This is a genomic window from Arthrobacter sp. TJ-263 (genome assembly GCF_058269155.1).
The window spans coordinates 1,640,258-1,754,895 of record NZ_JBZCNE010000001.1; the positions used below are offsets into that span (position 1 = coordinate 1,640,258).

99 protein-coding genes, 1 tRNA gene and 1 riboswitch (2 of these 101 running past the window's edge) are annotated in these 114,638 nt (G+C 70.9%); of the genes, 43 read left to right on the forward strand and 57 right to left on the reverse strand.

Annotation, left to right across the window (positions count from 1 at the left end):
- The 6 genes from AC4D2F_RS07830 to ssd all read right to left on the reverse strand — a co-directional run.
- Positions 1-204, reverse strand: the start of a protein-coding gene (locus tag AC4D2F_RS07830; protein ID WP_490910069.1) for a hypothetical protein. 318 nt of this gene lie to the left of the window's left edge; the window shows 204 of its 522 coding nt (coding positions 1-204); it begins with the start codon at positions 202-204; its stop codon lies off the left edge, out of view.
- 139 nt (positions 205-343) lie between these two features.
- Entirely contained in the window at positions 344-613 is a 270-nt protein-coding gene (locus AC4D2F_RS07835; protein WP_490910070.1) for a hypothetical protein, read from the reverse strand.
- Between the two features lie 413 nt (positions 614-1,026).
- Positions 1,027-1,755, reverse strand: coding sequence for a hypothetical protein (locus tag AC4D2F_RS07840; protein WP_490910071.1), 729 nt, complete (start codon positions 1,753-1,755; stop codon positions 1,027-1,029).
- A complete protein-coding gene (locus AC4D2F_RS07845) occupies positions 1,755-2,543 on the reverse strand; it encodes a type II secretion system F family protein (RefSeq protein ID WP_490910072.1) in 789 nt (262 codons plus the stop codon). Before AC4D2F_RS07845 ends, AC4D2F_RS07840 begins: the two co-directional genes overlap by 1 nt.
- A complete protein-coding gene (locus AC4D2F_RS07850) occupies positions 2,540-3,964 on the reverse strand; it encodes a TadA family conjugal transfer-associated ATPase (RefSeq protein ID WP_490910073.1) in 1,425 nt (474 codons plus the stop codon). Before AC4D2F_RS07850 ends, AC4D2F_RS07845 begins: the two co-directional genes overlap by 4 nt.
- Positions 3,961-5,034: a septum site-determining protein Ssd gene (gene ssd / locus AC4D2F_RS07855; RefSeq protein ID WP_104168041.1), complete on the reverse strand. Its 1,074-nt coding sequence runs from the start codon at positions 5,032-5,034 to the stop codon at positions 3,961-3,963. The genes AC4D2F_RS07850 and ssd overlap by 4 nt, the downstream gene beginning before the upstream one ends.
- Positions 5,035-5,139: 105 nt before the next feature.
- On the opposite strand from ssd, the gene AC4D2F_RS07860 reads away from it, so the two are divergent.
- On the forward strand, positions 5,140-6,834 hold the full coding sequence (locus tag AC4D2F_RS07860; protein ID WP_490910074.1) for a bifunctional 3'-5' exonuclease/DNA polymerase: 1,695 nt from the start codon (positions 5,140-5,142) through the stop codon (positions 6,832-6,834).
- An 89-nt stretch (positions 6,835-6,923) separates the two neighbouring features.
- Here the strand turns inward: AC4D2F_RS07860 and AC4D2F_RS07865 are convergent, their stop codons facing one another.
- From AC4D2F_RS07865 to AC4D2F_RS07875, 3 genes are all read right to left on the reverse strand, one after another.
- Positions 6,924-7,607: an NUDIX hydrolase gene (locus AC4D2F_RS07865; RefSeq protein ID WP_490910075.1), complete on the reverse strand. Its 684-nt coding sequence runs from the start codon at positions 7,605-7,607 to the stop codon at positions 6,924-6,926.
- A gap of 96 nt (positions 7,608-7,703) precedes the next feature.
- Positions 7,704-8,507: an endonuclease III gene (gene nth / locus AC4D2F_RS07870; RefSeq protein ID WP_104168039.1), complete on the reverse strand. Its 804-nt coding sequence runs from the start codon at positions 8,505-8,507 to the stop codon at positions 7,704-7,706.
- A gap of 56 nt (positions 8,508-8,563) precedes the next feature.
- On the reverse strand, positions 8,564-9,979 hold the full coding sequence (locus AC4D2F_RS07875; protein ID WP_490910076.1) for a hypothetical protein: 1,416 nt from the start codon (positions 9,977-9,979) through the stop codon (positions 8,564-8,566).
- 287 nt (positions 9,980-10,266) lie between these two features.
- Between AC4D2F_RS07875 and acs the strand changes: the two genes are divergently transcribed.
- Positions 10,267-12,225 carry an acetate--CoA ligase gene (acs, locus tag AC4D2F_RS07880; RefSeq protein WP_490910077.1) on the forward strand — a complete coding sequence of 653 codons (1,959 nt, stop codon included), beginning with the start codon at positions 10,267-10,269 and terminating at the stop codon, positions 12,223-12,225.
- Between the two features lie 61 nt (positions 12,226-12,286).
- Here acs and AC4D2F_RS07885 read toward each other — a convergent pair whose 3' ends face one another.
- A complete protein-coding gene (locus AC4D2F_RS07885; protein ID WP_104168036.1) occupies positions 12,287-12,709 on the reverse strand; it encodes an organic hydroperoxide resistance protein in 423 nt (140 codons plus the stop codon).
- 107 nt (positions 12,710-12,816) lie between these two features.
- Here AC4D2F_RS07885 and AC4D2F_RS07890 point away from each other — a divergent pair, with 107 nt between their 5' ends.
- From AC4D2F_RS07890 to AC4D2F_RS07905, 4 genes are all read left to right on the forward strand, one after another.
- Positions 12,817-13,395, forward strand: a complete 579-nt coding sequence (locus tag AC4D2F_RS07890; RefSeq protein ID WP_490910078.1) for a TetR/AcrR family transcriptional regulator — start codon at positions 12,817-12,819, stop codon at positions 13,393-13,395.
- Between the two features lie 72 nt (positions 13,396-13,467).
- Positions 13,468-14,814, forward strand: a complete 1,347-nt coding sequence (locus AC4D2F_RS07895; RefSeq protein ID WP_490910079.1) for an MFS transporter — start codon at positions 13,468-13,470, stop codon at positions 14,812-14,814.
- Between the two features lie 3 nt (positions 14,815-14,817).
- A complete protein-coding gene (gene aroQ / locus AC4D2F_RS07900; protein WP_490910080.1) occupies positions 14,818-15,300 on the forward strand; it encodes a type II 3-dehydroquinate dehydratase in 483 nt (160 codons plus the stop codon).
- 56 nt (positions 15,301-15,356) lie between these two features.
- Positions 15,357-17,201, forward strand: a complete 1,845-nt coding sequence (locus tag AC4D2F_RS07905; protein ID WP_490910081.1) for a dipeptide ABC transporter ATP-binding protein — start codon at positions 15,357-15,359, stop codon at positions 17,199-17,201.
- A gap of 6 nt (positions 17,202-17,207) precedes the next feature.
- On the opposite strand, the gene AC4D2F_RS07910 is transcribed toward AC4D2F_RS07905, so the two are convergent.
- Entirely contained in the window at positions 17,208-18,683 is a 1,476-nt protein-coding gene (locus tag AC4D2F_RS07910) for a reverse transcriptase family protein (RefSeq protein ID WP_490910082.1), read from the reverse strand.
- A 301-nt stretch (positions 18,684-18,984) separates the two neighbouring features.
- Between AC4D2F_RS07910 and AC4D2F_RS07915 the strand changes: the two genes are divergently transcribed.
- Positions 18,985-19,959 (forward strand): DUF5996 family protein, encoded by a 975-nt coding sequence (locus AC4D2F_RS07915; RefSeq protein WP_490910083.1) that lies wholly within the window; start codon positions 18,985-18,987, stop codon positions 19,957-19,959.
- A 77-nt stretch (positions 19,960-20,036) separates the two neighbouring features.
- Here AC4D2F_RS07915 and AC4D2F_RS07920 read toward each other — a convergent pair whose 3' ends face one another.
- The 3 genes from AC4D2F_RS07920 to AC4D2F_RS07930 all read right to left on the reverse strand — a co-directional run bounded on the left by AC4D2F_RS07920 (position 20,037) and on the right by AC4D2F_RS07930 (position 23,770).
- Positions 20,037-20,978, reverse strand: coding sequence for an ABC transporter permease (locus AC4D2F_RS07920; protein WP_490910085.1), 942 nt, complete (start codon positions 20,976-20,978; stop codon positions 20,037-20,039).
- Positions 20,975-21,979, reverse strand: a complete 1,005-nt coding sequence (locus AC4D2F_RS07925; RefSeq protein ID WP_490910086.1) for an ABC transporter permease — start codon at positions 21,977-21,979, stop codon at positions 20,975-20,977. The genes AC4D2F_RS07920 and AC4D2F_RS07925 overlap by 4 nt, the downstream gene beginning before the upstream one ends.
- A 96-nt stretch (positions 21,980-22,075) precedes the next feature.
- Positions 22,076-23,770, reverse strand: a complete 1,695-nt coding sequence (locus AC4D2F_RS07930; RefSeq protein WP_490910088.1) for an ABC transporter substrate-binding protein — start codon at positions 23,768-23,770, stop codon at positions 22,076-22,078.
- Positions 23,771-23,972: 202 nt separating this feature from the next.
- Here AC4D2F_RS07930 and AC4D2F_RS07935 point away from each other — a divergent pair, with 202 nt between their 5' ends.
- Positions 23,973-24,977, forward strand: coding sequence for a DUF2332 domain-containing protein (locus AC4D2F_RS07935; protein WP_104168029.1), 1,005 nt, complete (start codon positions 23,973-23,975; stop codon positions 24,975-24,977).
- A gap of 19 nt (positions 24,978-24,996) precedes the next feature.
- Here AC4D2F_RS07935 and AC4D2F_RS07940 read toward each other — a convergent pair whose 3' ends face one another.
- A complete protein-coding gene (locus tag AC4D2F_RS07940; RefSeq protein WP_490910090.1) occupies positions 24,997-26,196 on the reverse strand; it encodes a MarP family serine protease in 1,200 nt (399 codons plus the stop codon).
- Positions 26,197-26,428: 232 nt separating this feature from the next.
- Here AC4D2F_RS07940 and AC4D2F_RS07945 point away from each other — a divergent pair, with 232 nt between their 5' ends.
- Positions 26,429-27,106, forward strand: coding sequence for a Crp/Fnr family transcriptional regulator (locus AC4D2F_RS07945; RefSeq protein ID WP_043441798.1), 678 nt, complete (start codon positions 26,429-26,431; stop codon positions 27,104-27,106).
- Between the two features lie 245 nt (positions 27,107-27,351).
- On the opposite strand, the gene AC4D2F_RS07950 is transcribed toward AC4D2F_RS07945, so the two are convergent.
- The 3 genes from AC4D2F_RS07950 to sp36 are packed head-to-tail and all read right to left on the reverse strand — an operon-like array spanning position 27,352 to position 28,910.
- Positions 27,352-28,266 (reverse strand): NUDIX hydrolase, encoded by a 915-nt coding sequence (locus AC4D2F_RS07950; protein WP_490910091.1) that lies wholly within the window; start codon positions 28,264-28,266, stop codon positions 27,352-27,354.
- A gap of 3 nt (positions 28,267-28,269) precedes the next feature.
- Complete coding sequence (locus AC4D2F_RS07955; RefSeq protein WP_258069893.1) at positions 28,270-28,752, reverse strand: RidA family protein; 483 nt, start codon at positions 28,750-28,752, stop codon at positions 28,270-28,272.
- 2 nt (positions 28,753-28,754) lie between these two features.
- On the reverse strand, positions 28,755-28,910 hold the full coding sequence (gene sp36, locus AC4D2F_RS07960; protein ID WP_137370103.1) for a Sp36 family protein: 156 nt from the start codon (positions 28,908-28,910) through the stop codon (positions 28,755-28,757).
- Positions 28,911-28,945: 35 nt separating this feature from the next.
- On the opposite strand from sp36, the gene AC4D2F_RS07965 reads away from it, so the two are divergent.
- The 5 genes from AC4D2F_RS07965 to AC4D2F_RS07985 all read left to right on the forward strand — a co-directional run bounded on the left by AC4D2F_RS07965 (position 28,946) and on the right by AC4D2F_RS07985 (position 36,127).
- Complete coding sequence (locus AC4D2F_RS07965; protein WP_490910092.1) at positions 28,946-31,207, forward strand: transglycosylase domain-containing protein; 2,262 nt, start codon at positions 28,946-28,948, stop codon at positions 31,205-31,207.
- 1 nt (position 31,208) lies between these two features.
- The gene (locus AC4D2F_RS07970) at positions 31,209-32,156 is read left to right on the forward strand and encodes a metallophosphoesterase (protein ID WP_490910093.1); all 948 of its coding nucleotides are present in this window, start codon (positions 31,209-31,211) and stop codon (positions 32,154-32,156) included.
- A gap of 113 nt (positions 32,157-32,269) precedes the next feature.
- A complete protein-coding gene (locus tag AC4D2F_RS07975) occupies positions 32,270-34,093 on the forward strand; it encodes an ABC transporter ATP-binding protein (protein ID WP_490910094.1) in 1,824 nt (607 codons plus the stop codon).
- The gene (locus AC4D2F_RS07980; protein WP_490910095.1) at positions 34,090-35,952 is read left to right on the forward strand and encodes an ABC transporter ATP-binding protein; all 1,863 of its coding nucleotides are present in this window, start codon (positions 34,090-34,092) and stop codon (positions 35,950-35,952) included. The genes AC4D2F_RS07975 and AC4D2F_RS07980 overlap by 4 nt, the downstream gene beginning before the upstream one ends.
- A gap of 98 nt (positions 35,953-36,050) precedes the next feature.
- Positions 36,051-36,127: transfer RNA gene (locus tag AC4D2F_RS07985), tRNA-Pro, on the forward strand.
- Positions 36,128-36,183: 56 nt separating this feature from the next.
- On the opposite strand, the gene AC4D2F_RS07990 is transcribed toward AC4D2F_RS07985, so the two are convergent.
- From AC4D2F_RS07990 to purD, 3 genes are all read right to left on the reverse strand, one after another.
- Positions 36,184-37,173: an NHL repeat-containing protein gene (locus AC4D2F_RS07990; RefSeq protein WP_490910096.1), complete on the reverse strand. Its 990-nt coding sequence runs from the start codon at positions 37,171-37,173 to the stop codon at positions 36,184-36,186.
- 295 nt (positions 37,174-37,468) lie between these two features.
- On the reverse strand, positions 37,469-38,368 hold the full coding sequence (locus AC4D2F_RS07995) for a phosphoribosylaminoimidazolesuccinocarboxamide synthase (RefSeq protein ID WP_104168020.1): 900 nt from the start codon (positions 38,366-38,368) through the stop codon (positions 37,469-37,471).
- Positions 38,365-39,657, reverse strand: coding sequence for a phosphoribosylamine--glycine ligase (gene purD / locus AC4D2F_RS08000; protein ID WP_490910097.1), 1,293 nt, complete (start codon positions 39,655-39,657; stop codon positions 38,365-38,367). The genes AC4D2F_RS07995 and purD overlap by 4 nt, the downstream gene beginning before the upstream one ends.
- 104 nt (positions 39,658-39,761) lie before the next feature.
- On the opposite strand from purD, the gene AC4D2F_RS08005 reads away from it, so the two are divergent.
- From AC4D2F_RS08005 to purM, 9 genes are all read left to right on the forward strand, one after another.
- A complete protein-coding gene (locus AC4D2F_RS08005) occupies positions 39,762-41,435 on the forward strand; it encodes a molybdopterin-dependent oxidoreductase (protein WP_490910098.1) in 1,674 nt (557 codons plus the stop codon).
- A 114-nt stretch (positions 41,436-41,549) separates the two neighbouring features.
- The gene (locus AC4D2F_RS08010; RefSeq protein WP_104168017.1) at positions 41,550-42,554 is read left to right on the forward strand and encodes an asparaginase; all 1,005 of its coding nucleotides are present in this window, start codon (positions 41,550-41,552) and stop codon (positions 42,552-42,554) included.
- Positions 42,555-42,566: 12 nt separating this feature from the next.
- The gene (locus tag AC4D2F_RS08015) at positions 42,567-42,932 is read left to right on the forward strand and encodes a sterol carrier family protein (RefSeq protein ID WP_104168016.1); all 366 of its coding nucleotides are present in this window, start codon (positions 42,567-42,569) and stop codon (positions 42,930-42,932) included.
- Positions 42,929-44,488 carry a DUF2079 domain-containing protein gene (locus AC4D2F_RS08020; protein ID WP_490910099.1) on the forward strand — a complete coding sequence of 520 codons (1,560 nt, stop codon included), beginning with the start codon at positions 42,929-42,931 and terminating at the stop codon, positions 44,486-44,488. The genes AC4D2F_RS08015 and AC4D2F_RS08020 overlap by 4 nt, the downstream gene beginning before the upstream one ends.
- A 19-nt stretch (positions 44,489-44,507) precedes the next feature.
- Complete coding sequence (locus AC4D2F_RS08025) at positions 44,508-44,939, forward strand: hypothetical protein (RefSeq protein WP_258069892.1); 432 nt, start codon at positions 44,508-44,510, stop codon at positions 44,937-44,939.
- Positions 44,940-45,038: 99 nt separating this feature from the next.
- The gene (locus AC4D2F_RS08030) at positions 45,039-45,212 is read left to right on the forward strand and encodes a DUF1059 domain-containing protein (RefSeq protein WP_490910100.1); all 174 of its coding nucleotides are present in this window, start codon (positions 45,039-45,041) and stop codon (positions 45,210-45,212) included.
- 11 nt (positions 45,213-45,223) lie between these two features.
- Entirely contained in the window at positions 45,224-46,345 is a 1,122-nt protein-coding gene (locus tag AC4D2F_RS08035; RefSeq protein WP_490910101.1) for an EAL domain-containing protein, read from the forward strand.
- A 48-nt stretch (positions 46,346-46,393) separates the two neighbouring features.
- On the forward strand, positions 46,394-47,953 hold the full coding sequence (purF, locus tag AC4D2F_RS08040) for an amidophosphoribosyltransferase (RefSeq protein WP_490910102.1): 1,560 nt from the start codon (positions 46,394-46,396) through the stop codon (positions 47,951-47,953).
- Positions 47,950-49,065 carry a phosphoribosylformylglycinamidine cyclo-ligase gene (gene purM / locus AC4D2F_RS08045; RefSeq protein WP_490910103.1) on the forward strand — a complete coding sequence of 372 codons (1,116 nt, stop codon included), beginning with the start codon at positions 47,950-47,952 and terminating at the stop codon, positions 49,063-49,065. Before purF ends, purM begins: the two co-directional genes overlap by 4 nt.
- Positions 49,066-49,154: 89 nt before the next feature.
- On the opposite strand, the gene AC4D2F_RS08050 is transcribed toward purM, so the two are convergent.
- Both AC4D2F_RS08050 and AC4D2F_RS08055 read right to left on the reverse strand, forming a co-directional pair.
- Positions 49,155-52,190, reverse strand: a complete 3,036-nt coding sequence (locus AC4D2F_RS08050; protein ID WP_490910104.1) for an endo-1,4-beta-xylanase — start codon at positions 52,188-52,190, stop codon at positions 49,155-49,157.
- A 26-nt stretch (positions 52,191-52,216) separates the two neighbouring features.
- Entirely contained in the window at positions 52,217-53,356 is a 1,140-nt protein-coding gene (locus tag AC4D2F_RS08055; protein ID WP_104168009.1) for an endo-1,4-beta-xylanase, read from the reverse strand.
- A gap of 181 nt (positions 53,357-53,537) precedes the next feature.
- Between AC4D2F_RS08055 and AC4D2F_RS08060 the strand changes: the two genes are divergently transcribed.
- The 3 genes from AC4D2F_RS08060 (at position 53,538) to AC4D2F_RS08070 (ending at position 57,350) form a co-directional block, all read left to right on the forward strand.
- Positions 53,538-54,563, forward strand: coding sequence for a LacI family DNA-binding transcriptional regulator (locus AC4D2F_RS08060; protein WP_490910105.1), 1,026 nt, complete (start codon positions 53,538-53,540; stop codon positions 54,561-54,563).
- Between the two features lie 99 nt (positions 54,564-54,662).
- Positions 54,663-55,853, forward strand: a complete 1,191-nt coding sequence (xylA, locus tag AC4D2F_RS08065) for a xylose isomerase (RefSeq protein ID WP_043441759.1) — start codon at positions 54,663-54,665, stop codon at positions 55,851-55,853.
- A 3-nt stretch (positions 55,854-55,856) separates the two neighbouring features.
- Positions 55,857-57,350, forward strand: coding sequence for an FGGY family carbohydrate kinase (locus AC4D2F_RS08070; RefSeq protein WP_490910106.1), 1,494 nt, complete (start codon positions 55,857-55,859; stop codon positions 57,348-57,350).
- 172 nt (positions 57,351-57,522) lie between these two features.
- On the opposite strand, the gene AC4D2F_RS08075 is transcribed toward AC4D2F_RS08070, so the two are convergent.
- From AC4D2F_RS08075 to AC4D2F_RS08090, 4 genes are all read right to left on the reverse strand, one after another.
- Positions 57,523-58,338 carry an ANTAR domain-containing protein gene (locus AC4D2F_RS08075; RefSeq protein ID WP_490910107.1) on the reverse strand — a complete coding sequence of 272 codons (816 nt, stop codon included), beginning with the start codon at positions 58,336-58,338 and terminating at the stop codon, positions 57,523-57,525.
- 107 nt (positions 58,339-58,445) lie between these two features.
- A complete protein-coding gene (locus tag AC4D2F_RS08080) occupies positions 58,446-60,176 on the reverse strand; it encodes an alpha/beta fold hydrolase (RefSeq protein WP_490910108.1) in 1,731 nt (576 codons plus the stop codon).
- Positions 60,177-60,204: 28 nt separating this feature from the next.
- The gene (locus AC4D2F_RS08085) at positions 60,205-61,308 is read right to left on the reverse strand and encodes a fatty acid desaturase family protein (RefSeq protein WP_490910109.1); all 1,104 of its coding nucleotides are present in this window, start codon (positions 61,306-61,308) and stop codon (positions 60,205-60,207) included.
- Positions 61,309-61,454: 146 nt separating this feature from the next.
- Positions 61,455-61,757, reverse strand: a complete 303-nt coding sequence (locus AC4D2F_RS08090; protein ID WP_219815718.1) for a hypothetical protein — start codon at positions 61,755-61,757, stop codon at positions 61,455-61,457.
- 297 nt (positions 61,758-62,054) lie between these two features.
- Between AC4D2F_RS08090 and AC4D2F_RS08095 the strand changes: the two genes are divergently transcribed.
- Positions 62,055-62,354 (forward strand): hypothetical protein, encoded by a 300-nt coding sequence (locus AC4D2F_RS08095; protein ID WP_490910110.1) that lies wholly within the window; start codon positions 62,055-62,057, stop codon positions 62,352-62,354.
- A gap of 72 nt (positions 62,355-62,426) precedes the next feature.
- Here AC4D2F_RS08095 and AC4D2F_RS08100 read toward each other — a convergent pair whose 3' ends face one another.
- From AC4D2F_RS08100 to AC4D2F_RS08115, 4 genes are read right to left on the reverse strand one after another with little or no spacing between them, the layout of a single operon-like run.
- Positions 62,427-64,763, reverse strand: a complete 2,337-nt coding sequence (locus AC4D2F_RS08100) for a beta-xylosidase/alpha-l-arabinosidase (protein ID WP_490910111.1) — start codon at positions 64,761-64,763, stop codon at positions 62,427-62,429.
- 2 nt (positions 64,764-64,765) lie between these two features.
- Positions 64,766-65,584 (reverse strand): carbohydrate ABC transporter permease, encoded by an 819-nt coding sequence (locus AC4D2F_RS08105; RefSeq protein ID WP_490910112.1) that lies wholly within the window; start codon positions 65,582-65,584, stop codon positions 64,766-64,768.
- Positions 65,584-66,531: a carbohydrate ABC transporter permease gene (locus AC4D2F_RS08110; RefSeq protein ID WP_104168000.1), complete on the reverse strand. Its 948-nt coding sequence runs from the start codon at positions 66,529-66,531 to the stop codon at positions 65,584-65,586. The genes AC4D2F_RS08105 and AC4D2F_RS08110 overlap by 1 nt, the downstream gene beginning before the upstream one ends.
- 8 nt (positions 66,532-66,539) lie before the next feature.
- Positions 66,540-67,841 (reverse strand): ABC transporter substrate-binding protein, encoded by a 1,302-nt coding sequence (locus AC4D2F_RS08115; protein ID WP_490910113.1) that lies wholly within the window; start codon positions 67,839-67,841, stop codon positions 66,540-66,542.
- 164 nt (positions 67,842-68,005) lie between these two features.
- Here AC4D2F_RS08115 and AC4D2F_RS08120 point away from each other — a divergent pair, with 164 nt between their 5' ends.
- Together AC4D2F_RS08120 and AC4D2F_RS08125 are read left to right on the forward strand one after the other, a co-directional pair.
- Positions 68,006-69,064 carry a LacI family DNA-binding transcriptional regulator gene (locus AC4D2F_RS08120; RefSeq protein WP_219815717.1) on the forward strand — a complete coding sequence of 353 codons (1,059 nt, stop codon included), beginning with the start codon at positions 68,006-68,008 and terminating at the stop codon, positions 69,062-69,064.
- Positions 69,065-69,150: 86 nt separating this feature from the next.
- The gene (locus tag AC4D2F_RS08125) at positions 69,151-70,311 is read left to right on the forward strand and encodes an ROK family transcriptional regulator (RefSeq protein ID WP_490910114.1); all 1,161 of its coding nucleotides are present in this window, start codon (positions 69,151-69,153) and stop codon (positions 70,309-70,311) included.
- A gap of 108 nt (positions 70,312-70,419) precedes the next feature.
- Here the strand turns inward: AC4D2F_RS08125 and AC4D2F_RS08130 are convergent, their stop codons facing one another.
- On the reverse strand, positions 70,420-70,659 hold the full coding sequence (locus tag AC4D2F_RS08130) for a DUF3073 domain-containing protein (protein WP_104167997.1): 240 nt from the start codon (positions 70,657-70,659) through the stop codon (positions 70,420-70,422).
- Between the two features lie 308 nt (positions 70,660-70,967).
- Between AC4D2F_RS08130 and AC4D2F_RS08135 the strand changes: the two genes are divergently transcribed.
- Complete coding sequence (locus AC4D2F_RS08135) at positions 70,968-72,140, forward strand: septum formation family protein (protein ID WP_490910115.1); 1,173 nt, start codon at positions 70,968-70,970, stop codon at positions 72,138-72,140.
- Between the two features lie 10 nt (positions 72,141-72,150).
- Here the strand turns inward: AC4D2F_RS08135 and clpB are convergent, their stop codons facing one another.
- A complete protein-coding gene (gene clpB, locus AC4D2F_RS08140; RefSeq protein ID WP_490910116.1) occupies positions 72,151-74,769 on the reverse strand; it encodes an ATP-dependent chaperone ClpB in 2,619 nt (872 codons plus the stop codon).
- Positions 74,770-74,843: 74 nt separating this feature from the next.
- Positions 74,844-75,875 (reverse strand): serine hydrolase domain-containing protein, encoded by a 1,032-nt coding sequence (locus AC4D2F_RS08145; RefSeq protein WP_490910118.1) that lies wholly within the window; start codon positions 75,873-75,875, stop codon positions 74,844-74,846.
- A gap of 112 nt (positions 75,876-75,987) precedes the next feature.
- On the opposite strand from AC4D2F_RS08145, the gene AC4D2F_RS08150 reads away from it, so the two are divergent.
- Positions 75,988-77,988 (forward strand): penicillin-binding transpeptidase domain-containing protein, encoded by a 2,001-nt coding sequence (locus AC4D2F_RS08150; RefSeq protein WP_490910119.1) that lies wholly within the window; start codon positions 75,988-75,990, stop codon positions 77,986-77,988.
- Positions 77,989-78,129: 141 nt separating this feature from the next.
- Complete coding sequence (locus tag AC4D2F_RS08155) at positions 78,130-79,614, forward strand: flotillin family protein (protein WP_104167994.1); 1,485 nt, start codon at positions 78,130-78,132, stop codon at positions 79,612-79,614.
- Positions 79,615-79,671: 57 nt separating this feature from the next.
- Here the strand turns inward: AC4D2F_RS08155 and AC4D2F_RS08160 are convergent, their stop codons facing one another.
- Both AC4D2F_RS08160 and AC4D2F_RS08165 read right to left on the reverse strand, forming a co-directional pair.
- Complete coding sequence (locus tag AC4D2F_RS08160) at positions 79,672-80,073, reverse strand: YccF domain-containing protein (protein ID WP_490910120.1); 402 nt, start codon at positions 80,071-80,073, stop codon at positions 79,672-79,674.
- Positions 80,074-80,168: 95 nt separating this feature from the next.
- Positions 80,169-81,842, reverse strand: coding sequence for a DEAD/DEAH box helicase (locus tag AC4D2F_RS08165; RefSeq protein ID WP_490910121.1), 1,674 nt, complete (start codon positions 81,840-81,842; stop codon positions 80,169-80,171).
- 293 nt (positions 81,843-82,135) lie between these two features.
- On the opposite strand from AC4D2F_RS08165, the gene trmB reads away from it, so the two are divergent.
- Both trmB and AC4D2F_RS08175 read left to right on the forward strand, forming a co-directional pair.
- A complete protein-coding gene (gene trmB, locus AC4D2F_RS08170; protein ID WP_490910122.1) occupies positions 82,136-83,014 on the forward strand; it encodes a tRNA (guanosine(46)-N7)-methyltransferase TrmB in 879 nt (292 codons plus the stop codon).
- A 27-nt stretch (positions 83,015-83,041) separates the two neighbouring features.
- Positions 83,042-84,076 carry a DUF695 domain-containing protein gene (locus AC4D2F_RS08175; RefSeq protein WP_490910123.1) on the forward strand — a complete coding sequence of 345 codons (1,035 nt, stop codon included), beginning with the start codon at positions 83,042-83,044 and terminating at the stop codon, positions 84,074-84,076.
- Between the two features lie 34 nt (positions 84,077-84,110).
- Here AC4D2F_RS08175 and AC4D2F_RS08180 read toward each other — a convergent pair whose 3' ends face one another.
- Positions 84,111-84,704, reverse strand: a complete 594-nt coding sequence (locus AC4D2F_RS08180; protein ID WP_490910124.1) for a TetR/AcrR family transcriptional regulator — start codon at positions 84,702-84,704, stop codon at positions 84,111-84,113.
- A gap of 26 nt (positions 84,705-84,730) precedes the next feature.
- Between AC4D2F_RS08180 and AC4D2F_RS08185 the strand changes: the two genes are divergently transcribed.
- Positions 84,731-85,915 carry an MFS transporter gene (locus AC4D2F_RS08185; protein WP_490910125.1) on the forward strand — a complete coding sequence of 395 codons (1,185 nt, stop codon included), beginning with the start codon at positions 84,731-84,733 and terminating at the stop codon, positions 85,913-85,915.
- 28 nt (positions 85,916-85,943) lie between these two features.
- On the opposite strand, the gene AC4D2F_RS08190 is transcribed toward AC4D2F_RS08185, so the two are convergent.
- Positions 85,944-86,627, reverse strand: a complete 684-nt coding sequence (locus AC4D2F_RS08190) for an SDR family NAD(P)-dependent oxidoreductase (RefSeq protein WP_490910126.1) — start codon at positions 86,625-86,627, stop codon at positions 85,944-85,946.
- 98 nt (positions 86,628-86,725) lie between these two features.
- Here AC4D2F_RS08190 and AC4D2F_RS08195 point away from each other — a divergent pair, with 98 nt between their 5' ends.
- Positions 86,726-87,304: a DUF5655 domain-containing protein gene (locus AC4D2F_RS08195; protein ID WP_490910127.1), complete on the forward strand. Its 579-nt coding sequence runs from the start codon at positions 86,726-86,728 to the stop codon at positions 87,302-87,304.
- Here AC4D2F_RS08195 and AC4D2F_RS08200 read toward each other — a convergent pair.
- From AC4D2F_RS08200 to AC4D2F_RS08225, 6 genes are all read right to left on the reverse strand, one after another.
- Positions 87,261-87,962: a PspA/IM30 family protein gene (locus tag AC4D2F_RS08200; RefSeq protein WP_490910128.1), complete on the reverse strand. Its 702-nt coding sequence runs from the start codon at positions 87,960-87,962 to the stop codon at positions 87,261-87,263. The genes AC4D2F_RS08195 and AC4D2F_RS08200 overlap by 44 nt on opposite strands.
- 47 nt (positions 87,963-88,009) lie before the next feature.
- Complete coding sequence (locus AC4D2F_RS08205) at positions 88,010-88,576, reverse strand: hypothetical protein (protein WP_490910129.1); 567 nt, start codon at positions 88,574-88,576, stop codon at positions 88,010-88,012.
- Between the two features lie 82 nt (positions 88,577-88,658).
- Entirely contained in the window at positions 88,659-90,554 is a 1,896-nt protein-coding gene (locus AC4D2F_RS08210) for a glycoside hydrolase family 13 protein (RefSeq protein ID WP_490910130.1), read from the reverse strand.
- Between the two features lie 3 nt (positions 90,555-90,557).
- Positions 90,558-91,499 (reverse strand): sugar ABC transporter permease, encoded by a 942-nt coding sequence (locus AC4D2F_RS08215; RefSeq protein WP_104167982.1) that lies wholly within the window; start codon positions 91,497-91,499, stop codon positions 90,558-90,560.
- Positions 91,499-93,094 carry an ABC transporter permease subunit gene (locus tag AC4D2F_RS08220; protein WP_490910131.1) on the reverse strand — a complete coding sequence of 532 codons (1,596 nt, stop codon included), beginning with the start codon at positions 93,092-93,094 and terminating at the stop codon, positions 91,499-91,501. The genes AC4D2F_RS08215 and AC4D2F_RS08220 overlap by 1 nt, the downstream gene beginning before the upstream one ends.
- A 153-nt stretch (positions 93,095-93,247) precedes the next feature.
- Complete coding sequence (locus AC4D2F_RS08225) at positions 93,248-94,546, reverse strand: sugar ABC transporter substrate-binding protein (RefSeq protein ID WP_490910132.1); 1,299 nt, start codon at positions 94,544-94,546, stop codon at positions 93,248-93,250.
- Positions 94,547-94,801: 255 nt separating this feature from the next.
- Between AC4D2F_RS08225 and AC4D2F_RS08230 the strand changes: the two genes are divergently transcribed.
- The 3 genes from AC4D2F_RS08230 (at position 94,802) to AC4D2F_RS08240 (ending at position 98,005) form a co-directional block, all read left to right on the forward strand.
- Positions 94,802-96,544, forward strand: coding sequence for a glycoside hydrolase family 13 protein (locus AC4D2F_RS08230; protein WP_490910133.1), 1,743 nt, complete (start codon positions 94,802-94,804; stop codon positions 96,542-96,544).
- An 85-nt stretch (positions 96,545-96,629) separates the two neighbouring features.
- On the forward strand, positions 96,630-97,643 hold the full coding sequence (locus AC4D2F_RS08235) for a LacI family DNA-binding transcriptional regulator (RefSeq protein ID WP_104167978.1): 1,014 nt from the start codon (positions 96,630-96,632) through the stop codon (positions 97,641-97,643).
- Positions 97,644-97,756: 113 nt separating this feature from the next.
- Entirely contained in the window at positions 97,757-98,005 is a 249-nt protein-coding gene (locus tag AC4D2F_RS08240) for an SCO4226 family nickel-binding protein (RefSeq protein ID WP_104167977.1), read from the forward strand.
- 165 nt (positions 98,006-98,170) lie between these two features.
- On the opposite strand, the gene pulA is transcribed toward AC4D2F_RS08240, so the two are convergent.
- A complete protein-coding gene (gene pulA / locus AC4D2F_RS08245; protein ID WP_490910134.1) occupies positions 98,171-101,251 on the reverse strand; it encodes a pullulanase-type alpha-1,6-glucosidase in 3,081 nt (1,026 codons plus the stop codon).
- Positions 101,252-101,402: 151 nt separating this feature from the next.
- Here pulA and AC4D2F_RS08250 point away from each other — a divergent pair, with 151 nt between their 5' ends.
- Entirely contained in the window at positions 101,403-102,461 is a 1,059-nt protein-coding gene (locus AC4D2F_RS08250; protein ID WP_490910135.1) for a LacI family DNA-binding transcriptional regulator, read from the forward strand.
- Here AC4D2F_RS08250 and AC4D2F_RS08255 read toward each other — a convergent pair.
- From AC4D2F_RS08255 to AC4D2F_RS08285, 7 genes are all read right to left on the reverse strand, one after another.
- The gene (locus AC4D2F_RS08255) at positions 102,458-102,898 is read right to left on the reverse strand and encodes a heat shock protein transcriptional repressor HspR (RefSeq protein ID WP_104167974.1); all 441 of its coding nucleotides are present in this window, start codon (positions 102,896-102,898) and stop codon (positions 102,458-102,460) included. The two genes, AC4D2F_RS08250 and AC4D2F_RS08255, sit on opposite strands and share 4 nt — an antisense overlap.
- Positions 102,899-102,962: 64 nt before the next feature.
- Positions 102,963-103,958: a DnaJ C-terminal domain-containing protein gene (locus tag AC4D2F_RS08260; RefSeq protein ID WP_490910136.1), complete on the reverse strand. Its 996-nt coding sequence runs from the start codon at positions 103,956-103,958 to the stop codon at positions 102,963-102,965.
- Between the two features lie 161 nt (positions 103,959-104,119).
- Entirely contained in the window at positions 104,120-104,782 is a 663-nt protein-coding gene (locus AC4D2F_RS08265) for a nucleotide exchange factor GrpE (RefSeq protein ID WP_104167972.1), read from the reverse strand.
- A gap of 2 nt (positions 104,783-104,784) precedes the next feature.
- A complete protein-coding gene (gene dnaK, locus AC4D2F_RS08270) occupies positions 104,785-106,656 on the reverse strand; it encodes a molecular chaperone DnaK (RefSeq protein WP_104167971.1) in 1,872 nt (623 codons plus the stop codon).
- 138 nt (positions 106,657-106,794) lie between these two features.
- Positions 106,795-108,108 carry a DUF2252 domain-containing protein gene (locus tag AC4D2F_RS08275; RefSeq protein ID WP_104167970.1) on the reverse strand — a complete coding sequence of 438 codons (1,314 nt, stop codon included), beginning with the start codon at positions 108,106-108,108 and terminating at the stop codon, positions 106,795-106,797.
- Positions 108,109-108,193: 85 nt separating this feature from the next.
- Positions 108,194-109,189 (reverse strand): permease prefix domain 1-containing protein, encoded by a 996-nt coding sequence (locus AC4D2F_RS08280; protein WP_490910137.1) that lies wholly within the window; start codon positions 109,187-109,189, stop codon positions 108,194-108,196.
- Positions 109,186-109,530, reverse strand: a complete 345-nt coding sequence (locus AC4D2F_RS08285) for a PadR family transcriptional regulator (RefSeq protein WP_104167967.1) — start codon at positions 109,528-109,530, stop codon at positions 109,186-109,188. Before AC4D2F_RS08285 ends, AC4D2F_RS08280 begins: the two co-directional genes overlap by 4 nt.
- A 104-nt stretch (positions 109,531-109,634) precedes the next feature.
- Between AC4D2F_RS08285 and AC4D2F_RS08290 the strand changes: the two genes are divergently transcribed.
- On the forward strand, positions 109,635-109,856 hold the full coding sequence (locus tag AC4D2F_RS08290) for a hypothetical protein (protein ID WP_490910138.1): 222 nt from the start codon (positions 109,635-109,637) through the stop codon (positions 109,854-109,856).
- A gap of 31 nt (positions 109,857-109,887) precedes the next feature.
- Here the strand turns inward: AC4D2F_RS08290 and AC4D2F_RS08295 are convergent, their stop codons facing one another.
- Entirely contained in the window at positions 109,888-110,493 is a 606-nt protein-coding gene (locus tag AC4D2F_RS08295; protein ID WP_490910139.1) for a LysE/ArgO family amino acid transporter, read from the reverse strand.
- A 69-nt stretch (positions 110,494-110,562) separates the two neighbouring features.
- Between AC4D2F_RS08295 and AC4D2F_RS08300 the strand changes: the two genes are divergently transcribed.
- Positions 110,563-111,459 (forward strand): LysR family transcriptional regulator ArgP, encoded by an 897-nt coding sequence (locus AC4D2F_RS08300; protein ID WP_490910140.1) that lies wholly within the window; start codon positions 110,563-110,565, stop codon positions 111,457-111,459.
- 113 nt (positions 111,460-111,572) lie between these two features.
- A riboswitch (cyclic di-GMP riboswitch) is annotated at positions 111,573-111,647 on the forward strand.
- A gap of 110 nt (positions 111,648-111,757) precedes the next feature.
- Entirely contained in the window at positions 111,758-112,573 is an 816-nt protein-coding gene (locus tag AC4D2F_RS08305) for a response regulator transcription factor (protein ID WP_490910141.1), read from the forward strand.
- On the opposite strand, the gene AC4D2F_RS08310 is transcribed toward AC4D2F_RS08305, so the two are convergent.
- The 4 genes from AC4D2F_RS08310 to AC4D2F_RS08325 all read right to left on the reverse strand — a co-directional run.
- Complete coding sequence (locus AC4D2F_RS08310; protein WP_490910142.1) at positions 112,570-113,004, reverse strand: hypothetical protein; 435 nt, start codon at positions 113,002-113,004, stop codon at positions 112,570-112,572. The genes AC4D2F_RS08305 and AC4D2F_RS08310 overlap by 4 nt on opposite strands.
- Before the next feature lie 222 nt (positions 113,005-113,226).
- Positions 113,227-113,487, reverse strand: coding sequence for a DUF6221 family protein (locus AC4D2F_RS08315; protein WP_490910143.1), 261 nt, complete (start codon positions 113,485-113,487; stop codon positions 113,227-113,229).
- Between the two features lie 10 nt (positions 113,488-113,497).
- Positions 113,498-114,190, reverse strand: coding sequence for an AAA family ATPase (locus AC4D2F_RS08320; protein ID WP_490910144.1), 693 nt, complete (start codon positions 114,188-114,190; stop codon positions 113,498-113,500).
- Positions 114,191-114,290: 100 nt separating this feature from the next.
- Positions 114,291-114,638, reverse strand: partial view of an MMPL family transporter gene (locus tag AC4D2F_RS08325; RefSeq protein WP_490910145.1) — the 3' portion only. Its footprint extends 1,806 nt past the window's final position; 348 of the gene's 2,154 nt are visible here — the last part of the coding sequence; its start codon lies beyond the right edge, outside the window; the stop codon is at positions 114,291-114,293.

The following is a 114,638-nucleotide window of genomic DNA, read 5'->3' on the forward strand; positions in this document are numbered from 1 at the left end:
GTCCGTGATGTCGAGGTTTAGCTGCCTCAGCACGTGGAGATACTTACCTACGTGGCGTATCTGTTCGTTGCGGAACCACTGTGCATGTTCGGTTTTCCTGCCCCAGTGACTTCCCAGCCAGCTACCGAGCAGCGCGAAAAGGCCAGCGGCTACTGCGCCGCATATTGTGATCCATATTTGGGTCACGGGTTCGATCGAGTCCATAGCTCCAAGGTACCGAAGGTTTCGTAGTGAAATGGTGCGCCCCAGAACGCCGCCGATCTTCCAGCTGGTCCTCCGTCATTGCCTGCCGCGCCATCACGGCTGACCCCATTGTTCTTCAGTAACTTTACTTAGCACCCGCCTACTCCGCGGTCGCCATACCGGCCTCCTGGTCCGTGGTCCGGTCCCGGCCCTGCCGGATGACCCGGTCATTGGCCCGCCACCGCCGCGCCTGGGCCCGGCGCGCCGCCCTGTTCGCGGGACGGATCGGTCCGCTGTCACCCGGACGGCCCGTTCCGGGCTCGGTCTCCGGTTGAGCACCGAAGGACCGCACAGACCCGATGAACGACACCGGAGCCGCCGTGTTCTCCTCGGCGCGGACGGGCCGTTGCCGTTCGGGCCTCAGGGGCATCGGCTCCTGCTCGAGTGGCCCGTTCCGCGATGACTCGTCCTGGGCACCGGGTGCCTCCGTGGACGCGCTGCTTCGACCGGGGCAGGCGCTTCCAGGATCCACCCGGGGTACCCGGAAGGCCGAGCCCCTTCCATCCGTATGCTGCGTCTGAATCGACATGGCATGCCCTTTCGTCGGCGTGGAGTCGTCCCCACGTGCTGTGAGCGACGGATGTCGCTGGCTCAACTCTGGCGATCCTGGGGTCTGCTGCGGGGTGGAGGAGTCGCTAAGTGGATAACCCGGGATTTCCCCGGGCCAGGGGGGTCCGCGGTCGTCCGGAGTGCACGGAGCCGGCCTGAAGGGGGCGCCCACGATCGGACGGACGGGGCTGGGAACGGACGCCTGCGGGACGGCACGAGCGACAAGCGGCCGGGTTACAGGTCGGGCAGCAGGCCCAGGACCAGGGGCACCACGCCCAGGCAGATGAACGCCGGCAGGGAGCACAGGCCGAGCGGCAGGACGAGCTGGACCCCGAGCGCGGCGGCCCTCCTGTCCACCTCGCGGTTGTGTCGCCGTCGGAGCTGGGCGGCGTGCGCATGCAGGAGCGCCGCGGACGGAGCCCCGGTGGCCGTGCCGAACCGCAGACCCCGCCGGACGTCCTCGATGACCGGCAGCGGGTCGGTCCCTCGGAGTGTCCGCCGCCGCGGAGCAGGTCCGGGCAGGGCCGGTCTCAGCAGGGCAGGTCGCCGACCGGGCGCCAGCCGCTCGGGCCTCGATTGACCGGTCGTCGGGAAGCCGGTCGTCGGGAGGCCGGCCGTCGGGAAACCGGTGGACGGGCCATCGGTGGACAGGCGGCCCTCCGCAGAACCTGCGTCCCACGCGGCCTCCCAGGAGGCACCGAGCAGGCGCGCCGCTCGCACGCGGGTCAGCACCGAGCCGACGGCCGGATCGCAGGCTTCCCCGACGACCAGCAGGGCGCTCTCGACGGATGCCCCCGCGGACAGCACGGCAGCCAGCAGGTCGAGGATGAGCGGGCCGTCCTGGATCCCACCGCGCAGCGCCCGATCCACCGGCGCATTCCTGACCCGGTGCAGCCGCCCCGACGGCGCCGTCAGGACCAGTGCTCCCGCGGCGAGGAGGAGGGACACGACCACCCCCGCCATCACGGGGCGCCGTCGACTCGACCGACCAGGCGGCGGGACCAGAGGCGGGCCACGACCATGAACAGGACGCCTCCGGCGAGGGCCAGCCGTCCGGGCAGGGACCCCAGCAGCACCTCCAGTGGATTCACGCCGAGAGTGAAGGCCAGGACCACACCCAGGGCGGGAAGCCATGCCAGGAGCACGACCGTGGCACGTGGTCCGGCGAGCGCCGTCTCCCGCGCCGCCAGGCCGTCGAGCTGGGCATCGAGCTGCGCGGCGTACTGCTCGAGGATCCCGGCGAGGGGCGCACCGCTGCGCTCCGCGACGATCAGGCACCCGGCGAGATCGATCCACAGCCGGTCGACGCGGGCGCTGGTCCCGTCTCCCCCCGACGGCCCGGGGCCGGCATCCCGCGCCTGGCGGAGAGCATCAGGGACGCTCAGCCCGAGCTCGGCCGCCCGCCGGGCCGTCGCCATCACCGGCAGCGCCGTCGCCGCGAAGGCGGTGCGTCCGTCAGCGTGGACACGCTCCATGTCCGCCCACAGGACACGGGGTGGGCGGCCCGCGCGGAGGAGGCCGGCGAGCTGATGCACGAACAACGGGAGCTCGTGCAGGTCGACGGCCCCGCGCGCGGCGGACCGGCCCGGGTCGGCGGCGTCGAGTAACCATCGGGACTGCCGCGCAGCCCCGACCGTCGGGACCGGCCCCTCACCCGCCCCGGACACCACTCCGCTTCGTCGGCCGGGCCGGGGAAGGGCGAGGGTGAAGCCGGCCATGGCCAGCAGGAGAGCCACCACGATTCCGCTCACGGCGCCCTGCGGCCGTGTCCTGGCCCCGCCTCGCGCCCGGGCCCCGGCTCGGCGTCGTGGCCCGGGGGCTGTGCCTGGCCTGGCCCCGCGCCTGGCCCGGTCCGGCGCCCCGGATCCCGCCCGCCCTCGGACCACTGCACCCGATGCGCGAAGCCCTCCCAGCCCGCAGCGCGCCGGCATCCCATCCCGGTGTCCGTGAGGACGGGTATCACGGCGAGTTCCCCCGAGGGGGCTCGCTCCAGGCTCCCGATGCTCTCAACACGCCGGCCTCGCGCGTCCCGCACCACGTGCACCACCGCATCGAGGGCGCTCGCCGCCTGCAGCACCACTCCCTCAGGGCTGAGCCCGGCGAGCGCCGCGAGTGCGTTCAGTCGCGCGGGTACGGCCTCGGCGGAGTTGGCATGGAGGGTCGCACCGCCGCCGTCGTGTCCCGTGTTCATCGCCGCGAGCAGCTCACGGACCTCGGCGCCCCGACACTCCCCCACCACGAGCCGGTCCGGCCGCATGCGCAGCGCCTGCCGGACGAGCTCCGTGAGATCCAGCACGCCCGCGCCCTCGAGATTGCCGTGCCGGGCCTGCAGCCCGACCGTATGCGGGTGGTCAGGATTCAGCTCGGCGGCGTCCTCGACGAGGACCAGGCGCTCGTGGGGCGCGGCCAGGCCGAGCAGGGTGGCCAGGAGCGTGGTCTTCCCCGTCCCCGTTGCTCCACTGATGAGGAAATTCAGGCGGCGCCGCATCATCAGCCGGAGCGCCTCGGCCATCATCGGCGCGACCGTCCCGCTGTCCACCAGCTCCCCGAGCGAGAACATCCGTGCTCGGCGGATCCTGATGGACAGCAGGGTCCCGGCCGTCGAGATCGGCGGGAGGACAGCGTGCACGCGAAGGCCTCCCAGCTGGACGTCGACGGCGGGGCAGCCGTCGTCGAGGCGTCTTCCACCCGCCGCAACGAGGCGGACGGCCAGTGCCCGCACATCGGCATCCGATGCGAAGGCGCCCCCGATGCGGCGCAGGCCCGTCGAGCCGTCGATCCACACGTCGTCCGGTCCGTTGACCAGGATGTCCGTGATCGAGTCGTCGGCGAGGAGGTGCTCGAGCGGGCCCAACCCCTTGAGTTCCGCGCGGACGCGGTCGAGCGCCGACAAGGTGCCCTCCGAGCCGAGCAGCCTGCCGCTCGCACCGACGGCGTCCGCGAACGCCGCACCGGTGGCCTGGACATTCCCGGCAAGAACGGCCCTGCGGACCGATTCCACCATCGATGCGGCACCCGGATCACCGCCGGCTGGAGCGCCCTCTGCCCAACCCGCCACGACCGGACGGGCCGACGCGCTCCGGCCTGCTGCACGCAGCTGGCGCCTGGTGGGCGCTGCCGCGGTTCCGCCGTCCTCCGGCCCGCCCGGTGCGATCCCGCCCTCCCCGGTCATCCCGCCCTCTCCAGACCGGCGACGACCGACTCGACGAGCTTCCGGGCCCGCCGGGGCAGCGGGAAATCCAGCATCCTGCCGCCGGCTTCCGCTGCCGAGGACCCCCGGACGAAGGGCAGGTACGGCAGCGGACCGGCGCGTCCGGCGAGGTCCGCGACCAGCCAGGCATCCAGTCCGTCGAGCACCGGACCACGCAGGACGACGGTGGTCGGCAGTGAGCTGTAGGCCTCGAGGATGCGGGTGACCGCGACGGCGCTCCGCGGCCTGGAGGGGACGAGGAGGACGAGCTGGTCGCACAGGGGAACCAGGGACTGGATCGCGGCGCTGCCGGCGCTGCCGAGGTCGACGACGCTCAGGTCGAACGCTCCACGGGCGGCGTCCAGAACGGCTCCGGCGGACTCCATCCCGTGGCCGGGGTGCGGACCGGCCCCCTCGGAGTGCCCGGCATGGGACAGCACAGCCAGGTGTCCGTCGGCCGGCAGCGCCGCCACGAGCTGCTCCGCGTTGAGGGTTCCCCGGAGGTCGCGCAGGTCGCCCCAGCGCACCCCCGGGCGCTCCTCGATCCCTAGTGCAAGGTCGAGGCCGCCGCCCAGGGGATGCCCGTCCACGAGCAGGGTGGACGTCCCCAGACCGGCCGCGTGACGTGCGCACCAGAAGGCGAACGTGCTCACGCCTGCCCCGCCGGCGGCACCGAGGAAACCGACCACGGCTCCGGAGGCAGCGGGGTTGAGCCGTCTGCCGAGATGCTCCGCGAGCCAGCCCGCACCCTGCGGGAGGATGACCACCCGGGAGGACGCCACGTTCGCCGCAGCGGCCCATGCCCGCGTCTCGTCGTCGGCCGCCCCCACGACGATGACGTCGCGGTGGCCCGGCAGTCCGCCGGTCGCCTGGTCGGCGCCGAGGAGCAGCACGGCGGGCTCGAGGGGAAGGGCCTGCGCGAGGTCGACGGCGAAGTGCGGGGCGACCCCCGCGGCTGCGCAGGCACGTGCCACCTGGTCCTGGACGAACTGGGACCCGCCGGCCAGGACCACAGGCCCTCGTCCCTCCGGAGTCCGTGTCTGCTGGGTCATCCCTGAAGCATCGTCGGGCGGGAGCTGCGCGGCGTGCCGGATACCCCGTATGTGGACAACGCGCTGGATTGCAGGAATGACACCGGCGCGACCGATGATATGGACATGTACATCGCCGTGGCGCAGGAGCCGTCGACCCGCGACAGCCGCGGCGCCGTGGTGCTCCAGCCCCTGGACGCCGCCGGCGCCCGCATCGGTGGGCGGCTGGTGGTGGACCACGACCGGCTGCCCGCCGCCGTCGCGCAGGAAGGAGTCCGTCGCCCGGTCTGGGTCTGGACAGGCACGAGGCTCTGGTACCCCGATTTGCTGTCGGCGGGGGTCGACGTCGACCGCTGCCGCGACATCGGCCTCACCCGTGCCATCCTCGCGAACGCCCCGTCCTGTCCGCCCTCGCCCTACCTGGCGTCGATCCGGGCCGCTGCCCTCACGGCGGACGGCACCGAACCTCCCCGGACCCTGCTCCCGCCACCGCCCCCGCCGAACCAGCACTCGCTGTTCGACGAGCCGCACGAGGCCACGGGTCCCCTCCTCGACGACGTCATCGACGAATTCACCCGGCAGCTCTCCACCATCGCCGGCTCTACCGACCCCGGGCGCCTGAACCTCCTCGTCGCCGCCGAATCCGCCGGCGCGCTGATCGCCTCCGAGATGGAGCACTGGGGACTGCCCTGGCGCAGGGACGTCCACGAGGACCTTCTCGAACGGGCGCTGGGGCCGCGACCCGCCGAGGGCATCCGGCCGGCGAAACTCGAGTATCTCGCCGGCGAACTGCGCCGGACCCTGGGCAGTCCCGCGCTCAACCCCGACTCCCCCCAGGAGGTCCTGAGAGCCCTGCACCGGGCGGGCATCGAGGCGAGGACCACGCGGTCGTGGGAGCTCGAGCAGCACCACCACCCGGCCATCAAGCCGCTGCTCGCGTACAAGAAGCTGTCGCGGCTCCTGACCGCGAACGGCTGGAACTGGCTCGACGCGTGGATCCGGGACGGGCGGTTCCGGCCGGAGTACGTGGTGGGCGGAAGCGTGTCCGGACGCTGGGCCTCCCGCGGCGGGGGCGCCCTGCAGATTCCGCGGCAGGTCCGCGACGCCGTCCGCCCCGACGCGGGCCACGTCTTCGTCATCGCGGACGCCGCACAACTCGAGCCCCGGGTCCTCGCGGCGCTCGGACGGGACTCCGCGCTCGCCGCGGCGGCCCGGGGCAGGGACCTCTACCAGGGCATCGCCGACCAGGGTTTCGGTGGCGACCGCTCGCAGGCGAAACTCGCGATGCTCGGCGCCATGTACGGCGCGACGAGCGGCGAGTCGGGGCGTCTGATGCCCCAACTGACACGCGCGTACCCGCGGGCCATCGGCGTCGTCGAGGCCGCAGCGCGGGCCGGGGAATCCGGCGACGGCGTGTCGAGCTACCTGGGCCGGGGCTGCCCTCCCGCATCGGAGGAGTGGCGTGCACGGCAGCGCACGACGACGGCGGAGGAACAGCGCCGCGCGGACAGCGCGGCGCGGGCCCGCGGACGCTTCACCCGGAACTTCGTGGTCCAGGCGACCGCGGCGGAATGGGCCCTGTGCTGGCTCGCGGAGATCCGGCGGCGGCTCGCGGAGAGCACCATCCCGGTGCCGCGCAGCCGGATCGCGTTCTTCCTGCACGACGAGGTGGTCCTGCACGTCCCGGAGGACCGGGGCGCGGAGGCGACGACGATCCTCGCCGACGCCGCGCGGGCGGCGACACGGTTGATGTTCGGGGAGATCCCGATCGAGTTCTCGATCTCGACCATCACCGTCACCTCCTACGCCGACGCCAAATAGGCGCGTCCCACCGTTCGACCGCGTCGTCGACAGAGCCCCTCACGGGGCGGAGCGCCGGACTCCCGGCGAACGCAACGGGCCCGGGCGGCTCACAGCGGTGCGGGGATCTCCTGCGATCGGTCCCACGGCCTCGTCCAGCCGAGCCCGTCGAAGATCGCGTCCAGGAGCAGCGCGGTGAATCCCCAGACCACAGCGTCCGGCGTGAGGAAGGCGGGGGTCCTGCTGACGAACCCGTTCCGGCGGACCACGGCCGTCCTCCGACGGGAGGGGTCGAGGAGCGTGCTCACCGCACACCGGAAGACGAGCTCGGACTCGGCCGTGTCCACCGCGTGGACCGGGGACTGTTCCGTCCACCACGCGAGGACGGGCGTGACCATGAAGTTGCTGACCGGGAGCCCCACCTCAGGCAGTGCGCCCAGGATCTCGATGCCGTCGGAATCCACTCCGGTCTCCTCGCGCGCCTCGCGCAGCGCCGCGGCACCTTCGTCCATGTCCTCGGCGTCGATGGTCCCGCCGGGAAATGCCACCTGCCCGGGATGGTGGGCCAGGGAACTGGCGCGCATCACGAAGAGGAGATCGACGTCGTCGGGTCCGGGTTGCGGCGGGGAGGAGTGCGGCAGGCCCTCCCTCGCCCCGAACAGGATGAGCACGGCAGCCCGTCGGCTCTTCGCGGGATCGAGTGTTGCGAACTGCCAGCCGTCCACGCGCACGAGGGGCGCCCCCGTCACCTGCAGGGACGCCACCCACCGGGCGAGCTCGTCGCGGGCCGTCACCCCCGGGTCTCCGCGGGTCCTGCGGCGACGGCGTCCCGGGCCGTCGGGCACCGACGCACGCCGCTGCGTTCCGGCACCGACCGCAGCCGGTCGGTCCTACGCACCCAGCCCGTGCCCGGCCTCGCGGAGCTCGGTCCGCGTCTGCCCGGCGCGCATCGACGCGAGCAGATCCTCCCGACCGGGCGCGAGCTCGTACTTCAGCAGCTTCGCCGCCTTCATCGGGTCCGTCTCCCCGTCACCGTAGGACGGGCACAGCGCGGCCACGGGACAGACACCGCAGGCAGGCTTCTTGGCATGGCAGATCCGGCGGCCGTGGAAGACGACGTGGTGCGAGAGCATCGTCCAGTCCTTGCGCTCGAACAGGGCTGCCACGTCCTGCTCGACCTTCACCGGGTCCTCCGCCGCCGTCCACCGGAAGCGGCGGGCGAGCCGCCCGAAGTGGGTGTCCACCGTGATGCCGGGGACCCCGAAGGCATTTCCCAGGACGACGTTGGCCGTCTTCCGCCCGACCCCGGGAAGCGTCACCAAATCATCCAGGGAGCCGGGCACCTGGCCGTCGAACTCGTCGACCAGACGCCGGGACAGGGCGAGCAGGCTGTTGGCCTTCGCACGGTAGAACCCCGTGGGCCGGATGAGCTCCTGCAGTTCGCTCTCCTCGGCCTCGGCCAACGCCCGCGGGTCGGGGTAGCGCGCGAACAGCGCCGGCGTCGTGAGGTTGACGCGCACGTCCGTGGTCTGCGCGGAGAGGACCGTCGCGACCAGCAGCTCGAACGCGTTCCTGAAGTCGAGTTCGGCTACCGCGTACGGGTAGGTCTCGCCCAGGACCCGGTTGATCTTCCGCGCCCGCCGCTTGAGGGCGACCGGCGACTCCTCGTCGACCTGCGCTTTCCTGCCTGCCACTCGCGTGTCTCCTTCCGGTACTGCTGTCCGCCGGCCATGCAGCGGCAGGGCGGGGGTCAGTCCTGGGGGGCGCGTTCGATGTTGCGCAGATCCCGGAGGATACCCACGGTGCCCGTCCGCTTGTCCTGCACGAAGAACTCGGAGCCGCGATCCTCGATCCCGACCTCCCAGTCGCCGGGCTGCAGTGTGAAGACCTCACGGCCCGTCTGTTCGTCGAAGACCGGACGGGGGGACCCGACGGCGAACCAGAACGCCTCGACGACGGACTCCTCGTCCGCCGACCGGGTCGCCGTGATCGGCTCCTGGCGGTCCCGCTCCTCGGAGGACGGTGCGGTGTCGGTCCGGGCCGGCTCGTCCCGGACGACCTCGTGGACCCGGGTCTCGCCGACGGACGACGGCTGGACCGCGGTGGAGGAATGCCCGTCCGCGCTGCCTCGCGCCGCGTCGCGACCCTCGACGGCGTGGGCGCCGCCCTCGGACGCGCCCGACGGGCGAGCCGGCTCCTCCGACACGCGGGAGTCCGTATCGGAGGTGGTGCCGGACGTGGTGTCGGAGGTGGTGTCGGCCGAGGCGCGGGTCGTGGCACCGGACGTCGCGGGTGTCCTGGCGGTGCCGGGCTCCATCCCGGACTGGCCCGCGGCGGCCGCGCCGGCACCCACGGCGCCCGCTCCCCCTGCCCCGTACAGGCCGGCACCGTTCTGCAGGACGGCGGCGGCGGCGGGGTTCACGCCCGACTTGTCCTTCCGGCCGAACCGGGAAGCCCATCCGGCAGTGTCCTTCGCGGGGGCGTCCAGCCCGGCGGTGTCCTTCGCGGGGGCGTCCAGCGCGGCAGTGTCCTTGGAGGAGGGGGCAGGCTTCTCGGAAGCGGGCTTGGCGGGGCGGGGCTGCGCCGCCGTGATGGAGCGCGCCACCGGGTGGGCCGGTACCTCGGGGCGGTCGGCGAAATCGTCCTTGAGGACGGGCAGGAACGGTGCGAGGACCGTCGCGGTCAGCATGCCGAGCGCACCGATCAGGGCCACCAGGGGCCCTGGGTGGAACTGGGTCACCGTCTGCAGGAAGAAGTACGTGGTGGCCAGCACCGCCGAGACCGACGCGAACTGGTCGACCGACAGCGAGCCGACGCGCAGCCCCGAGCTTCCCAGACGGCGTCCGGCAAGGAGAGCCAGGGAGACCACGGGCAGCAGGATGCCGATGCCGACGAAGAAGAGCGGCGCGGTGTTCCAGAAGTTCTCGTACCGCACGATCCCGTCGAGGAACGGCAGCAGGGTGCCGATGAAGACGAGCAGCACACCGCCGCCGAACAGCACTTCCCGCAGCGTGAACGGTCCGACGAGGGCCCGGCTCCGGCCGACGGGCCGGCTCTCCGTGGACGGCCCGTCCGACCCCGTTGTCTGCACGGACGACGGGGACCGCTCCGCACCGCCCGCCGGCCCGTGGCTTGTGCTGCGATGTTCCTCGGATGCTTCGGTCATGGTGTACTCCCGTTCATGGCGCTGGTGTCCGGCGGAGCACCAACGGCCTCCGACGTCGATTGCCTTCCTCCACCCTAGCCACCGGCCCGGACCTTCTCCAGCAACCACGGGCACCGGCACCGCGCCGCTCATCGCACAATCGCCGCAGTTCGGCTAGGCCCTGTGACGTCCGGCACACGCGGTCGGGGAGAACTCGATAGGGTTCCCGTAGAGCACGTGGTGGTGCGCCGGACGGGCGTACCCCGCTTCTTCTGTCCGTTACCGACCACGTCACAAAGGGGTAGATCATGACCGCCGAACGACAAGGCGACGCCTTCGAGAACCTGCTGCACGAGGAACGCCGCTTCCCGCCGAGCGCGGAGTTCGCGGCGCGGGCGGTCGCACAGCCGTCGCTCTACGACGAGGCCCGAGAGCAGGGCACCGAGTTCTGGGCCAGGCAGGCCCGCGAGCTGCTCACCTGGGACCGCGATTTCACCCAGACCCTCGACTGGTCGGACGCACCGTTCGCCAAGTGGTTCGTCGGCGGCACCGTGAACGCCGCCTACAACGCCCTGGACCGGCATGTGGAGGCCGGCCTCGGCGACCGCGTGGCCATCCACTTCGAGGGCGAACCCGGGGACACGCGCACCATCACCTACGCGGAACTGACCCGGGAGGTCAAGAAGGCCGCCAACGCCTTCGAGTCCCTCGGCGTGCAGAAGGGCGACCGCGTGGCCGTGTACCTGCCCATGATCCCCGAGGCCGTCGTCACCATGCTGGCCTGCGCCCGGATCGGCGCCGTCCACTCCGTGGTCTTCGGTGGCTTCTCCGCCGAGGCCCTCCGCAGCCGCATCGACGACGCCGAGGCCAAGCTCGTGGTCACCGCCGACGGCACGTACCGCCGCGGCAAGCCGAGCGCTCTCAAGCCGGCCGTGGACGGCGCCCTCGAGGCGGAAGGCCACACCGTCTCCCACGTCGTCGTGGTCCGCCGCAACAACGAGGCCGTCGCCTGGACCGAAGGACGCGACCTCTGGTGGCACGACGTCGTGGACAACGCCCCGGACGAGCACACGGCCGTCGCGCACGACGCCGAGCACCCCCTGTTCATCCTGTACACCTCGGGGACGACGGGGAAGCCCAAGGGAATCCTGCACACGACCGGCGGCTATCTCACCCAGACCGCGTTCACCCACCGCAACACCTTCGACCTGCGTCCGGAGACCGACGTCTTCTGGTGCACCGCGGACATCGGGTGGGTCACCGGGCACAGCTACGTCACGTACGCGCCCCTCGTGAACGGCGCCACGCAGCTCATGTACGAGGGGACGCCGGACACCCCGCACCAGGGCCGCTGGTGGGAACTCATCGAGAAGTACAAGGTGAGCATCCTCTACACCGCACCGACGGCCATCCGGACCTTCATGAAGTGGGGGCGGGACATCCCGAAGAAGTACGATCTCTCCTCGATCCGGGTGCTCGGCTCCGTCGGTGAGCCGATCAACCCGGAGGCCTGGATGTGGTACCGGGACGTGATCGGCGGGGGCAAGGCGCCGATCGTGGACACCTGGTGGCAGACCGAGACCGGGGCGCACATGATCGCCCCCATGCCCGGGGTGACCGCCACCAAGCCGGGCTCGGCGCAGGTCGCCGTGCCCGGGATCGCGATCGACGTCGTCGACGAGATGGGCGAGTCCGTCCCGGACGGGGCCGGCGGCTACCTCGTCATCCGCGAACCCTGGCCCGCGATGCTGCGCGGCATCTGGGGTGACCCCCAGCGGTTCAAGGACACCTACTGGTCGCGCTTCGACGACATGTACTTCGCCGGCGACGGTGCGAAGAAGGACGCCGACGGCGACATCTGGCTCCTCGGCCGCGTCGACGACGTCATGAACATCTCGGGCCACCGCCTCTCGACCACCGAGATCGAGTCGGCCCTGGTCAGCCACCCCTCGGTGGCGGAGGCCGCCGTCGTGGGGGCGAGCGACGAGACGACGGGCGAGGCGATCGTCGCCTTCGTGATCCTGCGCGGTTCGGCGAAGGACGACGACGACATCGTCACCACCCTGCGCAACCACGTCGCGAAGGAGATCGGCCCGATCGCGAAGCCGCGGAACATCCTGGTGGTCCCCGAACTGCCGAAGACCCGCAGCGGGAAGATTATGCGGCGCCTGCTCAAGGACGTCGCGGAAGGCCGCGAGGTCGGCGACGCCACCACGCTGTCCGATCCCACGATCATGCAGCAGATCGCCGTGTCGCTGCGGAAGTAGCAGCCAGGGAGACGAGGAAGGCCCCCGCACCTGCGGGGGCCTTCCTCGTCCCGGGGACGGATCAGCCGATCGTGGCGTCGACCGTGACCTCGATGTTGCCGCGCGTGGCGTTCGAGTAGGGGCACACCTGGTGGGCCTGCTCCACGAGCCGGTCCGCGGTCCCCTGGTCCACCCCGCCGATCTCGGCGTGGAGGGCGACGGCGAGCTGGAACCCGCCGCCGTCGACCGGGCCGATGCTGACCTCCGCCGTGACCGCCGTCTCGCTGATCGTGGCCTTGCTGCGGGCCGCGACGAGCTTGAGGGCGCTGTGGAAGCAGGCCGCGTAGCCGACGGCGAAGAGCTGCTCGGGGTTGGTCGCGCCGCCCGTACCGCCCATCTCGGTGGGGACCGCGAGGTCGACGACGAGCTGCCCGTCGTCGGTCCGTGCCTTGCCGTCGCGGCCGTCACCGGTCGCCGTCGCCACTGCCGTGTAGAGAGCGCTCATGGTGTCGATCCTTTCGTCGTGGGGGCCGGATGCCCTTGCCGACTATGTAGACTAACTAGTAACTCTACTTCCACCAAATCGGCACGACGACCGCAGAACGGAGCATGATGACCGCCCCTCCCGTCCGCGAGCGCATCCTCGCGTCGGCAACCCGCCTGTTCGACGCCACGAGCATCCGCTCGGTCAGCGCCGACCGGGTCATCGCCGACGCCGGCACCACGAAGGTGACCTTCTACCGCCACTTCCCGACCAAGGACCACCTTGTCGTCGCCTACCTCGAGGACCAGCTGGGCCGGCTGCAGGCGGCGGTCGACCGCGAGCGGGCCGAGGGTGCCGACGCCTGCGAGGTCCTGCTCCGGCTGGCCGCCGCGAACGGCGCCGCGGCGTGCCGGCCGGGCTTCCGCGGGTGCACGTTCATCAACGCGGCCGCCGAGTATCCCGCGGACGGCTCGATGGTGCGGGGCGCCGTCGAGCAGTACCGGACCTGGCTGCACGCCGTGGTGACCGGGCTGCTGACCGAACTCGCGGTGGAGGGGCCCGAGGTCGTCGCGGACCAGCTCATCATGCTGCGCGACGGCGCCATGGTGCACGGCTTCATGGGAGACCCCGCGGCCGTGACCGGGTCCCTCACCACGGCCGGACGGGCGATCATCAGCGCGCGCCGCCGCACACCCCTGCCCGCCTGAGCCGCACCGGGACGGGTGTGACGTTCGTCCTGAAAGGTGGCCGACGCCCTCGGGCGAGAGGATGATTTCAGCGTGTCCACAACCCTGCAGCAGCCTCCCGCCACGAATCCCCGCATGGCCCGCCGCGTCGCCGGTGCCTCCTTCGTGGGGACGGCCCTCGAGTCCTACGACTTCTACGTGTTCGGCACGGCGGCCGCGCTCGTCTTCAACACGGTCTTCTTCACCGAGCAGGACCCCCTGGCCGGAACCCTCTCGGCGTTCCTGGTCTTCGCGATGGGATTCGTCGCCCGCCCGCTCGGCGCCATCCTCTTCGGGCACCTCGGGGACCGGATCGGCCGTAAGCGCACGCTGATCTGGACCATCACGCTGATGGGCCTGGCGACCGGCACGGTGGGACTCCTGCCGGACTACACCACCATCGGCGTCTGGGCCCCGATCATCCTGACCGTGCTCCGCCTCCTGCAGGGGCTCTCGCTCGGCGGCGAGTGGGGCGGCTCCATCCTCATCGCCACCGAGCACGCCGAACCGCGCAAACGGGCGCTCTACGCCTCCATCCCCCAGCTCGGCTCGCCCGTGGGCACCATGCTCATCTCCGCCATCTTCCTGGCCCTCGCCGTCATCGCGCCGGAGGTCATGACCACCTGGGGGTGGCGCATCCCGTTCCTGCTCGCGTTCCCGTTCCTCGCCGTCGCGATCTACCTGCGGCTCGCGATCGACGAGACGCCCGTCTTCCGGGAGACGAGCCGGGAGCACGCGCTCCCCCGCGTCCCCTTCCTCGAGGTCCTGAAGTCCCAGCCCGCCGCCATCGTGGTCGCCATCGCCTCCGCCGTGCTGGGCATCGGCTCCTACTTCCTGATGGTCACCTACACTCAGGCATACGGCACCGGGACCCTCGGCCTGTCCCAGGAGACGGTCCTGAACGCGGCACTCGTCGGCTCCGTCCTGCAGCTCGTGACCATCCCCGCGTTCGGCTACCTGGCGATGCGCATCGGCTCGGCGAAGGTCGTCGCCGGGGGCGCACTGGGAACAGCACTGATCGCCTTCCCCCTGTACTGGGTCATCAGCATCGCCACCGAACCGGTGTACATCGCGGCGATCATCCTCGGCGGCATCCTCCCGACCGCCAGCTGGGCGGCGCTCGGCGGGCTCATGGCGGACATCTTCAAACCGGTGACGGCGTTCACCGCGCTGTCCTTCGCCTACAGCATCGCCGCGATCGTCGCCGGTTTCGCGCCGTCGATCACGCAGCAGTTCGGCATCGCCACCGACGGCGCGTGGTGGCACCCGGGCGTCGTCCTCGCCGCGATGAGCCTCGTCACCGTGGCCGGGGCGTCGGGCGCGGTGCGCCTGCGGTCGCGGCTCCAGGATCCGGTGACGGAGACGGCCGCCTCGGCAGCCGCGCCGGTGCGGCATAGTTAGGGCATGACCCCGCGCACGCCCAGCATCCTCGTGATCAACGGACCCAACCTGAACCTGCTCGGCACGCGGGAACCGGACGTCTACGGCACAGCGACCCTCGACGACGTCGTCCGTCTGGCCTCGGACACCGCGCGGGGCCGCGGCTGCACCGTCGACGCACTGCAGTCCAACCACGAGGGGGGGATCATCGACGCCATCCACGCCGCGCGCTCGACGGCAGACGGGATCGTCATCAATGCCGGGGCCTACACGCACACCTCGATCGCCATCCGCGACGCGCTCGCCGGCGTCGGCCTGCCCGTGGTCGAGGTCCATATCAGCAACGTGCACCGCCGCGAGCCCTTTCGGCACCACTCGTACATCTCCGGCGTGGCCGACGCCGTGATCGTCGGTGCGGGCATCGACGGCTACCGGCTCGCCGTCGACCACCTCGCCGTCCGGCTCACCGCCGCGATCCCCGACGCCGCACAAGCACCAGAAAGTTAGCGCGGGTCCGTCCCTCCAGGACACCGATCACCCGACCCATAGGGCACGATGGTCCTATGACGGACATCACTCCCGCCGGCAGCGCGGCCGCCCAGCCCCAGGACCTCGACGCACCCCTGCTCGAGGTGAGGAACCTGGCGGTGAGCTTCCGCACCACCCACGGCGAGGTGCAGGCGGTCGAGGAGGCGAGCTTCACCCTGAGCCGCGGCAGCGCCCTGGCGATCGTGGGCGAGTCCGGCTCGGGCAAGTCGACGACGGCGATGGCGTGCATCGGCCTGCTGCCGGGCAACGGCAGGGTGACCTCCGGGAGCATCCTCTTCGAGGGCCAGGACCTCACGAGCCTGCCCGAGGCGAAGATGCGGTCGATCCGCGGCCGGGCGATCGGCCTCGTCCCGCAGGACCCGATGTCCAACCTCAACCCGGTGACGAAGATCGGCACCCAGGTCGCCGAGACCCTCCTCGTCCATGGGATGGCCACCAAGAAGAACGTCACGCAGCGCGTGATCGAGGTCCTCACCGCGGCCGGGCTGCCCGACGCCGGTGAGCGTGCCAAGCAGTACCCGCACGAGTTCTCGGGCGGCATGCGCCAGCGGGCGCTCATCGCGATCGGGATGGCATGCCGGCCGCGCCTGCTGATCGCCGACGAGCCGACGTCGGCGCTGGACGTCACCGTGCAGCGCACCATCCTGGACCAGATCGAGGTCATGACCGAGCAGCTGGGCACATCGGTGCTCCTCATCACCCACGACCTCGGTCTCGCCGCCGAGCGCGCCTCGCAGCTCGTGGTCATGCACCGCGGCCGGGTCGTCGAGACCGGCCCGGCCGATCAGCTGCTCAACGACCCGCAGCACCCCTATACGCAGTCGCTCGTGCGCGCAGCTCCCAGCGTCGCCGCGGTCCGCCTGAGCCCGGGAGCGTTCACCGCGGACACCGCGAGCCGGCTGAAGCTCGCGGAGGCCGTCTTCGCGGAGCAGGGTTCCGGGCACGACGGTGCGGCGGCACCGGCGAGCAACGCCGCCCCTCATGCGGCCGGCGGCGCCCACGAGGCGACGTCGCCGTCGGACCGGCCCGCACCGCCCGCGAGCGGCGGGACGCCCGCCGCTCGCGGGAACCTCGTCGAGATCCGGGACCTCACGAAGGTGTACAAGCGGCGCGGCAGCAAGGAGGACTTCTACGCGGCGAAGAACGTCACCCTCGACATCCCGCGCGGGCAGACCGTCGCGATCGTCGGCGAGTCCGGCTCGGGCAAGACCACGACGGCGCGCATGCTGCTGAAGCTGGTCGAACCGACGTCGGGCACCATGACGTTCGACGGCATGGACGTCGCGACGCTCGACAAGGCGCAGCTCAGCGACTTCCGGCAGCGGGTGCAGCCGATCTTCCAGGACCCGTACTCCTCGCTGAACCCGATGTTCACGATCGAGCGCATCGTCGAGGAGCCCCTCAACGCGTACAAGCGCGGGTCGAAGAAGGAGCGCGCGGCCCGGGTGCGGGAGCTGATGGACCAGGTCTCCCTGCCGCAGAACGCCCTGCGCCGCTACCCGGCGGAGCTCTCGGGCGGGCAGCGGCAGCGTGTCGCCATCGCGCGTGCCCTCGCGCTGAAGCCGGAGCTGATCGTGTGCGACGAGCCGGTCTCCGCGCTCGACGTGCTGGTGCAGGCGCAGATCCTGAAGCTCCTCGGCGACCTGCAGTCGGAGTTGGGCCTCAGCTACCTGTTCATCTCGCACGACCTCGCGGTGGTGCGGCTCATCTCCGACTACGTCTGCGTCATGAAGGACGGCGAACTGGTCGAGGCGGCCAGCTCGGAGGAGGTCTTCCAGAACCCCCGCCACCCGTACACGCGGAAGCTGCTGGCATCCATCCCGGGCAACGAGCTCAACATCGGCGAGCTGGCCTCCTAGCGCCGCTCACCAGCTGATCCGTTCGAAGGCGTCCCTGAGCCTGCGGCCGCGCTGCGGGTTCAGGGACTCCACCCAGGCGATGCGCCCGGCGAGGTGTGCCCGGAAGTCGGCCTGTCCGCGCCGCTGGGACTCGGGTCCGTGCACGCGGCAGTTGTGGAGGATCGCCTTGAGGGCGTCGTAGTCCGTCCGGGCCACATTGGTGTGCGCGTTCACGACGACGCCGGTCACGGTCTGCCGCACCGAGGCGCCGCTCACCCGGGTCTTGAGCCGGTTCACCGCATGGCCCTCGGCGAGGACGATGCGCTCGACACCGCGGAGAAAGGAGTCGGTGCGCCGGGCGAGGCCGGCTGGGCCGCTGAAGGCGAGGTCGTCCGCGTACCGCGTGTAGGTGCCTCCGGCCGCGGCGGCCCAGCCGGCCAGCCGCGAGTCGAGGCGCCGGACGGCGAGGTTGGCGAGGGCGGGCGACGACGGCGCCCCCTGCGGCAGATGCGCCTCCCCCAGCGCCCGACCGAGGGCGAAGCGTTCCCCGGTGCTGCCGCCGTCGGGCATCGACCGCAGCACCGCGTCCGGCACCTCGTGCGTGCAGAGTCCCGTGAGGGCGTGGGCGGTCGCTTCCGGGAAGCCCGCCTGGCGGAAGACCCCGAAGACCCGGCCCGGTGTGACGCACGCGAAGAAGGAGACCAGGTCGAGGGCGATGACGACCTCGGCGCCCGTGTGGGCCGCCGCGCCCGTCCGAGCGCTGCGTCCGGGCACGAATCCGTGCGCGGCGCCGTGCAGGGGGATCGGTGCGAGGATGTGGTCGAGCACGCGGCGCTGCACCGTCCGCAGGCGGATCCCGGGGATCTCCAGGAGCCGCGGCACGCGTCCCGGGCGCACACGCCACTCGTACCGGTAGTGGTGCAGCGCGCGGGTTGCTGCGCGTCGATTCCAGTGCCGGGTGTCCGCGAACCAGTCGAGCTCTCCCGGGGTGAGCCGCAGCTCCCGCGCGAGCCAGGCGAGGTCCCTCGTCCCGGGGGTCCCGACGGGGCCTTCCGGAGCGGACCCGGTCGGGGCCTGCACCTCCGGAACCGCGGAGACGTACCGCGCCGGGTTGTCGGGCGTACCGCGGGCGGATGCCCTGGCGATCGCGTCGGTGAAGGCGGACTGGGCGGCGATCCACCGGGCCAACTCCCGGGGCGCGCCGTCGGGCCGCCTCGGGTAGCCGGCCAGCACGCCGCGGGCGAGAGGACCCAGCCAGCGCCGCCGTGCGCCGAGGAGGGCAGCGCCCGCCACGATCAGCTCCTCCCGCCGCCAGTCCGGAGCATCGAGGAAGGCGTGGGCCAAGAGGAGCGAGAGGCCCGGGGCGCCCGGCGCGGGCTCACGGGCCAGGGTGGCCGAGGCCCGCGTGGGCCGTGGAGAGGGCGCAGGGCGTCCGCCGCCACGGCGCGCCGTGGCGGGACCCTTCAGGCCGCCGTCTCCCGTCGTCGGACCGGTGTCGTTCATGGCTCCCCCTCCGAACCCGCACGTGCCGCCCCGCGGCTGGGCGACGGACCCCGGCCGACCTGTCCCTCTGTTCGGGCGCTGAGCTGCGCGGAGCGCAGTCGGGCGCCTGAGGCGCCCTGTGCTGGTCGGTCTGCGTACCCCGGGGTGGCCCCGGAGAGGAACGCGCACGGCATGCACGTCCCGCCTCGACCGGGGTCCGTCGCTGCCACCCTAGCAAGCGGCCCGGGCCGGGCGTCGTCCCTCCCTGTACGGGCACCCGGCCGGGCACATAGATTGGCGGCACACGACGACGGAGGCCACCATGCGCGGGCACGGCACGATGAGCGGGACGACGACAGCGGGCGGGACGACGGCGGCGGGCGGCTGGCCCGCGCTCCGGGTCGAGGACTGGCAGGACACCCGGGCGACACTGCACATGTGGCTCCAGGTCGTCGGCAAGGTCCGGATGGCCCACGCTCCCCTGGTCAACCACTGGTGGCAGGTGCCTTTTTACGTGACGCCGCGAGGCTGGGCGACGTCGTCGATCCCCTACGGCAACGGCATGTTCGACCTGGAGTTCGACGTCGTGCACCACCGGCTGCTGGTGCGCACCAGTTCGGGTGAGGATCGCAGCGTCCCCCTCGAGCCGCAGTCCGTGGCCCGATTCCATGAGCGGACCATCGCGGCGCTGGCCGGCGTGGGGATCGACGCACCGATCCGGCCGGTCCCGACGGAGGTGGATCCGGCGGTGCCCTTCGCCGAGGACCACGGGCACGCGTCCTACGATCCCGCCGCCGTGACGGCGTTCTGGCGCCAGCTCATCCAGGCCGAGCGGGTCCTCACGCGCTTCAGGGCCGAGTTCCTCGGCAAGGTGAGCCCCGTGCACTTCTTCTGGGGAGGCATGGACCTCGCCTGCACACGGTTCTCCGGAAGGCCCGCGCCCATCCACCCCGGGGGCGCCCCGAACTGCGCGGACTGGGTCATGGAGGAGGGTTACTCCCACGAACTCTCGAGCTGCGGGTTCTGGCCCGGCGGCGGCGAGGAAGGTGCCTTCTACTCGTACGCCTACCCCGAACCCGAGGGGTACCGCGACGCGCCCGTCGACGTCGAGGGTGCGTTCTACAGTGCGGAGTTCAGCCAGTTCCTGCTGCCCTACGAGTCCGTCCGCACGGCCACCGATCCGGATGCGGTGCTGCTCGCCTTCCTGCGCGCCACGTACGACGCCGCCGCGACGACGGGCGGCTGGGACGGCGGTCTCCTGACGGACCCGCGGCGGCTGGATGTGCACGCCCGCTGACCGGCCGGGACGCGGGAGCGGCCACCGGCCTGGGGGCTGGTGGCCGCTGCCGCGTCCCGTGTCCTGCGGCGGAGGGGCTACTTCTTGCGGGTCTTCGGGTCGAGGGCCTCGCGCAGCGACTCCCCCAGCAGGGTGAAGCCCAGCGCCGTGATGACGATGCACGCACCCGGGAGGAAGGCGAGCTGCGGCGCGACCCCGAGCTCCGCCTGCGCGTAGGTGAGCATGCGTCCCCACTCGGCGGTCTGCGGCAGCCCGCCACCGAGGCCGAGGAAGGCCAGCGCGGCGGCGTCGATCACGGCGGTGGCGAGGCTGAGGGTGGCCTGCACGATCACGGGACCCATGCTGTTCGGTAGCAGGTGGCTCATCGTGATCGTCCGGCGGCTGAGGCCCAGGGTCTGCGCCGCGAGGATGTAGTCGGCGCCCCGCTGCGACAGCATCGTGGAGCGCAGGAGCCTTGCGAAGATGGGGATCTGCGAGACGCCGATGGCGATCATGATCGCGTAGGTGCTCTGGCCCAACATCGCGGCGATGCTGACGGCGAGGAGGAGGCTGGGGACGGACAGCAGGATGTCCACGAACCGCATGATCGCGCTGTCCACCCAGCCGCCAAGGCCCCCGGCCAGGACGCCGAGCAGCATCCCGCCCGCGAGGCCGAGCGCCGTCGAGACGACGCCGATCAGCAGCGATGCGCGGGCGCCCCAGATGAGCTTGCTGAGGACGTCCCCGCCGAATCGGTCGAGTCCCAGCGGGAATCCGTCGATCTCGCCCGGACCCGGAATGGTGGTGGGGGTGATCGACGTGCGTCCCGGGAGCTCGTCGCCGCCGTAGGGCGCGAGGATGGGCGCGAGGATGGCCACGAGCAGGAAGAGCCCGATGATGACGGCCCCGACGATCGCCTGCGGGTTCCGGCGCAGCCGGAGGTAGGCGTCCTTCCACAGACCCGTGCCGCGCCCGGTATCGACGGCGGGATCGTTCGAAGCCACGGAGCCGCCGGCGGCGGGGGGCAGGATGGTACTCATTGCACACGCACCCTCGGGTCGATGACGGAGTAGGAGAGGTCGACGATCAGGTTGATGAGCGCGTAGAGAACCGCGATGAAGATGATGAAGCCCTGGAGGACCGGGTAGTCCAGCCCGAAGATGGCGTCCCGCAGGAACCGGCCGATGCCGTTGAAGGCGAAGACCGTCTCGGTCAGCACTGCACCGGAGATGAGCAGGCCCAGCTGGAGGCCGATGGTCGTGACGACGGGGAGCATCGCGTTCCGCAGGATGAAGCTGCCGCGGATGGTGCTCTCCCTGAGTCCCTTGGCCCGGGCGGTGCGCACGTAGTCGGCGTTCTGCACCTCCAGGACCGAGGCGCGCGTGATGCGGACGATGATCGCCAGCGGGATGGTGCCGAGGGCGAGTCCGGGCAGGATCAGGTGCAGGAAGGCGTCCCAGGCGGCGTCGTACTCGCCCGTCAGCAGGCCGTCCAGCACGTAGAACTGCGTGTAGTGCGTGGCGTCCATCCGCGGGTCCTGCCGGCCGTCCGGGGGCAGGAGCGACCACTGGATCGCGAACAGGTACTTGAGGATGAACGCGAGGAAGAAGACCGGTACCGTGATGCCGATCAGGCTGAGGACCACCGAGCTGTGGTCGATGAACCGGCCGTTGTGCCGCGCCGCGAGGTACCCGAGAGGCACGCCGACGCCGACGGCGAAGATCAGGGCGACGATCGTCAGTTCGATGGTCGCCGGGAACCGGGTGGCGAACTCCTCGAGCACGGGGCGCCCGGTGTTGATCGAGACCCCGAAGTCCCCCTGGAGCAGCTTGCCCATGTAGGTCAGGTACTGGGTGATCAGAGGGCGGTCGAATCCGTAGAGCTCGTTGATCCGGGCGATGGCCTCCGGGGTGGCCTTCTCCCCGAGGAGGGCCGTGGCCGGGCCGCCCGGGAGATTGCGCACCCATAGGAACAGCAGGACGGACAGGCCGAACAGGGTGGGGATGAGCAGGGCTAGCCGCTTACCGATGACGCGTAACACTGGGGATCCTTCCGGGTGAACCGGGATGCCGGGCGGGGGTAGGACAGCGCGGGCCGACCACCGGGATCAGTGGCCGGCCCGCGCTGCGTGGTACTGCTACTCGCTCAGCTCGATGTCCGAGAAGACCTCGTCATTGACGGGGCTCGCCGGGTAGGAGGTGACGCGCGGCGCGAAGGCCAGCGACGGAGCGGGGTGGGCGAGCGGGATGGCCGGATTGAACTCGGCGATCTGCTCGTTGATCTCCTTGTACTTCTCGGTCTGCTCGTCACGATCGCTCATCCCACGGGCCTCGTCGAGGGCCGCGAACAGCTCGGGGTTGTCGAAGCCGAACTCCTGCTTCTCCTGGCCGAAGAAGACGCCGATGAAGTTGTCGGTGTCGTTGTAGTCGCCGGTCCAGCCGAGCAGGTGCAGGCCGTGGTCCGGTGTCGCCTGGACCTGGTTCAGGTAATCGGGGGACCAGGCGGCGGGAGCGGGCTCCACCGTGATGCCGACGTCCGCGAGCTGGGCCTGCAGGTTGGTGAAGACCTGCTCTGGTGTCGGCATGTACGGACGGGAGACGTTCGTCGGGTAGTTGAACGTCACCTCGAAGCCGTCGGGGTAGCCCGCCTCGGCGAGCAGTTCCTTGGCGCGCTCGGGGTCGAAGTCGTAGGTGGTGACGTCCTCGTTGTACCCGTCGACGACGTCGGGGATGAACTGCGTGGCGACCTTGGTGCCTTCGGGCAGGGTCTGCGCCACGAGGGCTTCCTTGTCGATCGCGTGGGCGATGGCCTCGCGGACCTTCGGGTCCTTGAGCTCGGGGATGGCCTGGTTCATGCCCAGGTAGAGGATGGTGAAGGGGTCACGCGCGGTGATGTTGTAGCCGGCGTCCTCGAGGGACTGCGTGTCGGCGGGAGCGACGAGGTCGTAGCCGTCGATGTCCCCGGCCTCGAGGGCCTGGCGGCGTGCCTGCGGGTTGTCGATGATGCGGAAGATCGTCTTGGTGATCTGGCCCTTGTCGCCCCAGTACTCGTCGTAGATCGAGAGCTCGAGCTGCTGACCGACGTCCCACGAATCGAACTTGAAGGGGCCCGTACCGACGGGGTGGCCGAGGGCGTATTCGCTCAGCGACGGGGCTTCGGCCGTGCCGCCGATCTCGTCGGCCGAGTACTCCTCGAGCGCCGTCGGGCTCTGCATCGCGAAGGCCGGCAGCGACAGCGCGGGGACGAATCCGGCGAACGGCTTGGCCAGGTTGATGGTGACTTCATTGTCCCCATTGGCCTCGCAGGACTCGTAGATGGCGTTCTCGGGGCTGTCGGCGAAGCCGCGGAACAGCGACCCGTAGTAGTACGACGTCGACTCCGCCTGCTGGATGCCGGTCCAGTTGTACCAGCGGTCGAAGTTGAAGCAGACGGCCTCGGCGTTGAACGGCGTGCCGTCGTGGAAGGTGACGCCCTCTTTCAGCTGGAAGACCGTGGACAGGCCGTCCTCGGCGGTCTCCCAGGACTCCGCGAGCAACGGGGCGGGGTCGGCTGTGCCGGGTTCGACGCCGACGAGGCCCTCGAAAATCTGCCGGCTGACGCGGAAGGACTCGCCGTCGCTCGCGAACGCGGGATCGAGCGACTTCGGGTCGGAGGACGCGGCGAAGACGAAGGTGGAATCGACGGCGGAGTCGCCCTCGGCGCCGGTGTTCTCCTCGCGCTGGCTCTGGACGCAGCCTGTGAGCAGGAGTGCGGTGATGGAGATACCGGCGGTGAGCGCAGCGCGTTTCCTCGCGAAACCTGCGCCGCGCACGGATGTGCCTCGGTTAGACATGTATTGCTCCCTGGTGACGAGTAATTCCTGGCGCATCGACCGGCATCCCTAGGGATCGCGACGACGAACGCGCTGATAGGTGTGACGAGCCTAACTTCCCAGTGGGGCACAAACAGCATTTCGGAGGTCCCGGTGGTTACGATTTGGTATCGTGCGGCGAGCCGGTCCCCCTGGCGAACCGCCCCGGGGATCAGGAGGACCGATGACGGAGATCGAAGCGACCACCGCTGAGCGCTACCGCCGCTTCGCCGAGGTGGAGGCGCGGGGCTACTCGCCGCTCTATGACGAGTGGTGCACGGGGATCAGCGACGACGGCGACATCCTCGCCCGCCTCGACACCCTGCCGCCCCACCGCCGCCAGCCGGTCCTGTTCCTCGGTGCGACGCGCTTCGTCGGGGTGCCCCTCGGCGACTACTCCGCCTTCCGCTCCTTCGTCCTCGCCGAGTGGTCGTCCATCCGTGCGGTCATGGAGAGCCGGACCACCCAGACCAATGAAGCGGGGCGGTGTGCGGTCCTGCTTCCGCTCCTCGCCGCCATCAGCGCGGAGGAGGGCCGGCCGCTCGCCCTCATCGAGGTCGGAGCATCGGCCGGCGCCTGCCTCTACCCCGACCGGTACGCGTACTCCTACACCCCGGGGCCGGTGCTCGAACCGGGCAGCGGCTCGCCGGTCCCTCCCCTCGAATGCGCCGTGTCCGGGGACGTGCCGCTGCCCTCGCGGCTGCCGGAGGTCGTCTGGCGGGCCGGGATCGACCTGAATCCCCTCGACGCCCGGGACGAGGACGACGTCCGATGGCTCGAGTCGCTCGTCTGGCCGGAGCACGGCTTCCGCGCCGAGCGGCTCCGCGCCGCCCTCGGCGTGGTCCGCGCCGATCCGCCGCTGCTCGTCCGCGGTGACCTGAACGACCACATCGAGCCGCTCGTCGAGCGCGCGCCGCAGGACGCCGTCGTCGTCGTGTTCCACAGTGCGGTGCTCGCCTATCTCGACCAGGCCGGCCGGGACCGCTTCGCGGGCACCATGCTCAGGCTGGCGGCGGACCGGGACCGCCCGGTGCACTGGCTATCCCACGAGGGCCACCGCACCCTGACCGGCGTGCCCGGCGCCATGCAGCCGGCGCCCGGCGAGCGGGACGGCCTGTTCGTGCTGCAGCACAACGGCCGGTCGGTGGCCCGTACGGGTCCGCACGGGCAGTCCATCGCCTGGCTCTGAGGGCGTCCGGGTCAGGCGCCTATCCGCGTGTGCACTGTCCTGCGGAGACGGTGTCGTCCAGATCCCCGGCGCTCTCGGCGATGGGGCGCAGTTCCGCGAGGGAGAGCGCGTAGCCCACGGGCGCGTCCGCCGTGGACTTCGCGAAGACGACGCCCGCCACCCGACCCTGGGGGTCCAGCAGCGGACCGCCCGAGTTCCCCTGCTGCACGTTGGCCGCGAGGCTGTAGATCTGCAGGGGCCGGGGGTCCGCGCCGTAGATGTTGTTGACGAGCACGGGTGAGAGTCCCTGCACGCTCGCAGGCTGGATCCGGTAGGGGCCGCCCGCGGGGTAGCCGGCGAATGCCGCCGTCGCGCCGTTCGCGAGCTCCTCGCCGAGGGACAGCGGAGGGGCCTGCAGGCTGTCGACGGCGATCACGGCGACGTCGCGCACGGTGTCGAGCTGCACCACCCGGCCCGGCAGGGCGCCACCTCCCGGCACTTCCACGACGGGCCGTTCGACGCCGGCCACGACGTGCGCGTTCGTGATGACGCGCCCGGGTGCGACGACGAAACCCGAACCGGTCTGGTTCTGCCCGCACTGGAAGGCCGTGCCGGTGATGCGGACCACCGAGGCCCCGGCGGCGGCGAGCCCGGGTGTGTCCACCGCGGCGTCGGGCACCTCGGCGGGGGTGGCGGGTCCCACACTTTCGAGGATGGTGGGGATGCCGTCGTCGACCGCGATGGAGCGCAGTTGGGCCATCCAGGTGCGCACGGGCCCCGGCGTGGTCGTGTCGATGGTCCGGATGACCTGCGAGGACGCGATGTGCTGGGACAGGAACGGGACCCCCAGGGTCCCGACGCTGAAGGCGAGCATCGACAGGACCAGGGCGGCGACGACGACGTTCACCACCCCGCCGAGGATGCGGTCGATGAGGCGCAGGGGCGGGAAGTCGGACCAGCGCCGGATGGACGCCCCGAGGGCGGAGCCGACGCCCTGCCCGACGATGATGAGGACGATGACCGTGCCGATGACCGCGATCAGGCGCCACGGATTGTCCGGCACCCAGCCGCTGACCAGGGGTACGGCGAAGAAGGCGGCAACGGCTCCGGCGACGAAGCCGGCGATACCGCCGAGGGTGACGAGGAACCCGTTGCGGAGCCCGGCGACCAGATAGCCGAGGAGGACCACCACCAGGATGATGTCGAGGAGGGTGAACTCCCCGAGGCTGACTTCCGGCACGTACATTCTCCCCTGGCTCTGGGCGCGGGACGGCTGCACAGGTCCCGGCACTGCGAGCGATTCTAGCGGCGAAGTGTGGGAGAAGGCGGGGAGTGGCCGCGCTCCCGGCCTGCAATCCGGGCTCGGGAGACGTGTATCAGTCGTCACAACCGCTCGGGTACGGCAAGATGGACAGGAGAAGACAGCGGGGACCGCCGCGGAACGACGCACGACAGACGCATCAGGAGAACTAATGGACATTGAGGTACTGCGCCGGGCACCCCTCTTCGCATCACTGGGAGACGACGTCTTCGCCGCACTCACGGACGAGCTGATCGAGGTCGATCTGCCCCGCGGGTCGTCGGTCTTCCGCGAGGGCGATCAGGGCGATCAGCTGTACTTCATCGTCTCCGGCAAGATCAAGCTCGGGCGCACGGCACAGGACGGCCGCGAGAACCTCCTCGCGATCCTCGGCCCCGGCGAGCTGTTCGGCGAGATGGCGCTCTTCGATCCGAGCCCCCGCACCGCGACCGCGACCGCCGTGTCCGAGACACGCCTGGCCGGCCTAAAGAACGAGAACCTGCGCGCGCTGCTCGAGACCCGCCCCGAGGTCTCGGCCCAGCTGCTCCAGGCCCTGGCCCGCCGCCTGCGCCGCACCAACGAATCGCTGGCCGACCTCGTGTTCTCGGATGTCCCGGGTCGCGTGGCGAAGGCCCTGCTGGACCTTGCGGACCGGTTCGGCCGGCCCGCCACGGACGGCATCCTCGTGGCCCACGAACTCACGCAGGAGGAACTGGCGCAGCTCGTGGGCGCTTCCCGCGAGACGGTCAACAAGGCCCTGGCCGAGTTCGTCCAGCGCGGCTGGCTCCGCCTGGAGGCGCGCGCCGTCGTCATCCTCGACATCCAGCGCCTGCGCCAGCGCAGCCGCTGACCCCCGGCGTCGATGGGGCCGCCGGGGCGGCCTTCTTCCCCGTCTGGGTGCGCAGGTGTGGTGGGTATCGGGCGCTCCCACCGACCACACCTGTGCGCTCACCCCGGTGGCATGGACGATCCCTGCGATGCGTCCCTCGAGGCATCCAACCGCGTCGCCGGAGCACGCGCCCGACGCCGTCACCCACCACAGGTGCACGACGGGTTGAGGGGGAAGGGGCCGGGGAGAAACCCTGAACGACGCCGTCAGCGCCCGCGCTGGACCGACCCGCCCTCGGTGAGCTTGGGACATTCGACCTGCAGCATGAGATCGCCGTCGCGCTCGGAGAGTTCCGGATGGTAGAGCTTCACGGGGCGCTTGTGGGAAAGGTACGCGATGCAGCCGCGCGAGGAGCCGATCTTCTCGAGGATGATCTCCACCGCCGGCACCGCGAGCTCGCTGAGCGTGCAGCCCACGGTGTTCGGCTGGCTCACCTCGTCACCGAGCCGGGTGGTGTCGCGGTCGGCCACCTCCTGGGCGGCCCAGCGCCACTCGCCCCAGACGCCCTTGCTCTCGAGGATGCTCGGTTCCTGGTTCACGGGCTGTGCAGCCGCGAAGTAGTGGGTGTCGAACCGGCGGTGGGCGAAATCCGGGGTGACCCAGTGCGAGAGCGGCTTGATGAGGTCCGTCCGGACGCCGAGCCCGCGGCGGCCGAGGATGTCCGCGAACCGGCACTCCCCCTCGTTGATGGCCTCCCGCGCCTTCATCCACTCCCTGGCCTGCGTACCCTCGACCAGCGACGACGCGTCGGGCCCGGCCAGCAGCACACCGGTCTCCTCGAAGAGTTCCCGGATGGCACACAGCACGTGGCGCCGCGCCACCCGGTGGTCCTCGACGCCGAGCATCTTCGCCCACATCGACGGCGTAGGGCCGTACCAGGGGATCTCCTCGTCGTCGGACTCCTCGACACTGCCGCCCGGAAAGCCGATGACACCCAGCGGGGACTGCCCGCGCCGGTAGGTCAGGTACGTCTCGGTGCCGATCGCGCTGTCGCGCAACAGGACCACCGACGACGCCGGGCGCGCCTTGAGGGGTGTGCGTTCCCCGTGTTCGATCCAGCTCTGTGCTGCCGAACGCTGGTCCGGATGTACAGGGAAGAGCCTGGTGCTGAGACGGTCCACGGCCTAGACGAACTCCGCGATGATCTCGACCTCGACGGGAGAGTCGAGGGGGAGGACCGCCACGCCGACGGCGGAACGGGCGTGCACGCCCGCGTCGCCGAGCGCCGTGCCGAGGAGGTCCGACGCCCCGTTGATCACGCCCGGCTGGCCGGTGAACGAGGGGTCCGAGGCGACGAAGCCCACGACCTTCACGATCCGCGTGATGCGGTCGAGGTCGCCGATCACGCTCTTGATCGCAGCAAGCGCGTTCACGGCGCAGACCGCGGCGAGGCTGGTCGCGGTCGCGGCGTCCACACCCGCTCCGACCTTGCCCGAAGCTGGGAGTTTGCCGTCAATGAAAGGGAGCTGCCCCGAGGTGTAGACGTGGCTGCCGCTCACGACGGCAGGGACGTAGGAGGCGACCGGCGGGACGACGGCGGGCAGGGCGACCCCGAGGTCGGCGAGACGTGCTTCGACCCCCGAGATCACCGGATTCGCTGCGGACACAGCTAGCTCTTCTCCCTCTTGAGGTAGGCCACGAGGCCGTTGCCGTCGGGCCCGGGAACCACCTGGACGAGCTCCCATCCATCGTCACCCCACTGATCGAGGATCTGCTTCGTCGCGTGGATGATGAGCGGAATCGTGGAGTACTCCCATTTCGTCATGAAGAAAGCCTAGCGCGTGCTTGTAAACTGGAATAATGGCTGCGCGCAAATCACCCCTCTTCGACACGGCTACCACTCTCGGCAGGATCACTGCATTCCTCGGAATCAGCGGGCTCGCCGGTGTGCTCGCCGCAGGTCTCCTCGTACCGGTGGCCGCGGCTGCCGGCACCGGGGCGTCCGCCTCGATCCAGTTCTTCGAGGAACTGCCGGCGGAGCTGGAGCTCGAGGCGCTCGCCCAGCCGACGAAGATCCTGGCGGCCGACGATTCCCTCATCGCCACCCTGTACGAGGAGAACCGGCAGCCGGTCACCCTCGACCAGGTATCCCCGGTGATGAAGGACGCCCTCATCGCGATCGAGGACTACCGCTACTACGACCACGGCGGCGTGGACCTCGAAGGCATCTTCGGCGCCATTGCCAGCAACGTCTCGAGCGGGACGAGCCGTGGCGCGTCCACCCTCACGCAGCAGTTCGTCACCAATGTCCTGAACGACTCGGCCCGGCAGAACGGCGGGACGGTCACCCTCAACGGCGGCGGGAAGTCGGTGGGCGACAAGCTCCGCGAGATGAAGCTCGCGATCGCCGTGGAGAAGGAACTCTCCAAGGACGAGATCCTCGAGGGCTACCTCAACATCGTGCAGTTCAGCGGGACGAGCTACGGAGTCCAGGCCGCGTCCAAGTACTTCTTCAACGTGGACGCGAAGGACCTCAACATCCAGCAGAGCGCCCTGCTCGCCGGCGTGGTGAACGGTCCGACCTACTACAGCCCCACGGAGAATCCCGAGCGAGCGCTCGAGCGGCGCAACCTCGTCATCGACGCCATGCTCACCCGCGGCAAGATCACCCAGGAAGAGCACGACGCCGCCGTCGCGACGGACCTCGGGCTGGACATCACCCCGACCCTGAGCGGATGCGTCGGTGCGGACCAGGCGCCGTACTTCTGCGACTACGTCTCCCACCTCATCCTGAACGACCCCGCCTACGGCGAGACCCAGGAGGACCGCCAGAAGGTCCTCTTCCGGTCCGGGCTGACGATCAAGACCACGCTCGACGCCCGCGTGCAGGCCGCCGCGCAGACCGCCGTGACCGAGACCGCCAACCCGGACACCACCGACGGCAAGGTGGGGCACACGATGGTGAGCCTCGATCCGAAGACCGGCAACATCCTGTCGATGGCCCAGAACACCCGGTACAACCCGGAAGCCGGCTCCGGCAACACGGTCCTGAACTTCAACGTCGACCAGTTCGACGGCGGGGACCCCACCAAGAGCCTCGGCGGCGGCGGCGGCTTCCAGCCGGGCTCGACGTACAAGCCGTTCACGGTGGCCGCGTGGGTCGAGGACGGCAAGGCACTGAACCAGTACCTCGACGGCAGCAAGCGGACCTACCCCCAGGGCGACAGGTGGGAGGCGAGCTGCGCCCGGGGTGGCCAGTTCGAGATCCAGGAGGAGGACGGCTACACGCCGCAGAACTACGGTGACACGAACTACCGCACCACCACGGTCCTCGACGGCCTCGCGCAGTCCCTGAACACCATCACCATGTCCAGCGCCAAGCAGCTCGACCTGTGCCGCATCCGCGACATCGCCTACGACCTCGGTGTCCACCAGGCCAAGAGCTCCGAGGGCGAGGAGGAGCGCTTCGGCTTCCAGCCCTCCGCCCTGATCGGTGGCGGTGGCGAGGCAGCACCCATGTCGATGGCCAAGGCCTTCTCCGGCTTCGCCAACGAAGGCGTCGTCTGCGACCCCCGCGCACTGACCGAGGTGACCGCGGTGGACGGCACCAGCTACCCCGTCCCGGCGGTCTCCTGCGACCGGAAGATCTCCCAGGACGTCGCCCGTGGCGTGAACTATGCGACGCAGGAAGTCATGACGGACGGCTCCGGCCAGCTGCTCGAGTACGGCGACATCCCGATGGCCGGCAAGACGGGCACCAATGACGCACGGTCACAGACCTGGTTCATGGGCTACAACTCGGGCATGGTGACGGCGAGCTGGATCGGCAACTGGCAGGGCGAGGGTCCCGACAGCTCGCTGAGCGGACTGCAGATCGGCGGCCAGGTCTACCCGGAGATCGACGGTTCGCTCATCGCAGGTCCCTCCTGGGCCCGCTTCATGCAGCAGATTCCCGGCCTGTACGAAGGGACACCCTTCGTCGATCCGCCGAGGCGCATGATCGACGGCACCCAGCGCGGCACCACGCCGGACGTGAACAACCGGGGAACTGGCACGCGCGGCTCCACCGGTGGTACCACTGGAGGAACGACCGGCAACAACGGCACTGGAGGAAACGACTAGCGTGACATCGACTCAGACATCCCGGAGCGGGGCACCGCTCGGCTGGGCGGCGGGCCTCACCCTGACCGCCGCGGCCGCAACCCTCGCCTACGCTTCGACCGTCGAGCGCACGCTGTACGAGGTGAGGGAGGAGACCCTTCCCATCCTCCCGCCGGGTGCGACTCCCCTGCGGGTCCTGCACCTCTCGGACATCCACATGGTGCCGGGGCAGAAGTCCAAGGCCGATTGGCTGCACGGCCTGGCGAGCCTGAAGCCGGATCTCGTGGTCAACACCGGTGACAACCTCAGCCACCGGAAGGCCGTGAAGCCCCTCCTCGACGCGCTCGGGCCGCTGCTGCAGGTTCCCGGGGTCTTCGTCCCGGGCTCCAACGACTACTACGCACCGGCCCTCAAGAATCCACTGCGCTACTTCGCGGGTCCGTCGATCGCACCCAAGGAGTCCGCGCCGAAGGATCTGCCCTGGGCGGACATGTTCAGCGCGTTCGGGGCGGCGGGCTGGGTGGATCTCACGAACCGGTCCCAGTCGATCGGCTTCAGGGGCATGCGCATCGACTTCACGGGCGTCGACGATCCCCACCTCGATCGCGACCGGTACGCGCCTTATCCCCCCGGGAGCAGTACCTCGGCCGAGGCGCCGCACATCCGGGTGGCCGTCGCCCACGCTCCCTACCAGCGCGTCCTCGACTACTTCACGGCCGGCGGTGCGGACCTCATCCTGGCCGGGCACACGCACGGCGGCCAGGTCTGCGTCCCGGGCTACGGTGCCCTCGTCAGCAACTGCGACCTGCCGACCTGGCGCGCGCGGGGACTGACACAGTGGGAATCGGACGGGCGCTCCGTCCCGCTCAACGTCTCGGCCGGCATCGGGACCTCACGCTTCGCGCCGATCCGGTTCGCCTGCCGGCCCGAAGCCGTGCTCCTGACGCTCACCCCCGGAAGCGGGACCTAGCCGGCACCCGCCTGCTGCTTCGGGCCCCGGAGGCTGTGACCGGCATTACAGCCCCCGTGGCCTAGGATCGTTGCTGAGGGACACCAACAACCATCGATCACCGAAGAGTTGGCATGAAGAACCAGAACACACTGCGGGAATCGCTCGGCCGCCTGTATCCGCACGTCAAGCCCATCGTTCCCCGGCTGGTCCTGGGCCTGCTCTGCGCGCTCGGCGCGAGCGTCATGGCCCTTGCGATCCCCCAGGTGCTCCGCGTCCTCATCAACGACGCCCTGGCGGAGGGCGGGTCCGCCCGCACGGTCTGGATCGCGTCGGGCGTCGTCCTGCTCCTCGGCGTCCTCGAGGCCACGTTCGTGGCCCTGCGACGCCAGTTCGTCATCACCCCGGCGACGACGGTGGAGACGAACATGCGCACGTCCTTCTACCGGCACCTGCAACACCTGACCGTCGAATTCCACGACCGGTGGGGCAGCGGGCAGCTCCTCTCCCGCGCGATGAGCGATCTCAACCTGATGCGGCGGTGGATGGCCTTCGGGCTCATCATGCTGGTGGTCACGTCGCTGACCGTGGTGATCGGCGTCGTCATCATGTTCTTCATGAGCTGGGTCCTGGCCCTGATCTTCCTCGCGGCCGCCGTGCCGCTGATGGTCTACGGCTACCGCTTCCGGACCTCCTACAGCCGTGTGTCCCGCAAGAGCCAGGACCAGGCCGGCGACCTCGCGACCACGGTCGAGGAGTCCGTCCACGGCATCCGGGTCCTGAAGGCGTTCGGCCGCAGCCAGGAGGCGCTCGAGGACTTCGAGGAGCAAGCCGAGGAGCTCCGCCGGACCGAGATCTATAAGGCGAAGTCCCTCGCAAACTTCTCCATGGTCGTCACGCTGCTGCCCGAACTCGCCCTCGGTGCGTCCCTCGTCGTCGGGGTGATGCTGGCCGCGAACGGCGACGTCAGCATCGGCGCCCTCGTGGCCTTCTTCGCGACCGCCGCCGCGGTGGCCGGACCCGTGGAGTTCATCGGCCCGCTGCTCGCCATGACCTTCACGGCGAAGACGGCCATCGACAGGCACTACGAGGTCATGGAGTCGGAGAACACCATCACCGACCCGGCCGCGCCCGTCCACCTCGAGGCGCCCCGGGGCGACGTCGTGTTCGACGCCGTCCACTTCCGCTACCCCGACGCGCAGGAGGACACCGGTGACGTGATCGACGGCGTCGACCTCACCCTGCGCGCCGGCGAGACCATGGCCCTGGTCGGGGTGACGGGGTGTGGCAAGAGCACGCTCCTGCAGCTCGTCCCCCGCCTGCACGACGTCACGGCGGGCCGCATCACGATCGACGGCGTGGACCTCAGGGAGTTCACCCTCGGCGAGCTGCGGACCCTCGTGGCGGTCGCGTTCGAGGACACCACGCTGTTCTCGAACTCCGTCCGCGACAACGTCCTCATGGGCTCCGACGCCACGGGCGCGGAGGCCGAGCGGATCCTCGGCGAGGCGCTCGAGGTCGCGCAGGCCCGGTTCGCGTACGAGCTGCCCGAGGGTCTCGACACGCTCATCGGCGAGGAGGGCCTCAGCCTGTCCGGCGGGCAGCGCCAGCGGATCGCCCTCGCCCGGGCGATCGCCGCACAGCCGACCGTCCTGGTCCTCGACGATCCGCTGTCCGCGCTCGACGTCGCCACCGAGGAGCGCGTCGAGGTGGGGCTCCGCGCCATGCTCCGCGCCACCACGACGCTCATCGTCGCCCACCGTCCGTCCACGGTCGCGCTCGCGGACCGGGTGGCCCTGATGCAGGACGGGCGGATCGCCGACGTCGGCACGCATTCCGAACTGCTCGCCCGCAACGACCACTACCGCTACGTCATCGCCAGCCTCGACGACGAGGAGATCGCGCAGCTTGGACGCACCGTCCAACCCGTGCCCGACGACGAGGAGGCACTGGCATGAGCCGCACCACGGCAGCGCCCGGCGGAGCGCCGAAGGACGGGGACGGGCAGGGGACCACCTCCGCCGGTGTCCTCAACGAGGACGACGTCCTCCTCGACCGCGCGCAGAGCAGGTCCGTGCGGGCACGGTCCTTCCGCCTCCTCGGCTCGCTGATCCGACCCAACCGCCGGCAGTTCCTCTGGACCGTCCTGCTGGTCGTCGTCTCCCAGGCCGCACGGGTGGCCGGACCGGCGATCATCGCGTTCGGCATCGACCGCGCCCTGCCCGCCCTCATGGCGGGAGATCCGCGCATGCTGTGGCTCGCCGGCGGCACCTACCTCCTGGCCGCCGTCCTCGCCTCGGTCCTGACGGCGGGCTACGTGCGGGCGACGGCGCAGCTCAGCCAGGCCATGCTGCTGGACCTGCGCGTGCGGGTCTTCCGGCACACGCAGCGGCTCAGCCTCGAGTTCCACGAGAAGTACACCTCCGGGCGCATCATCTCCCGGCAGACCTCGGATCTCGAGGCACTCCGGGAGCTGCTCGACACCGGCGTCAGCTCCCTGGCGTCCGGGGCGATCTTCATGCTGTTCACCGCCGTCACGATCTTCGCCCTCGACTGGCGGACGGGCCTGCTGATCCTGGCGGCGGCGGTCCCCATGTTCTTCCTCGCCCGCTGGTACCAGAAGCACTCGCAGATCGCCTACCGGGAGTCCCGCGTGGTGTCGGCGAAACTGATCGTCCACTTCATCGAGACGATGACCGGGATCCGCGCGGTCAAGGCGTTCCGCCGCGAGACGGTCAACGCCGACCGCTACGACGAGCTGGCGGAGGACTACCGCCTGGTCACGGTCCGCTCCATCAACCTCAACGGCGTCTTCCAGCCCGGGCTCGTGCTGATCGGCAACGTGACCGTCGCCGTCGTCCTCGTCCTCGGGGGCTTCCGGGTCCTCGGCGGCACGCTCGAGGTCGGTGCCCTGCTGGCCCTGCTGCTCTACAGCAAGCGGTTCTTCCAGCCCGTGGACCAGATGGCCATGTTCTACAACTCCTTCCAGTCCGCCGCGGCGGCGCTGGAGAAGGTCTCCGGCCTGCTCGAGGAGGTGCCCACGGTGCGTCCCCCGAAGCACCCGGTCTCCCTCCCGGACCCCCGCGGCGACGTCGAGTTCCGGGACGTCGAGTTCCGCTACGGGAACGGACCCGTGGTGCTGCCGCGCCTGGACCTGACCATCCACGCCGGGCAGACGGTGGCCCTCGTGGGCCAGACGGGGGCCGGCAAGTCCACGCTGGCCAAGCTCATCGCACGGTTCTACGACGTCTCCGAGGGCAGCCTCACGCTCGACGACGTCGACCTCCGCGATCTCGCGCCGACCGACCTCCGGCGGGCCGTCGTCATGGTCACGCAGGAGGCCTTCCTCTTCAGCGGCTCCGTGGCGGACAACATCGCCCTCGGCAAGCCCGAGGCCGGCCGCGAGGAGATCGTCGCGGCAGCCCGGGCCGTGGGTGCCGAGGAGTTCATCCTGGAGCTGCCCGAGGGCTTCGACACGGACGTCAACAAGCGCGGCGGCCGTGTCTCGGCGGGGCAGCGGCAGCTCATCAGCTTCGCGCGCGCGTTCCTCGCCGATCCGGCGGTCCTCATCCTCGACGAGGCGACGTCCTCGCTCGACATCCCGAGCGAGCGCCTGGTGCAGGAGGGCCTGCAGAAGCTGCTCGGCAACCGGACCGCCCTGATCATCGCGCACCGGCTCTCCACCGTGGCCATCGCCGACCGCGTGCTCGTGGTCCACGACGGCCGGGTCGTGGAGGACGGCACGCCCGCCGAACTCATCGGGGGCACGGGACGCTTCGCGACGCTGCACGCGGCCTGGAAGGACTCGCTGGTCTGACGCGTCCGGGCGGAGCGCGCGCCGGTTTTCCTCGCCGCTGATCCTCCGCTATCCTTGGACAGTTGCTGTTCGGGAGGTCCGCCTTCCGGGAGTGACATCGGGGTGTGGCGCAGCTTGGTAGCGCGCGTCGTTCGGGACGACGAGGCCGCAGGTTCAAATCCTGTCACCCCGACCAGTGGACGAGAGGCCCGCCGGCAGCAGCCTGCGGGCCTCTCCCGCGTCCGGCCGCGGTCAGCGCGCGGAGACCGTCACCACCTCGTAGCCATCGGGATCGACGACGCCGAACTTCGCGTTGGCGAGTGCCAGCGTGCTGCCGAACAGGGCCACCGTCGTCGGCACCTCGAACAGCGGGCTCGTGATGACGTCCTCGACCTCGCCGCGGGTCAGGTCCTTCGACAGGTCGATCCGGCTGACCTGGTTGATCCTGTTCTGGACGGCGAACACGGTGTCCCCCTTGGCCAGGATGCCGTCCACGTTCGGGAGCGCGCCCGTCACGATGTCCGCACTGACGCCCGTCTCCGGGTCCACCGTGTAGAGGGCCTGGTTCGCAGAGTGCGCCACGATCAGCGTCCTGCCGCGGTCCACCGACGTGATGCCGTTGAGGTTGAAACCCGGTGTCACTGCCGCGGCCGGGCCGGACAGGGCGATCGTCTCCGGTTCCCCGAGCTCCCCGTGGTCGCCCACGGGCACGAAGTACAGCTCCGCGGCCTGTGAGTTGGTGAAGTAGGCGCCGTCCCGCGTGAGCGTGACGTCGTTGATGAATGCACCGCCCGCGGCGAGCAGGAGGTCGGCCACCTCCGCCCCGGTGTCGGTGTCGTAGACGTACGCCCGGCCCGTCGCTCCCCCCGAGACGAACAGCAGGTCGTTCCGCACATCGGCCTTGAGGCCGACGGCGGCCCTGCCCTCGGGCGCGTCGATGAAGAGTTCCGCGGTCCCCTTCCGGAGGTCGCCGCGGAAGATGTCGCCGCGGCCGAGGTCTCCCGCGTAGAACGTGGACCCCTTGCCCCTGGCGATGCCCTCGGCGGAGGATGCGCCGGGCAGCGGGATGCTGGTGTCCTGCTGCCGATGGGAGGACACCGACGCCGGGGGAGACGGCGTCGGCGGTGCGGCCACGGCGCCCGCCGGCGGCAGCAGGACGGCGGTCGCGGCGAGGGCGACGGCCGCCCGGGCAGCGCGTCGGGTAACGGTCGGGCGGTGGGTGCTGTGCTGGGTGCTGTTCACGGTGCTCCTCGATGGATCGGCGCCGATCGTCGCCCTGAGGATCCGCACGGCGCGGGGTCGGATGAAGCTTTCGGAGAAAGCCGGGCGACCGGCCGAACTGCAGATCGGACCGAGTCGACAACGATCCGCTCACGGGCATCGTCCCCGTGGTCCGGCGTGGCGCCGGCCGGTCGTTGCTTCGGACGCCGTCGTGCACGGGTTCCGCACCGGAGGAGCGTGGCCCGGCGCGCCACACCGCAGAAGCAGCGGCCTACCCCTGAAGCCGGGAACGGCGCCACGTCCGGCGTGACGCGCCTCAGGCGAAGGTGCGGCCCGTCAGGCGCTCGTAGGCCTCGATGTAGCGGGCGCGCGTGCGCTCGACGACGTCGGCGGGCAGCGCCGGCGGCTCCGACTGCCGGTCCCAGCCGGAGGCGTCGGAGGTCAGCCAGTCCCGGACGAACTGCTTGTCGAAGGAGGGCTGCGCCTGCCCCGGCGCATAGAGGGCGGCGTCCCAGAAGCGGGAGGAGTCCGGCGTCAGCACCTCGTCACCGAGGGTGATCAGGCCGGTGTACGGATCGAGGCCGAACTCCACCTTCGTGTCGGCGAGGATGATGCCGCGCTCCCGGGCGATCGCCTCCGCCGCGGTGTAGATGTCGAGGGTGAGGGACCGCAGCTGCGCCGCGGTGTCGTCACCCACCGTCATGACGACGGCGTCGTAGGTGATGTTCTCGTCGTGCTCGCCCACCTCCGCCTTCGCCGACGGCGTGAAGAGCGCCGGCTGGAGCCGGGAGCCGTCCACGAGGCCCTCGGGCAGCGGCAGGGAGCAGACGGTCCGGGACTGCCGGTACTCCAGCAGCCCGCTGCCGGTCAGGTAGCCGCGGGCGATGCACTCGATCGGGTACATGACGAGCCGGCGGCAGATCATCGCCCGGCCCTCGACGGCGGCGGGCACGCCACCGGCGGCGTCGGACGCGATCACGTGGTTGGGGATGCCGGTGAGCCGCTCGAACCACCAGAGGCTCAGCTGCGTGAGCACGCGCCCCTTGTCGGGGATCCCGGTGGCGAGGACGTGGTCGTAGGCGCTGATGCGGTCGCTCGCCACCACGAGCACGACGTCGTCGCGGCCGTCCTCCGGCTCGTACAGGTCGCGGACCTTGCCGGAGTAGACGTGCCGCCAGCCCGGGAGGTCGGGATGCTCCGGTGCGAAGGTGCTCATGCCGTGGCCGTCGCGGGGCCCGAGACCGCGATCTCCGCGCGGGAGGCCTTGAGGGCGATGTCCGTGCGGAACTGCCCGCCCGCGAGGTCGATCCGGCCGAGGCTCTCGTACGCGGTGGCCCGCGCGTCCGCCAGGGAGTCCCCGACCCCGACGACGGCCAGCACCCGGCCGCCGGAGCTCACCACCTTGCCGTCCCGCAGGGCGGTGCCGGCGTGCAGGACGTGCGCGCGCTCCACCTGCGCGGCCCTCTTCAGCCCGCGCACGCGCCGGCCCGTGACCGGGGCGTCGGGGTAGTTCTCGGAGGCGAGCACGACGGCGACAGCCGTCTCGGGCGACCAGTTGAGCGGGTCGATCTGGTCGAGGGCGCCCTTGGCTGCGGCGAGCAGCACCCCGCCCAGCGGTGTGGTCAGGCGCGCGAGGACGGCCTGCGTCTCCGGGTCCCCGAACCGTGCGTTGAACTCGATGACGCGCATGCCGCGCGACGTGAGCGCCAGGCCGACGTAGAGGACGCCCGCGAAGGGCGTGCCGCGGTGCGCCATCTCGTCGATCACGGGCTGCGCCACGCGCGTGATGACCTCGTCCACGAGGCCGGCGGGCACCCACTCGAGCGGCGAGTAGGCGCCCATGCCGCCCGTGTTGGGGCCCTGGTCGCCGTCGTGGATGCGCTTGAAGTCCTGCGCGGGTGCCAGCGGGACCACGGTGCGGCCGTCGGAGAGGACGAACAGCGAGACCTCGGGTCCGTCGAGGTACTCCTCGATGACCACGGTGCCTCCCGCCGCGAAGCACGCGGACGCATGGGCGCGGGCCTCGTCGAGGTCGTCGGTGACGACCACCCCCTTGCCGGCGGCGAGCCCGTCGTCCTTCACCACGTAGGGCGCGCCGAACGAGCAGAGCGCCGCGTCGGCCTCCTCGTCCGTCGCGGCGACGCGGGCCATCGCGGTCGGCACGCCGGCGGCGGCCATGACCTGCTTGGCGAAGGCCTTGGAGGCCTCGAGCTGCGCGGCGGCCCGCGTCGGCCCGAAAACGGGGATCCCGGCGTCGAGCAGGGCGTCCGCGACGCCGGCGGCGAGCGGCGCCTCGGGTCCGATCACCACGAGGTCGGAGCCCAGCCGACGGGCCAGGCCGACGACGACGGCGGGATCGTTCGCGTCGATGTCGTGGGTGGGGACGTCCCCGGCGATCCCGGCGTTGCCGGGGGCGGCCTGCACCTCCCGGACGAAGGGATCGGCCAGCAAGGCCCGGACGATGGCGTGTTCGCGGCCTCCGGGGCCCAGTACAAGAACCTTCACAGTAGGACAGCGTACTGGAGGGGTTACCTGCCGGACACAGGGACGGCGCCTGTTACGGCGCCTGCGCCACCCATACGGTCTCCGGACCTCTCCGAATACTTCCCATGAGCAACCACTCGACGTCCCGCCGCGGCCTCCCCCTGCTGGCCGCGCTCGCCGGCATCATCGCCGCCGGCGTGGTGCTCGGCGTCGCCGAACTCGCCGGGGCCTTCTTCCGGGCGAGTGCCACCCCCGTCATCGCCATGGGATCCACCTTCATCGACTTCACCCCGCCGTGGATGAAGGACTTCGCCATCGCGACGTTCGGGACCGACGACAAGCTCGCCCTGCTCGTCGGCATGGGCATCACGATCGCACTGCTGGCGGCCGCCCTCGGCATCGTGGCGTTCCGGCGGTGGGCGCTCGGCGTCGTCGGGGTGCTGTTCATGGGGGCCGTCATCCTGGCCTGCGTCCTCACCCGGGCCGGTGCCGCCCTGCCCGATGCCCTCCCGACGGCCGTCGGCACCGCCGCGGGCCTGCTGGCGCTGCGGCTGCTGATCGCCCGCCTGCGGCACGCGGCCGTCGTTCCCTCGCCCGACGGTCCCGCGTCGGGGGACGCCGCCGGCCGGACGGCCGTCGCGGAGGCCGATGGGACCGACCGGGACGACGGCGCACGCACCGGGGCCGTCGCGGTCGCACCACCGATCGCCGGTGCACCGGGCGCGGGCACGACCTCGCGCCGCGGGTTCTTCGCCGCCGCAGGCGTGACCGCCGTCGTCGCTGCCGTGGCCGCCGGCGGGGGCCGGCTGCTCGCGGGGGCGCGCAACGACGTCGCCGCGCTCCGGGACAGCCTGCAGTTCCCGGCTCCGGCCAGTCCCGCGCCGGCGCTGCCCGCGGGCGTGCAGTCGCCCGTGGCGGGCGTGACACCCTTCGTCACCCCGACCGGCGACTTCTACCGGATCGACACGGCGCTCAGCGTCCCGCAGCTCACCACCGACGACTGGGTGCTCCGCGTGCACGGCCTGGTGGAGGAGGAGTTCGAGCTCACGTTCCAGGACCTCCTGGACGCCGATCTCGTCGAACGCCACATCACCCTCACCTGCGTATCCAACCCCGTGGGCGGCTACCTCGCCGGGACCGCGAAGTGGCTCGGCTACCCGCTGCGCGACGTCCTCGCCCGGGCCCGGCCGCTCGACGGTGCGGACATGGTCCTGTCCACGAGTTCGGACGGCTTCAGCGCCTCCACTCCCCTGCCCGTGCTGCAGGACGACCGCGACGCCATCCTCGCCGTCGCCATGAACGGCGAGCCGCTGCCCGTGGAGCACGGCTTCCCGGTCCGCATGGTGGTCCCCGGCCTGTACGGGTACGTCTCGGCGACCAAGTGGGTCGTGGACCTGGAGGTCACGCGCTTCGCCGACCGGACGGCGTACTGGACGGACCGCGGCTGGTCCGAGCGGGGGCCCATCAAGACGATGGCGCGCGTGGAGGTCCCGAGGTCCTTCGCGCAGGTGGACGGCGGCGCCGTGATGCTCGGCGGCGTCGCCTGGTCCCAGCAGCGCGGCATCACCGCGGTCGAGGTCTCGATCGACGGCGGCGACTGGGAGGCCGTCACGCTCGCCGCCGAGGCCTCCGTGGACACCTGGCGCCAGTGGTCGCACGAGGTCTCCCTCGAGTCCGGGCTGCACACGGTCAGGGCGCGGGCCACGGACGCCGTCGACGGCCTCCAGACCGACGAGCGCGCGGACACCGTCCCCGACGGCGCGTCCGGCTGGCAGTCGGTGCAGTTCACCGTGACGTAGCCGCCGGCAGCTCCCCGACCTGCGCCCACCGGATGACCGTCCTCTCCGGTGGGCGCAGCCATGTCGACGGAGGATCCCCGCGGGTCGCCGCAGCGGATAGGGAATACTGGGACCATGCCCTCCACTTTCACTACGGCTGACGCCGTGGACTTCGCCGTCCTCGAACGCAACGGTTTCATCGAGTCCCGCCACGTGGGGGCCGCCGTCGTTCTCGCCGCCGACGGCTCCGTGGTCACCGGGCTCGGGGACATCACGAGCCCGATCTTCCCGCGGTCCACGCTCAAACCGTTCCAGGCGCTGGCCAGCATGAAGGCGGGGGTCCCGCTGCGCGGACCGCAGGTGGCCCTCGCGGCCGCCAGCCACGTGGCCAGCAGGGAGCACATGGACGTGGTGAGGACCATGCTCGACGCCGCCGGCGTCACCGAGGACCACCTGCAGTGCCCTGCGGACTGGCCGCAGGACGAGGAGGCCCGCAACGAACTCGTCCGCGGCGGCCTGGGCAAGCAGCGCATCGCCTTCAACTGCTCCGGCAAGCACGCGGCCTTCCTGTGGGCCTGCACGGAGAACGGCTGGGACACCGCCACGTACCTCGACCCCACCCACCCGCTGCAGCGCTCCGTGGCCTCCGTCATCGAGGAGTACACGGAGGAGTCCGTCTCCGCCTGGGGCGTGGACGGGTGCGGCGCGCCCGTCGCCGCCGTCTCGCTCACGGGCCTCGCCCGCGGGATCGGGAAGATCGCGAAGGCACCGTCGGACAAGCACGCGGACGCGCGGGCGGCGACGATCGCCACCGCGATGCTGGACTACCCCTGGGCCGTGCACGGCGCCGGCATGGAGAACTCCGTGGTCATGGAGGATCTCGGCGTGCTCGCCAAGAGCGGCGCCGAGGGCGTCCTCGTCCTCGCCGCCCCGACCGGCGCGACCCTGGCCCTGAAGGTCCTCGACGGCAACGCCCGCGCGGCGACCCTGGTGGGCCTCACGCTCCTCGCGGCATCCGGTGCGATCGACGCCGAGAAGGTCGGGGCCACCCTCGAGAAGGTCGTCTCCCCGGTCCTCGGCGGGGGCCGCTCCGTGGGCAGCCTGCGCCTCGCCGCCCCCGTCCTGGCCCTGCTCGACTAGGCGCGGCAGCGCATGGCACGACGACGCATCACCGGTGAGGACGGCCACCGCGCCCTGGCACAGGTGGCCGACGGCTCGGCCGGCCGCTCCGAACTCGCCATGGCGGTACGGTTCACCCTCGAGGAACTCGCGGAGCTCGCCCCCGGCAACAGCGTCGAGGTGCGGGTCCCTCCGTTCGGCGTCACCCAGTGCGTCGAGGGGCCCCGCCATACCCGGGGTACGCCTCCGAACGTGGTGGAGACCGATGCCACCACCTGGTTGGCGCTCGTCACCGGGGCCGTCGCGTGGCCGGACGCCGTGGCGGCGGGCAAGGTGGCGGCCTCCGGCGGGCGCGCCGACCTGAGCGCCTGGCTGCCCGTCGTCGGGCGCCGCCCGTGACCGGTGACGCCCCGAGCGCCGACCTGACGCCGCAGGTGGGCCCGGCGCAGGCGGGCCCGGTGCCCGGTGCCGGATCGGCGCCGCGCCGGACGACGGCGTCCCGCAGCAGACACGCCGTCGACCCGGACCGGGAACCGGAGCGGCGGGATCGCCCCGCCACCCTCCGCGGGCGCTCGGCCGCGGCGATCCGCCGGCAGCCGCCCGGCGCCTGGCTGACGGGTGTCGCTGCCGCCCTCCTCTACACCGTCTTCTCCGTCACCCAGTGGAACCGGCTGGAGTCGCCGTCCTGGGATCTCGGGATCTTCACGCAGCTCGCCAAGGCCTATGCGGGCGTCGGTGCCCCGATCGTCCCCATCAAGGGCGAGGACTTCAACCTTCTGGGTGACCACTTCCACCCGCTGCTCGTGCTGCTGGGACCCGCGTACGCGGTCGCGCCGTCGGGCCTGACCCTCCTGATCGTGCAGAACCTGCTCCTCGGGCTGTCCGTGGCGGTCGTCGCGCGCACGGCCATCCGGCTCCTCGGGTCCGCCGCCGGGATCGCCGTCGGGATCGCCTATGCGCTGTCCTGGGGGCTGCAGTCCGCCGTCGCCGCGCAGTTCCACGAGATCGCGTTCGCCGTGCCGCTCCTGGCCCTCAGCCTCGAAGCCGTGCTGGCGCGGCGCGTGCTGCCCGCCGTCCTCTGGGGCGGCCTCCTCGTCTTCGTGAAGGAGGACCTCGGGCTCACCGTGATGGCCCTCGGGCTGGTCGTCGCGTGGCGGCTGCGGGCGGTCGCCGGCCTGTGGCTCGCGGTCTGGGGGGCACTGTGGCTGGTCCTCTCCGTGCGCGTGATCCTGCCGGCGCTCAACGCCGCCGGCCAGTACGACTACTCGGACCGGATCGACGCCGGTGCGATGATCGCGGACCCGGCCGGCGCCGTCGTCGGCCTCCTCACCGGCACCGCGAAACACGAGACGCTCCTGCTGCTCCTGCTCGCCGGCGGCGTCCTGTTCCTCCGCTCGTCGCTGAGCCTGGTCCTCCTGCCCACCCTGCTGTGGCGGTTCGCCTCCGGCCAGGAGGGGTACTGGGGACCGGAGTGGCACTACAGCGCGGTCCTCATGCCCGTGCTCTTCCTCGGCCTGGTGGACGGCGTGCACTCCCTCCGGAGCAACCGCCGCCGCTGGGTGCGGTCCGCCGCGCTGCTGGGGGTGCCCGCCGCCGTCGCCGCCTGCCTGGTCCTGCTGCCGGGCCAGAAGCTCGCCGTCCTCGCGGAGGCGGACACGTACCGTCAGTCCGCGCGCTGGGACGCCGCCCACCGCATGATGGGCCTCATCCCCGAGGGTTCCACGGTGGAGAGCGGCGTGGTGCTCATGGCGTACCTCGTGCCGGAGACGCGCGTGTACTGGCTCGGCAACACGAACCCCGCGCCCGACTACCTGATCGTCGACGCCGACGACTGGAGCTGGGGTGCCACCCGCCCGGCCGACGCCGAGGCCCACGCCGAGCAGCGGTTCCCGGGAACGGACTACACCCGGGTGTTCGACGAGGCGGGCTACCAGCTCGTGCGGCTGGAACGCTGACGCCCGGTAGCCTTAAAGCATGACCTCCGAGCAGCCGCACACCTCCCCCGACCAGCCGGACCAGCGGGGCGACGATCAGGCACCCGCGGACGCTCGGCCCGTCCCGGCGGACCGACCGGCCGATCTCCCGGACACACCGGTCCGCGACGTCCCGCCCGCGGACGCGCCGCCGCTCACACCGGCCGTCCGCGAGGTGACCGTCCGCCGGGCGCCGAAGTTCGTGCCCTTCATGGCGGTCGGCGCGATCCTCGGTTTCCTCGCCGCCCTGGTGCTCGCCTACACCGGCCCGGAGGATCCGACCCTCACGCGCGAGTCCGTCCTCGGGTTCTTCACCGTGGCCTTCGCCCTGCCCGGGCTGCTCCTCGCCGCGCTGCTGGTGCTCGTCATCGACCGCCGCAGTATCAGGCGCGCCGAGCGGGCGCGGGCGGAGCGCACGGACGATGACGCCTGAGACCCTCCACCGGCGGATGCCGCTGCTTACACCCCGGGCCGGGGTGACGACAGTAAGGCGTGATGGGGGAACCATCGAGCGGGAGAAGAGGACTGTGCCATGAAGCTATTCGCATGTGGAGATGTCGTACCGGGCTGCGACGCCCGCTGGATCTGCAGCACGGAGGATGAGATCCTCGCCGCGGTGGGGGCCCACGCCGCCTCGGCCCACGGCCTGACGGAGATCACGCCCGAGCTCGTCGGTGCGGTCCGCGGCAGCATGGCCACCGCCTGAGCCCGCTCCCGGTGGAGCCCCTCGACCGGACGGTGGCCGCGCGGGAGTCCGCCGAGCTGGCCGCCGCGTGCCTCGGCGAGGGGATCACCTCCGCCTACCAGCCCATCATCGACACCGCCCGCGGCACGGTGGTGGGCTACGAGGCCCTCGTCCGCTTCCCGGGGTACGGCGAGAAGGATCCCGAGGCGTGGTTCGCCCGGGCGCGGCGCGCGGGGCGGGCGGCGGACCTCGAAGCGGCGGCGCTCCGCAGCGCTTTCGTGCACCGGGGAACGCTCCCGCCGAACTGCTTCCTCACCGTGAACGTCTCGCCCGCCCTGCTCACCTCACCCGAGGTGCGGCAGGTCTGGGCCGACCAGGGGCCCCTGGGCGGCGTCGTCGTGGAGCTGACGGAGCAGACACCCATCGATTCCTACCTCCACCTGGAACCGCACCTGAACGCCCTGCGTGCGGCCGGTGCCATGATCGCCGTCGACGACGCCGGGTCCGGCTACGCGGGCCTGCAGCACCTGCTCGCGCTGCGGCCGGCCATCATCAAGATGGACCGCGAACTGGTGCGCGGCATCGACACGGACGAGGCCAAGCGTGCCCTGATGGAGATGATCGGGCTCTTCGCCGGCAGGGTCGACGCCTGGATCCTCGCGGAGGGCATCGAGCGGATCGAGGAACTCGACACCCTGACCGCCCTCGGGGTCCCGCTCGTGCAGGGGTACCTGCTGGGCCGGCCCGCGCCGCCCTGGCAGGGCCTCGACCTCGACCTCGCGCTCCGTCTGTCCACCCGGGCGCGCGATGCCACCGCGTCGACGGTCCGCGGCGTCGTCGAACCGGCGCCGACCGCACCCTCCCCCGGCGCGGCGGCGGCCCTGTTCACGAACGACCCGGACCTCACCGACGTCGTGCTCCTCGTCGGGCGGAGACCGCGGGCGGTGCTCACCGAGGAGGCGGCCCGCCTGGGAGTCGTCACCACCGGCCTGGTCGTCAACGTGGACACCCCGATCGACGAGGCCCTCGCCCGCTCCGTGACCCGGGAGGCCGGCTCCCGCTTCGCTCCGCTGCTGGTGACCGACAACGCGGGGCGATTCGTCGGGATCGCCCGGATGGAACGGCTGATCGGGAAGCTGGCCGGCACGAAATAACCGGGGCCGGAAGAAGGGCGGCAGACCGTACCGTGAGAGAATGGCGGCATGCTGCGCGGCGACGGACACCTCTCCCATGATCTTCTTCCCGGCGAAAAAGGACCCCAGGACGCCTGCGGCGTCTTCGGAGTCTGGGCGCCCGGCGAGGAGGTCGCCAAGCTCGCCTACTACGGCCTGTACGCGCTGCAGCACCGCGGCCAGGAGTCGGCGGGCATCGCCACGAGCGACGGCCACCGGATCAACGTGTACAAGGACATGGGCCTGGTGTCCCAGGTCTTCGACGAGTCCACGCTCAACACCCTGACCGGGCACATCGCCGTCGGCCACTGCCGCTACTCCACCACCGGGTCCTCGCACTGGGCCAACGCGCAGCCCACCCTCGGCGCCACCGCGGCGGGCACCGTGGCCCTCGCCCACAACGGCAACCTCACCAACTCGGCCGAGCTCCACCAGATGGTCCTCGCCCGCCACGGCAAGCCGCGCGCCGGCGAGATGGCGCAGGGCAACACCACGGACACCGCCCTCGTCACCGCGCTCCTGGCCGGGGACGACGACCGCTCCCTCGAGCAGACGGCCCTGGCGCTGCTGCCGAGCATCCGCGGCGCGTTCTGCTTCGTGTTCATGGACGAAGGGACGCTCTACGCGGCCCGGGACACCTACGGCGTGCGCCCCCTCGTCCTCGGCCGGCTCGAGCGCGGCTGGGTGGTCGCCTCCGAGCAGGCGGCCCTCGCCACCGTCGGCGCCAGCTTCATCCGGGAGATCGAGCCCGGCGAGTTCATCGCGATCGACGAGGACGGCGTGCGGAGCAGCCGCTTCGGCTCCCCCACCCCCGCCGGCTGCGTCTTCGAGTACGTGTACCTGGCCCGACCCGACGCCGCGATCGCCGGGCGCTCCGTGTACGAGGCCCGCGTGGAGATGGGCCGCCAGCTGGCCCGCGAGAACACGGCCGAAGCGGACATCGTGATCCCCGTCCCGGAGTCCGGGACGCCCGCCGCCGTCGGCTTCGCCGAGGAGTCCGGCGTCCCCTTCGCCCACGGCTTCGTGAAGAACGCCTACGTGGGCCGTACCTTCATCCAGCCCAGCCAGACGCTGCGCCAGCTCGGCATCCGGCTCAAGCTCAACGCCCTCGAATCCGTCATCCGCGGCAAGCGCATCATCGTGGTGGACGATTCCATCGTCCGCGGCAACACGCAGCGCGCCGTCGTCCGGATGCTGCGCGAGGCAGGCGCCGCCGAGGTCCACGTCAAGATCTCCTCGCCGCCGGTGCGCTGGCCCTGCTTCTACGGCATCGACTTCGCGTCCCGCGCGGAGCTCATCGCGAACGGCGCGGCGATCGACGAGATCAGCAAGTCCGTCGGCGCCGACAGCCTCGCCTACATCTCCGAGGACGGCATGATCGATGCCACCCAGCAGCCCCGCGAGCGCCTCTGCACGGCCTGCTTCACCGGGACGTACCCCATCGAACTGCCCGGCGACGACCGCCTGGGCAAGAACCTGCTCGAGCGCCTCGACCCGGCCGACCGGTCCGGTGCGGTGGGCTGCGATCCCGGGCCGGACGCCGAATTCGAAGCCGTACTGACCGACGACGACAAGAAGGAGCGGGTATGAGCGCGCCCCACCCGATCACCTACGCCAGCGCAGGAGTGGACGTCGAAGCGGGTGACCGCGCCGTCGAGCTCATGAAGGACGCCGTCCGGGCCACGCACGGCGAGCAGGTGATCGGCGGGGTGGGCGGTTTCGCCGGGCTCTTCGACGTCTCCCGCCTCCTCACCTACACGCGCCCGCTGCTCGCGACGTCGACCGACGGCGTGGGCACCAAGGTCGCGATCGCGCAGGCCATGGACATCCACGACACCATCGGGTTCGACCTCGTGGGGATGGTCGTGGACGACATCGTGGTGGTCGGCGCGGAGCCGCTGTTCATGACGGACTACATCGCGTGCGGGAAAGTGGTCCCCGAGCGGATCGCGGACATCGTCCGCGGCATCGCGGCCGGCTGCTCGGTGGCCGGCACCGCCCTGGTGGGCGGGGAGACCGCGGAGCACCCGGGGCTGCTCGGCGAGCACGAGTACGACGTCGCGGGAGCCGCGACCGGCGTGGTCGAGGCGGACCGCGTCCTCGGCCCCGAGCGCGTCCGGGCGGGCGACGTCGTGATCGGCATGGCCTCCTCCGGCCTGCACTCCAACGGCTACTCCCTCGTCCGCCGCGTCATCAACCAGGCCGGGTGGTCGCTGGACCGGCAGGTCTCCGAACTCGGGCGGACGCTCGGCGAGGAACTGCTCGAGCCCACGCGGGTCTACGCCGCGGACTGCCTCGCCCTCGCCCGGAACGACGCCGCGCAGGTGCACGGGTTCAGCCACGTCACCGGCGGCGGGCTCGCGGCGAACCTCGCCCGCGTGCTGCCGCGCGGGCTGGAGGCCACCGTGGACCGCTCCACCTGGGGGCTTCCCCCGATCTTCACGATCGTCTCGCAGCTCGGGTCCGTCCCGCTGCCGGACCTCGAGCGCACCCTCAACCTCGGCGTCGGCATGGTGGCGATCGTGGGGGCCGCGGGCGCCGACGCCGCCCTGGCCCAGCTGAACGCGGCCGGCGTCCCGTCCTGGGTGATGGGCAGCGTGCAGGTGACCGGCAGCGGGAGCACAGACGGACCTGACTACGTCCAGGGCGCCAAGGGCGTGGACGGCGGCTCCGTGCGGCTCCTCGGCGCCTACGCCTCCTGACGGACACCGACGACAAAGCCCCTGCCCTCCGGAGAGGACAGGGGCTTCGTCGTGCCAGCCGAGGCGGCCGAGGCGGCCGAGGGACCGTATCAGGGCTTCCCGGGCTGCTTGCGGGTCACGACGACGTCGAACGAGCTGGTGCGGGTGTTGCCCGCCTCGTCCGTGGCGGTGCAGGTGACCGTCGTGACACCGATGACGAAGCGGGAGCCCGACGCCGGATCACAGTCCAGCGGGACCGCCCCGTCGAGGGTGTCGATGGCGGACGGCAGGGTGTACTTCACCTTCGCGCCGCTGGCACCGTTGGAGACCGCCTGGACGTCCGACTGGCCGGCGATCCGGGGCGGCAGCACGTCGGCCGGCCGCGCGGGCAGGCGGGACGGATCGACGATGCCCCAGTACGCCGGGGTGACCTGCAGGTCGTCGTCGAACGGCAGCGGCTGTTCCCACGGCCGGGCCATCGGCCACGTGCGCAGCCAGGTGCGGGCGTTGCTGATGCCCCAGAAGGTCACCGAGTCGACGGACTCGTTGTGCTCCCGCAGCATCGCGAACAGGTCGCGGTAGTAGTACCCGACCTCGGCCGCCGCGTCCGCGTCGTCCTCGAACGCCGGACTGTACGGATCCTGCGGGGCGCCGCTGACATCGGCGCCCTGGTTCTCCGTGGAGGCGTTCACGTCGAGTTCCGTGATGGCCTGCAGCAGCTCCGGGTTCAGGCGCTCCACGGCCACGATGGAGTCCTCGAGCCACTCCACCGGCCGGGCGACGTCCACGTGGGCCTGGTGCCCCACGCCGTCGATCGGCACGCTGCGCGCCTCCAGTGCCCGGATCAGGTCGAGGTAGTCGGCGCGCTTCTCCGGCATCTCGGTGTTGTAGTCGTTGATGAACAGGGCCGCGTCCGGGAAGTAGCGGTCCGCCAGGCGGAAGGCCTCGTCCACGAAGCCCTCGCCGAGCACCTGGAACCACCGGCTGTCCCGCATGTCGTGCGGATTGGCCGTGTCTCCGTCGGCGATGACCTCGTTGACGACGTCCCAGGCCCAGATGGGGCTGTTCCCGTCGGGGTAGCGCGCGTCGATGTGGTCCGCGATGCCCTTGATGTGGGCTTCCATGCGGGCCTTCAGCAGTGCCTGGTCGGCAGGGCTGTCCGTCAGGTCGCGGCTGCCGTCCTTGAAGAACCACGCCGGGGTCTGCGAGTGCCAGGCGAGCACGTGTCCGTAGACCTGCACGTTGTTGGCATCGGCGAAGTCCAGCAGCTGGTCCAGCTGGGCGAAGGAGAACTGACCCTCGACCGGCTGCACGCTCTCGGGCTTGCCCGCGTTCTCGGGGGTGATGGCGTTGAAATGCTTGCGGACGAGGTCCGCCGCCGTCCCCACGGTCTCCCGGGCGTCGACGGCGACACCGACGTGCTCGATCGCGTCCGCCCCGAGGACGTCCTTGAGCCCGGGCACATCGGTCTGGATGGGCTTCTCGCCGAAGGCGGCGAGGCTGAAGTCGTCGAGGAGGAAGTCGACGCCGACGGGCCCCTCGACGTAGATCTGCGCCTTGTCGGCTGCCGCCCCGAGGGTGTAGGTACCCTTCAGCTGCGTCCAGCCGTCGGCCGTGACGGTCGCCGCGGCGCCCGCCACACCCTCGTACGCACTTGCACCGCCGTTGTCGCGCTGCACGGACACCTTGAGGGAGGCGGGTGTCTGGCCCGGAGCGAGTTTCGCCCAGACCGACACCTCCACCGCTGATCCCACGGGAAGTCCCGCGGTGACGTCGAGGGCCGCGCCGTGCCAGGGCTGGGTGCGGTCGGTGACGAGCAGGCTGCCGGTCCCGGTCCGGGCATCACTGCCGGCGCTGACCTGCACGCCGTCGCCCCGTGCCGTCCAGCCGTCCGTCCCGGTCTCGAACCCGCTCGTGACCCCGGTCGCCTGCCCGGCGCCGCCGGTCGGCAGGGCGAAGGTCCAGCCCTCGGCCAGCTTCTCGCTCACAACGGTCGCCACGGCCTTGACCGTGGTGGACCGGTCGCCGCCGCCGTCGTGCGCGAGCACCACGGCACCGGGCGTGAAGGCCCGGCGGAGGTTCTCGGTGAGCGTGGTCTCGCTGAGGTCGTTGCCGTCCCAGTCGGAGATGACGTTCCCGAGGCCGAGCGGCTGCATGCCGAGCGCCGCGGCCACCTCGCCGGTGGCACCCCAGCTGCCGTTCGGCGCCCGGAAGTACGGCACCGGGAGGGCGGGGTCACCCGCGGCGGCGCGGATGATGCGGAGGTTCTCCTTCAGGTCCGTTTCGACCTGCGCCTGCGTCCACGAGCCCATGTCCGCGTAGGACGTGCCGTGGTTGCACAGCGTGTGCCCTTCGGCGACGATCCGCCGGAGCAGGTCCGCCCCGCCGTCCGCCTGCACGTTCTGGCCGATGACGCAGAAGGTCGCGGTGATGCCCTTGTCCCTCAGGAGGTCGAGGACCGAGGCGGTCTCTCCGGGGTTGGGGCCGTCGTCGAAGGTGAGGGCGACGACGTTCCCGGTGCCGCGGGCCGAGGCGAGAGGCGTGGTGGTGGGGTTGGCGGCCCCGCCGGGGATGAAGGCCGGATCCGGCGTGGGCTCCCAGGCTCCGCCGTCGCCGGGCCCGGCGGTGCCGGTGATCACGACGTCGTCCACGAGGTAGTCGTAGGGCGCACCGAGGTCTCCCGTCCCGAGGTAGGCGCGCAGTGTGGCGGGGTCGGCACCCGCAGGGGCGTTGAACGTGCCGCTCACCGTGGTCCACGCATCGGCCGACACCGTGGTGTTGCCCACCCAGCTGTATGCGGGTTCGACGACGAAGCGTGCCGACGTCGTCGTCCCGGGGGCGGCGGACAGCTTCACCTGCGCCGAGAAGGAGTAGGTGCCCCCGGCCTGCAGGAGGTTCGCCGGCGTCTTGATGCCGTCGTAGTCGTTGGCCCTGCCCGTGACCAGCAGCGCCTTGTCGCCGTCGGCGTCGACCACCGAGAGGGCGGCACCGCCGTTCTGGACCAGCGGCCCGAAGGCGCCGTCCTCGAAGTCCTCGGTGAGGAGCACTGCCGGCTCCTCGGCGTTCGCCGCGGGCAGCGCCAGGGCGCCGACTCCGGCCACCAGGCCGAAGGCCGTGGCGCCCGCGATCAGACAACGTCGTCTCATGGTTCTTCCTGTCCTGTCGTCGATCATCAGCGGTTGCCGCGACCGGGGGACGCCTGCTCGAGGGTGTCCTGCAGCGCGTAGTAGGCGGGCTTGCGGGTGAAGTCGTTCCACATGACCGTCGCCTCCCCTTCGCCGCTGAAGAACACGGGCACCCAGGAGTACTTGTCGGTGAAGCCCCAGATGGTGAAGGAGTTGCACTCGTCGACGCTCACGCACGCGTCGAGGGCGCGCTGGTAATAGCTCGCCTGCGTCGCGAGCTGGGCGTCCGTGGGCGAGGTCCCCGCCGCGACGTCCATGCGCACGTCGATCTCCGTGATCGCCGTCTCGAGGCCCAGGTCGTCGAAGCGCTGCAGGTTGGCCTGCAGGTCGCCCGGGAAGCCGTACCGCGTGCTCAGGTGGCCCTGGATGGCGAAGCCGTCCACGGGGACGCCCTGGGCCTGCAGGCGCGGGATCAGTTCGAGGTAGGCGTTGCTCTTCGCGTTGATGCCTTCGACGCCGTAGTCGTTGAAGAACAGCTTGGCCTTGGGATCCGCCTCGTGCGCCCAGCGGAACGCGTCGGCGATGATCTCGGGGCCGAGCTCCCGGATCCAGATGTTGTCCGTGGTGCGCAGCGTCCCGTCGCCGTTGAAGATCTCGTTGGCGACGTCCCACTGCTGGATCTTGCCCGCGTACCGGCCCACCACGGTCTGGATGTGGTCCTTGAGGATGGCGCGCAGCTCGTCCTTCGTGAAGTCGCCCTCCTCGAGCCAGGCCGGGTTCTGGCTGTGCCAGAACAGGGTGTGGCCGCGGACCACCTGCTTGTTCTCCTGGGCGAACCGCACGATCGCGTCCATCTCGGCGAACCGGTAGGTGCCCTGCTCCGGGTGGACGAACTCCCATTTCAGCTGGTTCTCGGGTGAGACCGAGTCGAACTCCGCCGCGAGGCGTTCGCGGTACTCCTGGTCGAAGGTGAACGGATCCGGGTAGGGCTGCGTCTCGTGGTGACCGCCGCCTGCGACGGCGGTGCCGATCTTCAGGTCCTGCGGGGCCACCCAGCGGAGGGTGTCCTTCTTCTCGATCCCCTGCGGCCGGGGCGGCTGGTGCTGCGCCGCGAGTGCCGGCGCCGCCGCGGGAACAATCATGGCGGACGCGAGGACTGCCGCGGCGATGGATGAACGAACCTGCATGAGCTCTCCTTTGAGGTACCTGAGGCACGGTGGCCGATCCGATGATCAGCAGATTTCCGGAAGTTTCCGGAAATACCGTTGCTGTAGGTTAGGAACACCGCACCCCGGAGGTCAAGGGTGCGTCGAGTTCCGAACCCGGGGATGCCCTGCTGCAGCGTCGGGGCTTCCCAAGGAGGACGACATGCAGGAGAATGCCCAGCCCGCAGTCACGATCTCCGCCATCGCCGCCGCGGCGGGCGTGTCGATCCCCACGGTGTCCCGCGTCCTGAACGGCCGGTCCGATGTCGCCCCCGCGACCCGCGAGCGCGTCGAGGTCCTGCTGCGGGAGTACGGCTACCGGCGGCGCGGAGCGGGCCGGCCGGCGTCGTCCGGGCTGGTGGACCTGGTGTTCAACGATCTCGACAGCCCGTGGGCGGTCGAGATCATCCGCGGCGTCGAGGAGTCGCTGAACGCCGAGGGCCTGTCCGTGGTGGTCTCGGCGATCCACCGCCGCGGCGGCAGCGACTCGACACGCAAGTGGCTCGACACCCTCGGTGCCCGCGCCAGCGACGGCGCCATCCTCGTGACGACGGACCTGGATTCCTTCCTGCATGCGGAACTGCAGCGCCTCAACCTGCCCCTCGTCGTCGTGGATCCGGCCGGCGTGCCCGACCTGGAGGTACCGACCATCGGAGCGACCAACTGGACGGGTGCCGTCACCGCGACCGAGCACCTCCTCCAGCACAACCATCGCCGGGTCGGGTTCGTCGCGGGCCGCCCGGGCCTGTGGTGCAGCAGGGCACGCCTGGACGGCTACCGGGCAGGGCTCGATGCCGCCGGCATCGCCTTCGACCCGGAGCTCGTCATCGGCGGGGACTTCGACTACGCCTCGGGTTTCGCCGCCGGCACGGAGCTCCTCACGCAGTCCGACCGGCCGACCGCCATCTTCGCGGCCAGCGATCAGATGGCCCTCGGGGTGTACGAGGCGGCGCGCCAGCAGGGACTGCGCATCCCGGACGACCTCAGCGTGATCGGCTTCGACGACCTCCCCGAGGCCGGCTGGGCCTCGCCGCCCCTGACGACCGTGCGCCAGCCCCTCTCGGAGATGGGGAGCCTCGCAGCCCGCACGCTCGTCCGCCTCATCTGCGGCGAGGCGGTGGAGAGCCCGCGCATCGAGCTCTCCACGCGGCTCGTCCAGCGGTCGAGCGTCCGCGCCCTGCACCCGTAGGGCACCCGGGGCAAGTGCGGCGTCGTGCTTGACTCTGGGCCCAAACCTAATATGTTTGTAACGGCAACATATTAATCACACACACTTCTGGAGCACTCAATGACGATCGAGCCCACCCGTGACGACAAATTCTCCTTCGGCCTCTGGACGGTGGGCTGGGAGGCCCAGGACCAGTTCGGTTCCGCGACCCGCGCGCCCCTCGACGTGGTCGAGGCCGTCAACCGCCTGAGCGACCTCGGCGCCTACGGCATCACCTTCCACGACAACGACCTCTTCCCCTTCGGCTGCTCGGCAGCGGACCGCCAGCGCGAGATCGACCGGCTCACCGGCGTGCTGAAGTCCACCGGCATGGTGGTCCCCATGGTCACCACCAACCTGTTCAGCCACCCGGTCTTCAAGGACGGCGGCTTCACCAGCAACGACCGCGGCGTCCGCCGCTTCGCCCTCCGCAAGGTCCTGGACAACATCGATCTCGCCGCCGAGCTCGGCGCCAAGACGTTCGTCATGTGGGGCGGCCGTGAAGGCAGCGAGTACGACGCCGCCAAGGACATCCGCGGAGCCCTCGAGCGCTACCGCGAGGCCGTGAACCTGCTCGGCGACTACGTGACCGACAAGGGCTACGACATCCGCTTCGCGATCGAGCCCAAGCCCAACGAACCGCGCGGCGACATCCTCCTGCCCACGCTCGGCCACGCGATGGCCTTCATCGAGACCCTCGAGCGCCCCGAACTGGTCGGCATCAACCCCGAGACCGGTCACGAGCAGATGGCGGGCCTGAACTTCACCCACGGCATCGCGCAGGCCCTCTACCAGGGCAAGCTCTTCCACATCGACCTCAACGGCCAGCGCAGCATCAAGTTCGACCAGGACCTCGTGTTCGGCCATGGCGACCTGCAGAACGCGTTCTCGCTCGTGGACCTGCTGGAGAACGGCGGCCCCACGGGCGGCCCGTCCTACGACGGACCGCGCCACTTCGACTACAAGCCCAGCCGCACCGAGGACATGGACGGCGTGTGGGACTCGGCGGCCGCGAACATGCAGACCTACCTGCTCCTGAAGGAGCGCGCGGCCGCGTTCCGTGCCGACCCCGAGGTCCAGGCGGCCCTCACGGCTTCCCGGGTGTCCGAGATCAACGAGCCCACGCTCAACGAGGGCGAGGGCTACGAGGCCCTCCGCGCGGACCGCGCCTCCTACGAGGACTTCGACGCCGACGCCTACTTCAACGGCAAGGGCTTCGGGTTCGTGAAGCTGCAGCAGCTCTTCATCGAGCACCTGCTCGGAGCCCGCTGACCCATGGCCCTCGTTGCCGGCGTCGACTCCTCGACGCAGAGCTGCAAGGTCGTCGTCGTGGACACCGCGACCGGCGCCGAGGTCCGCACCGGCCGTGCCCTCCATCCGGAGGGCACGGAGGTGGACCCGGAGGCCTGGTGGCGGGCACTGCGTGCCGCGCTGGAGTCCGCGGACGGCCTCGGGGACGACGTCGACGCGCTCGCCGTCGCGGGCCAGCAGCACGGGATGGTGCTGCTGGGCCGTGACGGCAGGGTGCTCCGCGATGCACTGCTGTGGAACGACACCCGGTCCGCGGACGCCGCCCGGGACCTGATCGGCGAACTCGGGCTCGGGGAGATCGTCGCCCGGACCGGCCTGGCGCCCGTGGCCTCCTTCACCGGCGCCAAGGTGCGGTGGGTGCGGGACGCCGAACCCGACGTCGTCCCGGCCATCGCGGCCGTGGCGCTCCCCCACGACTGGCTGACCTGGCGGCTCCGCGGATTCGGCCCGGAGGGCGAGTCGCCGCTCGGGCCCGTGCTGGAGGAACTCGTGACCGACCGCTCGGATGCGAGCGGGACCGGCTACTGGAGCCCCGCGGCGGACGCATACGACCTCGCGCTGTTCGAGCACATGCTCGGTCGTCCGGGTCGTGAGGCCCGCCCCGGCCGGGCGGAGGGTGACGGGGAGACCCATCCGGACGCGGTGGTCCTCCCCCGTGTACTCCGCGCGGATCAGGCTGCCGGCGCCGTCCACCCCTCCTTCACCGCATCGGGTGACCGACGCATCGTGGTCGGCGCGGGCGCGGGCGACAACGCGGGTGCCGCCCTCGGGCTCGGCGCGGAGGAGGGCGACGTCGTGGTGTCCCTCGGCACCAGCGGCACGGTCTTCGCCGTCGCCGCCGACGCCGTCGCGGACACGAGCGGGACCGTTGCCGGGTTCGCCGATGCCAGCGGGCTGTTCCTGCCGCTGGTGGCCACCCTCAACGCGGCGCGCGTCCTGTCCTCGGTCGCGGGGATCCTCGGAGTGGACCATGACGGGTTCGCGGAGCTGGCCAGGACCGCCGGGCCGGGCTCGGACGGCGTCGTCCTCGTGCCCTACTTCGAGGGAGAGCGCACGCCGAACCTCCCGACGGCGAAGGCCAGCTTCCACAACCTCAGCATCGGGTCCGCCACGAGGCAGAACCTGGCCCGGGCGGCGATCGAGGGCATGCTGTGCGGACTGGCCGATGCCCTGGACGCGGTGCGTGCCACCGGCGTGCAGCCGCGCCACCTGCTGCTGATCGGTGGTGCCGCCCAGAACACGGCCGTGCAGGAGGTGGCGGCGCAGGTGTTCGACCTGCCCGTGCGCATCCCGGCACCCGGCGAGTACGTGGCGCGGGGAGCCGCGGTCCAGGCTGCGTGGGCCCTGACGGGCACGCGGCCGTCCTGGACGCTCGGGACCGTGGAGGACCGCGCCGTCGATCATCGGCCGGTCATCCGCGAGCAGTACCGGACGGCGGTCGGGTCCCTCCGGTTCTGAGGTCCCCGGAAACGACGGGAGGCACCATCTGATCGGGTGGTGCCTCCCGTCGTCCGGGCGATACGGGGCCCGCGGGCGACGCGGCTGCAGGAGTAGGCGACGAACAGGATGACCGCCACGACGGTGCCCCTGCCGGCCGCAACGTGTCCCTTCCGGTCGACGCGCGGCTCCCCTAGTGCGCGGTCTTCTTCCCCGGCAGTTCACCGCTGGTGATGAGGTGATCGGCGACGTCCCTCAGCTTGATGTTGCTGCGCTGGCTGGCCATGGACAGCACGAAGAACGCCTGGTCCCCCGTCACTTTGTGGCGTTCCATGAGGATGCCCTTGGCCTGGCCGATGGCGTCCCTCGAATTGACGGCTGCATGGAGTTGCTGGCTCTTCTCGGCCTCGGCGAACGCCACCGCGGCATGGGAGGCGACCAGCAGGCCCACGTTCTCCGACTCGTCTGTGAACGCGTCGGCCTCGTACGAGTAGAGGTTCAGCGCCCCCAGGTCGTCGCCTTCGACCCACAGCTGGATCGAGAGCATCCCCTTGGCGCCGGCCTCGGCGGCCCGCTGCGCGAACAGCGGCCACCGCTCCTCGTGCGCCATGTCGGGGACCCGCACCGTCCGGTGCTCGTACGCCGCTTCCAGGCACGGCCCCTCCCCGGTCTCCATCTGCAGCGCGTCGATGCGTACCGGGAGATCACCGGAGGGGGCGCGGGAACCGACGTTCTTCCGGCCGGTGACGACGCTGACGGAGCCTTCGTCGACCCCGGGGATCAGGTCGAGGGCGGCGTGGACGAAGCCGGCGAGGATCGCGTCCGAGTCGGGTTCCTGCTGCAGCGACCGGGCGAGCTCGGCCAGTTCCGTGGCGAGATCGCGCTCCCGGTCGTTGTCGCCGTGATGTGACGACGGCCTGCCCCTGCCCTTGCTCTGGTTCTCGCTCGTCGCGGCGACCTCTCCGGCTGTCGTGCCCTCCTGGACGCGGCCTTCACTGTGCTTAGTCATAGGGATCATCGTGTCAGATGGAGCGGGCTACGCCCACTGATCGACCCGGGCCCACCGGCACCGTCCGCCCACGACGCGCCGGGGCGGGGCCGGACGGCGAGCATCGATCATGCGGTCCTGCGCCGCTGCAGGAAGTCGACGACGGCGGTGGCCACGGCGCCGGCGGCACTGTGGTGCGCGGCATGGGGCGCGCCGTCGATGGCGGCGGATTCGCCGCGCTGCGCGGTGCGCGCGAGCCGGTCCGACCACGCAGCGCCGGCGACGACGTCACGTGAGCCGCGCAGGACGAGCACGGGCTGTTCCACCCGGGGCAGCCGGTCCTCGAGCGGATAGCTCATCGCCAGTCCGAGCTGGGAGACGTACCACCGCGGACCGCACCGCAGGACATCCAGGAACTGCACCATGCTCAGCAGCGGCTTCTCGAAGACGGAGTTGACGCCCAACCTCAGGGCCTGCTGGCGGGCGGTGCGGCGCTCGACGTCCACGGCGGCACCGATCAGCACGAGGTGCGAGACCAGGTCCGGGCGTTCGACGGCCAGCTCCGTCGCACTCTGCGCGCCCATGGAATGTCCGACGACGACGCAGGACGATGCCCCGGCTTCGTCGAGGAGCGCCCCGATCAGCTCCGCCGTCCCCTCGTTGGTCGTCGCGTGCGACGGCCGCCCCGTCCATCCGTAGCCCGGCAGATCGATGAGGTGCACCTCGCCGTGGGCGGCGAGGAGGGCGCCGAGGCGGCGGAAGTACCGGTGGGACATGCCGATGCCGTGGATCAGCACGAAGACCGGCGCAGGTGTCCCGCCGTCGGGCCCGGTGCGGGCCGCGGCGGAGTCGTGGCCGTCGGGATAGGAACGGCACTGCCTGTCCTGCACCGTGACGCTCCGCATCTCGAGGACCTCCTCGGTCGCGTACGGCCCGGGCGGGTAGGTCCTCGACGAGCGGGTGAGATGTGTCGGTGTCTCTCCTGCCAGGCGTGGAACACCGGCCGGCGCCGATGCCCGGAGCCCCGCCCCACGATCGGGGAGGGAGTCGAGAATCGCCTCCGCGATGTCCACGGCGCCTCCCCGGTGCGCCGTGTGCGGCCGGCCGGGAAGCTCGACCAGGCGCCCGTGGCGTGCCGTGCGCGTGAGCTTCTCGCACCAGTCGCGGCGCGAGATGATGTCGCGGGTCCCCCGGACCACCAGGACGGGGCAGGCGACCAGGGGCAGCCTGTCGTCCAGTCGGTACCCGAGCATGACCGGCAGTTCCTTCAGGTACCAGCGGATCCCGCAGCGTGCGTACGCTCCGCCGACCATCAGGTTGTTGACGGGGGGTTCCACGAGCGAATCCGCGGCGAGCATCAGGGCATGCTCCACCACGGACCGGCGTGCGGTGTCCGTGACCGGACCGATCAGCACCAGCTGGGAGACGAGATCGGGCCGGCTGATGGCGAGTTCGGTGACGAACTGGGCGCCCATCGAGTGGCCGATCACCACGCACCCCTGCGCGCCCTCCTCGTCCAGGGCGCGTGCGAGAACCGCCGCGTAGGCGTCGATGCCGAGCTGATGATCGGGAGTCGGCGTCCCGCCGAAGCCGGGTAGGTCCACGACGAGGGTGTCGCCGTGCTCGATGAGTGCGCCCTGCAGCCTGTCGAAGTAGCGGTGGGACATCCCGAGCCCGTGCACGAGCACGAAAAGCCGGCGCGGGCCCCCCGGTTCCGGTGCCCGCCGGGCACGATGCACGCGACAGGACAGTTCGTCGCGCACCGGCAGATCGGCGGTCGCGGCGGTCGCGGCGGTGCCGCCATGGGTGCTGTCCTCGGTGCTGTCATCGGTGGTGACAGGGGCGTGTATCGGGTTCACAGTAGTCCAGTGGTTCGGGATCGGGGGCTCAGGGGCGGCGGTAGCGGGTGAGCATGGGGCAGTCGAAGGGGTCGCGGGCAGCGAGGCCGACGCGGTTGAGGTAGGCGATGACGGCGGCGTAGGAGGCGGTGACGCCGACTTCGGTGTAGGGCACGCGGAGGCGTTCGCAGTGCTCCTTCACGATGACCGCGGCGCGGCGCAGGTGCGGGCGCGGCATGTCGGGGAAGAGGTGGTGTTCGATCTGGAAGTTCAGGCCGCCGTAGGCGTTGTTGATGAAGGCCCCGCCGCGGATGTTGCGGGAGGTCATGACCTGTTTCTGGAAGAAGTCCAGGGTGCTGTCCTTCGGGACCACGGGCATGCCCTTGTGGTTGGGGGCGAAGCTGGCGCCCATGTAGAGGCCGAACACGGCCAGTTGCACGCCCAGGAACGCGAACGCCATCCCGGCGGGCAGGAACCAGAACAGGACGCCGAGGTAGGCGCCGAACCGGGTGGCGAGGAGGGCCAGTTCGATCCACCGGCCGGGGATGGTGCGGCGGGCGAACAGGGTGGCGATGGAGCGGGCGTGGAGGTTGAGGCCTTCGAGCATCAGCAGGGGGAAGAACAGGTAGCCCTGCCGGCGGGTGATCCAGGCCTGGAGGCCGCGGGCCCTGGCGGCGTCCTCTGCGAGGAAGGAGATGGTGTCGACCTCGATGTCGGGGTCCTTGCCGCGGGTGTTGGGGTCGTTGTGGTGGCGGGTGTGCTTGTCCATCCACCAGGCGTAGCTGATGCCCACGACACCGGCGGCGAGGATCCGCCCGGACCAGTCGTTCGCGCTGCGGGTGGTGAAGATCTGCCGGTGGGAGGCCTCGTGGGCGAGGAACGCGACCTGGGTGAGCAGGACACCGAGGACGGCCGCGATGAGGAGCTGGAACCAGGTGTCGCCCAGCAGGGCGAACCCGGTCCACGCCGCGCCCAGGGCCAGCGCCAGGACCGCGAACACCGTGAGATAGAACCGCCGCCGCCGGGTCAGCAGCCCCTCCTTGCGGACCTGCTTCAACAGCACCGAGTACGACGCCACCACGTCATTGGGCCGGGACAGACGGACCGTACGCGAGGCTGCAGGCGTGGGGGGCGGGACGGCGAGATCGCTCATGAAGGTCCTTGGCGGTCGTGACGGGTACTGCGCGGGTCAGGGTCGGTGCGGCGCTGACCGGTGGCCGTCAGGATCGAGCGGGCAGGTGCGCGGGATACAGCTCATCCCCGTGCCTGGGATTCCAGGCACGGGGATGACGATGCGGGCTATGCGTTGTAGTACTCGCGGCTTCCGGACTTCGCCAGTCCGCGGGACACCATGTAGCCGATGGTCAGGTACGTGATCAGCTGCATGGCGTCGCGCCCGTCGAAGATGTCGTCGCCGCCACCTTCGCCATTGCCGACCATCACGGAGGTGATGACCGTGGCAAGGACCATGGCGACGTAGGCGAAGAACTCGGTGGTCTTGGTGGAGGCCTTCGTCTCGGTCGAGCGGCGGGTCTCCACCGCATGATCACCGGTGCCGGTGTTGTTCGAGTGGGCGTTGTTGTGCGCGTTGTTGTTAGCCAAGGGATTCTCCTGAAGAAAGGGGGCCGGATTCCGGCGATGGACGCCCTGATCGGGCTCGTCCTGTGCGGGCGGGAGGTCCGCAGTGTGCTCTACGACCGCCCCACACCCCTGACGCTACGGCGTCGGGACCAGAATAGCAAGATGGCTTACTAATTCGGATCCGCCCACCAGCGCCTCCTCGCAGAAGGTAGGCTTGCTTGCACTAAGTGTCCGCCCGGGGCTGTTCCGGTTCCCCGGTGGTGTTTTCAAGAGCACGGACATGAATCGTTCACCGGTCGAAGCCTGAGCAGGCATTTCATGACCTCGCAGACCCAGCAGCAGAGCGCCTGGCTTGCAGCCCATCACGCGGAACTGACCGCCAGCGACCTGTGGCTCCATTACTTCAGCATCGGTGGATACCTCACGGAATTCGAGCTGGACGCCTACCTGCACGGCATGCTCCCGATCCCCCAGGGCGAGGGCAACACCGTGGCCCTGGCCCTGAACGAACTGATCGACGATCTCCCCCGACGACCCAGGGCCGAATACGTGCAGGGTCCGTCGGCGGACCAGCGCCCGCCCGCGGCCCCCTGCGGTGGGGCCCCGGCTGACGAGTAGGTCATCCGGCCGGCCCGAGGGTGACCCGCGCCCGCCGCAGCAGGCGCGGGTCGTCGCCGGGCGACGTTCCCGTCAGAGTGCCGTGACCTGCACGCCGCAGTGCAGCCGGCGTGTGTGGTCCACGGACCGCACGCCCCCGGTCAGGGTGAGGGGCAGGGCCGCGCGGAAATCGCTGCTCGATGCCCCCAGGCGCAACTCGAGTGCTCCCGGTTCGACGATCCGCCCGCCGTCCCTGCCGGTGAAGGACGTGACATCGGCCGGGACCGTGAAGGTGATCCTGGCCGAGGCCCCCGCACCGAGAGCGACCCGCGCGTAGCCGATCAGGCGCTGCACCGGTCGTACGACGGACGCCACCGGATCGTGCAGGTACAGCTGCACCACCTCGACGCCGTCGCGCTCCCCGGTGTTCGTGACCGTCACGTGGACGTCCACCTCGCCGTCGGTCGCCGTGGTCTCGGCGGTCGCCGCCGCATCCGACCAGGCGAACCGGGTGTAGCCGAGGCCGTGACCGAAAGCGAAGGCCGCCGTCGGATCGATGTTCGACACCCCGCTCGCCTGCGCGAGCGGCGCGGCCAGATAGGTGGACGGCTGGGCGCCCGGCGACCCCGGGATGCTGACGGGCAGGCGCCCGGCCGGGTTGATCCGCCCGCTCAGCACACCGGCGACGGCGGCTGCGCCCTCCTCGCCGGGGAAGAATCCCTGGACGATCGCGGCCGCGCCGTCCGCCGCTGCGCCGAGCGCGTACGGCCGCCCGGTCAGCAGGACGACGACGACGGGCTTCCCCGTCGCGAGCAGCCCGTCGAGGAGCTGCTGCTGGACGCCCGGGAGCTCCAGCGATTCGGCGTCGCACCCCTCGCCGCTGGTGCCGCGCCCGAACAGGCCGGCCCGGTCGCCGAGGACGGCGACGACGACGTCGGAGCCCTGCGCGACGGCGAGCGCCTCGTCGAAGCCCGTGGTCGCGGTCCCGTCGATGGTGCAGCCGGCAGCGATGGTGATGTCGCTGTCCGGGAACTCGCCCTGGAGCGCTTCGGCGACCGTCGGGATGGCGAGGCCGATCTCGACGTCGGGGTGCTGCTCGCCGACATGTGCCGGGAACGAGTAGCAGCCGAGGAAGGCGCGATGCGTGTCCGCGTTCGGCCCGATGAGCCCGATGCGCGGCGTGGCGGCGAGCGGGAGGATGTCCTCGTTGCGGACCAGGACGATCGACTGCTCGGCGAGCTCGCGGGCGATGGCCCGGTTACCCGGGGAGTCGAGGTCGACCACCGGTGCACCGCCGCCCTGGAGTGCCGGCGGGACGGGCGACCAGTCCGCGTCGAGGAGGCCCAGGTCCAGCTTCTGCCGCAGCACCCGCCGGAGGGCGCGGTCCACCAGGCCCTCGTCGAGCCGGCCGCCGTCGATCTCCGCGATCAGGTGCTCACCGAAGGTGTGGATGGTGGGCAGCTCGACGTCGACCCCTGCCGTGAGTGCCGCGCCGGCTGCTTCACCGAGGGTCGCGGCGACGCGGTGGAGCTCCTTGAGGAACGCGATGCCGAAGTAGTCGGCCACCACGGTGCCGTCGAAGCCCCAGGTCTCGCGGAGCAGGGCGGTGAGGAGGGACGCGTCGGCCGCCGTCGGTACGCCGTCGATGTCCGTGTACGCGTGCATCACCGAGCGCACGCCGGATTCGCGGATGGCCATCTCGAACGGCGGCAGGAGCACGTCCGCCCGCTCGCGGTCGCCGATGGACACGGGGGCGAGGTTCCGGCCCGCCTTCGACGCCGAATAGCCGACGAAGTGCTTGAGCGTGGCCACGATCCCGGCCCGCTCGAGCCCCTGGACGTAGGCGGTCGCGATGGTGCCGATGAGGTAGGGGTCCTCGCCGATGGTCTCCTCGACCCGGCCCCAGCGGGCGTCGCGGACGACGTCGAGCACGGGGGCGAGGCCCTGGTGCACGCCCACCGAGCGGAGGTCGGCGCCGATCGCGGAGGACATGCTCCGGACCAGGTCCGGGTTGAACGTGGCACCCCAGGCGAGGGGTACCGGGTACGCCGTCGCCTTCCAGGCGGCGAAGCCGGCGAGGCACTCCTCGTGCACGAGGGCGGGGATGCCGAAGCGGTTCGCGGCCGCGATCCGCTCCTGCGAGCGCTGCAGGGACAGCGCGCCGAGGCCGGGTTCCACCGGTGCGGTGCCGAAGGGGCGCGTCAGCTGTCCGAGGCCGTGCGGCAGGAGGTCGTCGAGGTCCACGGCCTCGTTCATCTCGTGCTGGTGCGGGGCCACCTCCCCGCCCTCGGTGTTGGCTCCGACCCACACGCCGACCAGCTGGGCGACCTTCTCGCGGAGGGTCATCGCCCCGATCAGGGTCTCGACGCGGTCTGCGGGGGTGGCGGCGGTGTCCCGCCAGGGGGCGTCGTTCAGTGTTGTCTCGGTCATGATCACTTTCCGCCAGCGCCCATGAGGCCCTGGACAAGCGCGCGGCGCGCGAAGAGGTAGACGAGCAGGACGGGCACCATCGAGAGGGTCACCGCGGCGAGCAGCCCCGGGATGTTGATGCCGTACTGGGTCTGGAAGTTGAAGAGGCCGAGGGTCACCACGCGGGTGCTCTCGGACTGGGTCAGGATCAGGGGGAACAGGAAGCCGTTCCACGCCTGGAGGGCGGAGAAGACCGCGATCGTGGAGATCCCGCCCTTGGACAGCGGGAGGACGAGCCGGAAGAAGGCGCGCGCGGGGCTCGCCCCGTCCATCGCCATCGCCTCGTACAGCTCTCCCGTGATGTCGCGCATGGTGCCGCTCAGGATGAGCGTGCAGATCGGCAGGGCGAACGCCGCGGTGGGCAGGATGATGCCGATCAGGTTGTCGTAGAGCCCGACGGAGTTGATCAAGTAGAACACCGGGACGATCACGGCCTGCGCGGGTATGGCGAGGCCCAGCAGGAAGAACCGGAACACGAACGACGCCGCCCTGCTCTGGCTCCGCACGATCGCGTAGCTGAGCGGCGGGACGAGCAGGAGGACGATCGCGACGACACCGACCGTCACCACGACGGTGTTGAGGAAGTACCGGCCGAACCCGCTCGTGATCGCATCCGCGTAGTTCTGCAGCGTGAAGCTCGTGGGGAAGGACAGCGGTCCGTTGTCGCCGAACTCCTCCCGTGTCTGGAAGGTGCCCGAGAGCATCACGTACAGCGGGATCGCGACGATCAGCAGCCAGACGAAGGAGCCGATACCGGCGACGTAATTGGGGCGCGTTTTCATCAGAGGCCTTCCAGCGAGCTGTTCATCTTGTCGTAGCCGGACACCTTGACCACCACGAGGGAGATCAGGGTCGCGACGACGACGAGCACCAGGGCGATCGCGCTGCCGACACCGAAGTCGAAGCTCTGGAACGCCGTCTGGTACATGTAGAAGGCGGTGATCGTGGTGTCCGTGCCGGGTCCGCCGTTGGTCAGGATGAGCACCGTCTCGAAGGTCGTCAGACCGCCGACCACCATGAGGATGATCGAGGTGATCGCCGTGTTCCGCAGCTGCGGCAGCGTGATGGAGAAGAACTGCCGCACCATGCCCGCGCCGTCGATCGACGCGGCCTGGTAGAGCACGGCCGGGATGTTCTTGGCCGCACCCTGGTAGATGAGGGTGTGGAAGGGCGTGAACTGCCACATCCCGACGAAGATCAGGACGCCGATCGCGCCGGCCTGCGTGCCGAGCAGGTTGCCGTCCCCGAAGAGCCAGGGCAGCTGGCCCGGGATGCCGAAGTTCGGATCGAGGAGGGCCCGCCACAGGACGGAGATGGCCGCCGAGGAGAGCAGCAGCGGGATGAAGTAGATGGCGCTGAGGACGGCGCGGTTGCGCTGGTTGCCGGCGGCCCACACGCCGAGCAGGATGCTCAGCGGTGTCTGCGTGATGACACCGAGGACGATGAACAGGAGGCTGAGCCAGAGGCTCTTCAGCATCACCGGATCGGCGATCAGCGTCTTCCAGTTCTCGAGTCCCACGAATTCGGGATCCCCGAGGCCGCTCCACGAGGTGAAGGACAGCACGGCGACCGCGGCCAAGGGCACGAGGGCGAAGAGGGCGAAGAAGATGGTGGCGGGCAGGGCCCAGGCGAAGCCGGGGCGCCCCACGGAGGAGGCGCCCCGGCGGGCCGGGCGGCTCGGTGTGGAGCCGCCCGGCGTCGCCTGCCTGCGCGTTGCAAGCGTTGTCATGGTGTGTCCTACAGGCCCTGCATGGCCTGGATGAAGCCGTCTTCATTGATCTGGCCGCTGAAGAACTGCGCGATGGCCGTGTGGATGGTCACCGTGGCCTCGGGCGGGTACGCCTGGTCCCAAGAGAGCTGGAAGTGCGGGGCGTCCTGCACGAGGTCGAACTGGTACTTCGCGTACTCGGGGTTGGAGGCCTCATCGAGGAACTCCTCGGTGTTGGTGGTGGTGGGCAGGTTGCCGATGGCGATCTGCTCCTGCACGAATTCGTCCGAGTACATGAGCTTCAGGAACTCGGCCACCTCGTCGGGGTACCGGGTGTCCTTGTGGACCGAGTAGAAGTTGTTCGTGTTGCCGGCGAGGTTGGCGGGGTCGCCCTCGCCGCCCTCGATGGCGGGGAACTCGCTGTAGCTGAGCACGTTCTCCGCGAACTCGGGGTTCGCGTCCAGGTGGGTCGCGTAGGCCCAGGAGCCCATGAGCTCGAAGCCCGCCCGGCCGCTGGAGAGCAGCGTGGGAGACCCCCCGTCGGTGAACTTCACGGAGTCGAAATTGGTCCCGAAGGCGCCGGCGTCGATCAGTTCGCGCAGCTTGCCCAGCGCCTCGCGGCTCTCCTCGGAGTCCCAGACGCTGGTGTCGCCGTCGAGCGCGGCCTGGAACAGATCCTCGCCCGCCACGCGGTCGAAGACGTACTGGAACCACATCTGCGTGGGCCACTGGTCCGCGCCGCCGAGCGCGATCGGGGTCACGCCTGCGGCCTTCAGCTTCTCGACGGCCTCCAGCAGTTCGTCCCAGGTGGCCGGGGGTGCGTCGATGCCGGCCTGCTCGAGCACCTCGGAGTTGTTGAAGAGCATCACGGGCTGCGTACCGCGCATCGGGATGCCGTAGCTCTTGTCGTCGATGACGGCGGTCTCGAAGACGGAGGGCAGGAAGGCCTCCTTCAGCTGAGGGTCCTCCTCGATGAAGTCGTCGAGAGGCATGAGCAGGTCGGCCTTCACGAAGTTCGCGATGCTTCCACCGCCCCAGTTGAAGAAGATGTCGGGGGCCGACTCGGTGTCGATGATGGTCTGCAGCTTGGTCTGGTAGTCCGCGCCGGGGATCGTGTCGAGCACGATCTTCACGTCGGAGGTCTCGTTGAACTTCGCCACCATGGCCTCTTCGACCTTGTTGCTGGCGTCGCCGTACACGGCCAGGTGCAGCTCGTTCTCGGGCCGGCTCGACGCGTCTCCGCCTCCCCCACCGCACCCCGCGAGGGTGAAGCCCAGCATCAGGACCGCGGTGCCCGCGAGACTGCGGGACATCCAGGTTCGGTTGTTCATCGTTGAACGCCTTTCGAAAGTTTCGACGATATGGCCGAAAGTTATGTAATGCGTTGAGTGTATGTAGCGCCCCTCCGGAAACGCAACACGTGCTGTGCAGCGGGTCACATTCTGCGACGAGCGGCAGCCTGCCCGCGGAAAACAGCGAGGGTATGCTGTGGGTCATGTCGATCCCGGCCAAAGAACCGCGTGTCACCCTCGCCCAGCTCGCGACGGTGGCCGGTGTCTCCCTGTCCACGATCTCCAAGGTTCTCAACGGACGCGCCGACGTGTCTCCGACAACCCGGGCGAAAGTTGAGGAGCTCCTGGAGCAGCACGGCTACCGGCGGCGCAAGGTCTCCGCGGCGAAGGCGGGCCTGGTCGAACTCGTGTTCCACGAGCTCGAGAGCGCCTGGGCACTCGAGCTCATCCGCGGGGTGGAGAACGTCGCCCGCGAGCACGGCATGAGCGTGGTGCTGACCGAGACGGGCACGCGGCACGCCCCCGGGTCCGAATGGATCGAGGGTGTGATGTCGCGGCGGCCCGCCGGCGTGGTCCTCGTGTTCTCCGACCTGCCCCAGGACTTCCGCGGCAAGCTGGACGCCCGCTCCATCCCGTTCGTCATCATCGACCCTGCCGGGGACCCCTCCCCGGACGTCCCGTCCGTGGGCTCCGCCAACTGGGCGGGCGGCATGATGGCCACACGCCACCTGATCGACCTCGGGCACACGCGGATCGGCGCGATCAGCGGACCCGAGGACATGATGTGCTCCCTCGCCCGCATCGACGGCTACCGGTCCGCCATGGGCATGGCCTCCCTGCCGATCGACCCCGACCTCATCCGGTACGGGAACTTCCATGTCGACGGCGGACGCGACCACGCCTTCTCGCTGCTGCGCGGCCCCCAGCCGCCCACGGCGATCTTCGCCGGCAGCGACCTGCAGGCGCTGGGGGTGCTCGACGCCGCCCGGCAGATCGGACTCCGCGTCCCCGAGGAGCTGTCGATCGTGGGTTACGACGACCTGCAGCTGGCCCAGTGGTCCAGCCCCGCCCTGACCACGGTGCATCAGCCGCTCATCCAGATGGCCGAGGAGGCCACGCGCATGGTCCTGCGGCTGCGGGACGGCGAGCGGCCGAACAACCTCCGGCTCGACCTCGCCACGAGCCTCGTGGTGCGCCAGAGCACCGCGGGGCCACCCCCGTCCCGTGCACGGGCAGCCCGACCGGCACAGCAGCGCGCCTGACCGGCCGCCCGCCGGAAGGGGTCTGGATACGATAGGGCCAGGCAACGCGCAGGAGGCTCCTGCAGGACGAAGGAGAACCCGAGGCTGTGCGGTCACTACCCAATGGGACGAACGGGACCGAGGGTCTGCGCGCGCAGAACCTCTCCCAGATCCTCACGATGGTCCACCGCAACGGACCGCTGTCCCGCTCCGAGCTCACCCGGCGCAGCGGCTTCAACCGCTCCACCGTGGGCGCCCTGGTGTCGGCGCTCACCGAGAAGAACCTCGTCCGCGAGACGGAACCGCCCGTCGGCGGCCGGGTGGGCCGTCCGAGCCCCATCGTGCAGGCGAACCCGGACGTCGCGGTGATCGCCGTCAATCCCGACATCGATGCCCTGACCGTCGGTGTCGTGGGGCTGGGCGGCCACGTCCACGCGAGGGTGCGCCGCGAGACCCGCGGCATCCCCTCGCTCGATGACGCGGTCGGGCTCACGCAGGAGATCGTGGCGGGCCTCGAGCCCACCTTGGCCGGGCTCGACCGCCTGCTCGGAGCCGGGATCGCGCTGCCCGGGCTCGTCAATGCGGGGACAGGGCGCGTGCTCGTCGCGCCGCACCTCGGCTGGCACGACGCCGACCTCACCGGCCCCTTCGGCGGCGCCCTCGGGCTGCCGGCCGTGGCCGCGAACGACGCCTCCCTCGGATCGCTCGCCGAGAGCATCTTCGGCGCGGCGCTCGGCGTCGACGACGCCGTCTACCTCAACGGCAGCGCGAGCGGTATCGGCGGGGGCATCGTGAGCGGGGGCGCGCAGCTGGTCGGCAGCCGGGGGTACGGAGGCGAGCTGGGCCACACGCTCGTCGGCCCGGCCGGGCGGGCGTGCCACTGCGGGCGCGCGGGCTGCCTCGACGCCGAGGTCCGCCTCGAGCGGCTGCTGGAGGCGGCCGGACTGGACGGCGGCGGCATCGAGGCCCTCGAACGCGTGCTGTCGGGTGACCCGCCCGAGGCGGTGCGGGTGGAGGCCGACCGGCAGCTGGAGCTGCTCGCCGTCGCGCTCACGGACTTCGTCAACATCTTCGACCCGGAGCTGATCGTCCTCGGCGGATTCCTCGGGTCGCTCGTCGCTTTCCGGGGCGAGCAGCTCGCGGAGGCCGTCAATGCGGGCTCGCTGGCCGGGCGGGTGACGGTGCGGCGCGCCGCGCTGGGCCCGGAGCTCCTGCTCGTCGGTGCCGCGGAGCTGGCGTTCCAGCCCCTCCTCGCCTCGCCGTCCTGATGCCTGCCGACATCCGGGCACGCAGAACGGCGCACCGCCCCCGGAAGGGCGATGCGCCGCGTGGTTCAGGATGCGCTGTTCAGTTCATGCGGGATCGACCGACCGGGGTCAGCCGGTGCGGCGCGAACCGCTCTCCTCGCCGTCGTCGTCGAGCTCGTCGGCGTACTTGTCCGCATACTCCGAGTAGTCCGGTTCGACCGGCTCGAGAGGTTCGGTACGTCGGGTGGATGCACGACTACCCGGGCCTGTGAGCTCTCGCTGCAGTGCCGAATAATCAGTGGCCGGGCTGAAGTACTTCATGTCCCTGGCCTGCTTGGTAGCTTTTGCCTTTTGACGGCCGCGCCCCATGGCGTGACCCCCTTTGTGCGTCGATCCGAGGTGGTCACTGGGGCACGAGGCCCAAGGCTGCAGCGAGGCCCCGGAGTATTTGGTCGTTTTGTCGTAAGTATAGGTTACATGTTTTCGAGGGGACCCGAGTGCGCGGCCGCCGAGGTCCCGTGGGAGGACCGCCGACCACCGGAGCGCGGTGCGCGCTGCAGGATCTCCGCTGGACCGCCTCTCCGCAGGTGATCTTGGATAGAGTCGACTCGACGTCGGAGCGCCGGCCATGGTAGTGGCCATCCGGCACCAGGAGTGCAAGGAGACGACAGCCCACCATGAGCAACGAGGAGCAGGTACCGGTGGACCCCGGTCACGAGCCAGGAGCGGACCGCAGGGAGGACCCCGGGAGCACGGCGGCGCCCGATCCCGACACCGCCGTGCTGGACCCCGACACCGTGGTCCTCGACGATCCGGACATCTCCGGCGAGGCGCTCGAGCCGGAGCTGACCGTGTCCGCGGACACCCTGGATCTCGAGGAACCCGCCCTCGGACCCGCGCAGATCAGCCGGGAGGTCGCGGAAGCGGCGTCGCTCGACGCTGCTGCCGCCGAAGCCCGCGCCGTCGCCGCCGAGGCCGAGAGGGCGGGGACCCTGGTGGGCGGACCCATGCCGGCCGATGCCCCGTCCGTCGAGGCCGCTCCGGCCGGCACCGCGCCCGCGGGAGGAACCGCCGGTGATCCGGCGGGCTCGGCGGACGGCACCACGGAGAGCAGGCCGGAGGAAGCGGGGGTGCCGGAGGAGGACCCCATTGGGGGGGCCTACGCCCTCCCTCCGCAGGGCGGCGCGCCCGGCACGGAGCATCCCGGCGCCTATCCCGGCAGTGCTCCCGGCAGTGATCCCGCACGCACCGGATCCTCGGCTCCGGGGGCCCCCGGAGAAACCCGCGAGGACCGGGATGCCGCATCCCGCACCGGCCGGGGCCCGACGGCGGCGGGGGACGAACCGGCGGCCGAGGAGCACCCGACGCGGGATCGGACCCGCTCGGGCAGCGGTGTCGTCCCGCTCCTGCTCCTCGTCGGCGCCGCTGCCGTGCTGCTCGGGCTCCTCGTCTGGCTGCTCGTCTCGCTACTGGGCGGATCGGAGGACGAGGGCCGCGTGGACCCGTCGTCGCTCGCGGCCGGGGAATGCCTCGCGGAGTTCACGGGCATCACGGAGGAGGCCGTCCGGGTCGACTGCTCCGAGCCGCACAACGCGCAGCTCGTGGCGAGCGAGGACTACGCCGACGACGCCGAGTTCCCGGGACGCGACCGGCTGGGCCTGCGCGCGGACGCGGCGTGCGCCGCGGCATCGGCCGGCATCGACCCGGACGTCGCCACCGAGGACCTCCAGGTGACGCTCCTGCACGCCACACCCACGGAGGGGACCTGGGCGGACGGGGACCGCCGCGTGGACTGCTTCGCGGTCGTCGAGGACGGCGGTCCCGTCAGCCGGAGCCTGCTGGCGCGCTGAGGGATGCCGGTCAGCGGACGGCGTGCACCAGCAGGCCCTCGGCGTCGGACCCACCGAGGGCGTCCATGTCCGGTTCGGGCCGGTCGACGAGGACGGTGTCGCCGTCGACGATCTCCCCGGCGAGGATGCCCTTCGCCAGCCGGTCACCGATCTCGCGCTGCACGAGCCGGCGGAGGGGGCGGGCCCCGTACGCCGGGTCGAACCCGGTGAGGGCCAGCCATTCGCCGGCCGCCGCCGTGACATCGAGTTCGAGCCGGCGCTCGTGCAGCCGGTCGCCGAGTGCCCTGACCTGGAGGTCCACGATCCTCGAGAGCTCATCGAGGCTCAGCGGATCGAAGACGACGACGTCGTCGAGCCGGTTCAGGAACTCGGGCCGGAAGTTGGCGTTCACCGCGGACATCACGGCGGCGCGCTTCGCGGCGTCGTCGAGGGACGGGTCCACGAGGAACTGCGAGCCGAGGTTGGACGTCAGGACGAGGATCACGTTCCGGAAATCGACGGTCCGGCCCTGGCCGTCGGTCAGCCGCCCGTCGTCGAGCACCTGCAGCAGCAGGTCGAAGACCTCCGGGTGTGCCTTCTCGACCTCGTCCAGCAGCACCACGCTGTACGGGCGGCGCCGCACGGCCTCGGTGAGCTGTCCGCCCTCCTCGTAGCCCACGTAGCCCGGAGGGGCACCGACGAGGCGCGCCACGGAGTGCTTCTCCGAGTACTCGGACATGTCGATCCGGATCATCGCGCGCTCGTCGTCGAACAGGAAGTCCGCGAGGGCCTTGGCGAGCTCCGTCTTGCCCACGCCCGTGGGCCCGAGGAACAGGAAGGACCCGGTGGGGCGGTTGGGGTCCGAGACACCGGCCCGCGCGCGCCGGACGGCGTCGGAGACCGCGGACACCGCCCGCTGCTGACCGATCAACCGGGCGCCGATGACCTGCTCCATGGCGAGGAGCTTCTCGCTCTCGCCCTGCAGCATGCGCCCGGCCGGGATGCCCGTCCAGGCGGAGATGACCTCGGCGATGTCGTTCGCCGTGACCTCCTCGGCGACCATCAGCTCGGGGGTGGTCGCGGTCTGCTCCTCGGCGGCCTGGGCCTCGCGCAGCTCGCGTTCCACGCGCGGGATCTCGCCGTACAGGATGCGCGACGCCGTCTCGAGGTCGCCTTCGCGCTGGGCACGGTCCGCCTGCGAGCGCAGCTCGTCGAGGGAGGCCTTCAGGTCACCCACGCGGTTCAGGCCCGCCTTCTCCGCCTCCCACCGTGCGTTCAGGGCGTCGAGCTCCTCCTGACGGTCGGCCATCTCGGCCCGCAAAGCCTGCAGCCGCTCGAGGGACGCCTCGTCCTTCTCGCGGGAGAGGGCCATCTCCTCCATGTGCATGCGTTCGAGCGAGCGGCGCAGCTCGTCGATCTCCACGGGCGCCGAATCGATCTCCATGCGCAGGTGCGAAGCGGCCTCGTCCACGAGGTCAATCGCCTTGTCCGGGAGCTGCCGCCCTGGAATGTACCGGTGGGAGAGGGTGGCCGCGGCGACGAGCGCGGAGTCCGCGATGGAGACCTTGTGGTGGGCCTCGTAGCGCTGCTTCAGCCCGCGCAGGATGCCGATGGTGTCCGTCACGGACGGCTCGCCCACGTAGACCTGCTGGAACCGCCGCTCCAGCGCCGGATCCTTCTCGACGTTCTCGCGGTACTCGTCCAGCGTCGTCGCGCCGATCAGCCGGAGTTCGCCGCGCGCCAGCATGGGCTTGAGCATGTTGCCGGCGTCCATCGAGCCCTCGGACGCGCCGGCCCCCACCACGGTGTGGAGCTCGTCGATGAACGTCACCACCTGGCCGTTCGACCCCTTGATCTCCTCGAGGACCGCCTTCAGGCGCTCCTCGAACTCGCCGCGGTACTTGGCGCCCGCGATCATGGACCCGAGGTCCAGGCTGATGAGCCTCTTGCCGCGGAGGGATTCGGGGACGTCCCCGGCGACCATGCGCTGAGCCAGCCCCTCGACGACGGCGGTCTTGCCGACGCCGGGCTCGCCGATGAGCACGGGGTTGTTCTTGGTGCGGCGGCTGAGCACCTGCACCACGCGGCGGATCTCGGCGTCGCGGCCGATGACCGGGTCGAGCTTCCCGCTGCGGGCCACCTCGGTCAGGTCGACGCCGAACTTCTCGAGCGCCTGGAAGGTGTTCTCGGGATCCGGCGTGGTGACACGCTTCTCGCCCCGCACACCGGGCAGCTCGGCAGCGAGGGCCTCGCGGGTGAGTCCGACGGAGCGCAGGATCCCGCCCGCCGCTCCCCCGTCGGCCGCCAGGGCCAGGAGGAGGTGCTCGGTGGACACGAACTGGTCCCCGAGCGTCTCCGCCTCCTGCTGCGCCGCGCTGACGACCTGCAGGGCACCGCGCGAGAACTGCGGCTGCGCCACGGACGAACCGGACGACGACGGCAGGGCCTTGATCGCTGCGCTCGCCTGGACGCTCACGGTGTCGGGATCCGCGCCTGCCGCCCGGAGCAGGGCGACGGCGATGCCGTCCCGCTGGTCGAGCAGCGCCTTCAGGAAGTGCGGCGCCTCGATCTGGGCGTTGCCCGCCGTGGACGCGTTCATCGCAGCGGCTGACAGCACCTCACGGCTCTTGGTGGTGAAGTTGGTATCCACGCGCGGTTCCTTTCTGGCCTGGGTGGAGATCCTGGTGACGCCTTGAGTGTACTCGACTCAACTTTGCCGGGGGGTCAGGAATTCCCCGGCCGTCGGGGCTCTGCGTCGACGGCAGCGGCGAACGTCCGGATGACCGGCCACGCGCCCTCGGTGCTGTTGCCCAGCACGCTCAGCGTGGTCCGGGTCCCGGGGATGTGGGTGGAGCGGAAGGACGCCCCGGCGTCGTACCCCTCCAGGACGAGGGCCGGGTGGACCGCGTGCAGCCAGAAGCCCATGCCATAGCGCAGCCCTTCCTCCGGCACGTCGTGGCGCGGGCGGATCATCTCCGCGACGGTGTCCCGGGTGACGATCCGCCCGTCGAGGAACGCGCACCAGAACCGGTGCAGATCCGCCGCCGTCGTGAACGCTCCGCCGTCGCCGTTGCCGAGCACCGGCAGGTGCAGCGTGTTCACGAGGTCGCCCTCGTCGAGGACGTAGCCGGGAGCGGCGTCCCCCGGCAGGTCGTTGAGCGGCAGGAACCCGGTGCGCTCCAGCCCCGCGGGATCCACGACGAGCCGCCGGACGGCGTCGTGGTACGTCATCCGGGTCACCCGTTCCAGCAGGACCGCCAGCACCATGTACCCGCCGTTGCAGTAGGCGAACCGCTCCCCCGGTGCCGCTTGCTGCGGGTGGCCGCCGAGCAGCGGCAGGAACGCCTCGGCCGTGGTGAGCATGTGCACCGGGACGGTGAGTACGAAGTCGGTGGCCTCCCAGTCTGCGCTCTCGTCCAGGTAGTCGCCGATGCCCGAGGTGTGCGTCAGCAGGTGCTCGATCGTGACGGCGTCGGCGATCAGGGGCAGGTCGTCACCGAGGAGCCCGCGCACCCGCTGCCCGAGCCCGAGCGTGCCGTCCTCGACCAGGCGCATGACCGCGAGGGCGGTGAAGGCCTTGCTGCCACTGGCGATCGCGATGCGCGTGTCAGCCGTCATCGGCACGCGGAGCCCCCGGTGCAGGAAGCCCTCGCAGCGCTCGAGGGTGCGGCGCTCTCCGACGTCGACCGTGGCCACGCCCGTGAACGCGTTCCGCGCGACCGCCTCGTCGAGTGTTCGTGCCTCGATGTGCATCATTGCCCCCGGCGGGTCGTGGACCTCGAATGGTACGCCGCGTCCGGGGCGGGCGCGACGCCCCGGCGAGCCGAGGGAACGGGGCGTCCCGGCGTTCTCGGACATAATGGGCCGCATGGGGAAACTTCAGCGTGCCACGTCCGTCCTGACCACCGTCGCCCTCGCCCTCACCCTCGCGGCCTGCACGGACGACCGGCCGACGGCCGAGGACGCCGCCGCCACGCTGGCCGAGGGACTCGCACGGCTCGACGTCGGGCAGTCCGCCTTCACCGCTGCGGAGCCCGCCGACGTGACCGCCCAGCTGGCCGCGATCACGGAGGGCTTCGCCCCGGGACCCCCGCAGGTCACGGTGGCCGGCGTCGAGGAGACCGGCGAGGACACGGCGACCGCGACGCTGGACTACGTGTGGGACCTCGACGCGACCGACCAGGACTGGACCTACAGCACGACGGCGGACCTCACGCGCGTCGAGGACTCCTGGCAGACGGCATGGGACCCCGGCGTCCTCGCCCCCGACCTGCTGCCGGAGGAGAAGCTCACCCTCGTGCGCACGCCCGGGGACCGCGGCGACATCACGGGCGCGGACGGCGCCGTCATCGTCACGCAACGGCCCGTCGTCCGCGTGGGCATCGACAAGACGCTGGTCCCGGAGGCGCAGCAGGCCGCCTCCGCTCGCGCCCTCGCGACGCTGCTGGAGCTCGACGCCGCCGGCTACGAGGAGCAGGTGGCCACGGCCGGCGAGGAAGCCTTCGTGGTGGCCCTCGTCCTGCGCGACGACGCCACCCGCACCGTGACCGACGCGCAGATCGACGCCATCCCGGGAGCGCTCCGGCAGGCCGACACGCTCGAGCTCGCGCCCACGCGCACCTTCGCCCGCGAGCTGCTGGGCAGCGTCGGGGAGGCCACCGAGGAGCTCGTCGAGCAGACCGACGGCACCGTCAGGGCCGGGGACATCACCGGCCTGGGCGGGCTGCAGCTCCAGCACAACGCCCGGCTCGCCGGTACCCCTGGGCTGTCGGTGAACGCGGTCCCCGCGGGCGATCCCCCGACGGCTCCCCGGAACCTCTTCACCACGGCACCGGTGGATGGCGAGGACCTCGCCACGACCCTCGACCCCCGGTTGCAGAGCCTCGGCGAGGAGGTGCTCGCGGACGAGCCGTCGGCGTCGTCGATCGTGGCCATCCGCCCCAGCACGGGTGAGATCCTCGCGGCCGCCAACGGGCCGGGGAGCGAGGGCCTGCAGACGGCGCTGCTCGGCCAGTACCCGCCGGGCTCCACGTTCAAGATCGCCACGAGCCTCGCGCTGCTGCGCAAGGGTTTCACGCCCGAGACACCGACCGAGTGCAGCGAGGAGGTGACGGTCGACGGCCGGACGTTCAGCAACGCCAGCACCTTCCCCGCACAGTCCGTCGGCACGATCCCGCTCCTCGAGACCTTCGCGCAGTCCTGCAACACCGGCTTCATCTCCGCACGGGACACGATCAGCCAGGCCGACCTGGAAGGCGCCGCCACCGACCTCGGCATCGGCGTCGAAGCGAGCATCGGGACGCCGGCCTTCTTCGGGTCCGTACCCACCGAGGCCGAGGGTACCGCCCACGCCGCCGCCATGATCGGCCAGGGCGAGGTCCTCGTCTCGCCCCTCTCGCTCGCCACGATGGCGGCGTCCGTGGGCGCCGGGGCCCGCGTCACGCCGACACTCCTCGCACCGGGCGAGTCCACCGGCGAGGGGACCGCCTCGCCGTCGGGCTCGGCGTCGGCCACCGCGGATGCCCCCTCCGACGATGCTCCCTCCACCGCCGCTCCCTCCACTGCCGCTCCCTCCGCGGCGGCGACGCCCAGCGCGTTCACGGCCGCGGAGTCGGGGATGCTGAAGACGCTCATGGGCGCCGTCGTCACCCAGGGGGGCGCGCAGCTGCTGCAGGACGTCCCCGGGGCCCCCGTGCTGGCCAAGACCGGCACCGCAGAGTTCGGCAGCGAGACTCCCCCGCGTACCCACGCCTGGGTCGTCGCCCTCCAGGGAGACCTCGCTGTGGCCGTCTTCGTCGAGGAGGGCGAGCTGGGCTCCACCTCCGGCGGGCCCCTCATGCAGGCGTTCCTCACCGGAGCCGCCTCCTAGGACCACGGACCCGCAGCATGCGGGTCATCCACTTCGACGACATGGGGGTCGGATCGGCACAGTGCACGCAGTAGCTCGATCACGCTCCGGCGCGCACCCGCGCCGCCGGGGCCTCTCCGAAGACCATTGAAAGGGTCGCAAGTGGATCTCACGTTCATCCCGCTCATCATCGGCGCGGTGGTACTCCTCGTCCTCGTCGTCGCCGCCGTCGTGCTCGCCCGCATGGCGCTGCACATTGCCAGCCCGGACCAGGCACTCATCATCTCCTCCAAGGACAGCAAGGGGCAGCCCGATCCGGACAGCCAGCGCGTCGTCTTCGGCCGCATCTTCATCAACCCGTTCTCCCAGCGGGCCTACCCGCTGTCCCTCGCCTCCCGGCAGGTGTCCCTGCGCATCGAAGGCATCTCGAAGAACGGCATCAAGCTCCACCTCACCGGCGTCGCGCAGGTCAAGGTGGGCGGCGACGCCGACGCCGTCCGCAAGGCGGCCCAGCGCTTCCTCAACCAGCAGGACGCCATCGACCACTACACGCAGGAGACGCTGTCCGGTTCGCTGCGCTCCATCGTGGGCACCCTGACCGTCGAGTCGATCATCCGGGACCGGGCCACCTTCGCCAAGAGCGTGAAGGAGGAGGCGGAGCACTCCATGCACAACCAGGGGCTGGAGATCGACACCTTCCAGATCCAGTCCGTGGACGACGACTCCGGGTACCTGAAGAACCTCGGCCGCCCCGAGGCGGCCCTCGCCGAACGGAACGCGAAGATCGCCGAGGCGCGGTCCATGCAGGAGTCGGAGCAGGCACGCGCCCTGTCCGACGAACAGGTGGCCCTCGCGCAGCAGCAGCTGATCATCCGCCGCGCGGAACTCAAGGAGGAGGCCGACGCCCGCCAGGCGCGGGCCGACGCCTCGGGACCGCTCGCCCAGGCGGAACAGCAGGAGCAGGTCATCATCCGCGAGCAGCAGGTGGCGCAGCGACGTTCGGAGCTGCGCGAGCGCGAGCTCGACACCGAGGTGCGCAAGCCCGCGGACGCCGAGAAGTACCGCCTCATCCAGCAGGCCGACGCGAAGCTCGAGGAGCGCCGTCGCGCCTCCGAGGCGACCGAGATCGAGGCCCGCGTGGACCTCGCGCGCCGCAAGCTCGTCGCCGAGGGTGACCGCGTGGCCGCAGAGGCTGACGCTGCGGCGAACACCGCGCGTGGGACCGCCGAGGCGTCCATCAGCGAGGCCAGGGGCCGCGCCGACGCCGCCGTCATCGCGTCCCGCGGTAGCGCGGAGGCGGGATCCGCGGAAGCCCGCGGCAAGGCCGAGGCCGCGGGGATCGCCGCGCAGGCGGAAGCGTACGAGAAGTTCAACCAGGCCGCCATCCTGTCGAAGGTCCTCGAGGTCCTGCCGGCGATGGCCCGCGAGATCGCCGCGCCGATGTCCGCCATCGACACCATGACCGTGGTCTCCACCGACGGCGCCAGCCAGCTCAGCAGGAACGTCTCCAGCGGCGTCCACCAGACCACGCAGATGGTCAAGGACACCACAGGACTCGACATCATCGCCCTGCTCGGCGACCTGCTGAAGAACGCGGACAAGCCCGGGCAGAACGGGTCGGCGGTCCACAGCTCCGCGTCGGACTAGGCCCGGCCGCCGCCGGGCGTCCGGCGGCGGTCCGTCAGCGGCACGTCGGCCGGGAGGTCAGCGGTAGGTCGGCAGGTAGGTTCCCTGGGACGGGACGATGACCTTGCCGAGCGGTGCCAGCGACACCGGGATCAGCTTGAGGTTCGCGATGCCCAGCGGGATGCCGATGATGCTCACGAACATCGGGATGGCCGTGACCACGTGGCCGATGGCGATCCAGATGCCCGCGACGAGCAGCCAGATCACGTTGCCGATCGTGGACCACGCACCCATCTGCCCGCCCCGGTTCACGACGGTCTGGCCGAACGGCCACAGCGCGTACACCCCGATCCGGAACGACGCGATACCGAACGGGATGGTCACGATCAGCAGGCAGCAGATGACGCCCGCCGCGAAATAGCCGAGGGCGAGCCAGATGCCGCCGAACAGGAGCCAGATGACGTTCAGGAGTGCGTTCATCCGGCCATTCTTCCCCACCCGGCGCACGCCCGCACCACCCGGGACGCGTGAGGCCCCCTACCCGGACGGGTAGGGGGCCTCATCGGCGTGTGGTGCTAGCGCGGGCGGCGGTCGTTCGACGCCGGGACGCTCGCCCTGCGGGAGCCACCGGAGCGGCGGGCACCCTCGGAGCGTGCGGCCGACGGCGCATGGCTGCGCTGGCCACCGGCCGCGGGAGCCCCGGCGGCCGTCCGGGGGACGGCGTCGCCGACGCGCTGGCCCGACGCCGGACGGCGGCTGCGCGACGTCGTCTCCGAGGCGGTGCGGGGCTCCTCGGTACGACGGCGGGTACCGCCGGTCTTCGCCGCGGCACCGGTGTCGGTACCGAAGCGGGGTGCCTGCGGCTGGTCCTTGCGGCGATCGGCGCGGTTGCCCTGGGCGGCCTGCGGATCGGCGGAGACGCGTCCCCGACCGCCGCGGCCCCCGCGACCACCCGCGGTCGGTGCCGGAGCACCGCGACGGGCGCGCTTGCGCTCGGCGTTCGCGCCGGTGGACGTGCCCTGGCCGCGGGCGGCCTCACGGGAGACGAGGAGCGCCGCACGGGTGCGGGGGTCGATCTTCTCCGCGAGGTCCCCGGTCAGGGACTGGACCAGGGGCGAGGTCGCCTTCACGTTCTCGAACGCGACGTCGACGCCCGCGGCCTTCATGAGCTTCTGCACCTCGGACTTCTGCTCGGGCAACGTGATCGTGACCACGGTGCCCGACGAGCCGGCGCGGGCCGTGCGGCCCGAACGGTGCAGGTAGGCCTTGTGCTCCGTGGGCGGGTCCACGTGGACCACCAGTTCGACGTCGTCGACGTGCACGCCGCGCGCGGCGACGTCGGTGGCGACGAGCACGCGGACGTCACCCGAGGAGAACTCCGCGAGGTTGCGGTCGCGGGCGTTCTGCGACAGGTTGCCGTGCAGGTCGACGGCGGGGATGCCGGCGTCGGTGAGGGTCTTGGCGAGCTTCCGCGCGTGGTGCTTGGTGCGCATGAAGAGCAGGCGGCGGCCGGAGCCGGAGGCGAGCTGGACGATCAGCTGCTTCTTCTGCGTCTGGTCGCCGATCAGCAGCACGTGGTGCTCCATGGTGGTGACCGCGGCCTGGGGGTCGTCGACCGAGTGGGTGACCGGGTTGGTCATGTAGCGGTTGACCACCTTGTCCACACCGTTGTCCAGCGTCGCCGAGAACAGCAGGCGCTGGCCGTCGGCCGGGGTCGTGTCGAGCAGCTTCTTCACGACGGGCAGGAAGCCGAGGTCCGCCATGTGGTCGGCCTCGTCGAGGATGGTGATCTCCACGGACTCGAGGGTGATCAGCTTCTGCCGCATCAGGTCCTCGAGGCGCCCGGGACAGGCGATGACGATGTCGACGCCGGCGCGCAGGGCCTTCTCCTGGCGCTGCTGGGAGACTCCACCGTAGATGACGGTGGTGTTCAGGCCCAGTTCCTTGGCCAGGGGTTCGACCGTGGCGTTGATCTGCGTGGCGAGCTCACGGGTGGGAGCGAGGACCAGGGCCAGCGGGCGCCCGGGTTTGCGGCGGTAGGCCGCTTCCTGCTCGGCGAGGCGCGCGACCATGGGGAGCGCGAAGGCGAGGGTCTTGCCCGAGCCGGTGCGGCCGCGGCCGAGGACGTCGCGCCCCGCGAGGGAGTCGGGCAGCGACTTGACCTGGATGGGGAAGGGTTCGGCGATGCCCTGCGCGGCGAGGTTCTCGACCAGCGCCTTGGGCACACCGAGGGCGGCAAAAGTAGTCATGTGGAGTACACGAACTTTCTTCTCATGTTCCCCGGCGCCGGTCGGCGCAGGGGTTCGCCGAAGAAGAGTCAGACAGTGTCCACCGCGCTCACGATCGTGCGAGCTGGATGCGGGACAAAAGAATGCGTTCTATCGACGCAGGCTGCGCGCTGTTCTGGATGACGCCAGTCTGGATGACATGGTCGGCCGTGCGCAGGCAAGTTCTTCGAGTTTACCAGCCGGAGCGCCGGAACCCCGCATCGCGGGCCCTGCCCGGGCGCCGCGACGACCCGCGGCCGGTAGCCTTGGGAGTGATGGATCCTCAAGTACAGACCCCCGACCAGCCGCACCGCACCCAGCCCGTGTCCTTCGTCCGGCGGGGCTCGCGCCTCCAGGGCAGGCGGCGCGAGGCCTGGGACGAACTCGCCGAGGCCTTCCTCCTGGACGTCCCGCGCGTCCACAACGCCGACACCTCGGTGGCGCCCGGCTTCGTGCTCGACGTCGAGGCCGCCTTCGGCCGGTCGGCGCCGCTCGTCGTCGAGGTCGGGTCCGGACTGGGCGAAGCCATCGCGCACGCCGCAGAACTCGACCCGGACCGCGACTACCTGGCTCTCGAGGTGTACCGCCCCGGGCTCGCCCAGACCATGCTGCGCATCAGCCAGAAGGACCTGACGAACGTGCGGACCGCTCAGGTCAATGCGGCGGAGGCCTTCGAGGGGATGATCCCCGCATCGTCCGTCGCCGAGCTCTGGACCTTCTTCCCCGACCCCTGGCACAAGGCCCGCCACCACAAGCGCCGGCTCGTGAAGGAGGACTACGTCGAGCTCGCCGCCCGCGTCATCGCCCCCGGGGGGCTGTTCCGCCTCGCCACCGACTGGTCGAGCTACGCCGTGCAGATGCGCGCCGCCCTCGACGCGCATCCGCAGTTCGAGAACCTCCACGACGGCGAACGCAGCGGCGCGGACAGTCCGCTCACCCGGGTCTGGCAGAGCGGGGTGGAATCGGTGGTCGGCGGTGCGCCCGTGCGTGAGGGCCGTGATCCGGTGAGCACCGGGAACACGGGCGTCAACGAGGGGACGGACTCGCTCGGCGGCTGGGCCCCCCGTTTCGGGGGCCGCACCCTCACCAGTTTCGAGAACAAGGCGATCGAGGCCGGGCGCATGGTGTTCGACCTCACCTACCGCCGCCGCTGAGCGCCCGCGAGCACCGGGGACGCAGGAGTGAGAGGGATTTTCAGCCGCCGCAGGGGTTCCGCCCGCAGGGCCGGGACGGACCCGATCGAAGCCTTCTGGCGCTGGTGGGCGGACGACGGCGAAGAGCTCCTGACCGATGCCACGCGGGCCGGGGACTTCGATGCCTACGTGGACGTCATGACCCGGCGTGTGCAGGCGATCGCGCGTGGCCTCGAATGGGAGACCCGCACCGGCACCGACGCCGAGCACACGCTGTGCGTCTCCAGCGGTGGCGACGCGTCGCTGCGTCCGGTGGCCGAACGCTGGTACCGGGCGTCCCCGCCGCCCGGCCCCCGGTGGGACTTCGTCCCCGCCCGCAGCGCCAAACCGGACATGCTGGAATCCACCATCACCTACCGCGGCCGGACCTTCGACCTCCGCCGGACCCGCGTGCATGCCGCGGTGACCCGCGCGGGTGACGGCTTCATCGTCTCCGTGTACAACCCCGGCTTCACCGGACAATGGGACGACGAATACGGATTGTGCGTCCTGCTGCTCGAATGGCTGCTCGGTGAGGACGCCGTCGAACGCTGGATCCGCCGCGTGGACTGCATCGCCCGTGACGTGGTGGACAGCATCCCTGCAGCGGACCTGCCGGCCCGGGTCGCGGACCTCGCCCGCACCCTCCCCGCACCCGACTGGCTCCTCCTGCAGGGGACCCTCGGAGCGGGCCATCCGATCCTCGTGCGGGTCCTGCGCCCGCTGCGGTGGATCGACCATCCCCGCTTCGACCTCCACACGGCACTGCGGGTCCCGTTCGACGCCGACGAGCAGGGCCTCCCCCGCCCCGCGGCGTTCGATGCCTTGAACGGCCTCGAGGACTCGCTCGTGACGGCGCTCGGGTTCCGGGGGATGCTGGTGGCCGCCGAGACGTCCAGGGGCGTCCGGACCCTCCACTTCTACTCCGACTCGGAGGACCAGAACGGCAGGGACGTCCTCGACGCCGCGGCCCGCGAACGGCGCGACGTCACCGCGCGGCACACCCTCGATCCCGGCTGGAAGAAGGTGCGGGACTTCGCCTGACCGCGCGCCGAGCGGCACCGACCCGTGCCGGCGCTCAGCGCCCCGGGGACGTCGGTCCGGTGACGGCGCGCAGGGTGGTGCCGGCGATGTGCCGGCCCTCGGCGGTGGCGGTGTCCACGTCTGTTCCGCGCAGGATCATCCCGAGGACGCCGGTGTAGATCAGGACGAGCCGACCCGCCAGCAACGGCGCCTGCTGCGCGCCCACGAGGGGGACCGCCAGGTCCTCCAGCCGGCCCAGGAGCAGCCGGGTGTCGGCGGCGAGCGCGTCCTCGAGGTCCCGCCCGGGGTGCGGGGTCTCCGCGGCGACGCCGAGGAACACGCACCACCGCGAGGGCGTGAGGGCATGCCGGTGCCGGGAGAGTGCGGTGAAGACGGCGAGCAGCTTCTCCTCGGGGGTGGGCGCCTCGTCGACGCATTCCTGCCAGGTGGTGTCCCACCGGGTCAGCCGACGGCGCAGGGCCTGCGTGATCAGGCCTTCCTTGTTGCCGAAATGCGCGTAGAGCGTGGCCGGCGAGACCCGGGCGCGCTGGAGGATCGCGTCGACGGGGGTGACGCTCACCCCCTGCGTCGCTGTGAGGTCCTCCGCCGCGTCGAGCAGCCGGTCCCGTGCCGTTGGTTGAAGTGCCATGGGACAAGGGTATAACGTTCGTTTCAATGAAACGATCGTTACAGTCATCTGCCCGGCCCCACGCCCTGCTGTTCGCGACGTCCGGCGTCGCGCTCATCGCCGTCACCTACGGCCTGGCCCGCCTCGGCTACGGACTGTTCCTGCCGGCGTTCTCCGCGGCGTTCCCCCTGACGCCCGCGGTGAGCGGACTGCTGGCGTCCGGCGCCTCGATCCTCTACTGCGTGTCCGCCGGCATCGGCTTCCGCCACGCCTCCCTCCGTCCCCGCGCGGTGGCCGTGCTCGCCGGGCTCTCCGCGGCCCTCGGCAGCCTGGGTATCGCCGCCGCCCCCAGCACCCCGGTGTTCGCGGGAGGAGTCCTGCTCGCCGGGATGGGAGCGGGGTTCGCCTCCCCCGCCATGGTGGAGCTGGTCGGCCGCAACGCCGACTCCCCGGCCCAGGGGCGGCTCCAGTCGGTGGTCAATTCGGGGACGGGGTTCGGCGTGGTCCTCGCGGGGGCCCTGTCCCTCGTGCTCGGCGAGGCATGGCGCCTGGCCTGGGTGCTGGTGGCGGTCCTCGCCGTGGCGTCCATGGTCGCTGTCCTGCGGCTGGACAGGGGGACCGGCACGCCCGGCCTCCCTGCCGGGCAGCGGGCCGCGCCCTCGCTCGTCGCGCGGTCGGGTGTGCACGGACTGGCCAGGCCGCTCGGCGGCGCCCTCGTCTTCGGGAGCGGGTCCGCCGCCGTGTGGGTCTACGGCAGGGCGACGCTCGAGCAGGCGGGCGGTATGGGCGTCGGCCTGTCCGCCGGCGCCTGGATAGCCCTGGGGCTGGGTGGCGCCGGAGCCGCCGCGGTGTCCCGCTGGCTCGCGGGGCATTCCATCCCCGTGACGTGGTCGCTGTCGACCATCGTCACGGCAGCGGCGACCACGCTCGTGGGGACAGCGCCCGGTTCCCTCCTCCTGGCCTATACCGCCGTCTTCTGCTTCGGCCTCGCCTACACGGCAGCGACGTCCGTGCTCATCCTGTGGGCCGCCGCCACGGCGGCCGACAGCGCGGCCGGGACGTCACTCCTGTTCATCGCCCTCGTGCTCGGGCAGGCGGTCGGGGCATCGCTCACGGGGCTCCTGCTCCAGGCGGGCAGCGCCGCTGTCGCCTTCCCGGCGGCGGCTCTCGCGTGCGCGGCCAGTGCCGTCGCCGCCGTCCCGATGCCGGCCCGCGTCGCACGGGTGCGGTAGGACGGGGCCGCTCCCCGGGCTGACGGCCTCAGAACGCGGACGAGGCCAGGTCCCGTTCACCGTCGCGGATGGCGCTGACGATGCGTCCGGCGACGGCCACCGGATCCTTGCCCTGCGGCAGCCTGGGGGCCTCCCCTGCGATGGGCCGCGTGGCCAACCCGGTCTCCGTGTGCGGCGGACGCGCGTCGAGGACCCGGACGCCCTGCCGGCGCAGCTCCAGCGTCAGTGCCTTCCCGTATGCGCTCAGCCCCGCCTTCGTGGCCGAGTACGCGGCCATACCCGCCGTCGGGCTCTCGGCGACGACGGCACTGATCTGCGCGATGAACGAGTCCTTCCAAAGCGAGGGGGCGACCGCACGGACGAGCCGCATGTAGCCGAGCAGGTTCACGAGCACGAGCTCGTCGAGGGTGTCGTCGTCGACCTCGGTGGCGGGCCCGAAGGCCACCACGCCGGACGCGAACACGAGTCCGTCCAGTTCCCGGCCGTACACCGCGGCGGCGATGTCCGCCGGGCCCGTGGGCCTGCCCAGATCAGCGGCGACGCGACCGACGACGGCCTCCCCGAGTTCCTCCGCGAGCCCCCCCAGTTTGTCCTCGGACCGCCCGGAGAGCGTGAGCCGGGCCCCCTGTGCGGCGAGCTGGCGGGACAGCTCGGCCCCGAGGACGCCGGTGGCGCCGACGACGAGGACATGGGCACCGCTCAGCTCGGTCATGCGCCGAGTGTAGCAACGCCCGTCGGCGCCTTTCCGGCACGCGGACCGGGCGTGCGGACCCGAGGATGGTGCGCCACCGCTGCCGCTACAGTGTGGGCATGGCCGAGATGCAGAGCTGGCAGTCGATGGTGGACGCGAACGCGGCACGCCTCCTCCGTACCACCGGGCGGACGCCGTCGGACTGGGCGGGCGACGCCCGCGCCGCAGGCATCACGACGCGCGAGGACCTGGCCCGCTGGCTCAGGGAGCAGGGGGTCACCGGGTACAGCCTGATGAGCGTCGACTGGGAGGTCTTCGGGCTCCCCGAGATGTTCCTGCGGTCCGCCGACGAGCTCTACGACGCCCAGTACGCGGACCGGCCGGCCCTCAAGCCCGTCGCCGACCGGATCCTGCTGTGGGCCGCGGCGACACCCGGGACGATCATCCAGATGCGGAAGACCTACGTCTCGCTGCAGTCGTCACGGCGGAAGTTCGCGCAGCTCGCCCCGACCACCCGTACCGCCGTCGATCTGTCCTTCCGGCTGGCGGTGCCGGACCTGCCCGGACTCGAACCGGTCCGCGGCGACGACCCGTTCGCCTGGCGCATCCGGCTCCGGAACGAGGACGACATCGACGACGCCCTCCTGCGGGCGCTCAGCGCTGCACTGGAGGATAGCCTCGGTCGTTCCTCCGCTTGAGGTCCTCGAGCTCCTGCTGCGTCGCCGCCTCCGCCTCGAGTTCCTCGAAGGCCTGCTGCAGGCGCGGGGAGGACGGGTCGGTCCAGGAGAGCTCCTCGCGCGCCCGCGCCTGGGCCTCGAAGCGCCGCACCTCGAGCTCGGCGTTGCGGCGCGCGGCGTCGATCGCCGCCCCCTCCCGCGAGGAGGAGGCGAGGGCGTCGTGCACGCCGATGGCGGCCTGCGCTGCGGCACGCCGGGCCAGCATGGCGTCGTACTCCATGGCGTTCTGCTGCACGCGCTGTTCGAGCCGACGGACGTCCTGCTGCAGACGGCGGGACTGCTCCTCCGCCTCGCGGAGCTGCCGGGTGAGCGTGTCGAGGCGTCGGCGTGCCGTCATCGACTCCCGGATCGCGGCCCGGGCGGCGTCGTCGTCCCCGCGCTGGACGGCGGCCGCGGCGGCCGCTTCGACCCGGTTGAGGTAGGCGGCGGCGTCATTGGCGGCGAGACCCACGCGGTGGTGGTGTGCGGCGACGTCGGCCGCCCCGCGGCGCGCCTGATCCAGCAGCGAGTGCTGGGACACCTGGGCGTTCTGCGCCTGGACCCGAGGGTCCTGCTTCGCTTCGGCCACCGCGTTCCGGTTGGCCTGCACGATGCGCGTGATGCGGCGTTTGATCGACATTGCTCGGACCCCCGGCTGGTTGTGGTGTGGCTACCTGATCAAACCTCTCACCACGTCTGCCGGTTCCCGTACGTGTCCCGCCAGGCCCCCATGGCCGAGATCTCGGTGCGCAGGCGCGTGGTGGCACGCTCGAGCTGGAGCGTGTCGATGGAGCGTGAGGTCTGCAGGAGGCTCCGGCGCAGGTCGGCGGAGAGTTCGTCGAGGGCCTGCGCCTGGGCGGAGAGGTCCCTGGTCCATTCCTGCTTCAGCGCCCGGTTCGGTTCCCGGTCCGCGGCCCGCAGCAGGTTCTCCAGGGAAGCGGCCGCCTGGTCGATCTCCGCGGCGGCCCGCGGCAGGTCGCCGACCGGACGGCCCTGGGCCTTCGCCTCCGACAGGGCGAGGTGCGTGGCACGCGAGGACCGCGCGAGGTTGCCGATCAGCCGTGCGGGTTCCCGGGTCAGCGCGTCCGGGGAGTAGGCGCGGGCGGCCAGCATGCCGCGATCCCTGGTCCGCTCGATGATGCGGGAGCTCCTGACCTTCCGCACCACCACCCAGCCGGCGACGCCGGTACCGGCGCCGAGGGCGAGGAGCACCCCGAGACCGATGGCGAAGGCTTCGATGAGCTCCTCAAGCATGATGGTGTCCCGAGATGTGGTTCATCCATCCAGTCTGCCCGCCTCCCCTGACAAATTCCACCCGTCGAAGGGCCTGCCGTCCCTAGCGTCCGGGGGTAGGGACGCCCGGGAGGCGCCACACCTGGACTCCCGGTCCGCGGCCGGAGACCACGAGCGCGTCCGCCGTCTCCTCAACCGATACCCCGTGCGGGCCGGGACCGACGGGCCGGGCCGGGGCCCACGGGCCGGGCAGCAGGTCGAGCGGCACCCGGACGCCGTCGTGCTCCGCCCGTGCCGCCGCGACCACGAGGCATTCCACCTCGTGTTCACGCACGAACACGACGGCGTCGGGCGTCGCGGCCAGCCAGCGCACCGCGCCGTCCCGCAGCGCCGGAGAGGCGCGCCGGAGCGCCGCCAGGTCCGCGATCAGGGCGCGCGCGTCGGCGGGCCGGCGATCGGGACCGTCCCACGGCATGGGTGTCCGGGCGTCCTCGCCGTTGGTGCCCCGCAGACCGAACTCGTCGCCGGCGAAGAGCGTGGGCAGACCCGGCAGCAGGAAGGCGAGGGCCAGCCCGACGGCGGGGCCGCCGTCGATCATCACCGTGGCGGCGCGTGCGGTGTCGTGGGTGTTCAGCGCCGTCATGTTCTGCGAGCGGACCCGCCAGGAGAATCCGGAGGACAGCGCGGTGTGCGTGGCGACGAGGTCGCCGCCGTTGATCCGGGGAACGCCGCGCGCGGGCGTGCCGAAGAAGTTGATGCCCGCCGTCGCCCGGCCCCCGCGGGCCAGCCACTGCCAGAGCGGCCGCGTGAAGTTCGAGTAGGTCATGCCGCCGTCCCAGGTCCGCCCGGAGAGGTCGTCGGTGGCGTCACCCGTGGATTCGGCGAGGAGCATCAGTCCGGGCCGGACGGCGTCCATGGTGCCGCGGATGAGCGCGGCCACCTCCCGGTTGAGGTCCACGGGCCCGTGCCGCCCGGTCATGTTGGCGACGTCGATGCGCCAGCCGTCGAGGTTGAAGGGCGGGAGCAGCCACCGGGCCACCACCGACTCCGGGCCCTCGACGAACCGCCGACGCAGTTCCGGCGAGGACCAGTCGAGTTTGGGCAGGCTGGGGACGCCGAACCAGCTGGCGTACTCCGTGCCGTCCTCGCTGAAGTAGTAGAAGCCGGCCTCCTCGCAGGTCGGATCGGCCGAGGCCTTCCGGAACCAGTCGTGGGCGTCGCCGGTGTGATTGACGGTGAGGTCCCCGAGGACGGCGAGGCCGCGGGCGTGGGCGGCCTCGACGAGCCGGACGAGGGCGGCGTTCCCGCCGAGGAGCGGGTCCACCTCGTCGAACGTCGAGGCGTCGTACCGGTGGTTGGACCGCGCGGGGAAGAAGGGCGTCAGGTACAGGACCGTCGCGCCCAGCGCCTGGAGGTGGTCGAGGCGCTCGGTGATGCCGTCGAGGTCTCCCCCGTACACCTGCCGGGGTGTCAGCGCACCGCGCGGCTGCACCGGCTCGTCCCAGGGGCAGCCGACGGCCCAGTCCGGGAGGACGTCCAGGGGCGCCGCGGCGGAGGACCTCGCGAACCGGTCGGGGAAGACCTGGTAGATGACGGCGGCGCGGGCCCACGGCGCAGGCGCGGGGCGGCAGTCGATCCGGAAGTCGTCGCGGTCGGGAGTGTCCCGGCCGGACACCCCGGTGGCGTTGAGCCACCGGAGCAGGGGCCCGTGGGCCCCCGGCAGTTCGAACAGGAACCGGTAGCGGAGCGTGGGATTGACGGCGGTGACGCGCGCCTCCCAGCACGCCCAGCCGCCGTCGTCCCCGTCAGCGGGAAGGAGCCGCGCCTCGTCGTAGTGCCCTTCGCCGTCGCGGAGGGACCGGACGAACACCCGCGAGGGTGTGCCCCACCGGGCGGGGACCCGCACGCGCACCGCCAGGCTGTCGCCCACACCCGGCGACTGCTCGGGCACGTACAGGGGCGAGCCGTCGTGGTGGGGTGCGAGGAACGGGTCCTGCACGGCTCAGCCCTTGACGGAGCCGGAGACGAGGCCGGTGGTGATGTACTTCTGCAGGAAGAGGAACAGGGCCATGACCGGCACGGCCGCGAGCACCGCGCCCGCCGCGAAGACGCCCCAGTTCTCCGACCGCTGCTGCGCCACGTAGGAGTACAGGCCGACGGCGAGGGTCTGCGACTCGGGATCGGTCAGCACCACGCTGGCGATCACGAATTCGCTGCTCAGTCCGATGAACGCGAGGAGCCCCACCACCGCGAGGATGGGCGTGACGAGCGGCAGGATGATCGTGAAGAACACCTGCACGTGACTGGCGCCGTCGATGCGCGCGGCCTCGTCCAGGGACTTCGGGACGGTGTTGAAGAACCCGTACATGAGGTACGTGTTCACGCCCAGGGCGCCACCCAGGTAGACCATGATCAGGCCGAGCTGGCTGCCGAGGCCCAGCCACGGGACGACGTCGGTGATGGCGTTCAGGAGCAGGAAGATCGCGACGACGGCGAGCAGCTGCGGGAACATCTGCAGGATCAGCAGCGAGAGCAGGCTCACGCGGCGGCCCTTGAAGCGCATGCGGCTGAACGCGTAGGCGGCGAGGGCGCCGAGGAACACGGTGGCCGCCGAGGTCACCACGCCGATGATCATGGTGTTCATGAACCACCGCCCGAAGGGCCTGCTCGGGTTGCTGAACAGCGCCTCGAAGTTGCCGGTGTCGAACCTGCTGAACAGGACGTTGGAGCCGGCCATGGTGCCGTTGGAGTTCAGCGCGGCGGAGAGCACGTAGAGCAGCGGGAACACGGCGAAGAGCGTGGTCACGACGCCGACGACGTGGCGCCAGCCCTTGTGCCTGAACCACTGGCCGAACGTGCGCCTGCGCTGCTCCGGCACACGGCCGGACCCGCCCGCCCGCGTCTCGGCGGGGGCGGCTGCCTGGGGATCGGTGAACGTGGTCATCAGTTGATGTCCTCCAGGGCCTTGGTCTGCCGGAAGCTGAGGGCGGAGATCACGGCGACGATGAGAAAGATGATGATGGACAGTGCGCTGGCCAGGCCGTAGTCGCGGCCCACCCCGGTGCCGAACGCGATCTCGTAGACCATGGTGATCAGGATGTCGGTGTGGCCGATGTTCGCCGTCGTGCCCGAGAAGCGGGGGCCGCCGTCGGTCAGCATGTAGATGACGTTGAAGTTGTTGAAGTTGAAGGCGAAGCTCGCGATCAGCAGCGGCGCGACCGACACCAGCAGGAGGGGCAGCTTGATGGCGGTGAAGGTGCGCCACGCGGTCGCGCCGTCCATGCGGGCGGCTTCGTTGACCTCCTCGGGCAGGGACTGCAGGGCCCCCGTGCACACCAGGAACATGTACGGGAAGCCGAGCCAGAGATTCACGACCAGGACGCTGATCTTCGCGAGCAGCGGGTCCGTCAGCCACGGGATGTCCGCGCCGCCGAAGAAGGTGTTGTTGACGAAGCCGAACTCGGGGTTCAGCAGGCCCGACCACACGAGGCCGGCGAGGAAGGCCGGGAAGGCGTAGGGCAGGATCATCAGGATGCGGTAGATCCGCTTGCCGCGGAGGTCCGGCAGGTTGAAGGCGTTCGCGAGGAACAGGCCGAGCGCGAACGTGGACAGGACGGACACGATCGCGAAGGTGAAGGTCCACAGGACCACCTGCAGCAGCGGGCCGCGGATGTTCGGGTCGGTGAACGCCTTCACGAAGTTGTCGAAGCCCACGTTGATCTTCCAGCCGGTGCTCAGCTGCTCGCCGTCCGCGGACCGGAAGGAGCCCTCGCCGGTGTCGGAGTAGGTGGTCCCGGTCTCGAGGTCGGTGAAGGTGCTCGAGGTCTCGTCGTAGCTCAGCGCCGGGCGGTAGACGTAGGCGTTCGAGCCGTCGCTGGTCTTGAGGCTGCCGTCCTCCGGGTCGTCGGAGAACGGGACGGTGATCGCGAGGATGTCCGCCTGGTTCGCGAGGACCTCCCCGAACTGCAGCGTGCGGTAGCCCTCGAGTTCCACGCCCTTGCCGGTGCCGTCGGTGACGGCGTCGTCGGCCTCCTCGAGCGGCACGCCGGTGGTGCCCACCGACACCCCGCCGTCGGGGTCGGTGGCGAGGAGGTGGAATACGCCGTCGGCCTCGAGGACCGAGACGCGGTAGGCGGGGGAATCCGGGACCCGCTGCTGCGCGGAGAGCTGGATGGCGTTCACGGCGTCGGCCTTGGTGCTGTTGTGGCCGTCACCGTAGTTGGTGAAGGCCACGTAGCCGCTGTAGATCATGACGAACACCTGGAAGACCACCAGGAAGAAGATCCCGGGGGCGAGGTACTTCGCCGGCAGGCCGCCCCTGCGCAGGTAGATCCAGTTGATGAGGACCGTCACGGCTGCCCCGACGAGGAGGATCATCCACTTCTCCTGCAGGAAGAGCGTGATGAGGACGTAGACGGCGAAGGCGTCCACGAGGCCGAGCAGCACGATCTTCGCGAGCAGGCCGAGGGTCGAATCGGAGCGGACGGCTGGCTTCGTCGGACGCGTGGCGGCCGGGCCGGGAGGGGCCGTTGTGAGCATGGCGGGAGCTTTCGGTGATCGGCGCGGAAGGCCGCTGCTGTGGTGCCGCCACCTCGAAGGGGTGGCGATGAGAAAGGTGGCGCCCGTCGCCGGGGCGACGGGCGCCGGGGTACTGCGTTACTGCGCTACTGCGCTACTGCGCTACTGCGGGTCCTACTGTTCGGCGATCTTCGCCTCGATGTTGCTCACCATGGTGGTCCAGGCCGCGGCGGGATCAGCGCTGCCCTTGATCAGCGCGAGCTCGGTTCCTCCCCAGTCGGCCCAGACGGCCTGCATCTCGGGCAGTGCGGGCATCGGGACGCCGTTGGCGCCGATCTCACCGAACGCGGCGACGATGGGATCGGACGCCGCCTTGTCGAAGCTGGCCTTAAGGGCGGGCGGGCGGCCTCCGACGTCGTACATCGCGTCCTGGGCGGCTTCGGTGCTCAGGTAGTTGACGGCGAACTCGTTCGCCGCGAGCGCATTGGCGCTCTTCGACGAGATGAAGAAGCCGTTGACGCCGATGAAGGGCTGGGCGTCCTGGTCGCCGACCGTGGGGAGCGTGTCGACGGCGAGGTTCAGGCCTGCGGCCTGCGCGTCGGGGACGTTCCAGGGGCCGGTGAGGAAGTAGGGCGACTCCCCGGCGTTGAACTTCTCCTTGGCGATGTCACCCGTGATGTTCGAGTTGATGATCTTGGATCCGGTGTCGCCCCACTCCACGAGCTTCTTGGCGAATTCGACGCCGTTCGGCTCGCCGAGCAGCAGCTCGTCGGGGTTGTAGCTGCCGTCCTCGTTCTGCCCGAACACCGGCACGCCCATCGAGGTCTGCAGCGGGTACAGGTGGTAGGGGTCGCCCTGCTTGGGGTCCATGCCCACCAGGAACGGGTAGGTCGCCTTCCCGTCGGCGACGGCGGCCTCGCCGTTGGCGATGACCTCGTCGAACGTAGCGGCGGCCTCGGGGACGAGGTCCGTGTTGCGCAGCAGCGCGATGTTCTCCAGCGCGTAGGGCACGCCGTAGACGTTGCCGTCGTAGGTCATGGCCTGCACGGCGGACTCCTGGAACTCGGACGCCTTGTCGCCGAGCTCCACGGGGGCGACGACGCCGTTCTGCACGAACGTGCCCAGCCAGTCGTGGGGGCCCACGATCAGGTCGGGTCCCTTGCCGGTGGGCACCTGGGTGATGAAGTCGTCGCGGACGGCGGCGAAGTCCTTGACCGCGAGCTTGACCTCGATGCCGGTGTCCTCCTTGAAGGACTTGGTGATCTCCTCGAGGGCGGGGGCGCGCTCGGCGTCGACCCACATGGTGAGGGTGGTGGCGCCCCCCTCGGCGAGGTTCGGGGCGGCGGAGCTGGAGCCGGCCGAGGAGGACTCGGCGGCCCCTCCGCCGCAGGCCGTGAGGGCCAGGACGGCCACCGACATGACGCCGGTGATCAGAGCGTGCCGACGGGTCGGCTGGGGGGATCGCACCTTCATTGGTGTTCCTTTCATGAACGGCTTCTGTCGATCTCCCGATGAAGCACGGGGCTTCGCGGGCCGGGAGATGGAGGTGTCGCAGCCGCTCCTACTCGGAGGCGACGGTGACCCGAGTCACAACTGTAAACGCTTGCATCGGATTTCTTCAAAGAAGGTCCTCCGACGCGCCGAAACCGAAGGAAAGTTGCAGATGCAAGAGCATTCTCGTTGAAAGCGCTTCCATATTCCGGCCCCCCGCGGTCTAGGATGATTCGCATGTCTGAGATCGCCCCGCTCCTGCACGGTGAGGACCTGTCCTCCCCCGATGCCTTCCACGCACCCCTCCATGCCCCGTCCGAGGGCGACCAGTGGTGGCGCTCGTCCGTCATCTACCAGGTGTACCCGCGGTCCTTCCGCGACTCGAACGGCGACGGCATGGGCGACCTCCCGGGCATCACGGCCGAACTCGAGCACCTCGCCGAGCTCAGCATCGACGCCCTCTGGCTCTCGCCGTTCTTCACCTCCCCCCAGCGCGACGGCGGCTACGACGTCGCGGACTACTGCGACGTCGACCCCCTGTTCGGCACGCTCGCCGACTTCGACGCCCTCGTGGCCCGCGCCGACCGCCTGGGCATCCGCGTGATCGTCGACCTCGTCCCCAACCACTGCTCCAGCGAGCACGTGCTCTTCCAGGCCGCCCTCGCGGCTCCCGCGGGCTCCGCGGAACGGGCGATGTTCATCTTCCGTGACGGCCGCGGTACGGACGGCAGCGAGCCGCCCAACAACTGGCAGTCGCACTTCGGCGGGCCGGCCTGGACCCGCGTCATCGACGCCGACGGCACGCCGGGCCAGTGGTACCTCCACCTGTTCGACTCCTCGCAGCCCGACTTCAACTGGGACAACCCGGCGGTGCGGACCGAGTTCGAGCGGGTCCTGCGCTTCTGGCTCGACCGCGGCGTCGGCGGCTTCCGCGTCGACGTGGCCCACGCCCTCATCAAGGCCGAGGGGCTGCCGGACTGGGGCGGACGCGCCGACGGCGGATCCTCCGAGGGCTTCCCCGGCTGGGAGGCGCCCATGTTCGGCCAGGAGGAGATCCACGACATCTACCGGCAGTGGCGGGCCATCCTCGCCGAGTACGACGGCGAGCGCATCCTGTGCGCGGAAGCCTCGATCGACCCCCTGCCGCGGCTCACGAACTGGGTCCGCCCCGACCAGATGCACCAGGCGTTCAACTTCGCCTACCTCCACCACCCGTGGAACGCCCACGGACTCCGGCACGTCATCTCCTCCTCCCTCACCGCGTTCGACGCCGTGGACGCACCCACCACCTGGGTGCTCAGCAACCATGATGTCGTGCGGCACGCCAGCCGCTTCGGGCTGACGGACGGCCCGCCGCGGGGCGGCGACGGCATCGGCCGCTCGGACGCGCAGCCCGACACCCCGACCGGTCTCGCCCGCGCCCGCGCCGCGTCGCTCGCCATGTTCGCGCTGCCCGGTGGGATCTACCTCTACCAGGGCGAGGAGCTCGGCCTGCCCGACCACACGGCAATGCCCGACGACGCCCGGCAGGACCCGACCTTCGTCCGCACGGCCGGCGAGAGGATCGGCCGCGACGGATGCCGCGTCCCCCTCCCCTGGCAGGCCGAGGCGCCGGCGTTCGGGTTCGGTGACGCCGAGGCGCCCGTGGCCCCGTGGCTGCCGCAGCCCGAGGGCTGGGCGGAGTACGCGCGCGACGCGCAGTCCGCAGACCCCGAGTCCACCCTCTCCCTGTACCGGACGGCCCTGCAGCTCCGCCGGGATCTGCGCCTCGGCGCCGGCTCCCTCAGCTGGTCCCGTGAGTTCGAGGCGTCCGACGTCGTCGCCTTCCGGAACGGCGAGGTGATGGTGGTGCTCAACATGGGCGAGTTCGCCGCTCCCCTGCCGGAAGGCACCGTCATCGCCGCCAGCACGCCGGGCTCGGTCACGGAGGGCATGCTCGCCCCGAACGCCTGCGTCTGGCTGATGGCCGCCGCCGGGTAGGAGATCCGCACAGGATCCGCAATGATCGGACGGGGACACCCTGGCGGGGTGTCCCCGTCACTGCTGCCCACGCGGAAAGGGGACCATGGCCGGCATCAAGGACGTCGCCCAGCTGGCCGGCGTGTCCACCGCCACCGTCTCCCGGGCCCTCAGCGGCAACGGCCGGGTCTCCGAGCGTGCGCGCGCCCGCGTGCTGCAGGCGGCGAGGGAGCTCGACTTCGTCGTCAGCTCGACCGCCTCGTCCCTGGCCTCCGGGCGGCACCGCAACATCGGCGTCGTCGTGCCGTCCGTCGCCCGCTGGTACTACTCCCAGATCGTGGACAGCCTCGCGGCGTCCCTCCTCACCGCCGGCTACGATCTCACGCTCTACAACCTGAACGAGGACGCCGCCATCCGCGACCGGGTCCTCTCCGAGTTCCTGCTGCGCCAGCGCTGCGACGGCGTCATCCCGGTCTCCCTCGAACTGAGCCGCGAGGAACTGGGACAGCTCCTGGCCGTCGGGAAGCCCGTCGTCGGGATCGGCGGCCCGCTCCCCGGCGCGGAGACCTACAGCGTCAACGACCGCGAGATCGCGGAACTCGCCACCGAGCACCTCATCAACCTCGGGCACCGGCGGATCGCCCACATTGGCGGGTCCGACGCCTTCGAGAACGATTTCCGGATCGCCGGCACGCGCCGCCACGGCTACGAATCGGCGATGGCCGCGGCAGGCCTCGAGATCCTCGACTCCTGGCGTGTGGATGCCGACTTCACCATCCAGGGCGCGCACAGCCAGGCGAAGCAGCTCCTCGGCTACCCGCGGGACACCCCGACCGCCGTCTTCTGTGCCTCCGACGAGATGGCCATCGGCGCCATCCTGGCCGCCCGCGAGCTGGGCCTACGCGTCCCCGAGGACGTCTCGGTCATCGGCATCGACGGGCACGAGCTCGGTGAGGCGCTCGGCCTGACCACCGTCGCCCAGTTCCCGCAGCAGCAGGGCAAGCGCGCCGTCGAGCGCCTCCTGCAGATCCTGCAGGACCCGGACGCGTACCGTCCCACCAACCACTCCGCCCGGACCGCGCTGATCATCCGGTCGAGCACCGCCGCCCCGTCGGCCTGACCCGGACCCGGCCCGACACCAGGGCGGGCCTCTTGACGACCCTCCGCCAGGCATCTATCCTGCAGACCTCACACCCCTGCAGCCAATATCAACCACGATCGAGGAGGGTTGTCATGCCTTCATTCATGGATGTCCACCACAACATGAAGGGCCTGACGAAGGAGGATCTGGAGGCGGCTCACGCGGCAGATCTCGCCATCCAGGGCGAGGAGGACGTCGTCTTCAGGAGCGCCTGGGCCGACCCTGAGGCGGGCGTCGTCTATTGCCTGTCCGACGCCCCGTCCGCGGACGCCGTGAAGCGCATTCACGAACGCACAGGTCATCCCGCGGACGAGGTGCATCCCGTCCCCCTGGCGGTGTAGCGCAGACCTCCGCGTCACGCACCCGGCTCGAGACGGTACTCGTCGTGCGAGCCACCGTGGTCTCCGGGTTCAGCCAGGTCCGATCATCGCGGCGACGCGCGCCGATTCTTCCCGGGACGCACGGGGCCCGGCACCCCGGAAGGGATGCCGGGCCCCGGGGGCGGACTACCGCGCCTCGAACACCGCAACCGTGCGGGCAGGGACGGTGAACGTCCCGTCCGCGGTGGCCGCCGCCTGGCGGACGATGTCGTCGCTCCCGTCCGCCTGGACGGCGTGCAGCGCGAAGCCCGTGCCGGCGGCGGCGGGGACGCGCTGGGTGGTGGGCTCGTCGGAGGCGTTGAAGACCACGACGATGCCCTTCCGCCCGGGATCGACATCGGGACCGACGGTGTCGTCCAGGTGCATCACGATCACGCCGGGCGTCTGGTCCGGGCCGCTGCCCGGGAAGGACAGCTTCTGCTGGACGAGCGCGGCCGTGCCGAGGCTGAACAGCGGGCTGCCCTGCCGGATCCGCAGCAGCTCCTGCGCCTGCCCGCTCGCGGCATCGATGTCAGCCGGTGACGGCTTGAGCGCCGGGTCGGCCAGCAGCGGCCGCATGAACGCGTACTTGCCCTCGTTGTCAGCCCGCGGCGGCAGCCCCCGGCCGAAGCCGTTGTCCGTGCCCGTGTGGTCGAGGATGTTGAACCAGTCGCCGGAGTCGTAGCTGTTGCGGTCCAGCGACTTGCTGCGCAGCGCCTCGCCCCCCGCGTGCCAGAAGGAGACCCCCTGGCCGAGGGCCGTGGTGGACAGCGCCAGCGTCTGCATCCTGATGCGGTCGGCCATCGGGGTGTCGGCCGGCAGCTTGAACGCGAGCGCGTCGAAGAGCGTCTCGTTGTCGTGCGCCTCCACGTAGGTGATGCTCTCCTGCGGGTCCGCGGCGTACCCGGTCGGCGACCCGTTGTAGTCGACGTCGGCGCCCGTGACCTGCCGGCCGGTGCGGTCGGTGAACGTGTAGTCCCTCAGGTTGCCGGTGAGCCCCACCCGGATCTGGTCCTGCGACAGCAGCAGCTCGGCGCGCTGTTCGGCCGTGGTGCCGTTGCCGGCGACGCCGTTCGGGTCGGTCAGCAGCCCGGAGGCGAAGCCCTGGATCCGGGGGTCGTCGTCGAAGGGTCCGCCGCCGCGCACGGCATCGCGGAGCCGGTCGTTGAACGTGCCGATGCCTGTGCCGGCCATGGTGGCCTGCGTGGCCTGGACGAACCGGGCGTTGTCCGCGACCTCACCGAAGTTCCAGCCCTCGCCGTAGAGGTAGATGGACGTGCCGTCCACGCCGTCGCGCTCGAGGGTCAGCGTGTCGAGGGCCGCACGGACGTCGAGGATGTTCTGCTTCGAGTGGTGCCCCATGAGGTCGAACCGGAAGCCGTCGAGCTTGTAGGTGCGCGCGAGCGTCACGATCGAGTCGACCATCAGCTTGCCCATCATGGTGTGTTCGGTCGCCGTGTTCGGGCAGCAGGTCGAGGTCTCGACGGCACCCGACTCGGGGTCGAGGCGGTGGTAGTAGCCGGGCACGATCCGGTCGAGGTTGTTCTCCGACGACTGGCCGGCACCCGCGGTGTGGTTGTAGACGATGTCCTGGATGACCCGCAGCCCGGACCCGTTGAGCGAGGCGACCATGCCGCGGAACTCGCGGATGCGCGTGGCGTCCTCGGGGTTCGTGGAGTAGGAGCCCTCCGGCGTCGTGTAGTGCAGCGGGTCGTAGCCCCAGTTGAAGCCGTCCCGGGCGGCGACGTCGGTGACGCACTGCTGCTGTCCGGTGCTGTCCGGGGCGAACGCCTCGAGGTCGCAGGCGGGTTCGGACTGCCGCGCCCGGTCCTCCTCGATGGTGCCGATGTCGTTCACCGGCAGGAGGTGGATGGCGTTGAGCCCGTTGTCGGCCAGCTCCGAGAGCCGCTGCATGCCGGCGCTGTCCGGCCGGCTGAATGCGGCGTACGTGCCGCGTTCGGCCTCGGGCACGGTGGCGTCGGAGATGGAGAAGTCCCGCACGTGGAGTTCGTAGACGGACAGCTCCTCGGGGCGCTCGAGGACAGGTTTCGGCAGGGTGGCCCACGACGACGGCATGAGCGCCGGATCCGTGAGGTCCACGATCAGTGAACGCTCCGAGTTCGTGGACAGGCCGACGCTGTAGGGGTCGGTCACGAGGTTGCGTTCCACGGCGCCGGTCTCGGGGACGAAGACCTCGACGTCGTAGAGGTAGTACGCACCGTTCCAGTCCTTCTCGCCGTCGACGCTCCAGACGCCGTCCTTGCCCGCGCGCAGGGGGCGCGTGGCGATCGGCTCGCCGCCCGAGCCGTCGCGGAAGACCTGCACGGAGACGCTGCGCGCCGTCGGGGCCCACAGGTCGAGGTGCGGCTTCCTGCCCTTCCAGCTGAGGCCGAGCTGCCGGCGTTCGGCTCCTGCGTAGAGGTCGTCGAGCACTCCGGGCACCTGGACGCCGGTGGTGGCCAGGACCTTCCCGTCCGGCCCGACGGCGGCGAGGAGCAGCTGACCCCTGAGGAGTTCCCCGGCCTTCCGGGCGTCCTTCTTCCCGAGCGTCACGGTCATGAGGTCGGCCAGGTGCGGGTACCGGGCGGCGAGATCCGCAGGCAGGTCATCGCTGCCGCGCTGGAGGTCGAGGTAGGTGCCACCCGTGACACGATCGTCCTCGGCGACGAGTCCGCCCTCCGGGGCGGAGTACAGCCGGAAGCGGGCGTCCTCCGGCAGCTCCGCACCCCAGGCGAGGGTGTCCGCGGTGAGCCAGTGCGCCGCCGTCGACCCCGTGGGCGCCGGGGGCGCGTCGCTCGAGACGACGTGCGTGCGGTGGTCGTAGGTGAAGGTCACGGGGCCGCCCGGAGCCTGCAGCGCGAGATTCGCGCCACCGGCAGCGCCGTCGGCGCCGTAGTTCTCGCCCCAGGACTCATTCAGCGCCACCTTGTACTCGTAGGATCCGGCGGGGACGTCGAAGGTCGCCGACCAGGTGTCCGGCGAGCCGTCCACGGGTACGAGTCTGGTGGCTGCGCACTCCGGCTGCCAGTCGTCGGGACAGCCGAGTTCCGCTTGCAGGGAGCCCACGAGCGCGACCGTACCCGGCGGCGTCGTGTGGTCGGCCAGGGCGGGCGCAGGCATGAGGGTCGCGAGGAGCGGCGCGGTCAGGACGACGGCGGCGAGCCGGGACCGGCGCCGAAGGGGCGGCCTTCCGCCGGTCCGGCCCGTATCCGTGGTGTTCAGGGTCATAGTGGTCCTTCCCCGGCCATGCGTCGCTGCAGGCCGGACTGAGGAGGAGTGGATACTCCTACCCTAGGGACGCCGGGGGCTGAGCAGAAGGTCTTCGCAAAACTTTCACGCAATCTTTCGGGGGGCCCGCGGCCTGCGCTAGATTAGGGCCATGACCCCCGGGAAGCGTCGCGAGCGGCCACGCCTGGACGACGTCGCCCGCACTGCCGGCGTCAGCGTCCCCACCGTGTCGCGCGTCCTGAACGGCAAGGGCGGTGCTTCCCAGGAGACCCGGGAGGCCGTCCTCGCGGCGATGGACAGCCTGGGCTACGAGCGGCCCTCCCGCACGGCCGGGCGCTCCAAGGGGCAGATCGGCGTCGTGGTCCCGGACCTCGTGAACCCCATCTTCCCGGCCTTCGCCGGCGCCATCGCGGCCCTGCTGGCACCCAACGACTACATCCCCGCCCTGTGCACCCTGCCGGGCGGGGGCATCACCGAGGACGAGTACGTCGCCCTCATGCTGGACCAGGGCGTCAGCGGGATCATCTTCGTCTGCGCCGCCCACTCCGACGGCCGGGCGAGCATGGAGCGCTACCGGCGCCTGCGCGGCCGGGTGCCGTTCGTGCTCGTCAACGGGGCCAGGCCCGAGATCGACGCGCCATCCGTCTCCAACGACGACGCCACCGCCATCCGCACGGCCGTCCGGCACCTCGTGGCGCAGGGCCACCAGCGCGTGGGCTTCGCGACGGGCCCCGACCGTTTCATCCCGAGCCGTCGCAAGCTGGAGGGTTTCCGCTCCGGGCTCGTCCAGTTCCTCGGCGAGGACGACGCCGAGCCGCACGTCGCGACGAGCATGTTCACCATCGAGGGCGGGCAGAGCGCAGCGAACGAGCTCATCGATGCGGGACACACGGCGATCGTCTGCGCCTCCGACGTGATGGCCCTCGGCGCCGTCCGTGCCGCCCGGACCCGCGGCCTGCGGGTGCCGGAGGACATCTCGGTGGTAGGTTTCGACGATTCCCCGCTCATGGCCTTCACCGATCCGCCGCTGACGACCCTGCGGCAGAACGTGGCGGCGATGGCGGAGGCCGCCGTCCACGCGCTGGTCACCGAACTGGACGGGGACCGGGCCTCGCGGAACGAGATCCTGTTCCAGGCGGACCTGGTGGTCCGCGGCTCCACCGGGGCGGGGCCCGCGGTGCGGACCGGCCCCGGGTCCTCCGGGGGCTAGTTGAACGCCTGGGTGGAGGTGCGCGCCGACTCGGGGCGCCACACCATGAGGGCCTGGCTGCGGGGGCGGGGACGCTGCCCGCGGACGAGGGTGACGACGTCCCCCGCGAGACCGGCGGCGAAGACCCGGCTCGATTCGGCGTGGACGTGGCGGGCTGCCAGTTCGGAGGTCAGTTCCGCGACGCGCGCCTGGAGCGCCGCGACCTGGTTCTCGAGGTCGAGGATCCGCCGAATACCCTCCAGCGACACCCCTTCGTGCGAGAGGCGCTGGATCTCGCGCAGCGTACTGACGTCCTTCTGGGAGTAGCGCCGCGCACGGCCCGGCGCCCGGCTCGGCGTCACGAGGCCCAGGCGGTCGTACTGGCGGAGCGTCTGGGGGTGCATGTCGGCGAGCTCGGCGGCCACCGAGATGACATAGATGGGCAAGGTGTGGTCCATGGCGGGTCTCCTTCCGTTGCCGATGCTCCCGGATGCTGCTCGGAGGTACTGCGCGAACGTCCTGCTACAGGCGCGCCTTCGCGGCCAGGCCCGCCCGTGGATCCGCGTCCTTCGTGGCGGCGCGGAACGTCTCCACCGCCGCTTCCGCCTCCTTCGAGAGGTTCTGCGGAACGACGACGTCGACGACCACCAGCAGGTCACCGGTCGTCTTCGAGGTCTTCACCCCACGGCCCTTGAGCCGGAGGGTCCTGCCCGACGGCGTGCCGGCGGGTACCCGCATAGTGACCATCTCGCCGCTGAGCGTCGGCACCTGGATCTCGGCGCCCAGCGCCGCCTCCGGGAAGCTGACGGGCACGTGCAGGCGAATGTTGTCGCCGTCGCGCTTGAAGAGCGGATGCTCCTTCACGCTGACGCTGACCATGAGGTCACCGGGACCGGCCTGGCCCGGCTGGCCCTTGCCCTTGACCCGGACCTTCTGGCCGTCGCGGATCCCGGCCGGGATCCGGACGTCGATCTGCTCCCCGGAGGGTTCGCGCAGGCCGATCGTCGTGCCGTTGATGGCACCGGCGAAGGAGATGGACGTACTTGCCGTGCGGTCCGCGCCCTTCTGCGGGCGGGTGGACTGGAACCCGCCGGGGAAGCCGCCGCCGCCCATGCCCCCGCCACCGAACAGGTCGGCGAACTCGGGCGGCAGGTTGCCGTTCGAGAAACCGGTGCGCTGGCGGGTGCCTGCGCCCTGGCCGAAGAGGTTGCCGAAGACGTCCTCGAAGCCGGCGTTGGCCCCGGCGCCGCCGCCTGTTCCGCCTGCGGAGAAGCGCGCGCCGCCGCCCATCGCGCGGATGGCGTCGTACTGCTGGCGCTGCTCGGCGTCGGACAGGACGGAGTAGGCCTCCGACACATCCTTGAAGGTGCGCTCCGACGCCGCAGCCCCCTGGTTCTGGTCCGGGTGGTGCTTGCGCGCGAGCTTCCGGTACGCCTTCTTGATGTCGTCGCCGGACGCGTCCTTGGAGACACCCAGGATCTTGTAGAAATCCTTGTCGACCCAATCCTGACTAGCCACTGGGCGTCTCCTTCCGTAGTTCTTCCGATTCGAAAAGTGGGTAAGCGTGCTACGCCGGGACAGTTCCCGAGGAAGGCGGCTTCAATATTCCAAGGGCCGCCAAGGCCCGCAGGAATTTCGTTGCCGCCGTTCGGGAACTGTCCCGGCGCCCGTGCCGCTGATTACTCCGGCACTGCCACGATCACCTGGGCGGCCCGGAGGACGCGCTCCCCCTTGCGGTAGCCCGCGCGGAGGATCTGGCTGACGCTGTCGGCCTGGACGTCCGCACTCGGCTGCTGGATGAGCGCCTCGTGGACGTTCGGGTCGAACGCGACGCCGATCTCGTCGATCCGGGTCAGTTCGTACGTCTTCAGGACGTTCTCGAGCTTGCCCGCGATGGCCGCGAACGGTCCCTCCGCGAGATCGCCGTGCTGACGGGCGGCGTCGATGTCGTCGAGGACGGGCATCAGCGAGTTGAGGACGCCGATGACCGCCTGGTCGCGGGCGACGTCCCGGTCACGCTCGACGCGGCGCCGGTAGTTGACGTACTCCGCCTGCAGACGGAGCAGGTCGTTGCGGAGCTCCGCGACGACGTCCACCGCCGGGTTGCTCTCGCCCTCGGCACCGGCCTCGTTCAGAATGGCCTCGGCCTGGGCCAGGGCGTCCCCGTCGGAAGCGTCGGCTGCGGGCGTGGCCTGCGCTCCGGCCGCGGATTCCTCCGCGGCCGGCTCGCCGGCGTCCTGCTGCTGCCCACGGACTTCGCCTGTCTCGGGGTCGATCCTCCGGCTGTCGGATGAGTTCACCGGTTCCGACTGGTGCTCTTCTTCGTTTCCGTGGTGCGGCATGACTACTTCTTCTCGCTGGTGTCTTCGTCAACCACTTCGGCGTCGACGATGTCCTCGTCGGTACCGGCGGAGGCTGGCTGGTCGTCGGCGGGCGCTGCGCCGGCCTGGCCGGCGTCCTGCTGCGCCGAGGCGTAGATCGCTTCGCCGAGCTTGGACTGCGAGGCCTGCAGCTTCTCGAAGGCCGCCTTGACCTCGTCGTCGTTGTCCTGCGTCTCCAGGGCCTTCTTGAGGGCGTCGACGTCGGCCTGGACCTCGGTCCTGACCTCCTCGGGCAGCTTGTCCGCGTTGTCGGCGATCAGCTTGTCCACCGAGTAGGCGAGCTGCTCGGCGCCGTTGCGGATGTCAGCGGCCTCGCGGCGCTTCTTGTCCTCGGCGGCGTGCTCTTCGGCCTCGCGCACCATGCGGTCGATGTCCTCCTTGGAGAGCGAGGAACCACCGGTGATGGTCATCGACTGCTCGGTGCCGGTGCCCTTGTCCTTGGCGGACACGTGCACGATGCCGTTGGCGTCGATGTCGAACGTGACCTCGACCTGCGGGACGCCGCGCGGAGCCGGTGCGATGCCGGTCAGCTCGAACGTGCCCAGCGGCTTGTTGTCACGCGTGAACTCACGCTCGCCCTGGAACACCTGGATGGCCACCGACGGCTGGTTGTCGTCCGCCGTGGTGAAGGTCTCGCTGCGCTTGGTGGGGATGGCCGTGTTGCGCTCGATGAGCTTGGTCATCATGCCGCCCTTGGTCTCGATGCCCAGGGACAGCGGGGTGACGTCGATGAGGAGGACGTCCTTGCGCTCGCCCTTCAGGACACCGGCCTGCAGCGCGGCACCGACGGCCACGACCTCGTCCGGGTTGACGCCCTTGTTGGGCTCCTTGCCGCCCGCGAGCTCCTTGACGAGCTCGCCGACGGCGGGCATGCGGGTGGAGCCGCCGACCAGGACGATGTGGTCGATGTCGGCCACCTTGATGCCGGCTTCGGTGATGACGTCGTGGAACGGCTTCTTCGTGCGGTCCAGGAGGTCCTTGGTGAGGTCCTGGAACTTGGCGCGGGAGAGGTGCTCGTCGAGGTGGACGGGGCCGTCCGGCGTCACCGAGAGGTACTGCAGGGAGATGTTGGTGGACGTCGCCGAGGACAGTTCCTTCTTGGCCTGCTCGGCGGCTTCCTTCAGTCTCTGCAGGGCGATCTTGTCCTTGGAGAGGTCGGCGCCCTTGGCCTTGGCCTGCGAGAGCAGGTAGTCCACGACGCGCTGGTCCCAGTCGTCGCCACCGAGGCGGTTGTCACCGGCGGTCGAGCGGACCTGGATGGTGGAGAAGGCGTCCTCGTCCTTGCCGACTTCGAGCAGGGAGACGTCGAACGTTCCGCCGCCGAGGTCGAACACGAGGATCAGCTCGTCCTCCTTGCCCTTGTCCAGGCCGTAGGCGAGGGCCGCGGCGGTGGGCTCGTTGACGATACGCAGCACCTTCAGGCCCGCGACCTCGCCGGCCTCCTTGGTGGCCTGGCGCTCGGCGTCGTTGAAGTACGCCGGCACGGTGATCACGGCGTCGGTGACCTTCTCGCCGAGGTAGCTCTCGGCGTCGGTCTTGAGCTTCTGGAGGATGCGCGCCGAGATCTCCTGCGGCGTGTACTTCTTGTCGTCGATGGCGACGTTCCAGTCGGTTCCCATGTGGCGCTTGACCGACGCGATGGTGCGGTCGATGTTGTTGACTGCCTGGCGCTTGGCGATCTCGCCCACCAGGACCTCGCCGGACTTGGAGAATGCGACGATCGACGGCGTGGTGCGGGCGCCCTCGGCGTTCGCGATGACGGTGGGCTCGCCGCCTTCGAGAACCGAGACGACCGAGTTGGTGGTTCCGAGGTCAATACCTACTGCACGTGACATGCAAATTCCTTTCGACTGCCCGGGGTTTGCGAGGCGCTCATCCGCCGGGCGCGTAGATTGAGCGTTCTGCACTCAAGTATACGGGCCGGCCGGGTCAGGTCCAAACGGAGTTGAGTCCGATCGACTCAACTCCGGCCTCTAGGCGGCCGGTACGGCGGTGATGAGTCCTTCGCGGAAGGCGTCCACGAAGAGCGCGTGGTCCTCGCGCACCGTGGCCGCGTAGGCCTCTCCGAACCCGACGATGTCCTCGAGGAAGTCCTCGCGTGAGCGGTCCACGGCGGCCAGGATGGCGGTCTCGGTGCGGAACGGTACGAGGTCATGGTCGCTGTCCTCGTCGGTCGAGCAGTGGATCTTCGCCGTCGCCTGCCCCAGCGCCTCGAGCACCGGCACCATCTGCTCGGGCTCGGTGAGGTCCTCCCAGGAGAGGTCCCGCTTGTAGGGTGAGAGCTCCGACACCACGAAGGAGACGCCGCGGATCGTCGTGTAGCCGAGGAACGGGTCGGTGTGGGTCTGCAGGGACCGCTGGCTGATGACGGCGCGGTGCCCGTCGTCCACGAAGTAGCCGCGGACCCGCTCGTCGTCCACGATCCGGCTGGGCGCAGCGATGTTCGACTGCTTCATCGTGAGGATGATGTCGTTCTCCTGGGCCTCGTCGAACCCCTCGATCAGCACGTTGTAGGTCGGCAGGCCGGCACTGCCGATCCCGAACCCCTTCTTGCCCACGATGCCCTTCACCCGGTAGAACACCCGCCGGCGGGACCGCTCGCTGTCCGGGATGGTGGAGAGGTAGCGGTCGAAGGCGTCGGCCACCTCCCGGTGCTCGTCGTCGTCGAGCACCCGGATCGACCCGTCGTCCCGGAACTGGCGCTCGTAGTCCTCGATGAGGGTGAGCGCGTCGAGCAGCCGCGTCCTGCGCGCCGCCCGGGCCTGCTGCAGCACCCGGTAGACGGGTCCGTCCGTGTTGTCGAGTCCGAAGGCGAAGGTGGACTGCTCGTCCTCCACGTAGTCCGCGACCCGGCCGAGATAGGCCTCGAGGTAGATGCGCGAGAGGTCGCGCACCGACTGCGACGGCAGTGCCTTCTGCCAGCACAGCAGCGTCAGCGACGCGACGAAGCGGCGGAGGTCCCACGAGAAGTGGCCCACGTAGGCCTCGTCGAAGTCGTTGACGTCGAACGTGAGGCGGCCCTCGTTGCTCATGTAGGTGCCGAAGTTCTCCGCGTGCAGGTCGCCGTGGATCCACACCCGGCTCGTGCGCTCGTCCGCCCAGGCGTCGTCGAGCTGTGCCATGTCGGTGTAGAACAGGGCCGCACTGCCCCGGTAGAAGGCGTACGGATCGGCGGCCATCTTCCGGAACCGCGCCCGGAAGGCGAGGGGGTCGACGCCCATGAGGTCCTGGTGGGCCTCCACGAGGGTGCTCACGATGTGCTGCTGACGGGACTCGGTGGCTGCCATCACGCCACCGTACGCGCGTTCCCTGTGGATCCCGACCGCGGGTGGAGAAGCGGGTGGAGAAGCGGGTGGAGAAGCGGGTGGAGGATCAGTGATGCGTGAGGACGGCGCGTTGCGGCGTGACGTGCGAGGCGCGTCGCGCCTTCAGGAACCCGTCCACCACATCCCAGGCGACGAACAGGACCACCACCCCGGTGACGATGGAGGCGATGGTCCAGCCGCCGCCGGTCGCGGCGGCCGGATCCCACCCGACGGCGTCGACGAAGTCGGGATTGAGCAGCCGCCCCCCGGACCACAGGAGGACCGCGGGCACCGCGAAGGCGAGGGCGAGGGCGAGGACGAGATTTACGACGGCGGCCGCCCAGGACCAGTCCCGCAGGTACAGCCAGGCCGCGAAGACGGCCTCGGCGGCGATCAGCCCGAGGAACCACGGGAGCCAGAAGGACCACAGCGCGGGATCGAGCAGCGGGACAGCGCTTCCGTCCGCGGCCCTGACGACGGAGGACACCTGCTGCCAGAGGACGGTCACCGCCAGGGCGGCGAGGAAGACGAGGGATGCGATGAACTCCGGCAGCCGGCTGCGCCGGGAGTGGTCGGGCAGTGCCGGGAGGCGGTCGGGCGACCACTCCACCCCGGTGTCGGTGACGCTCGCACGCTCGAGGACGGCGAACACCAGCGTGGTCCAGAAGCTGACGTGCACCGTGACGCTCAACGCGGTCGCCACCGCACTGCCGATGGCCGCACCGAGATCCCCCTCGCTCAGGAACTGCACGAGGAAGACCACCGTGGTGGCGATCGGGACCACGATGGACAGGAGGGTCTTCAGGAGCCGCATCCAGTCGAGGTAGTACCGGGGCCCGATCAGCAGGAGCGGGCGTTGCACGTAGTCGGCAGCGAGGCGTTCCGGGTCGCCCAGCTCCATGAGGGCCGAGCGTTCGGCGGTGCCGGGCTCCTCCCCGGCGGTGCGGTGCGCGTCGACGGCGTCGCCGATCATCTCCCGGATCTCGGGTTCGATCTCGGCGCGCTGGGAGTCCGGCACGGTGCGGACGGCTGCCCATACATAGCGATCGGTCAGCGTGGTCATGGCAGTTCCCCTTCGGCGAGGCGGTGCAGCGAGGCGGTCAGCCGATCCCAGTCGGCGGTGAGGGTGGCGGCGAGGTCGTCGCCGGCCGGGCTCGTCCGGTAGAACTTGCGCGGACGGGATTCGGCGGTGTCCCACTCGCTGGTCAGCAGGCCCTGCTTCTCGAGGCGCCGAAGGAGTGGATAGAGCGTGTTCGCGTCGACCTGGAGGTCCAGGTCGTCGAGCGAGCCCAGGAGCGCATACCCGTAGTCGGGGGTGCGCAGCCGGGTGAGGCACGCCAGGACGACCGTCCCGCGCCGCAGTTCCTGCAGATGTCCGGCGACCAGGCCCTCGTCGATTTCCATGTCAACACTATGGTGTGCGACGCACAGTGTAGGAAGAGGTGATCGGTTGTCGTCCCGGCGATCACCCGCCGGGGGTGATCCGCGGGAGTGCCATACTGTCGCCCATGGATCTCGAACAATGGTGGAACAGCGTCACGCCGCAGACCAGGGAGTGGCTGATCGCCCACAACGGTGAGGCGCTCACGCCAGAGGTGGTCGCCGAGATCAGCAGGGCCGGCGGCCTGGTGGCCTCCGAGTCGTGGTGGATGGGCGAGCGCAGCCCCGACGGCATCCTGCTCTCGGACGCGGCGACGGACTGGATCGAGGAGCGCGCCAACGAGGAATAGCCGCGGGTAGCGCCGCGACCACCGACGCGCGCTACCGCAGGACGAGGAGCACGGCCAGCAGGAGCATGACGGCGGCGATCAGTGCATCGAGGATGCGCCAGGCCCAGGGGCGGGCGAAGACGGGGGCGAGGAAGCGCGCCCCCACGCCGAGCGCCGAGAACCACAGGATGCTGCCGAGGGCGGCGCCCGCGCCGAACCACCACCGGCCCGGCGTGCCGTGCGTGTTCGCGAGTGATCCCAGCAGCAGCACGGTGTCGAGATAGACGTGCGGATTGAGCCAGGTGAGGGCGAGGCAGGTTCCGAGCGCGGCACGCCAGGACGTCGTCGCGGGCCCTCCGTCGACGTCGAGCCGCTCCCCCTGGAGCGCGCGCCGCCCCGCGAGGACGGCGTATCCCGTGAGGAAAGCCGCCCCGGCCCAGCGCACCACCTCCACGAGCACGGGGGCCTGCTCGATCGCCGCTCCCAACCCGCCGACGCCGAGCACGATGAGCACGAGGTCCGAGACGGCGCACACCACCACGACCAGCGCGACATGGGACCGCCGCAGGCCCTGGCGCAGCACGAAGGCGTTCTGCGAGCCGATGGCGACGATCAGGGTCAGTCCGGCGGCGAAGCCGGTGGCGGCGGTGGAGATCACGGAACCAACCTAGGGCCGGCACTTATGCTTAGACAAACTAATGCTTCTTCACCGAGATAAGAGTTGCTTATGCGATTAGTCGATCCGGGACAGGCCGAAGCCCTTGCGGCGATCATCGAGAAGGGCAGTTTCGAGGCAGCGGCCTCCACGCTGTCCGTCTCGCCCTCAGCGATCAGCCAGCGGATCCGGGCCCTCGAGGTGGCCGTCGGGCGCCCGGTCCTCACCCGCACACGCCCCCTCCGCCCCACCGGAGCGGGAGAGGCGATCGTCCGCTTCGCGCGGCAGCTCGAACTGCTGTCGGCGGACCTCGCCACCGAGCTCGACTCCGCCCGCGACGGCCCCCGCCGGCGGATCACGATCGTGGCCAATGGCGACTCCCTGCACACCTGGGTACTGCCGGCCCTCGCCCGCGTCGCAGACACCCTGCAGCTCGAGATCCTCCGGGAGGACGAGGACTACTCCCTCGACCTGCTGCGCAGCGGTGCCGCCTCGGCGGCCATCACGTCCGTGGCCACTCCCGTGCAGGGATGTTCCTCGCAGCCGCTCGGCGTCATGCGCTACGTGCCCGTCTGTTCCGTGGACTTCCGGGACACCTGGTTCGCCGACGGGGCGACGCCGGAACGGCTCTCCCGCGCCCCCGTGGTCCTCTTCGACCGGAAGGACGACCTCCAGGACCAGTACCTCCGTTCGCGCATCCGCAGTGCCTTCGACCCGCCGCGTCACTTCCTGCCCGCGGCGCAGGCCTTCGCGGACGCGATCCGCTTCGGCATGGGGTGGGGCCTCGTGTCCGAACTGGAGTTGCGGTCCGACCCCCAGGGCCTCGTCCTGCTCGACCCGGGAGGCCACGTGGACGTCCCCCTGTACTGGCAGCAGTGGCGCCACGGATCCACGTCCCTGGCTGCCGTCAGCGACACGGTACTGCGGTCCGCGGCGCTCCTCCTCCGCCCACCTGCGCGGAGGAGCTGACGGCGAGGGAGACACCCTGCGTCGGGTGCCGTGGCGCCACGGACCGACGGCGCTCCCCGTCGTTCATGACGGTGTCCGTGGGGGTTGCTACTATCGTCGAGCGAGCAGCCGCTCGTCGACAAAGGCAAACCCGGTGCGAGCCGGGGACGCAAAGCCACGGGACCCCTGAGGTCAGCCGGGCCGCCGAAGAGAACAGGTCCACGGAGTATGCCTCGGACACGCCACGTCCCCCCAGTTCCCAGACCCGCCCGCCGGCAGACCACGGCCGCCCCACGGAACCGCCCCGGTGCAGCACGCGATGAATAGCTCCCCACCGGGCGATCGTCGGGCCGCCGTCGTCATCGAGGACGATCTCGACATCCGGAACCTGGTCTGCGCCGTCCTGGAACAGGGCGGCTTCGTGGTCAGTGGTGCGACCACCGGGCGCGACGGTGTCGACGTGGTCCGCCAGCAGCACCCGATGCTGGTGACCCTGGACATCGGGCTCCCCGATATCGACGGTTACGAGGTCCTGCGCCGGATCCGCAACACCACCGACTGCTACGTGATCGTGCTCAGCGGCCACAGCGACGAGATGGACATCCTCACCGCACTCCAGGCCGGAGCCGACGACTACGTCCTGAAGCCGTTCCGGCCCCGCGAACTGCGGGCCCGCATCGACGCGATGCTCCGCCGCCCCCGCATCGGGCAGAACACGCACTCCCCGCCGGCCCGGACCGAGGCACTCGCAACCCCCGCGCCCACCCCGTCCGACGACGATGCCGTCCCGGCGAAGTCCGCCAACGTCCTGCGAAACGGCGGCATCACGGTGGACGGCGACGCGCGGATCGCCAGCTGTGCCGGCGTGGAACTGCCGCTCACGAAGACCGAATTCAATCTGCTGTACGAGCTGATGCGCGGCAACGGCGCCGTCCGGACCAAGGAGGAGCTGGTCCGGGTGTCCCGGGGCGGGGACTACCGGGGGTACAACTTCGTCAGCCGTACGGACGAGCGGGCCATCGAGGTGCATATCGCGAATCTCCGCCAGAAGCTGGCGCGCGTGGACGGCGGCCCGGACCTCATCACGACGGTGCGGGGCGTGGGGTTCCGCGTCGTGCCCCGGGACAAGGACTAGCTGAGAGCTGCCGCCGCCCCGGGGTGATCCGGGTAGCCTGCCCGCAGCACCCCGAGCGTGTCCGCTGCGCACGCACGCAGCAGGGCGCTCGCGCGCCGGGCGCCGTCGAGGTCGTGGGCGATTATCATTCGGTGGACCACCCGCGCAGCCTGGTCGAGGCGGACCGCGCCCACCATCATGGCCGACGTCGTCACGCTGAGGACGGCGTCCTCGGCGCCCGTGGCATCGCCGGCCCCGATCCTCAGCTCCAACCGCTCGAGCTTGCCCTCGAGCGTCGCGGAGAAGTCACGCGCGAACCGGAGGACGACGGCGGGGTCGGAGAAGTCGTGCGCCATGTCCCCGAGGACCGAGGGGTCCACGAGGGGCGCCGCCTTGCCCGGCGCGTCGAGGGACGGGGCGGCATCGTGTGGGAGGGGTGCCGCGCCGTCCACCGGATACCGGCCCTGATACTGGTCAGGGCCTGACGGAGTCGAAGGTAGGGGCACACTCCAAGCCTAGCGATGGCAGGTGGGCGGCGTGCACCTGCAAGGAGTTCTTGCGCAAAGCTTGCGCTGGAGCAGGACGTTTGCCGGTACGACCGCTGCGCTTCACCGTCCCGTCACCCGGTGCCGGCCGGGCGGCGTCGGGCTCCGGGCGCCTGAGCCGTCCTCCGGTCAGGCCTTCCACTCCGGCCGGTAGCCCCCGTGGCCGGCCCAGGGACCGGCGAGCAGCTTCAGCACGCTCGACCCGTGGGGCTCACCGAGGTCGGCGAGCGCGAACTGCAGGAGACGCCGCTTGGCCTCGCATTCCGACAGGACCCGCGCGGGCTCGTACCAGCCCCGCGCACCCCACACTTCTTCCGGGAGGGTGCCCGTGCGGGCGGCTTTCTCGTCCTCGGTGATGCGTGCGTCGAGGAAGGCGGCGATCTCGTTCATACCTGAAACCTTATCCAGCGGGAGCAGCTGCATCGTCCACCCCACGCGGAGGACGGTCCGCCGTCGCGCACCGCGCCGCGACCCGGCTGGACCCGCCGACGATCCCCTCGAGCTCCTCGACGACCCGGGGCTGCGCGCCGTCGGCATCCACGCGCCGGAAACCCGCGAATTCAGGAAGCCCGAGGTAGGCGTCGCGGTAGGCCCGGAGGTGCTCCACGCGTTCGGAGTCGGCGCCCCGCGCGGTGATCCGGCGGAGGGCCTCCTCCGGGCTGACGTCGAGGAACACGACGACGTCCGGGGCCGGCAGCGTGCGGGCCAGCGCAGCGAGGAACCTGCCCCGCGGCAGTCCGCGGGTGGTGCGCAGCGCCTGCTGGCAGTGCAGGTGCCGGTCCAGGATGACGACGCCGTCGAACCGGTGGGCGCGCAGGTGGTTGGTGAGCACGTTGACCGCCCGGACCACGGATTCCAGGAGGTCGAGGGTCCGTGGCGGAACGTCGAGGCCGAGCCGCGCGGTCCACGTCGTCATGGTGCGCCGGCCCGATGGATTGGCGAGGACCATGGTGGGCGTCGTGGTGCCGAGGAGCCCGCCGAGCGCCGAGGCGGCCGTCGTCTTGCCCGCGCCGTCGATGCCCACCAGGGCGACGACGAAGCGACGCACCGGACGGCGGGCTCGCCTGTCGGGGGGTCTCGTTCGGGGAGTCATCCTCCAGTTATACGGGTTGATCCTAGGAGCCCTCCCGGCCCGGGCTGTGCCGGAGCCGGGAGACGGGCCGTTCCCCGCGGGACCGGGTCGGCCCGGCCCGTTACCGCGGGGACGGCACCCTGCCGAGCCGGGACGGCCACCAGATCCTCGGGCCGATGTCGTACGCCAGGGCCGGGATGAGCAGCGAGCGCACCAGGATGGTGTCGAGGAGGACACCGAAGGCCACGATGAACGCGATCTGCGCGAGGAACAGGATCGGGATCACGCCCAGTGCGGCGAAGGTCGCCGCCAGGACCACGCCGGCCGAGGTGATGACGCCGCCCGTCACGCCGAGCCCCCGCAGGATGCCGGGCCGCGTGCCGATCCGGAGGGACTCCTCCCGGACCCGGGTCATCAGGAAGATGTTGTAGTCCACGCCCAGGGCCACCAGGAACACGAAGCCGAACAG

Coding starts and splice junctions, on each gene's coding strand:
- AC4D2F_RS07965 (WP_490910092.1), top strand. CDS start 28,946: ATGGCTGCGCGCAAATCACCCCTCTTCGACACGGCTACCACTCTCGGC.
- AC4D2F_RS08060 (WP_490910105.1), top strand. CDS start 53,538: ATGCAGGAGAATGCCCAGCCCGCAGTCACGATCTCCGCCATCGCCGCC.
- AC4D2F_RS08250 (WP_490910135.1), top strand. CDS start 101,403: ATGACCCCCGGGAAGCGTCGCGAGCGGCCACGCCTGGACGACGTCGCC.
- AC4D2F_RS08275 (WP_104167970.1), bottom strand. CDS start 108,108: ATGGCAGCCACCGAGTCCCGTCAGCAGCACATCGTGAGCACCCTCGTG.
- AC4D2F_RS08280 (WP_490910137.1), bottom strand. CDS start 109,189: ATGACCACGCTGACCGATCGCTATGTATGGGCAGCCGTCCGCACCGTG.
- AC4D2F_RS08005 (WP_490910098.1), top strand. CDS start 39,762: ATGAGCAACCACTCGACGTCCCGCCGCGGCCTCCCCCTGCTGGCCGCG.
- AC4D2F_RS08320 (WP_490910144.1), bottom strand. CDS start 114,190: ATGACTCCCCGAACGAGACCCCCCGACAGGCGAGCCCGCCGTCCGGTG.
- AC4D2F_RS08265 (WP_104167972.1), bottom strand. CDS start 104,782: ATGCCGCACCACGGAAACGAAGAAGAGCACCAGTCGGAACCGGTGAAC.
- AC4D2F_RS08160 (WP_490910120.1), bottom strand. CDS start 80,073: ATGAACGCACTCCTGAACGTCATCTGGCTCCTGTTCGGCGGCATCTGG.
- AC4D2F_RS08010 (WP_104168017.1), top strand. CDS start 41,550: ATGCCCTCCACTTTCACTACGGCTGACGCCGTGGACTTCGCCGTCCTC.
- AC4D2F_RS08305 (WP_490910141.1), top strand. CDS start 111,758: ATGAATAGCTCCCCACCGGGCGATCGTCGGGCCGCCGTCGTCATCGAG.
- AC4D2F_RS08030 (WP_490910100.1), top strand. CDS start 45,039: ATGAAGCTATTCGCATGTGGAGATGTCGTACCGGGCTGCGACGCCCGC.
- AC4D2F_RS08195 (WP_490910127.1), top strand. CDS start 86,726: ATGGCCGAGATGCAGAGCTGGCAGTCGATGGTGGACGCGAACGCGGCA.
- AC4D2F_RS07935 (WP_104168029.1), top strand. CDS start 23,973: ATGACGGAGATCGAAGCGACCACCGCTGAGCGCTACCGCCGCTTCGCC.
- ssd (WP_104168041.1), bottom strand. CDS start 5,034: ATGACCCAGCAGACACGGACTCCGGAGGGACGAGGGCCTGTGGTCCTG.
- AC4D2F_RS08190 (WP_490910126.1), bottom strand. CDS start 86,627: ATGACCGAGCTGAGCGGTGCCCATGTCCTCGTCGTCGGCGCCACCGGC.
- AC4D2F_RS08100 (WP_490910111.1), bottom strand. CDS start 64,763: ATGACCGAGACAACACTGAACGACGCCCCCTGGCGGGACACCGCCGCC.
- AC4D2F_RS08240 (WP_104167977.1), top strand. CDS start 97,757: ATGCCTTCATTCATGGATGTCCACCACAACATGAAGGGCCTGACGAAG.
- AC4D2F_RS07840 (WP_490910071.1), bottom strand. CDS start 1,755: ATGGCGGGGGTGGTCGTGTCCCTCCTCCTCGCCGCGGGAGCACTGGTC.
- AC4D2F_RS08225 (WP_490910132.1), bottom strand. CDS start 94,546: ATGAAGGTGCGATCCCCCCAGCCGACCCGTCGGCACGCTCTGATCACC.
- AC4D2F_RS08085 (WP_490910109.1), bottom strand. CDS start 61,308: ATGAGCGATCTCGCCGTCCCGCCCCCCACGCCTGCAGCCTCGCGTACG.
- AC4D2F_RS07885 (WP_104168036.1), bottom strand. CDS start 12,709: ATGAGCGCTCTCTACACGGCAGTGGCGACGGCGACCGGTGACGGCCGC.
- AC4D2F_RS08050 (WP_490910104.1), bottom strand. CDS start 52,190: ATGAGACGACGTTGTCTGATCGCGGGCGCCACGGCCTTCGGCCTGGTG.
- AC4D2F_RS08255 (WP_104167974.1), bottom strand. CDS start 102,898: ATGGACCACACCTTGCCCATCTATGTCATCTCGGTGGCCGCCGAGCTC.
- AC4D2F_RS08015 (WP_104168016.1), top strand. CDS start 42,567: ATGGCACGACGACGCATCACCGGTGAGGACGGCCACCGCGCCCTGGCA.
- AC4D2F_RS08235 (WP_104167978.1), top strand. CDS start 96,630: ATGGCCGGCATCAAGGACGTCGCCCAGCTGGCCGGCGTGTCCACCGCC.
- AC4D2F_RS07975 (WP_490910094.1), top strand. CDS start 32,270: ATGAAGAACCAGAACACACTGCGGGAATCGCTCGGCCGCCTGTATCCG.
- AC4D2F_RS07915 (WP_490910083.1), top strand. CDS start 18,985: ATGCGCGGGCACGGCACGATGAGCGGGACGACGACAGCGGGCGGGACG.
- AC4D2F_RS07835 (WP_490910070.1), bottom strand. CDS start 613: ATGCCCCTGAGGCCCGAACGGCAACGGCCCGTCCGCGCCGAGGAGAAC.
- AC4D2F_RS07860 (WP_490910074.1), top strand. CDS start 5,140: ATGTACATCGCCGTGGCGCAGGAGCCGTCGACCCGCGACAGCCGCGGC.
- AC4D2F_RS07890 (WP_490910078.1), top strand. CDS start 12,817: ATGACCGCCCCTCCCGTCCGCGAGCGCATCCTCGCGTCGGCAACCCGC.
- AC4D2F_RS08205 (WP_490910129.1), bottom strand. CDS start 88,576: ATGCTTGAGGAGCTCATCGAAGCCTTCGCCATCGGTCTCGGGGTGCTC.
- AC4D2F_RS08165 (WP_490910121.1), bottom strand. CDS start 81,842: ATGACTACTTTTGCCGCCCTCGGTGTGCCCAAGGCGCTGGTCGAGAAC.
- AC4D2F_RS08300 (WP_490910140.1), top strand. CDS start 110,563: ATGCGATTAGTCGATCCGGGACAGGCCGAAGCCCTTGCGGCGATCATC.
- AC4D2F_RS08215 (WP_104167982.1), bottom strand. CDS start 91,499: ATGACCACGTTCACCGATCCCCAGGCAGCCGCCCCCGCCGAGACGCGG.
- AC4D2F_RS08070 (WP_490910106.1), top strand. CDS start 55,857: ATGGCCCTCGTTGCCGGCGTCGACTCCTCGACGCAGAGCTGCAAGGTC.
- AC4D2F_RS08290 (WP_490910138.1), top strand. CDS start 109,635: ATGGATCTCGAACAATGGTGGAACAGCGTCACGCCGCAGACCAGGGAG.
- AC4D2F_RS08145 (WP_490910118.1), bottom strand. CDS start 75,875: ATGATGCACATCGAGGCACGAACACTCGACGAGGCGGTCGCGCGGAAC.
- purM (WP_490910103.1), top strand. CDS start 47,950: ATGAGCGCGCCCCACCCGATCACCTACGCCAGCGCAGGAGTGGACGTC.
- AC4D2F_RS07875 (WP_490910076.1), bottom strand. CDS start 9,979: ATGACCGAAGCATCCGAGGAACATCGCAGCACAAGCCACGGGCCGGCG.
- AC4D2F_RS07930 (WP_490910088.1), bottom strand. CDS start 23,770: ATGTCTAACCGAGGCACATCCGTGCGCGGCGCAGGTTTCGCGAGGAAA.
- acs (WP_490910077.1), top strand. CDS start 10,267: ATGACCGCCGAACGACAAGGCGACGCCTTCGAGAACCTGCTGCACGAG.
- pulA (WP_490910134.1), bottom strand. CDS start 101,251: ATGACCCTGAACACCACGGATACGGGCCGGACCGGCGGAAGGCCGCCC.
- AC4D2F_RS08135 (WP_490910115.1), top strand. CDS start 70,968: ATGAGCAACGAGGAGCAGGTACCGGTGGACCCCGGTCACGAGCCAGGA.
- AC4D2F_RS08115 (WP_490910113.1), bottom strand. CDS start 67,841: ATGAACAACCGAACCTGGATGTCCCGCAGTCTCGCGGGCACCGCGGTC.
- AC4D2F_RS07910 (WP_490910082.1), bottom strand. CDS start 18,683: ATGAACGACACCGGTCCGACGACGGGAGACGGCGGCCTGAAGGGTCCC.
- AC4D2F_RS07850 (WP_490910073.1), bottom strand. CDS start 3,964: ATGACCGGGGAGGGCGGGATCGCACCGGGCGGGCCGGAGGACGGCGGA.
- AC4D2F_RS08130 (WP_104167997.1), bottom strand. CDS start 70,659: ATGGGGCGCGGCCGTCAAAAGGCAAAAGCTACCAAGCAGGCCAGGGAC.
- AC4D2F_RS08120 (WP_219815717.1), top strand. CDS start 68,006: ATGTCGATCCCGGCCAAAGAACCGCGTGTCACCCTCGCCCAGCTCGCG.
- dnaK (WP_104167971.1), bottom strand. CDS start 106,656: ATGTCACGTGCAGTAGGTATTGACCTCGGAACCACCAACTCGGTCGTC.
- aroQ (WP_490910080.1), top strand. CDS start 14,818: ATGACCCCGCGCACGCCCAGCATCCTCGTGATCAACGGACCCAACCTG.
- AC4D2F_RS07905 (WP_490910081.1), top strand. CDS start 15,357: ATGACGGACATCACTCCCGCCGGCAGCGCGGCCGCCCAGCCCCAGGAC.
- AC4D2F_RS08095 (WP_490910110.1), top strand. CDS start 62,055: ATGACCTCGCAGACCCAGCAGCAGAGCGCCTGGCTTGCAGCCCATCAC.
- AC4D2F_RS07995 (WP_104168020.1), bottom strand. CDS start 38,368: ATGAGCACCTTCGCACCGGAGCATCCCGACCTCCCGGGCTGGCGGCAC.
- AC4D2F_RS08200 (WP_490910128.1), bottom strand. CDS start 87,962: ATGTCGATCAAACGCCGCATCACGCGCATCGTGCAGGCCAACCGGAAC.
- AC4D2F_RS08315 (WP_490910143.1), bottom strand. CDS start 113,487: ATGAACGAGATCGCCGCCTTCCTCGACGCACGCATCACCGAGGACGAG.
- trmB (WP_490910122.1), top strand. CDS start 82,136: ATGGATCCTCAAGTACAGACCCCCGACCAGCCGCACCGCACCCAGCCC.
- AC4D2F_RS08180 (WP_490910124.1), bottom strand. CDS start 84,704: ATGGCACTTCAACCAACGGCACGGGACCGGCTGCTCGACGCGGCGGAG.
- xylA (WP_043441759.1), top strand. CDS start 54,663: ATGACGATCGAGCCCACCCGTGACGACAAATTCTCCTTCGGCCTCTGG.
- AC4D2F_RS08285 (WP_104167967.1), bottom strand. CDS start 109,530: ATGGAAATCGACGAGGGCCTGGTCGCCGGACATCTGCAGGAACTGCGG.
- AC4D2F_RS08185 (WP_490910125.1), top strand. CDS start 84,731: ATGAAACGATCGTTACAGTCATCTGCCCGGCCCCACGCCCTGCTGTTC.
- AC4D2F_RS08230 (WP_490910133.1), top strand. CDS start 94,802: ATGTCTGAGATCGCCCCGCTCCTGCACGGTGAGGACCTGTCCTCCCCC.
- AC4D2F_RS07980 (WP_490910095.1), top strand. CDS start 34,090: ATGAGCCGCACCACGGCAGCGCCCGGCGGAGCGCCGAAGGACGGGGAC.
- AC4D2F_RS08150 (WP_490910119.1), top strand. CDS start 75,988: ATGGGGAAACTTCAGCGTGCCACGTCCGTCCTGACCACCGTCGCCCTC.
- AC4D2F_RS07945 (WP_043441798.1), top strand. CDS start 26,429: ATGGACATTGAGGTACTGCGCCGGGCACCCCTCTTCGCATCACTGGGA.
- purF (WP_490910102.1), top strand. CDS start 46,394: ATGCTGCGCGGCGACGGACACCTCTCCCATGATCTTCTTCCCGGCGAA.
- AC4D2F_RS08220 (WP_490910131.1), bottom strand. CDS start 93,094: ATGCTCACAACGGCCCCTCCCGGCCCGGCCGCCACGCGTCCGACGAAG.
- AC4D2F_RS08105 (WP_490910112.1), bottom strand. CDS start 65,584: ATGAAAACGCGCCCCAATTACGTCGCCGGTATCGGCTCCTTCGTCTGG.
- AC4D2F_RS08110 (WP_104168000.1), bottom strand. CDS start 66,531: ATGACAACGCTTGCAACGCGCAGGCAGGCGACGCCGGGCGGCTCCACA.
- AC4D2F_RS07920 (WP_490910085.1), bottom strand. CDS start 20,978: ATGAGTACCATCCTGCCCCCCGCCGCCGGCGGCTCCGTGGCTTCGAAC.
- sp36 (WP_137370103.1), bottom strand. CDS start 28,910: ATGACGAAATGGGAGTACTCCACGATTCCGCTCATCATCCACGCGACG.
- AC4D2F_RS08025 (WP_258069892.1), top strand. CDS start 44,508: ATGACCTCCGAGCAGCCGCACACCTCCCCCGACCAGCCGGACCAGCGG.
- AC4D2F_RS08075 (WP_490910107.1), bottom strand. CDS start 58,338: ATGACTAAGCACAGTGAAGGCCGCGTCCAGGAGGGCACGACAGCCGGA.
- AC4D2F_RS08055 (WP_104168009.1), bottom strand. CDS start 53,356: ATGCAGGTTCGTTCATCCATCGCCGCGGCAGTCCTCGCGTCCGCCATG.